Raw genomic sequence first — 115,343 nt, 5'->3', positions numbered from 1 at the left:
ACCGACAAGCTCGCCGGCACCGTCGGGCGGATCCTCGCGAACCACCCGGGCGACGCGGCCGAGGGCGTCACCACCGCGTTCTGCCACATCGTGGCGGCCGCGCGCGTGAACCCGCTGCTCAAGACCGTGCTGGGCGGGCAGGGCGGCGACGAGCTGCTGCCGCTCATCACGACGCGTTCGCAGGCCGTGCTGGAGCGGGCCGTGACCGCGGTAACGCCCGTTTTGCGCGCGCAGGACCCGGAGCTGGGGTTGTCGGAAGAGGAGTGGTCCGTCTTCGCCGAGACGTTCGTCCGGCTCCTGCTCAGCCACGTGGTGCAGCCCGGCGGGCCGGTCGAGCGGACGGCCACGAGCGTGCGCTGGGTGCTCGGACGGATGCTCGACCGCTGATCGGGAGGGGTGTCAGGGTGCCCCCGACCAGGTCCGGTGAGGCCAAGGGCCTAGACTCGGTCGTCCCGGTCGGCAGGTGACCGGGACCGTCCCGAGGGACTGTCCAACCCCCATTGTTTACCGCTCGAGGAGAAGACCTTGAAGAGCACCGTCGAGCAGCTCAGCCCGACGCGAGTCAAGATCAATGTCGAGGTGCCGTTCGACGAGCTCAAGCCGAACTTCGACCGCGCCTACCGCAAGATCGCCCAGCAGGTGCGCATCCCGGGCTTCCGGCCCGGCAAGGCGCCCGCTCGCGTCCTGGAAAGCCGGATCGGCCGTGCGCCGGTGCTCGACGAGGTCGTCAACGAAGCCATCCCGGCCAAGTACATCGAGGCCGTCCGCGCCGGCGAGGTCCGCACCCTGGGCCAGCCGGAGTTCGAGGTGACGAAGCTCGAGGACCGCGACGTCCTGGAGTTCAGCGCCGAGGTCGACGTGCGGCCGGAGATCGCGCTGCCCGACCTCGAGGGCCTCGAGGTGAGCGTCGACGACGTCGAGACCACCGACGCGGAGGTCGACGAGCAGCTCGACGAGCTGCGCGCCCGCTTCGGCACCCTGACCGGTGTCGAGCGCCCGGCCGAGAACGGCGACTTCGTGTCCATCGACCTGTCGGCCACGGTCGACGGCACCGCGGTGGAGGAGGCCTCCACCACCGGCCTGTCCTACGAGATCGGCTCCGGCCAGCTCGTGGACGGCATCGACGAGGCCATCGTCGGCGCGAGCCAGGGTGAGACGAAGACCTTCACCACCAAGCTCGTGGCCGGCGAGTTCGCCGGGCAGGACGCCGAAGTCACGGTGACCCTGCAGTCGGTCAAGCAGCGCGAGCTGCCGGAGGCCGACGACGAGTTCGCCCAGCTCGCGAGCGAGTTCGACACCATTGAAGAACTGCGCTCCGACCTTCGCGAGCGCCTCGGCCGCGTCAAGAAGATGCAGCAGGGCGTGCAGGCGCGCGACAAGGTCCTCGACATCCTCCTGGAGCGCACCGAGGTGCCGATCCCGGAGAAGGTGCTCGAGGCCGAGATCGAGAACCGCAAGCACGACGCGGTTCACCCGTTCGACCACGACGAGGCGAAGTTCGCCCAGGCGCTCGAGGCCGAAGGCCGTACGCTGGACGAGTTCAACGCCGAGGTCCAGGAGGAGTCGGAGAAGGCGGTGCGCACCCAGCTGCTGCTGGACACCATCGCCGACAACGAGAAGACCTCCGTCAACGACGGTGAGCTCACCGAGCGCATCATGTACCAGGCCCAGCGCTTCGGCATCAGCCCGGACGAGTACGTGCAGCGGGCCCAGCAGTCGGGCCAGCTGACCGCCATCTACGCCGACGTGCGCCGCGGCAAGGCGCTGGCATCGGTGGTCCGGGGCACGACCGTGAAGGACGCCTCGGGCGCGGAGGTCGACCTGACCGAGCTGTTCGGCGCCGACGAGGCTGACGCCCCGGCCGGCGACGAGACGCAGGTCACCGAGGAAGCGGCCGCGACCCCTGCGGAGTGACGCTGTGAGCGAACTTGGGCGGTGTCGGGCATTCCGCACCGCCCGAGTTCGTTAGGGTCGGTTGCAAGATCTCAAGCATCTGAACACGACAGCGGTGGCCGACACGACGAAGGGCCACCGCCGGCGAAAAAGGCAGGCAGACGTGAAGCAGCACATGCCCGAGGGGCGGACCGGCACCTCCGGACTCACCCTCACCGACTCGGTGTTCGAGCGGTTGCTCCAGGAGCGCATCGTCGTCCTCGGCTCCGAGGTCAACGACGAGATCGCCAACCGGATCACCGCGCAGCTGTTGCTGCTCGACGCGGACGACGGTGAGTCCGACATCCGGTTCTACATCAACTCGCCGGGTGGCTCGGTCACCGCCGGGTTCGCCATCTACGACACCATGCAGCTGATCCGCCCGGACGTCGCCACGTACGCCATGGGCATGGCGGCCTCGATGGGGCAGTTCCTGCTCTCGTCGGGCACGCCGGGCAAGCGGTACGCGCTCCCGCACGCCAGGATCCTGATGCACCAGCCGTCGGCGGGTGTCGGCGGTACCGCGTCCGACATCGCGATCCAGGCGGACCTGTTCAACAAGTGGAAGCAGGAGCTCGCCCGCATCACGGCCGAGCAGACCGGCCAGACCACCGAGCAGATCATCAAGGACGGCGACCGCGACCGCTGGTTCACGGCGCAGGAGGCGAAGGAATACGGCTTCGTCGACCACGTGCTGTCGGCCGGCATCACCTCGAACAACTGAGCGCGAAGCACACAGGAGACCTCTCATGAGCAATTTCCGGCTCCCGGGTGACTTCCGGGCTCCGCAGACTCCGCAGTCGCGGTACATCTTGCCGTCGTACGTCGAGCGGACCAGCTACGGCGTCAAGGAGTCCAACCCGTACAACAAGCTGTACGAGGAGCGGACGATCTTCCTCGGCGTGCAGGTGGACGACGCGTCGGCCAACGACGTGATGGCCCAGCTGCTGCACCTCGAGCACGAGGACCCGGACCGCGACATCAGCATCTACATCAACTCCCCGGGTGGGTCGTTCACGTCGCTGATGGCGATCTACGACACCATGCAGTACATCCGCCCGGACATCTCCACGGTGTGCCTCGGCCAGGCCGCTTCGGCCGCCGCGGTGCTGCTGGCGGCCGGCACGCCGGGCAAGCGCATGGCGCTGCCCAACGCGCGCGTGCTGATCCACCAGCCGGCCACCGAGGGCACCTACGGGCAGGTCTCGGACCTGGAGATCCAGGCCAACGAGATCCAGCGCGTGCGCCGCCAGATGGAGGTCATCCTGGCGAAGCACACGAACAAGGAGCCCGACCAGATCAGGGCCGACATCGAGCGGGACAAGATCCTTACCGCCGACGAGGCCAAGGCCTACGGCCTGATCGACGAGGTCCTTCCGTACCGGAAGGCCTCCGCCAACTGATCACGGGGCCGGTGCGTGTCGAATCGGCGACACGCACCGGCTCTCTGGTCTAGTGTCGACCTCTGACGTGCCTTCTCCTCGCGCGGGTGTTCCCGCTCGTGGCTTCGGACGGGTACCGTCAGTGGCAGTGCGTGAAGCTTCGGCCGGCCGGTGTGAAAACAACGGGTCGGGACCGGAGCGGCAAGACAGTGTCAGGTGCGTACCGCGCACCGGAGGGGACGAGGTCAACGGCCATGGCACGGATCGGTGACGGCGGCGACCTGCTGAAGTGTTCTTTCTGCGGGAAGAGCCAGAAGCAGGTGAAGAAGCTCATTGCCGGCCCCGGGGTCTACATCTGCGATGAGTGCATCGACCTCTGCAACGAGATCATCGAAGAGGAGCTGGCCGAAGCCGGCGAGGTGAAGCTCGACGAGCTGCCCAAGCCCGCGGACATCCGCGAGTTCCTCGAGCAGTACATCATCGGCCAGGACGACGCGAAGAAGACGCTCGCGGTCGCGGTGTACAACCACTACAAGCGCATCCAGGCCGACGACAAGGCCGGGCCGAAGGACTCCAAGGACGAGCCCGTCGAGCTGGCGAAGTCCAACATCCTGATGCTCGGGCCGACCGGTACCGGCAAGACCTACCTGGCGCAGACGCTCGCGAAGCTGCTCAACGTGCCGTTCGCCATCGCGGACGCCACGGCGCTGACCGAGGCCGGCTACGTGGGCGAGGACGTCGAGAACATCCTCCTCAAGCTGATTCAGGCCGCCGACTACGACGTGAAGCGCGCCGAGACCGGCATCATCTACATCGACGAGGTCGACAAGATCGCCCGCAAGTCGGAGAACCCGTCGATCACGCGCGACGTGTCGGGCGAGGGCGTGCAGCAGGCGCTGCTGAAGATCCTCGAGGGCACCACGGCGTCGGTGCCGCCCCAGGGCGGGCGCAAGCACCCGCACCAGGAGTTCATCCAGATCGACACCACCAACGTGCTGTTCATCGTGGCCGGTGCGTTCGCGGGGCTCGAGAAGATCATCAACGAGCGCGTCGGCAAGCGCGGCCTCGGCTTCGGCGCGGAGATCCGCACCAAGGCCGAGATCGAGGGCAGCGACGTCTTCTCCGAGACGATGCCCGAGGACCTGATCAAGTTCGGCCTGATCCCGGAGTTCATCGGCCGCCTCCCGGTGGTCGCCACGGTGAACCACCTGGACAAGGAGTCGCTGGTCTCGATCCTCACGCAGCCGCGCAACGCCCTGGTGAAGCAGTACAAGAAGCTCTTCGAGATGGACAACGTCGAGCTCGAGTTCACCAAGACGGCGCTCGAGGCCATCGCCGACCAGGCGATGCTGCGCGGCACGGGTGCCCGCGGCCTGCGCGCGATCATGGAGGAAGTCCTCCAGCCGGTCATGTACGACATCCCGAGCCGCGACGACGTGGCGAAGGTCGTGATCACCGAGCAGACCGTGCGGGAGAACGTGAACCCCACGATCGTCGCGCGGCAGCCGTCCCGGCGGGCCCGCAGCGAGCGTGGTGAGAAGTCGGCCTGAGCCGTTCGCTGATCGGCGTGAGCCGTTTGCGGGAGTCCGCTGCCAGGCTGTTCGCGGCACGCGCGATAATGGACAGGATGACAACCGTGCCGCTGACCGCAGCCCCAGGGGACAACGCCACCACCTCGGTGCCGGACGTGGATGACGCCTCGTCGCCTCCGCCTGCCTCGACCAATGCCCCGTCGGTGGGCATCGTCGAGCTGAGCGAACGCGTCGTCGCGTCCATCCTGACCCGCTTCCCGTGGCTGTACCGCGCGGGCAACATCATGCTGGCCGTCTTCGCGGTCGTGTGCCTGGTGGCGGTGGGGACGCGGTTGTCGGCGTTGCCGCTGATCCCGCTGCCGTTGTTCGCTCTGGCCTGGTACTTCCTGCGCTTCTTGCGCGCCGCGGACACCCGCCGGCTGCAACTGCGCTGGGCACTGCTGACGGCGTTGGCGACGATGGTGGGGTTCTGGCTGATCTCGGTGGTGGCCCGCTGGGTGTCTTCCTGAGCCTCGTGTTGCGCGGCTGACTGCGGGCGGGATCGTGCTGGTGCTGGTGGCGCGGAGCTGACCTCGAGGGGTGTCCGTCGCTCGGGGGAGCACCGGCATGCCGAAGCGGATTTCGCTTGCCGCACAACCATTCTGCGGAAAGGCCGACTCTGCCGCCGGACTCGGATCGCGTCACGTGGACCCTCACACCGCGCGCGGCACGTGCTTCCCGACGAAGCTCACCAGGCTCGGCACGACCGAGTGGAAGAACGTGTCGCTGTGGATGCCCTTCGCCGTGTAGCCCACGGCCGGATGGGTGGCCGCGATGTAGCGCCGGACGCCGGTGATGAAGGAGTCCTCCGTGCCGCACCACAGGGCCGTCGGGATGCCGCGCAGGGCGGTGAGGTGGCGCAGCGGGTCGAGTGACGTCCAGTCGGACTGGCCGGTGAAGATGTGGCGCTTGGCCATCTCGGGCCAGTTCGTGATGAGCGCCGGCGAGATGGCCGCGATGGCCTCCGGCGGCTGACGACGCTCGGCGCGGCGGCGGCCGTAGACCATGGCGCCGAAGCCGCCCATCGAGACGCCGGCGCAGGCGAAGGGCAGGCCGTGCGCGCCGCCGAGGCCGCGGGCCGCGAGCCAGCGCGGGACTTCCTCCAGCAGCATCGCCATGGGGTCGTCGCCGGGGCGGACCTCGTGCCAGTAGTTGTCGCCCCCGTCGACGGCGACGTAACCGTACGCGGGCACGGCCTTGCGCGCGACGTCCGTGGCGAGCTGCTTGAGCAGCCCGCTGGGGGCGGCGCTGCGGGCGTTGCCGTGGAGGCCGTGGAGCATGAGCGACATCGGCAGGTCGGGCGGCGGTTTCTTGCTCGGCAGGAAGAGGACGAGGTCGACGTCGCGGCCCCTCGCGGCCGAGTGCACACGCTCGACGCGCAGCGAACCGACCTGGGTGACCGGCGAGTCGGTGGTGACGCCGAGGACCTGCAGCGCCTGCCCGAGAGGCGTGAGGCCCGCGGCCGTCGCGGCAGCCACCCCGGCGACGCCCAGGCCCGCCGCCCCGGCCGCGAGCGCGGTGCGGCGGCTGACGCGGCCGTTCACACCGCACCCCAGGCGCGGCCCGGTGCACTGGGCCGGTCGACCGCGGCGCGGTTGCCCCATCCGTCCACCTCGGCCCCCGTCCCGGCGACGGCGCTTACCTCGGCACGTTGAGGGGAGCGGTGAGGGTGCGCGCGGCGCTCAGCTCCACCCGTGAGCCCCGGCAGCGCGCGGGGCGAGCACCCCGCAGCGGCGGCTCTGTCGGCGAGGGCGTGGCTGGTGTGGTCGCCGGAGCCAGTACCGAGCGCGGTGCGGCGGCTGGCGCGGCCGTTCACGCCGCACCCCAGGCGCGGCCCGGTGCACGGCGAGGGCGGTGGTGAGGGTTTGCGCGGCGCTCAGCTCCGCCCGTGAGCCCCGGCAGTGCGCGGGGCGAGCACCCCGCAGCGGCGGCTCTGTCGGCGAGGGCGTGGCCGGTGAGGTCGGCGGAGCCAGTACCGAGCGCGGTGCGGTTGCCCCATCCGTCCACCTCGGCCTCCGTCCCAGATCACCGCAGGAAACTCTCACCCACCTGGACGCAGGTCACCATCCGTGCGTTGCCTGGCGTCACCGATCATCGTGCAGAGTCCGTGCCCGCGGCGCCAGTCCTGAAATCCGGGGTCTTGCGAGCGTTTCATAACTCTGTTATCAATGAATAACACTGTTACGAAAGGCTCTCGCATGCCCAACAAGTTCCTCGAAGGCAACTTCGCCCCCGTCACCCACGAGCACACGACCACGCGGCTCGAGGTGACCGGAGAGCTGCCCGGCTACCTCGACGGCCGCTATCTGCGCAACGGGCCCAACCCGCTCGCGCGGCAGGACCCGGGGAGCTACCACTGGTTCCTCGGCGACGGGATGGTCCACGGCGTCCGCCTGCGGAACGGGCTGGCGGAGTGGTACCGCAACCGCTGGATCCGCACGCCGCACGTCGCGGGGTTGCTCGGTGAAGGGCCGGAGGCGCCCAACAGGGGCATCGGGGCGAACACGAACGTCATCGGCCACGCGGGGCGCACGCTGGCGCTCATCGAGGGCGGTCTGCCCGCGTACGAGCTCACCGAGGAGCTCGACACCGTCGGCGCGTGCGACTTCGACGGCACGCTGCCCGGCGGCTACACGGCCCACCCCAAGCGCGACCCGCGCACGGGCGAGCTGCACGCCGTCACGTACACCTTCGGCCTCGGCAACCGCGTGCGGTACTCGGTCGTCGGCACCGACGGGCGGGCGCGGCGCGTCGTGGACATCGACGTGGCCGGCCGGCCGATGATGCACGATTTCTCGCTGACCGAAAAACACGTCGTCTTCTACGACCTGCCCGTGACCTTCGACGCGAACCAGACGCCCGCCCACGTCGACGTGCCCGACCCGGTCACCGCGCGCAGCGGCCGGGGCGTGAGCTCACTGCCGTACCGCTGGGACCCCGAGTACCCGGCCCGCGTCGGCGTGATGCCGCGCGACGGGGACAACTCCGACGTGCGCTGGTTCGACGTCGAGCCGTGTTACGTCTTCCACCCGCTCAACGCCTACGACGACGGCGACCGGATCGTCCTGCACGTCGTGCGCCACCCCAAGGTGTTCGACCGCGGCGTGCACGGCCCGACCGAAGGCGAGCCGACGCTCGACCGCTGGACCGTCGACCTCACGGCGGGCAAGGTCCTCGAAGAGCGGATCGACGAGCACGGCCAGGAGTTCCCGCGCGTCGACGAGCGCCACGTCGGGCGTGCGCACCGCTACGGCTACGCGGTGGCCGTCGACGGGCTCTCGAACCTGACCGGCGCGGTGTACAAGCACGATCTTCGCGCCGGAACCGCCCAGCGGCACGGATTCGGCCCCGGCCGGGTGCCCGGCGAGTTCGTGTTCGTACCGTCCCGTGTGGACGCTGCCGAGGACGAGGGTGTGCTCATGGGGTTCGTCTTCGACGCCGCCACGCAGCGCAGCGACCTGACGCTGCTGGACGCCGGAACGCTCGAGCCCGTCGCCGCCGTGCACCTGCCCGATCGCGTGCCGCACGGCTTCCACGGCAACTGGGTGCCGATCGGCTAGCCCGGACGGCCTAGGTCAGCACCCGCTGATCGCCGGTGTAGAGGTTCATGCTGTCGCCACGCAGGAAACCGATGAGCGTCATGCCGTTCTCCTCGGCCAGCTCAACGGCCAAAGAGGACGGAGCGGACACCGCGGCGAGCAGGCCGATCCCGGCCATCGCCGCCTTCTGCACCAGCTCGAACGAGGCGCGGCCGGAGACCAGCAGCCCGGAGCCGGGCGCGGGGATCCGGCCGGCCTGCACGGCCCACCCGAGCACCTTGTCCACGGCGTTGTGGCGCCCGACGTCCTCGCGCACGACCTCCAGCTCACCGTCCGGAGTGAACAGTGCGGCCGCGTGCAGCCCGCCGGTGGACTTGAACACCTTCTGCTGTTCCCGCAACGTGTCCGGAAGCTTCGCCAGCACGTCGGTCTTCACCTCGAACGCCGAGTCCGCGGGGGAGAAGCGGCTCTTCAGCTTCACGGCGTCGAGCGCGGCCTTGCCGCAGACGCCGCACGAGGACGTGGTGTAGAAGTTGCGCTCCACGCCGACGTCCGGAGGTGCCACTCCGGGCGCGAGTGTCACGTCGAGCACGTTGTAGGTGTTGCGCCCCTGGTCGTCGACGCCGTCGCAGTAGCGCGCGGCCGCGATGTCCTCGCGGGAGCCGACCACGCCCTCCGACAGCAGGAAACCGTGGGCCAGCTCGACATCGTGACCCGGAGTGCGCATCGTCACAGCGAGTGCCTTGCCGCCGACGCGGATCTCCAACGGCTCTTCGGCCGCCAGCGAGTCGGGGCGACGACGTTCACCGGTCGAGGAAATCCTCCGCACCGGCCGCCGCACGGTCACCCTGCCCATCTGTCCACCTTTCAACGGCCTTTGAAGACGTGCGCAGACGATCTACGACACCCAGCCGATGCAACGTCGGGGAATAAGTAATACATTCCCAGCATCACCTCACAGTTCGGAGGAGTCTGACGATGGCCCTCGGCTTCCTGGCCCGCTCTCGTATCGTCGCACCGCCCGGCTGGACCCGTTGGCTGGTCCCACCCGCAGCGCTCTCGATACATCTCTCGATCGGTCAAGCGTACGCATGGAGCGTGTTCAAAACGCCGCTCGAGAAGACCATGCACCTCTCGGGCACGGAGTCCGGGCTGCCGTTCCAGCTGGGCATCGTGATGCTCGGCCTCTCGGCGGCGTTCGGCGGCACGCTCGTGGAGAAGAACGGCCCGCGCTGGGCCATGTTCGTGGCGACGATCTGTTTCGGCACCGGCTTCCTCGTTTCGGCGCTCGGCGTCGCGACCGGGCAGTTCTGGCTCGTGGTCGTCGGCTACGGCGGGATCGGCGGCATCGGGCTCGGGATCGGCTACATCTCACCCGTGTCGACGCTGATCAAGTGGTTCCCCGACCGGCCCGGCATGGCCACGGGCATCGCGATCATGGGCTTCGGGGGCGGCGCGCTCATCGCCTCGCCGTGGTCCTCGGCGATGCTCGGCTCGGCACCGACCACGAGCGACATCGCGGTGGCGTTCCTGATCCACGGTGTCGTTTACGCGGTGTTCATGACGATGGGCGTGCTGCTCGTGCGCGTGCCGGCCGACGGGTGGAAGCCCGCGGGCTGGGAGCCGAAGGTCCTGGAGACCAAGAAGCTCATCTCCACGCACAACGTCTCGGCCGCCAACGCGCTCAAGACACCGCAGTTCTGGTGCCTGTGGATCGTGCTGTGCCTCAACGTGACCGCGGGCATCGGCATCCTGGAGAAGGCCGCGCCGATGATCACGGACTTCTTCAAGGGCACCTCGGCGCCGGTCGGCACGGCCGCCGCCGCCGGTTTCGTCGCGATGCTCTCGCTCACCAACATGCTGGGCCGGTTCGTCTGGTCGTCGGTCTCGGATGCCGTGGGGCGCAAGAACATCTACCGCTTCTACCTCGGCGTGGGCGCGGTGCTGTACCTGATCATCGCGCTGACCACGAACTCGTCGAAGCTGCTGTTCGTGCTGTGCGCCATGCTGATCCTCTCCTTCTACGGCGGCGGTTTCTCGACGCTGCCGGCGTACCTGAAGGACCTGTTCGGCAACTACCAGGTCGGCGCGATCCACGGCCGGCTGCTCACCGCGTGGTCGGTGGCCGGCGTGCTCGGGCCGCTGATCGTCGACGGCATCGCCGACAGCGAGAAGTCCGCGGGCAAGAGTGGTCCGGACCTCTACGCGACGTCGTTCTACATCATGATCGTGCTGCTCGTGGTCGGCTTCATCGCCAACGAGTTCGTGCGGCCGGTCAAGGCGAAGTACCACGAGCCCGTGGCGAGCACCCAGGTGGGGAGTGAGGCGTGATGAGCACACCGGACGTGGAAGAGCGCTCGACCGGGCGCACCGTGCTGCTCGTGGTCGCGTGGCTGTGGGTGGTGGTGCCGTTCGTCTACGGCGTCTACGAGCTGATCCTCAAGGTCATCGACCTGTTCGGCGGCTGATGCCTCACTGAGCGGGAACGCTCGGGTCCGCTTCGGCAAGGAGCGCGACCACCGGTGCACGACGTGCCGGTGGTCGCGCTCTTTTCGTTTCGCCGTCGGCCGCCCGCCGGACCGCCGTGACGAGCAATGTCCACTCAGGACCGTCCGGGAACCGGCACTGGCGGCCCACCCCGGGCCGGGAGGTCACGGTCCTCGGCCTCGCGGCTTCGCCCGAAAAAAGGACTGGACAAATGGTCAAGAGTCGTTGACCATTGTTCCTCGTGACTGGGGACGACTACGTTCCGCCCTCCGACAGTGTCGAGGTGCGGACGACTGAACAGCTTCGGGCCGTGAACAACCTGGTGCGTCACCGCGTGCTCGCGGTGCTGCGCGACGGGCCCGCGACGATCACGCAGATCGCCGCGCGCCTGGATCTGGCGAAAGGGAGTTCGAGTTACCACGTGCGGGTGCTGGAGCGCGCCGGGCTCATCCACGTGGTGCGCACGCGCAAGGTGCGCGGCGTGATCGAGCGGTACTACGGGATGGTCGCGAAGACGATCGAGCTGCCGGACCCGGCGCCCGGCCAGCGCGACGTGCTGCTGCAGCACGCGATCAACGACCTCGCGACCGCTCCGGAGGGGGCGCGGTACGTGCGCATGTCGCACCTGCGCCTGGGGGAGTCGCGCTACGCGGAGTTCGAACGGCGGCTGGGCGAGCTGCTTGACGAGATGCACGCGGCGCGCGAACCGGCCGAGCCCGCGGCGACGATCGCGGTGGCGTTCTTCCGGCCCGGTGAAGGGGCGGCGCAATGAGCGCGATGGTGCGCGGGTTGCGCCGCTCGGCTGCGGCGCCGAAGATGCCGCCCGCCTTCGCGCGGTTGTGGACAGCGGCGACGGTGTCGGGGTTGGGGGATGGGGCGTACGCGGCGGCGTTGCCGTTGTTCGCCGTCGCGTTGAGCAAGGACCCCGTGGTGATCAGCCTGGTGTCGGTGGCGATGGTGCTGCCGCACCTGGTGGTGGGGCTGGTGGCGGGCGCGCTGGTGGACCGGTGGGACCGGCGGCGCACGATGTGGCTCGCCGATCTGTGGCAGGCCTCGTTGCTGGCGCTCGCGGTCGTCGCGGGGGCGGTCGGGGCGCTGGGGATCCCGGCGCTGCTGGTGCTGGCGTTCCTGCTGGGCGTGGGACAGCTGTTCTTCGATGTGGCCTCGCAGGCCTACCTGCCGGACCTGCTCGGGCGCGACCAGACGTTGCTGCGCCGCGCCAACGGCCGGCTGCGGGGCGCGTCGACGGCGGCCGGGCAGTTCGCGGGGCCGCCGCTGGGCAGCTTCCTGTTCTCGCTCGCGCGGACGGTGCCGTTCCTGGTGGACGCCGTGTCGTTCGTGGCGAGTGCGCTGCTGATCCGGACGTTGCCCTCGACACCGGTGCCCGAGCGCGTCGAGGGCCGCGGCGTGTGGGCGGACGCGCGGGAGGGTTTCCGCTACGTCGTCCGGGATCGGCTGCTGCTCGGCCTGGCTCTGCGGCCGGCGGTCGGCAACCTGGCGTTCGGCGCGGTGGGGGCGGTGCTGGTGCTGTTCGCGCAGGACACCCTGGGCCTGTCCTCGGTCGGTTACGGGTTCCTGCTCGCCGCCGACGCCGTCGGCGGGCTGCTTGGCGCCATGGTCGTGGCGGGACCACTGGAGAAACTCGTCGGCACGGGCACGGCGCTCACGCTGACGGCCGTGGTGGAGGGCGGGTCGATCCTCGTCTTCGGGCTCGCGGACAACCCGTGGCTCGCCGGCGCCATGTTCGTCCTCTGCGGCTGCGGCATGGCCACCACCATGGTGCTCGGCTGGTCGCTGCGCCAGGCGATCGTCCCCGGCCGGCTCATGGGCCGGGTCGCCGCGGCCTCCCGCCTGGTCTCCCTGTCGGCCGGCCCCCTCGGCGCGCTGCTGGGCGGCTGGCTCGCCTCGGCGGCGGGCCTGCGCACCCCGTACTTCGCCGCTGCGGCGGTCCTGCTGACGATGACCGTGGTGACGATGAGCATGACCAGCAACGCCAAGGTGAAAGCCGCGCTGGAATCCGCAGTGGACGGTTAGAGCTCCGCCAGCAGCCGGCGCCGGGCGGAGTCCACGTGGTCGGCGGCGACGCGGTCCAGTTCGGCCGCGTCGCCGTCGCGGATCAGGGCCGCCAGTTCGCGGTGTTCGGCGACGACATGGGAGCGGTACTGCGAAGCCCCCAGGGACACGCGCCGCAGCTGGAACAGGAACACCTGCGAACGCACCGCCTCCCACGCCTCCGTCAGGCGGCGGTTGCCCGCGGCGGCGTAGACGCGGTCGTGGAACGCGATGTCGAGCGCCAGCAACCGGGGGCCGTCCGCGCCGGAGCCGACCGCGGAGGCCAGCGCGGCCACGAGGTCGTCCAAGGCGGCCAGATCGTCCACAGCGGACCGGGTCCGAGCCGTGACCGCGGCCAGGCGGTCGAGCGCGGCCCGCACGGAGTACACCTCCTCGACGTCCACCGCGGTCACCTCGACGACCGTGGTCGGGCGGTGCCAGCCGCCGCGGACGAGGCCTTCGCGGGTGAGCAGGGCGAGGCCCTCGCGCACCGAGCCGCGGCTGACCTCCAGCGACTCTGCGAGCTCGACCTCACGCAGGGGCGCGCCGGGCGGGAAGTGGCCGGCGAAGATCGCGTCGCGCACGCGGTCGGCGGCTTCCTCGGCGAGGCCGCGGCGCGCCGCTTTCCGCAACGGTGTGGCGTCCATCGGTCAATGTTGACATTCGGACATGGGCGCTTCAAGGTGAGGGAGCCACCGCGAGCCGAAGGAGAGCCCATGCGCCCCGCGTTCCACCTCGCCATCCCGGTCGACGACCTCGCCCGCGCCCGTGCGTTCTACGGCGGGGTGCTCGGGCTGGCAGAGGGCCGTTCGGCGGACGCGTGGGTGGACTGGGACTTCCGGGGCCACCAGGTCGTCACGCACGTGGTGCCCGGCACGCGCGCCGAGGCCGGCCGCAACCCCGTGGACGGTCACGACGTGCCCGTGCCCCACTTCGGCCTGGTCCTTGACGTCGACTCCTTCCACGAGCTCGCCGGCCGCCTGCGCGACGCGGGCACGGAGTTCGTGATCGAGCCGTACCAGCGCTTCGCCGGCGAACCGGGGGAGCAGTGGACGATGTTCCTGCACGACCCGGCCGGCAACGCCCTGGAGTTCAAGGCGTTCCGCGACGAAGCGCAGCTGTTCGCGAAGTGAACGTCCTCGTCACCGGCGGCTCCCGCGGCATCGGCCGCGCGATCGCCCACGCCTTCGCCGCCCGGGGTGACCGGGTGGCCGTCCACTATGGATCGAACGCCGCGGCGGCCGAGGAGACGCTGGCCGCGCTCCCGGGCGAGGGCCACGTGCCGGTCGGCGGCGACCTCGGCGATCCCGAAGCGGCGCAACGGATCGCGGACACGGCCGAGGAGCTGCTCGGTGGCGTCGACGTGCTCGTGAACAACGCGGCCGTCGGCACCACGCCCGAGACGTCGACGCCCGTCGCGACCGTCGGCTACGCGCACTGGCAGGAAGTCTGGCGCCGCACGCTGGACGTCAACCTGATGGGCGCCGCCAACATCTCCTTCCACGTCGCCCGCCACCTCATCGCGCGGAAAGCGCCGGGGCGGATCGTGAACGTCGGCTCGCGCGGCGCGTTCCGCGGCGAGCCCGAGCACCCCGCGTACGGCGCGAGCAAGGCCGCGCTCCACGCGCTCGGCCAGTCGCTCGCGATCGAGCTGGCGCCGCACGGGATCTCGGTGACGTCGGTGGCGCCGGGGTTCACGGCGACCGAACGCGTCGCGCACCGGATCACCGACGCCGTGCGGGAGCAGAGCCCGTTCGGCCGGGTGGCCCAGCCCGAGGAGATCGCCAACGCGGTCGTGTACCTGGCCTCGGCCGAGGCGACCTGGGCGTCGGGTGCGATCCTCGACCTGAACGGCGCGTCGTACCTGCGCTGAGCTGTGAACTGGGTCACTCTTGCAGCAGAATCGGGCCGCACGGCGTCGGTAGGGCGTGCGGATCGCAGGGAAGATCGTCGTCTCCACGCTGGCGCTGGTGGTGTTCGCCGGCACGGCGTATGGCTATTCGACGCTGAGCTCACTCGACGACGTCACGCGCAGCAGCGTGATCGACGCCGGCAAACAGACCGAACCCGGGGAACAGCCGGCCGACGGGTCGCTCGACATCCTGCTCCTGGGCCGCGACTCGCGGGCCGACCAGCAGGGCAACCCGCTCCCGCCGGACGTCCTGCGTGAACTGCGGGCCGGGCCCAACGGCGATGACCTCACCGACACCCTGATCGTGCTGCGGATCCCGAACGGCACGCAGACGGTGAAGGCGTTTTCGATCCCGCGCGACTCGTACGTGCCGCTGCCGGGCGGCGGGAAGGGCAAGATCAACGCGGCGTACGGCCGCGGAAAAGCCGAAGAGGCTTCGAAACTGCGCGCCGCGGGCGAGACCGACAAGGACAAGATCGAGCAGGAGTCCCTCACCGCCGGGCGGCGCGCCACGCGGCAGGCGGTCGAGGACCTCACCGGCGTGACGATCGACCATTTCGCCGAGGTGAATCTGCTGAGCTTCTACGACATCAGCAATGCCATCGGCGGAGTCGAGGTCTGCCTGAACAACGCGACGAAGGACCCCGACTCGGGCGCGAACTTCCCGGCGGGGCCGCAGAAGATCTCCGGGGCCGACGCGCTCGCGTTCGTGCGCCAGCGCCACGGCGTCAAGGGCAGCGACTTCGGCCGCATGCGGCGCCAGCAGGTGTTCCTCGCTTCGCTGGCGCACCAGGTCCTTTCGGCGGGCACGCTCTCCGATCCGGGCAAGGTCGGCGATCTCATCGACGCCGTCAAGAAGTCCGTGGTCCTCGACGATTCCTGGAACCTGCTCGACTTCATCGGCCAGATGCGCGGGATTTCCGGCGGCGGCATCCAGTTCTCGACGATCCCCGTCGTCAACCCCGACTACCGCTACAGCAAAAGCGACCCGCGCGCGACGGCGGTGCAGGTGGATCCCGTGCAGGTCAAGCAGTTCGCCGCGAGCCTGATCGGCGCGCACCCGGCTTCCCCGAAACCACAAGCACCTTCGGGCGTGGTGGTGGACGTGGCCAATGCCGGTGACACGAGCGGCCTCGCCCAGCGCGTCTCGGACGTGGTGAAGGACAAGGGTTTCACGCCCGGCACCACCGGCAACGCCGCCGCGCGCCGCACCTCACTGGTCCGGTACGGCGCCGCGCTGGCCACCCAGGGCAAGGCGGTGGCGGAGCTCCTGGGGGGCCTCGCCACCGCCGAGTCCGCCGACGTGCCGGCCGGCCACATCGAGGTGACGCTCGGCCAGGTCTACGCCGGACCCGGCACCTCGTCCGGCGGCGGTGACACCGGCGGCGGTGACACCGGCGGCGGGGCCGCTGCCGGGGCGGGCGATACGCCGATCACCGGCGCGGGTGACAACTGCGTGGACTGACTTCCGAGCCCGATCGCCGGGCTGGTTGACTGGCCGGCATGCGATCTTGGGCCCGCCGTCTGCTTGTCGTGGCCGTCCTGGCGGTGCTCGCCCTCACGCTGCGCCCGGGGCACCTCAGCCCGCCCGAGAACCTCAACCTCGTGCCGCTCGCGGGGATCCTCGACGAGGCCGTGAACGTCAACGGCCCGATCGGGCTGCTCAACAACCTGGGCAACATCGCGCTGTTCGTGCCGCTGGGATTCCTCGCCCACGTGGTCACCCGAAGGAAAGCGGCCGTCGTTGCCGCGTCGGCCGGGCTCTCACTCGCGATCGAGACCGTGCAGTACTTCATCGGCCGCAGTGCCGACGTCGACGACGTGCTGCTCAACACCCTGGGCGCGGCGCTGGGGTTGGTCCTCGCCACGAGAGTCGCGGCGAAAGCCCAGGTCCCCAGCGCCTGACCGTCACGAGTGGTGGTGCGGCTCCAGCCGGACCACGACCGCCTTCGACACCGGCGTGTTGGACTTCTCCGCGACGGAGTCCAGCGGCACCAGCGCGTTGGCCTCCGGGAAGTAGGCCGCCGCGCAGCCACGGGCCGTCGGGTAGGACACGGCGCGGAAGCGCGGCGCGCGGCGGTCGCCGTCGCGCCACTCCGAGACCAGGTCCACGATCTCGCCGTCGGCGATGCCCAGCTCGGCCAGGTCGTCCGGGTTCACGAAAACCACGCGCCGGCCGTCCTCGATGCCGCGGTAGCGGTCGGACAGGCCGTAGATCGTGGTGTTGTACTGGTCGTGGCTGCGCATCGTCTGCAGCAGCAGCCGGCCCGCCGGCACCTCGGGGTACTCGAACTCCGACACCGTGAACGTGCCCTTGCCCGTCTCCGTGCCCGTGAACTCGCGGGCGTCGCGCGGTGCGTTGGGGAGCACGAAACCGTCGGGCTCGCGCACGCGGCGGTTGTAGTCCTCGCAGCCCGGCACCACGCCCGCGATGCGGTCGCGGATCAGGTCGTAGTTCTTCTCGAACGAGCGCCACGGCACAGCGTGGTCCGCGCCTAGCAGCCGCTCCGCCAGCCGGCACACGATCGCGACCTCGGAGATCAGGTGCGCCGAAGCCGGCTTGACCCGGCCGCGCGAGGCGTGCACCTGCGACATCGAGTCCTCGACGGTCACGAACTGCGGCCCCGACTCCTGCACGTCACGCTCGGTGCGCCCGAGCGTGGGCAGGATCAGCGCGGTGGTGCCGTGGACCACGTGCGAACGGTTGAGCTTCGTCGACACGTGCACGGTGAGCGAGCACGAGCTCAGCGCCTTCGCCGTGACGTCGGAGTCGGGTGTCGCGGAGGCGAAGTTGCCGCCCATGGCGAAGAAGACCTTGCCGCGGCCGTCGCGCATCGCGCGGATCGAGTCGACGGTGTCCCAGCCGTGCTCGCGCGGCACGGTGATGCCGAACTCGCGGTCGAGCGCGTCCATGAACGACTCGGGCATCTTCTCCCAGACGCCCATCGTGCGGTCGCCTTGCACGTTCGAGTGGCCGCGCACCGGGCACAGGCCCGCGCCCGGCTTGCCGATCATGCCGCGGGCGAGCGCGAGGTTCGCGATCTCGGCGATCGTGGGCACCGCGTGCTTGTGCTGCGTGAGGCCCATGGCCCAGCAGTAGATCGTGCGCTCGGACGTGGCGATCATCCGCGCCACGTGCTCGATCTGCTCGCGCGGCAGGCCCGTGGCCTTCTCCGTCTCGGGCCAGTCGATCTCGAGCAGGTTCTTCGCCCAGTCCTCGTACCCGTGGGTCGAGGACTGCACGAACTCCCGGTCGATGATCGCGCCCGGCGCCTCTTCGTCCCATTGCAGCAGCAGGTGGCCCACGGCCTGGAACAGCGCGAGGTCGCCACCGAGGCGGATCTGCGCGAACTCGTCGGCGAGCGGGGTGCCCTCGCCGACGACGCCGCGCACGTTCTGCGGGTTCTTGAACCGCATCAGCCCGGCCTCGGGCAGCGGGTTCACGGCGAGGACCTTGGCGCCGTTGCCCTTCGCCGTCTCCAGCGCCGAGAGCATGCGCGGGTGGTTGGTGCCCGGGTTCTGGCCGACGACCACGACCAGGTCGGCGTGGTGGATGTCGGCGAGGGTCACCGACCCCTTGCCGATGCCGGTGCTGGCGGCCAGCGCCGCGCCCGAGGACTCGTGGCACATGTTCGAGCAGTCCGGCAGGTTGTTGGTGCCGTAGGAGCGCACCAGCAGCTGGTAGAGGAACGCGGCCTCGTTGCTGGTGCGGCCCGAGGTGTAGAACACGGCCTCGTGCGGGCTCGCCAGCCCGTTGAGCTCACCGGCGACGAGGTCGAACGCGGCGTCCCACGAGATCGGCTCGTAGTGCGTGGCACCCTCGCGCAGCACGAACGGCTCGGTGACCCGGCCCTGCTGGCCCAGCCAGTAGTCCGTCTTGTCCCGCAGGTCGGCGATCGAGTGGGTGGCGAAGAACTCGCGGTCCACGCGACGGCGCGTGGCTTCCTCGGCGACGGCCTTCGCGCCGTTCTCACAGAACTCCGCGAGCTTGCGCTTCTCGCCGTCGACCTGGCGCGGCTCGGGCCACGCGCAGCCCGGGCAGTCGAAGCCCGCCCGCTGGTTGAGCAGGCGCAGGGTGAGCGCGGTGCGCGTGGGGCCCATCTGCTCGATGCCGCGCTTGAGCGACACGGCGACGCCGGGGATGCCGGCCGCGTAGCTCTTCGGCTTGCCCACCTTCAGGTCGGCTTCGTCCACGTCGTGCTTCGGCGCATCACGGTGCATGTGTCCATCGTGCGCTTCGATCATGGATTCCCTGACACGGGGTCTGGTTTTTCACACTTGAAAGATGCTGCTTGACCTGGGCACCTCTTCCGCCGGCCGAAAAGTTCGCCCGACGGAGTGACGCCGATCACGGAGCGCGCCGACGATCATGGGCGCCGGCGATGTCAGGTGCGCTGGGCCCGTTCCCGGCGTTCGGCGAGCTTCAGCCCGCGGTCGGCGACCGTCACGACCAGCAGCAACGCGCTGATCACCACGAGCACCATGCCCAGCCGGTGCAGCCCGGCAGAGTCGGCGTGCACGCCGTAGCACTGGGCGATCACGGTGGAGGCCACGATCGCGCCGAGGTACTGGGCCGTGCGGAACAGGCCGCTGGCGGTGCCCATGGTCTCGGCGGGCGACTCGCGGTAGAGCGTGGTCTGGTTCGCGACGCTCGTGAGCCCCTGGGCCAGGCCGAACACCGCGACCAGGGCCAGCAGCCCGACCAGCCACGTCGTGTCGCCGACGAACAGCAGCGCGACCGAACCGGCCAGCAGCGCCACGGCGACCACCACCAGCCGCGCCCGCACGCCGGTCGGCCGGCCCGAGAACGCCGCCGCGCACACGGCCACGACCGACATCGGCAGCAGCAGCGCCCCCGCGATCTCGTCGCTGAAGCCGCGGCCCTCTTCGAGCCACTGCACGTAGCCGAACATGATCGCGTAGATCGCCATGAAGCTCAGGGCCTGGCGCAGGTAGGTGCGCAGGATCGGGGTGTTGGCGACGAGCATCCGCAGGTCGATGAACGGCACCCGCGTGTGCAGCTCCACCCGAACGAACACCGCGCCGACCGCGACGGCCGCCGCGAGCAGCCACAGGTCGCCGATGCCGGGCGCCATCAGGTAGCACAGCAGCACCAGCAGGGAGAGCGAGAACAACGCGATGCCGAGCACGTCGATCGGCTTCGGTTTCGTGGTTTCGTCGCGCACCGGCGCGTCCTTCGGGACCCAGAAGATCGCCAGCAACAGCGACAAGCCCGCGAGCGGGATGTTCACGGCGAAGATGGCCGGCCAGCCGAAGAACGTGATCAGCACGCCGCCGAGCGTCGGGCCGATGACCATGATCGTCTGGGAGGACAGCGAGAGCAGCGACAGCACGCGCGCGGGCACGCCCTGGCCCAGCGCGTCGGCGCGCTTGCGCAGCACGGCCATCGCGGCGGGGAAGCCGGCACAGGTGCCGATGCCGAGCACGGCGCGCACGCCGGTGAGCCACTCGACGGAGATCGGGATCATGCCGGCGATCCCGGCGACGATCACCACGGACGCGCCGCCGAGCAGCACGCGCCGGGCGCCGTAGCGGTCCACCAGCAGGCCGACCACGGGCTGGCCGACGGCGGTGGCGAGGTAGAGAGCGGAGATCAGCCAGGCCGTCTTGCCGGGCCCGGCGCCGAAGCTCTGCCCGATCGGCACGAGCGCGACGGCGATGAGGGTGGAGTTGATGGGGTTCAGCACCGCGCTCGCCACCAGCGGGGTGACGAGTTTGGCACCGAAGCTCGCCGGTGCCTTTCGGGGCGTTGCGGTGGTCGTCACGGCTCCTTCGTTCCTGAGACTTGTCGGGGGTGTCCTGGGTTTCGGGTGATCAGTGCTCGGCGACGCGTTGCAGCAGCGGCAGAGCCTGGCGCACCGTCTCCAGCTCTTCGGCGGTCAACTCGGCGGCCAGGGCGTGGGCGAGCCACTCGTCGCGGTGCTGGCGGATCCCCTGCACGGTTTTCTCGCCGAGCTCGGACACCGACAGCACGGTGCGGCGGCCGTCGGCGGGGTCGCGGGAGCGGGCGAGGTAACCGAGCGCATCGAGCGCCGAGAGCGTGGTGGCCATCGACTGCTGCCGCACGTGCTCGGCGGCGGCGAGCTCACCCTGCGTCGCGGGGCCCTCGCGATAAAGGCGGTTGAGTGCGGCCGACTGCGACGGGGTGAGGCTGTCGGCGTTGTCGACCTGCCGCAGCCGGCGGTGCAGCTGCGCGACGACGCCGCGCAGCCAGCCTGCGGATTCGGCGACGGGAGCGGGTACGGTGGCCATATACACAGCCTAAGCTGTGTAGTCTGGCCTGTGCATCCCGCGAGGGGGCGACCTTGGCCACACCCGGTGACGGAGGTCTCTCCGCGGTCCTCTGCCGGGCGAGCGCGAGCCGTGAAGAAACGCCACGCCGGAAGCGGTAAGCCTTTTTTCGACGAGGCCGAGAGCTGATTATGCTCCGTTTTTTCACGTCGTTTCCGGTGAAATCGCCGCTTGTTGACACCCCCTGATCCGGGCAGGACGATGAGGATCGCGCTGCTGCACCACGGCACCATTTCTTTGAGCCGGCCGACATGCGCGCCATTTCCGGAAAATGGCGTGGTGGGAGGCGCTGATGCCCGCTTGGACCCGGACCCGCCGGCGCAGCCGGGCGGACGCGCGGGCTGCCGCCCAAACCGGACGCGGGCCGGGGTACGCGCTGGTCGCGGGCTGGTCGGGGATCCTCTTCGCGGCGCTGTTCACCGTCGCGCTGATCCTGGTGCACCGGGCGCCGGGCCTGGCCGTGCCGGACAGCCGGTACGCGAATTTCTACGCCGACGGCGGTTCCAGTGCATTGGTGACCGCCGGCGTGTACATCGTCCCGTTCGCGGGCATCGTCTTCCTGTGGCACATGATGGCCACGCGTGAATTCATCGCGAGCCTCCCCGGCGCGCAGAACCGGGAAATGCCGCGAGCGCTGCAGCTGGCCTCCGGAGTGGCGTTCATCATCCTGCTGTTCTCGGGGATGGCGCTGGCCGGGGCGATCGCGCTGCTGAAGCAGTTCTCGGTGGCGCCGCTACCGCCCGTGTACGTGGCGCGGGCGCTGAGCGCGGCCGGTTACGGGCTGGTGTTCGTCTTCGGCGCCCGGGTCGCCGGCATGTACATGATCACCACGACGACGCTGCTCAACTCCGCGGGTGTGCTGGCGCGCCCGCTGGTGTGGTTCGGCTACCTCTGCGCCGCGACGGTGCTGCTGAGCTGGACCTTCCACCCGGTCTTCGCGCTCATCTTCCCCGGCTGGGTCTTCGTGGTCGGCGTCGTGGCGGTCGCCCGGGCCCACCAGGCCAAGGCACGGACCTCGCAGGCGAGCCGGGCCGGCGTCGTGCCGTCGCCGGCCGAAGGGCACCTCTCGAAGGAGTGAACGCCATGACCACCAGGACCCCCGTCGACGAAATCCCCGGCCCGCGCGCGCTGCCCATCGTCGGCAACGCCTTCGACATCGACGCCCACAGCCCGTTCGAGAGCATGATGAACATGGCCCGGGAGTACGGCCCGATCTTCCGGCTGACCACACCCGGCGGCGTGCGGTTGATCGTGTCCGGTGCCTCGCTCGTCGAGGAGATCTGCGATGACGCGCGCTTCGACAAGGTGGTCAGCGGCGGCCTCGCGAACGTGCGGCGCACGGCGACTTCGACCGGCTTGTTCACGGCCGAGACGGACGATCCGCTGTGGCACCGCGCGCACAACATCCTGATGAAGCCCTTCAGCCTGCAGTCCATGCGCGACTACGTGCCGATGATGCTGGACATCGCGGGCCAGCTGGTCGACAAGTGGGAGCGGCTGAACCCGGACGAGGAGGTGGACGTGCCGGCCGACATGACCCGGCTGACGCTGGACACCATCGCGCTGTGCGGGTTCGGCTACCGGTTCAACTCCTTCTACCGCGACACCCAGCACCCGTTCGTCGCGGCGATGATCCGCACGCTCACCGAGTCGCAGGCCCGCGCCCGCCGGCTGCCCATCCAGACGCGGCTGCGGATCCACGCGCAGCGGCAGCTGGAGGAAGACCAGGCGTTCATGAACGACCTGGTTGACAAGCTCATCGCCGAACGCCGCGCCGAAGGCGAAGCCGGCAAGAAGGACGACCTGCTCGGCCAGATGATCAACGGCGTCGACAAGCAGAGCGGCGAGCGGCTGCCCGACGAGAACATCCGGGCGCAGTGCATCACCTTCCTCATCGCCGGCCACGAAACCACCAGCGGCCTGCTGTCCTTCGCGATCTACTACCTGCTCAAGAACCCCGACGTGCTCGCTCGCGCCCGCGCCGAGGTCGACGAGGTGTTCGGCACCGACGCCGAGCCCACCTACGAGCAGATCCACAAGCTGGTCTACGTCCGGCAGGTGCTCAGCGAGGCCCTGCGGCTGTGGCCGACCGCGCCCGGGTTCACCCGCACGCCGTTCGAGGAGACCGTGATCGGCGGCCGGTACCTGGTCGAGCACGGCCTCCCGCTGACCGTGCTGACACCGATGCTGCACCGGGACCGCAGCGTGTGGGGCGACGACGCGGAGGAGTTCGATCCCGACCACATGGCCGCCGAACGGCTCGCGGCGCTCTCGCCCAACGTCTACAAGCCCTTCGGCACCGGGCAGCGGGCCTGCATCGGCCGGCAGTTCGCCATGCAGGAGGCCGTGCTCGTGCTCGGCATGCTGGTGCAGCGCTTCGACTTCGTCGACCACCTGGACTACCAGCTCAAGACCAAGACGACGCTGACCATCAAGCCCGACGAGATGCACATCCAGGTGCGCCCTCGCCCCGGGTTCGTGCTGACCCGGCCCGGCGGCGCCCCCGCGGCACCGGCGAAGTCCGTCTCCGCCGCGCCCGCCCCGCGCGCCGCGCTCGCGCCGGACGCGCACAAGACCCCGCTGCTGGTCGCCTACGGCTCGAACCTCGGGACCGCGGAAGGCATCGCGACGCGGCTCACCCGCGAGGGGACCGAGCGCGGCTACGCCGTGACGCTCAGCGCGCTCGACGACGTCACGGACGCGCTGCCTTCCCCGGGCGCGGCCGTGATCGTCACGTCGTCCTACAACGGCACGCCGCCGGACAACGCCGGCAAGCTCTGCGAGTGGCTGCGCCGACCGGGCACGGCGAAGGACGCCGCCGCCGGGTTGTCCTACACCGTGTTCGGCTGCGGCAACACCGAATGGGCGGCCACGTACCAGGCGGTGCCGAAACTGATCGACACCGAGCTGGCCGCGCACGGCGCCACCCGGCTGCACCCCCGGGGCGAGGGCAACGCGAACGGCGACTTCGACGCCCAGTACCGCGCCTGGCACCACGGGCTCTGGGCCGACGTGGCCGCGAGCGCCGGCCTGCCCGCGAGCGCGGCCGAGCCGGCCACCACCGGTCCCCGGCTGTCGATCACGCTGGTCAACCGCCAGCTGAACAACCCGGTGATCATGTCCTACCAGGCACAGCCGGCGCTGGTGCGGGTCAACCGTGAGCTGTACGCGGCCGACGGCGGGCGGTCCACCAAGCACATCGAGGTCGCGCTGCCCGAGGGCGCCGACTTCCGCGCCGGGGACCACCTCGGCGTGCTGCCGCGCAACCACCTCGACCTGATCCGCCGGGTGATGCTGCGCTTCGAGCTCGACGGCGGCATGTACGCGACGATCATCCCCCACAGCGGCGACCACACCCACCTGCCCGTCGACGAGCCCGCACCGCTGCTCGGCATCCTCGCCAGCTGCGTCGAGCTGCAGGACGTGGCCTCCCGGGCCGGCATAGAGGTGCTCGCCCGCCACACCGAGGACCCCGCCCAGCGCGCCGAGCTCGAGTCGCTGGCCGGGGACGACGAGGCGTCCCAAGCCCGCTACCAGGAGCGGGTCTTCACACCTCGCCGGTCGCTGCTGGACCTGCTGGAGGAGTTCCCCGCCTGCGCGGTGCCGTTCGGCGTCTACCTCGACCTGCTGCCCCCGCTGCGGCCGCGCTACTACTCGATCTCGTCCTCGCCGCTGACCGACGCGAAGGTCGCCAGCATCACCACGGGCGTGCTGCGCGCCCCCGTGCGCGGTGGCGGCGACACCACGTTCTCGGGTGTCTGCTCCAACTACCTGGCGGGCAGCCCCGACGGCAGCACGGTGTTCGTCTTCGTGCGGCACCCGACCATCGAGTTCCGGCCGCCGGACAACCCGCACACCCCGATGATCATGGTCGGGGCGGGGACCGGGCTCGCCCCGTTCCGCGGGTTCCTGCAGGAGCGGGCGGCGCTGCGCGCGCAGGGCGTGCCGATCGCCGAGTCGCTGCTGTTCTTCGGCTGCCGCGGCGCCGACCAGGACTTCCTGTACGCCGACGAACTGCGCGAATACGACCGCCAGGGGGTCGCCAAGCTGCACGTCGTGTTCTCCCGCGCCCCGGTCGACGGGCGCAAGTACGTCCAGCACGAGATCGCGGCCGCCGGCGACGAGGTGTGGCGGCTGCTGCAGGAGGGCGCGGCGGTGTTCGTCTGCGGCAACGCGGCCACGATGGCGCCCGGTGTCCGAGCGGCCTTCACCACGCTGTTCGCCGAGAAGACGGGCACCGGCGAGGCCGACGCGCAGGCCTGGCTCGCCGGTCTTCGCGCGGCGAACCGGTACGTCGAGGACATCTGGGGCGGCGGCTGAGCGCCGGCCGGTCCAGGCCGCACCGGCGATCGTTCGCCGCTGGTGCGGCCCTCGCGCGGGGGCCGCGCGACTTCGGAGGACCGGTCAGGCCGGCGGGGTGCCCGTGAACGCGGCGGTGCCCAGGCTCACCGCGAACCAGAACTCGTTGACGCCGTGGTCCTGGAGCTGGTGCACCACGATCGCGCCGGCGATGAGCAGCACGAGGATGGTGAGGGCCAGCACGCCGGGCCAGCGGCTCGGGGCGGAGGCGTAGCCGTACCCCGCGGTGACGCCGGAGCGGCGTTCGCGCTTGCGCCGCTTCTTCATCTCCTTCTTGGCACCCAGCCAAGCGTCGAGCTCGGCGTGCTTGCGCCAGTTCGGATCGACGAGGTCCGGGTGCGTCTCGATCCGGTCGTCCGGATCTTCCGGTCGGGTCATCCGTGCACCGCCTTTCCCCCTGATAAAACCCGCCGCGGCGGGTTCGTAGACTTGTCCATTGTGACCGAGAACGCTCCGCAGCAGAAAACCGACCTTCCGGGTGCCTGGGACCCGGCCGCCGAAGAAGCACCGATGTACGACCGCTGGGTAGCGGCCGGGTACTTCACGGCCGACGCTTCGTCGGAGAAGCCGCCGTTCTCGATCGTACTGCCGCCGCCGAACGTCACCGGCAGCCTGCACATGGGCCACGCGCTCAACCACACCCTGATGGACGCGATGAGCCGCCGCCGTCGCATGCAGGGCTACGAGGTCCTGTGGCTGCCGGGCATGGACCACGCCGGCATCGCGACGCAGAACGTGGTCGAGCGCCAGCTCGCCGGCGAGGGCCTTTCACGCCACGACCTGGGCCGCGAGAAGTTCGTGGAGCGCGTCTGGGAGTGGAAGGCCGAGTACGGCGGCAAGATCCTCGGCCAGATGAAGCGCCTCGGCGACGGCGTCGACTGGTCGCGCGAGCGCTTCACCATGGACGAGAACCTGTCGCAGGCCGTGCAGACGGTGTTCAAGAACTTCTTCGACGCCGGGCTCATCTACCGCGCCGAGCGCATCATCAACTGGTGCCCGCGGTGCCAGACGGCGCTGTCGGACATCGAGGTGGACCACAGCGACGACGACGGCGAGCTCGTGTCGATCCGCTACGGCGAAGGCGACAACGCCATCGTGGTGGCCACGACCCGCGCCGAGACGATGCTGGGCGACACCGCCGTGGCCGTGCACCCCGACGACGAGCGCTACGCGCACCTGGTGGGCACCGAGGTCGAGCTGCCGCTGACCGGGCGCAAGATCCCGATCGTCGCCGACAAGCACGTGGACCCGGAGTTCGGGACCGGCGCCGTGAAGGTGACCCCGGCGCACGACCCGAACGACTTCGAGATCGGCCGCCGGCACGACCTGCCGATGCTCACGATCATGAACGAGCGCGCCGAGATCACGGTGCCGGGCCCGTTCGAGGGGCTCGACCGGTTCGAGGCGCGGCCCGCGATCGTGGCGGCGCTGCGGGAGCAGGGCCGGATCGTGGCGGAGAAGCGGCCGTACGTGCACGCTGTCGGCCACTGCTCGCGCTGCGACACCGTGGTGGAGCCGCGGCTTTCGCTGCAGTGGTGGGTGAAGGTCGAGGAGCTGGCGCGCGCCGCCGGTGACGCGGTGCGCGACGGGCGCACGAAGATCCACCCGGCGGAGCTGGAGAAGCGGTACTTCGACTGGGTCGACAACATGCACGACTGGACGATCTCGCGCCAGCTGTGGTGGGGGCACCGGATCCCGGTCTGGTACGGCCCCGACGACCAGGTCGTGTGCGTGGGCCCGGACGAGCAGCCGCCGACGGGCGAGGGCTGGACGCAGGACCCCGACGTGCTGGACACGTGGTTCTCGTCGGGCCTGTGGCCGATGTCGACCATGGGCTGGCCGTCCGCGACGGCGGATCTGGCGAAGTTCTATCCGACGAGCGTGCTGTCGACCGGTTACGACATCCTGTTCTTCTGGGTCGTGCGCATGATGATGTTCGGCGTGCAGGAGATGGACGGCGTGCAGCCGTTCGACCACGTCTACCTGCACGGGCTCATCCGCGACGCGAACGGCAAGAAGATGTCGAAGTCGCGCGGCAACGTCATCGACCCGCTCGAGTGGATGGACGCCTACGGCGCCGACGCCACCCGCTTCACCCTCGCGCGCGGCGCGAACCCGGGCGCGGACATGGCGCTGGCCGACGAGTGGGCCGCGGGCTCGCGCAACTTCTGCACGAAGCTGTGGAACGCCAGCAAGTTCGCGATGATGAACGGGGCTTCGGTCTCGGCTCCGCTGCCCGCCGCGGCGGAGCTGACCGAGGCCGACCGCTGGATCCTCGGCCGCCTCGGCTCGCTGGTGTCCGAAGTGGACGGCCTGTTCGAGGACTTCCAGTTCGCCAAGGTCGCGGGCGCGCTGTACCAGTTCACGTGGAACGAGCTGTGCGACTGGTACCTGGAGCTCGCGAAGGTCCAGCTGTACCAAGGGGATTCCGCGCGGGTCGCGGCCACGCGCTCGGTGCTCGGGCACGTGCTGGACACGGTGCTGCGCCTGCTGCACCCGTTCATCCCGTTCATCACCGAGAAGCTGTGGACCGCGCTGACCGGCGGTGAGTCCCTGGTGATCGCCTCGTGGCCCACCGCGCCGGCGGGCTACGCCGACACCGTGGCGGACGCCCGGATCGCCGACGTGCAGAAGCTCGTCACCGAGATCCGCCGCTTCCGCGCCGACCAGGGCCTCAAGCCGGGCCAGAAGGTCGCCGCCCGCCTCTCCGGCGCGGGCTTCGACGTGGTCTCGGGCCACGACGACGCGATCCGGTCGCTGGTGCGACTGACGCCGGCCGAGCCGGACTTCGCCGCGAGCGCCTCCCTGGAGGTCGCCCTCGCCGGCGGCGTGGCCGTGGTGGAGCTCGACCTGTCCGGCACCATCGACGTCGCCGCGGAGCGCAAGCGCCTGCAGAAGGACCTGGGCGTGGCGCAGAAGGAGCTCGCGCAGACCGAGGCCAAGCTGGGCAACGAGTCCTTCATCGCCAAGGCGCCCGAGCAGGTCATCGAAAAGATCAAGACCCGCCGGGCCACGGCCGCGGCGGACATCGAGCGCATCGAGTCCCGGCTGGCGGCGCTGCCGGCTTCGTGAGGTTCGGCTTGACGGTGGCGTCCGGCGCTTCTCGCGCCGGGCGCCACTTTTCGTTTCAGCCCAGCTCCCGGCCCGCCTCGATCAGCGCCAGGACTTCCGGCCGCAGGCGGCGTCGGCGGAGGTGGCGAGGTAGGTGGGCATCGAGCCTGGGTGGGTGTGTCGCTTCGGTGGGTCGGGTGAGGTTCGGTGGCCGGCGCAAGGGGCCGCGGTGGAGGGAGCTCGGCGCGGCACTGGGCCGGGCATCCTCGCGTCGGAAGCCAGGCGGTGAATTGCCCCGACTTTCAGCCCAGCTCCCGGCCCGCCTCGATCAGCGCCAGGACTTCCGGCCGCAGGCGGCGGTCGGCGGAGGTGGCGAGGTAGGTGGGCATCACCGGAGCCGGGTTGCGCAGTGGACGGAAGGTGACGCCCGGTACGGGCAGCAGGTTGGCGTGGGCGCGGTAGAAGACCGTCCACTGGGGACGGCCCAGGCCGAGTGTGCCGAGGGTGTCCTGGGCGTTGGTGAACTCCTTGCCCAGCACCGGTTCGAAGCCGGCCTCGCGGCAGGACGCCAGCACGAGGTCGTGCAGCGGGCGGTTGCGTTCGGGGGAGCTCAGGCGCAGCGGCAACGGCGCGAGGTCGGCGAAGTCGACGACCTCGCGCGCGGCCAGCGGGTGGGTGGCGGGGAGTGCGACGAGCACCTCGTCAGTCCACAGAGGAGTCAAGTCGAGGCCGTCGGCGGGCCAGTCGCCGCGGAGGAAGGCGGCGTCGAGGGCGCCGTCGCGGATCTGCCGGAGGCGCGCCTTGGTGGGGGCGTGCACGAGTTCCAGCTGGACGTCCGGGGCGAGGCGGGTGAACGCGGCGAGGAAGCCGTCGAGCCGGTCGCCGAGGCCGTCGCTGGTGCCCAGCCGCACGAGCCGGGCGCGTTCGGCGCGGAAGTCGGCCACGGCGTCGGCCGCGCGTTCGGCCGCGGCGAGCACGGCGCGCGCGTGCGGCAGGAACCGCTCGCCCGCTTCGGTCAACGACACGGTGCGCGTGGTCCGTTCGAACAGCTCCGCGCCGAGTGAGCGCTCCAGCCGCCGCACCTGCTGGCTCACCGCCGGCTGCACGATGTGCAGGCGCTCGGCCGCGCGCCCGAAGTGCAGCTCCTCGGCGACGACCACGAAGTACTTCAGCTGACGCAGCTCCATGCCCGCCCCATTCATCAGCGTTCGTGATGAGTCTACGAGCGGTCTGGTCGTTGGTCGTCGCGTGCCGTCGCGGTTGGCTCGAAGGCGAACGGAAGAGAGGAAGATCCGATGGCATTCGTCGAGGTCCGGGGCACGCGGCTCTACTACGAGGACGAGGGCGACGGCCCGGCCGTGCTCCTGCTGCACGGCTGGGGCACGAGCGGCCGCGTCTGGCAGGCCCAGCTGCCCGACCTGATCCGCGACCACCGCGTGGTCACGCTCGACTGGCGCGGGTGCGGGCGTTCCGACCGCCCGGCGGCCGGCAACACGATCGCCGGCAACGTGGCCGACCTCGTCGGGGTGATCACCGGGCTCGGGCTGGACAAGCCCGCGGTGGTGGGTTCGTCGATGGGCGCGGTGTTCGGCACCGAGCTCGCGCTCGCGCGGCCGGACCTCGTCGGCGGCGTCGTCGCGGTGGACGGCCCGGGCTACTGGCCGTCGGAGGGCATGCGCGACAAGGTCCACGAGGTCGGCGCGGCGCTGCGGGCCGACCGGCCCGGCCTCGTCGCGAGCTGGGTGCCGAACTGGTACGCGCCCGCCGCGAGCGCGGCGCTGGTCGACTGGACGATCCGCCAGATCGTCGACTCCGCCGGCTACATCGACCCGCTCATCGGCGAGTCGGCGACGTGGGACCCGCGCCCGCGGCTGCCGGAGCTGAGCGTGCCGATCGCGTACGTCCACGGCGAGCTCGACGTCCAGATCCCGGTGGACGTGGCGCGCACGTGCGCCGCGCTCACGCCCGGCGCGAGCGTGCACGTGGTCGCCGGCTGCGGGCACCTGCCGCACCAGGAGGACCCCGGCGCGTTCACCGCCGTGCTGCGCGACGTGCTCGCCGGCCTGCGCGTGGCGGCGTGACCGTGGTTCCCGTGACCCTGACCGGGGGAACCGCCGAGGTCCACTACGCCGTGACCGGTTCCGGTCCCGGGCTCCTGCTGCTGCACGGCACGGCGGCATCGCACGAACAGTGGGCGCCGGTGGCCGAGCTCGCGCGGGAGTCGTTCACGGTCGTCGCGCCCGACTTCTCCGGGTCCGGCGGCACGGTCGACCACGGTGGCCCGGTGTCCGTCGCCGATCTCGCGGCCGAAGCACTGGCCGCGGCGGACGACGCCGGCCTCACCACCTTCCACGTCGCCGGCCATTCGCTCGGCGCGGTGGTGGCGGCGCACCTGGCGGGCACGCACCCGGCGCGCGTGCGGTCCGCCGTGCTCCACGCCGCCTGGCCGAAGACCGACACGCGGCAGGACGCCGAGTTCCGCTACTGGCTCGAGCTGCTCGACCACGGCGCCGAGGTGTTCGCCCGGATGCTCCCGCTGATGGCGTTCGGACCCGGCTACTGGGCCACGACCACCGCGGAGGCCAACGAGGAACTGCTGGCGCAGCTGGTGATCCAGCCCGGGACGGCGCGGCAGATCGAGGCCGACCGCGGCGTCGACCTCCGGCCGGTGCTGGGTGGGATCACGGCGCCGACGTTGGTGCTCTCCAGCACGTACGACCGGTTGATCGAGGCGGCACAGCAACAGGAACTGCTGACCGCGATCCCGCACGCGAACCACGTCGAGCTGCCGGCCGGGCACGGTGCGCCGGGTGAGCTGCCGGGGGAGTTCGCGAAGGTGCTCCTGGACTTCGTGCGGCAAGCCGACGAGGTCCGGGCCCAGGCGGGCCGAGCCGGCACTTGACTGGGGGTGGGTGCCGGCCCGGTCCTGGCTGCGCCGGTCAGCGGCGCGGGTCTCGCCCGCTGATTTTCATCTCAGTTGCCGGAATTCGGCAAGTGAACAACCTGAGTTGACACTCCGGTGTGACGGCTGCGAGACTCTGCGGTGCCGAGGGAGGGGCGTCCACGAGCGACCGGGGGCCGGCGGGTGACCGCCGCCCCGCTCGTTCGAGGTCAGGGGGTCAGCCGGCGAGCTGCCGGTGGATGATCCCGGCGAGGCCCGCCATGCCTTCGGGCAGCGGGTGGTAGGCGGCGGCCGTGAAGAGCAGGGTGTCCTGGCCGTTGATCCACGCCGCGCCGCCGGACGCGCAGGCGTCGTGGCCGGCCGAAGGCGTGAACGTGTCCACATAGGACGCGTCGCCGTCGGCTTCGACGGCGTTCTCGATCGCGGTGTTGAGGGCTTCCTCCACGCTGGACAGCCAGGCGTAGTCACCGTCGGCGAAGGGCAGCACGCTCGGGCAGTAGCCCGAAGCGGGTGCGATGCGCGGGTAGCCGATGGCGAGCACCCGCGCCCGCGGTGAACGCGCGTGGATGCCGGCCAGCACCGTCTGGATGCTCTGCTGCGTGTTCGTCAACGCGGCCTTGATGGAGTCCACGCCGTCGGCGGTGAAGTGGCGTTCGCACGGGTTGCCGCTCGGGTCGGTCGGCCGCAGCGCCGGACACGTGCCGATGAGGGTGCCGAACACGCCGGAGTCGTTGCCGCCGATGCCGAGCGTCACGAGGTCGGTGTCGAGGCGCAGCGCGGAGAACTGCGGCGCGTTCACGCCCAGCGGCACGCTCTGGGAGGCCGTCATGTTCGACGTGTCCGCGCCCGAGCAGCTGACGTCCGTGTAGCTGTCCACGCGCAGCGCGGAGGCCAGGATCGCCGGGTAGTTCGCCGTGCTTCTCGCGCACCCCAGCGGATCCAGCCGCTGCGAGGGGATCAGCGGCCCGGCGGTGTACGAGTCGCCCAGCGCGACGTAGTTGCGGAAGTGCTCCTGCGGCGCCGCGTCCGCGGTGGCGGTGACTGTCGTGACGGCTGTTGCGGCCGCCAGCGCGGCGAACACGAGCCGGGTGGTACGCATGGGAAGGCCCCGTTTCTCCGAACCGAATTCACGGACTCCTCTCACGTCTAGCCAGCTCTTCGCGGGTTGCCTGCCGCCGTTCGGGTGGCCGCCCCGAGGATTCACCCGCCAGTGGTGTGACACGGCCGGAATCGGGTCAGGCCAACGGTTTCCGGTAGGTCAGGAGGTGCCGCCAGAACGGGAGCCGCCGGATCGTGCTGCCGGGCAGGAGCTCTCGCGCGTCGTGCCTGAGCTCGTTCATCGTCGGGAACGTCATCTCCACGGGCGGCTCCGGCGTCGGGTCCGGACCTCCGTCGAGCCACTCGCCCGCCGCGACGACCAGCCGCGCGGCCACGTTGACCGGCGCGAAGGCGAGCTCGACGGCGTAGTCGCCGGGCGTGCTGGCGCGGGCGAGCCCGATCACTGCGAGGACTCCACCGGGCTGGAGGGCGTCGCGGAGCTTCCCGACGGTGTCGAACTGCATGTGGTGGAGCGAGGCGATGCAGGAGATGAAGCCGTAGGCGTTCCTTTCCAGGTCGTCGTTCGCGATGTCTCCCTGCCTTGCCTCGACCTTCCCCGGCCCCGGCGATCCCAGCGCGGCGGCGATCCGCACCATCTCCGCGGACACGTCGACGGCATCCACGTCGAGCCCTCGCGCCGCCAGCCGCCGCGCGAACCGCCCTTGCCCGCACCCGACGTCCAACGCCCGTGTCGCTGCGGGCGGCACGAGACCGAGGAACAGGGGATGGTAGCGGTGGTTGTGGTTGAACGGCATGTCCCGACTCAACCAGCAAGGCCGCATGCCGGGGCGCTGAACACTCGGATCGGTGCTCGTGATCGGCCACGTCAGCGAGAGCGGCCCGATGCCCGAGAGTCTCGCCTTCGTCTTCGACGGCGGACCCAGGACCGACGACGAGGGGTGGGACCCGGGCGTCACCGACCCGGGATCCGGTCCGTCCGCCTGCTCCCGATCGACGAAGCCGCCGCGCCGGTGGACCTGGGGCCGGGGCGCCGGCTGCGGGTGGCGCCCCGGCCGCCGAGAAGGCCGGTGCCGCGGTCGTGTTCCGCGAGGGTGGCCGGACCGTCGCGAGCTGACCTCGCCGACGGCCGAACCCGCAGGTCATCACTACCGACACGGGCCCGACGCCCGGCAACGCACCGCACGTAGACTCGTCTGGTCAGGTGAAGCCCGTTGTCGAGGGAGCGTGTGCGTGCCGCGTGGTGAGGCGGACGGCCAGGGGCCGTTCGAGGAGATCGACGAGGCCGGCGAGCGGCGACCCGATCTCGCGGACCCGGACAGTTTCGCCGGGGTCGACGAGCTGGGGACGCGTGCGCACGACGAGTCGGACGACGCCGACCCCGACCTGGACGCGCCGGACGCCGCGTACGCCGTCGGCGGTGGGGCGCGCGGGGGCATCGGCGGGATCGGGCAGCTGGGGGACAACCTGGCGACCGGGCCGGTGCCGGACCTGCTCGGCGCCGAAGACGCGGAGCTGCACGAGCTCGACGACCAGGGTGTCGACGAGCCCGTGCAAGACCCCAACGGAGCCCAGGCCCGCCGAGAGCTCATGGCCGTCGAGGCGGAGCTGAACCAGCGCTGGCCCGAGACCAAGATCGAGCCGAGCCTCGCGCGGATCCAGGCGCTCGTCACGGTGCTGGGCGAGCCGAACCGCGGCTACCCCGTATTGCACGTCGCCGGCACGAACGGCAAGGGCTCGGTCAGCCGCATGATCGACGCGCTGCTCACGCGCATGGGCCTGCGCGTCGGGCGGTACACGAGCCCGCACCTGCAGCTCGTCACGGAACGCATCGCACTCGACGGGCACCCGATTTCGGCCGCGCGGTACGTGGACCTGTTCCGCGACGTCGCGCCGTACGTGAACATGGTCGACGCCGCGAGCGAGGACGGCGTGGCGATGAGCAAGTTCGAGGTGCTCACCGGCATGGCGTTCGCCGCGTTCTCCGACGCCCCCGTGGAGGCCGCCGTGATCGAGGCGGGCATGGGCGGGGCGTGGGACGCCACGAACGTCGCCGACGCCGACGTCGCCGTGATCACCCCCATCGGCCTCGATCACACCGAGTACCTCGGCCCGACGGCCGTCGACGCGGCGCGCGAGAAGGCCGGGATCATCAAGCCCGGCTCCGTCGCCGTGATCGCCGAGCAGGACCCCGACGTGCTCAACGTGCTGCTCAAGCGCGCGGTCGACGTCGACGCCGCGGTAGCGCGCGCCGGCAGCGAGTTCGGCGTGCTGGAGCGCGAGGTCGCCGTGGGCGGGCAGCTGCTGAAGCTGCAGGGCCTCGGCGGCGTGTACGACGAGATCTTCCTGCCCCTGCACGGCGCCCACCAGGCGGCCAACGCGGCGCTCGCGCTTGCGTCCGTCGAGGCGTTCTTCGGCGCGGGCAAGGAGCGCCAGCTGGTGCTCGAAGCCGTGCGCGAGGCGTTCGCCGAGGTCGAGAACCCGGGCCGGCTGGAGCGCGTGCGCGCCGCCCCGACCGTGCTGCTCGACGCGGCGCACAACCCCATGGGCGCCCAGGCGCTCGCCGCCACCGTCACCGACGAGTTCGCCTTCCGCCGCCTGGTCGCGGTCGTCGCGGTGATGGCCGACAAGGACGCGCGCGGCATCCTCGACGCGCTCGAGCCTGTCGTGTCGGACATCGTGGTCACGCGCAACTCGGCCCCGCGGTCGATGGAGCTGGAAGACCTCAACGAGCTGGCCATCTCGATCTTCGGCGAGGACCGCGTGCTCGCCGAGCCCGACCTGGAGACGGCCGTCGAGACGGCCATCGGCCTCGTCGAGCAGTCCGACGACCCGGAGGAACCCCTCGCCGGCGGCGGCGTGCTGGTCACCGGCTCCGTGGTCACCGCGGGCGAGGCCCGCACCCTGTTCGGGAAGGAACCGGTATGAGCGAGACGCCTCCGCCTCCTCCCAAGGACCCCATGAAGGGCTTCCGCGGCGTCCTCTCGGGCACGCTGATCATGGAAGCCATCACGGTCGCCCTCGCGCTGCCCGTCGTCAACAAACTCGGCGGCGGCATCACCTCGGCGACGGGCTGGACCGTCATCGGCATCGCCGTCGCGCTGCTCGTGCTGTGCGGCCTGCTCAAGCACGTCTGGGCGGTGCCGGTGGTGCTGGTGCTGCAGGTCGCACTGATCGCGATGGCGTTCGTGTTGCCCGCGATCGCGATCATCGGCGTGCTGTTCCTGGCGGCGTTCGTGTGGTTCCTGTACCTGCGCCGCGAGGTGGCGCGCAGGATGGCGGCAGGGACGTTGCCGAGTCAGCAGCAGTCGTCGCCGAAGAGTTGACGCTCGGCTAAGAGCGTGTCTCACTTGGATCTTGGTTGACGCCCAGGCAAGATCGTGAATTGTGATGGACGAGTTGTCACGGCGGCTGGTGCCGGACGAGTTGTGGGCGCTGGTCGAACCGCTGATCCCGGCGGGAAAGACGCGCCCACAGGGCGGTGGAATGTCGCGAGTGGACGACCGGGCAGTGTTCACCGCGATCGTGTTCGTGCTGACCAGCGGGTGCGCCTGGCGACACCTGCCGCCCAGCTTCGGGGTCACGGTACCGACGGCGCATCGCCGGTTCAGCGAGTGGACCACCGCCGGACTGTGGCGCGAAGTGCACCGAGCAGTCCTGGACGAGCTGGGCAGCAAAGGCATGATCGACTGGTCCCGTGCAGTCCTCGACGCAGCGTCCGTCAGGGCCAAAAAAGGGGCGAACTGACCGGCCCGAACCCGGTCGACCGCGGCAAACCCGGCTCCAAGATCCACGCCCTGTCCGACCGGAACGGCCTGCCCCTGACCGTCGCGATCTCCGCGGCCAACACCCACGACAGCCACGCGCTCAAACCCCTGGTCAACGCCATCCCAGCCACCCGCTCCCACCGCGGACCGCGTCGCAGGAAACCGGCCAAGCTGCACGCCGACAAGACCTACGACATCCCCGCCCTGCGCGACTGGCTCCGCCACCGCCGGATCATCCCGCGCATCACCCGCAAAGGCATCGAATCCACCGACAAACTCGGCAAACACCGCTGGGTCATCGAACGGGCCATCGCCTGGCTATTCGGCTACCGCCGACTCACCATCCGCTACGAACGCAAACCCAGCCACTACCTCGCCTTCCTCGCCCTCGGCGCCGCCATCACCTGCTACAAGAAACTCACCAAGTGAGACAGGCTCTAAGGCTCGCGTTTCGAGTTCAGCCACTCTGTGTCATTCCACGCGCTCGGCGAGCATGGCTCGTGGCACGAGGGTCTGGTCGTAGGGTGGGGGCGTGGCCGAGCCCGACGATGTGATGCCCGAAATGCTGGTGGAAGCTCATCGCGAGCCCTTCGACTACCGGGATGGCTCGGGCGTGGACTTCGAGCCGTATCCGCAGTTCCAGAGCGAAGCCGAAACAGCCGAGTGGTGGCAGGCTTGGACCGGGAACCCGGCTGTTGACGGTGCCGAGTTCCGGGTGTTCGGCCAGGACGGCTCCGGTGGGCTGGCTGCGTTCTGGCTCGTGCGTGGTGGCAGGCCGGTTGTGCAGCAGCCGGTGGTGTTCCTCGGATCCGAAGGGGAGACTGGAGTCGTCGCCGGTGATGTGGATGGATATCTGTGGCTGCTTGCAGGTGGCTTCGGACCGTGTGAGGCGATGATGTATCCGCACCACGAGCATGAGCCGTGCGTTGATGCCCGCCTGACGCAGATCGCGGAGCGCTGGGCGCCGTCCGGGAGACAGGCTGCGTCCGAGGTGATCACCAGTGCTCGAGAAGAATTCCCGAACTTCAGCGAGATTGTGCGGTCTCAGTGTCGATGAAGTCGCAGGATGGACAGCGGGTGAGTTGTCGGCCGGCGCTCCTCGCGAAGTAGCTCTGCCCTCGTCGGAACGCGCCGCGGCCGCCGGCTCAGTTCACCGCCACGTCGCCACGAGTTGTCCGACCAGCCTCCTGCCCGAGAGCGTGTCGGCCGCGCCGTTGGTGTGCCGGGCGCGGCCGGTGCTCACGCACGGCGTCGCGTCCGGTGATGTGACCACCGGGTCCGGCATCATCTGGTCGCGGGCCGACCGGCCGGCGCGCCTGGTCGCCGAGATCGCGCGCGACGAGTCCTTCCGCCACGCCCGCAGAGTCACCGGGGCCATCACCACGCCGGCACCCGCGGCACCGGCAAGGTGCGCGTCGCCGGCCTGCAGCCGGGACCGAGTACCACTACCGCGTCACGGCCGTGGACCTCGACGGCCGCACCTCCAGCGAACCCGTGATCGGCCGCTTCGCCACCGCGCCCGCGGGCCGCAAGAACACGCGCATCCTGTGGAGCGGCGACGTCGCGGGCCAGAACTACGGCATCAACCCCGCGTTCGGCGGCATGACCATCTTCTCCGCCATGTCCGACCGCCACCCCCACCTGTTCCTGTATCCGTGGGTTCGCCGACCTTCTCGGCAGCCCGCCAGAGATGCACCTCGGTGCCTGCGGTCACCTGCCCGGGGCAACGGCTCGAAGCTGATCAGGTGTTCGGCCTCGCCGAGCAGCCGATAGCCACTCTCCTCGCGGGTCTCGCGGGCCGTTGTGGCTGCCGGTTCGAGTCGGTTCTTGCCGCCGCGAGGGACAGCCTGTCGATCACCCGAGGTGGGCGATGCCCGAGCTGATGAGGTAGATGCCGAAGCCGGCCGCCACGACGACGATGATGGTTCGGCCGTGTTGTGCCAGCCAGGTGTTCACGGCGCTGACGCAGCGGACCGTCGTCTCCGGCCAGATCGCGTGCGCGACGATCGGTATTTCGATCAGGAGCATGTAGATCACGGCGACGAGGATGATGCTCAGCACCGTCGCCGCCAGGCCGGAGTGCGCCTTGGCGATGGCGTGCAGTGAGGCGAGGTACAGCGGTGCCGGCGTGTACATCAGCAGGCCGACGCTCAGCAACCCGATCACGCCGAGCTCGCGGCGCGATTTGGCGGCCTTGGGTCCACGCGGCGGCCGGAAGTAGACGACCAGCGCGAAGGCCACCAGCAGGATACCGATGGTGAGGTCGATCCAGGCCGGTACGGTGCGGTGCTTGGTGCTCTCGGCTCCGCTGGCCTGCAACACGAACACCGACAGGAAGCCGAAGCCAAGGGTGATGAACACCGCGCCAGCGAGGAAGATCAGCGCCCGTTTTCTGGGATGTTGGCTGGCCAGCAGGAACGCGATGAACAGCAACGCAGGCGGGTAGATCGCCGCACCGAACGCGGCAGGAACGGCTTCGGACAACATCGCCCTCCGTCACCTCCGCTTGTCCTCGTGCAGTGCGACCAGATGGGCTCATCAGTGCCCGCAGCTGACCCCAGGGGGGCGTCGGGTGCTCGGGTCTACTTCTCGAGGCGGCCGTCCGACCGCGCTCTCATGGTGAGGATCGTCCTCTTCGTCTGGGGGAATTCCTCTCCGTGACGGCGTCGGGGCTCTCCAGTTGTCCGACTGCGCGACGCCGAGTTGCCGCCCGTGGGCGCACCCGCCGCGCCTGCCAGTGCCAGGCTCATCGTCGGTGTCGCTCATGACATCACCCGGTACAGATGACGTGTATGAGGTCCAGGTCCTGCCTGCGCAGTACCTTGGTGACCGGGCGTGGAGGCGCGGTGTGGCGACGGATCGGAACCCTTCCGAGTGCGCCGGCCGATGGTGACGCGTCGGCGCACCCGCTCGTGCCCGGATCCGTGCCCGCTGCCGCCGTCTCTCGCCTGGCCGGGCTCGGCGAGGTGCGCAGGGCGTGGTGACTGGCCACTGGCGGATCAGACTGCGCCGGCCTGCCGTGATTCTGGTCGCTCCGCACGCCGTGGCAGTTCGCCATCACGATCGTGTTCCACATGACGTTTCCGGCCGTCACCGTCGCTCTGTCCATTCTTCTCGCGTTCGGCTACGGCCGCTACCTACGCACGCGGGAACCGGTCTTCTGCAGATCCACCGGTGCTGGAAGCGGATCTTCGCTGTGGGGTTTCGCGCTCGGTGGGGTGGCCGGCGCCGTGATCACCTTCGAGCTCGGGTTGAGCGGGGGGCCGTTCGGTTCGGCCACGGGACCGGAGGCGGCGCCCACCATCGGCATGGAGGTGGTTACTGCGTTCTTCGTGGAGGCCGGTTTCACCGGCGTCATGCTGTGCGGCGACGGACGGGTGAACGAGCGCACCGTGTCCTCGCCTGCTGCATCGTCGCCCTGAGCACCGTGCTGTCGACGACGTGGCTCATCACGGCGAACTCGTGGATGCAGACCCCGTCGGGGTTCAGGATCGTCGGCGCGCAGTGGGACGACCACCAAGTACGTCAACTGACAACAGTCTAGCGCGTGGTCTGTCTGCGGGAACCTGACGGCCCGGCAGGGCGCCGCCCTCGTTCAAGCCCTCATCACGCGGGCGTGCTTCTGCATCACGACGCAGGCTCAGGGGTGCCGTTGGGCCAAACGCACGGCGAACTTGCACCGATGTTCAGACGCCCCTTGTCCGGGCCGGTCACAGTGCCTTCCAAGCTCATGAGGTATCCGTCACGCTGCGCATTGGCGAACAGGTCTCGCGGGCGGCTGTCGGTTTCAAGCGACCAGCCGTTCTCGCTCCACCACTTTTTGAGGCTATCGTAGTACTTGTTGTTTTGAGAACGATCCGGTCCGTCCACCCAGAAGTCGGCGCTTACGCTGATCTGACCCGTTGGCTGGTTGGAATCATCAGTGCACGGCCTTGACTCGAGCGGGCTCTCCGAAAGTTTGTACCCGGAAGGGAAGATTGCGGCAGCGGCAGCATACACTGCGGCCAGTGCTTTCTCTCGTGCTTGATCGGCGGTGTCTGTCGGCTGCATTGATGCTCCTTCGCAAGCGGTCAAAGTCAGCAGGATTAAGCTCGACGCGGCAATCGAAAAGAGCCGGTTTTGATTGCAATTCTGAGTCCAGTTCATGGTTTGTTTCCGGCGATGATGTTGCCCATGCTGCGCAAGGATGAGGACCGATCTTGCCAGTAGTCGCTATGTGAAGTAAGCGGGTTACCGGCGTCGGAGTGGAATGTTTGTCCGCCGAACCAGTCAGTGGTGGGATCGGGGCCGAGGGGGTCGACGTTGTCGAGTCCGATGTCAGGTCCGTCGAAGTTGGTGAGGGCAGGGATGGGGTCGGTGACGGATTTGGTGGAGTAGATGTGCTGGCCGACTTGGTCTTGCGGGACTCCGTCGAGATGGAGCTGGTTCGCGTGGTCGACGCCGACGCCGGGGCTGGCGACCATGACGACGTTGTCAGCGGGCAAGCCGAGGTCGCGGGCGGTTTGGCCGACGACCGTGGTGCCGTAGCTGTGTCCGATCACGGTGCTGTTCATGGGGCCGTGATGGGCGGCTCCGAGCCCGCCCTGGAAGTCGCGGAGCGGGTGTTCGGCGTTGTTAGCGAAACTGGTGCTTGCGGCGTCGGGGACGATGCTCTGCGGCGCGTTATATCCGACCCACGTAATCACGGAGGTCGACGGCGATCCCGCTTTGTTCGCTGCGGCCAACATCGCGTCTGAGCGATAGATGTCTGTGGCCATGCCGTGGTTAAGTCCGGCGGTGGTGCCGGGGACGTAGGTGGCGACGTTGTCGGCGCGATCGGGATCGCCCATGGCGATGATGGCTTGCCCGCAGTTGGCGGAGTTGATGCCCAGCAGGTATGCGGTGGGCTGCCCGGGTAGCGGGTGGTACAGCCGTTGCTTGATCTGGTCCATTCCCTTGATCTTCTCATCCAGCGCGTGCAGCTGCTTCGAGAGATCTTGGTATTGCTGTGCCTGTGCTTGCTGCTGCATCTCGCTGCCTCCCACGTGAAGGGAGCGGCTTGAAAGTTCCTCCCGCTGTCGTTTCAGTTCATCGTATTCACGGTCGAGCATGACCTTGTTCGCGCGGTCGCGGTCGGTGGCGGGCAGCCCGTTCATCGCGCCGATGGCACTGGGGCGGTCGCGGATGAGGATGTTCCTCCCCGCATCCGAGAGAGTGGCCCACCAGGCGGCGTTTTGCGACGGGTCGCGTTCGGTGGGGGCTCGGGCAGCGTGAGGCCAGGGTCTTTGATCCCGTCGGCAGCGGCTGCGGCGACGGTGGATTCGTTCCCGGTGCCGAGCTGGCCGGCTGCCGCGCGGTCGAGCACCGACGCGAGATCTGCGTCGATGTCGTTCGCGGTGCGCAGGATCTGCGTGACCTCGTCCACCAGTTGCGCGTGCGTGCGTTCCCGGTCTTCGGGGTGCTGCTCGGGCGGTGCTTGCTTGCCCGCGTAGGAGTCGGTGATGCCGCCCGCGTCGGTGATCTGGAATCCGTATTTCCGGGCCAGTTCGTCGGCGTTGGCCAAGGCGTGTTGAACTCCAGTGATGGCGTCGGCTGCCTGTCCAATGGCTTTGTCCAGCGCAGCGGCTCCGGCGGCGATCGTGTCGAGTTGCCGCATCAGGGCGCGGTGCTGTTCGGCCGCATTGTCGGCGGCCGGCCCGCTCCAGCCGTCGACGGGCAAGACCTTGCCGTAGTCGTCCCCCTTGTGGATGAGGACCTGCGTCCGGGCTTGCAAGAGCGAGCAGATTTCGTCCAGAGCACCGTGATCCCATGCGCGGACATCGGCCAGCGACACCATCAGCGCGGCTCCTGCATGGTCGGCGCGACAGAGGGGGACACCCCTGCCGCCGTGTGGTCGCCCTGTTGATACCGGTCGGCTGCCACGCCAAGGTGGTCTGCAAGGCGCTGGGCTTCGGCGCACCATTCGGTGAACGTGGTCGACAAGGCGTCCCGACAGTGCGCGGCGGCCGCCGCGGCGCTCCCGCCGGGCAGCGCGCCTGCCACCCGGCCTACCGGCTCGGCGTAGTCCGTGCCGCGCAGACTGTCCAACTTCTCGCCAGCGGCGCCGCGCAAGGCGGTCGGCACCGTCGTGAAACCCATGCTCGATCCCTCCCCGTGATCGTTCCGTCACAGGATACGGGACCGGGACCGGGCGACGCGCGCCTGTGAGCACAGTTGGGTTAACCTACCCGCCACATTTGGGCACAAGTACTCAAGCGGCAGGTGAGTAGCTCTCCTCACCTGCCGCTTCCTCGCCGCCGGTATCCCGAAGCTCGGGGAGTTGTGCAGTGAGCCCTTTTCATCCGGCGGAGAGCTCGTACTTCTTCACGACGTGGATGGCTTTGGACAGTCGGCCGGCGCGGCGGGGACCGTAGCGGAGTTTGCGGAGGATGTGCCAGGTCTGGAATTGGGCGTTGGCGCGTTCGCCTAGTCCGCGGAGGCGGGCGTAGGCGCGGTGGGCGTCTTTCTGTGACTCGGGTTTGTTGCGGCCCTTGTACGAGGTGATCACGTGTTGTCCGGTTTCGTTGTAGCCGTGGTATTCCTTGTCGCCCAAGGTGATCAGTCCGGAATTGCGTAGGGCGGCGAGGATGTTCCAGATGCGGCGGGGGTGTCGTGGGTGCTACTGGGCAGGTCGCCGGATACCCACAGCATCGTGCCGTCCGGGGAGGCGATCACCTGCAGGTTCAATCCGTGCATCTTGTGTTTGCCGCAGTAGAAGGGGCGGTCGGTGGCGATCCGGTCGATCGGGATGAGTGTGCCGTCGATGACACGTAGGCCAGGCGCTGGGTTCGCCTTCCGTGTTCGGCAGCTTCGATGCTCGCTGAGCCAGCGGTTCGACGACTTCGTTGACATAGCGCCAGCATGTCGTGGTGGAGACCGCGAATCCGGTGCCCACCTCGGCGAACGGCTCGCCATTGCGCGGGTCCACCAGCACCAGCAGTGCCTGTTGTCCTGGGTTTAGCTTGCGCCACACCGACCCGAGCCGCCTGCGGTGAGCGTGGACCAGGTCGGACACCAAGGGCAGGGTGATGTGACGACGGCAGCGCGGCCCACGTCTACGTCTCGTCCGAGCAGATCTTCTCGTCGAACATCGTCAAACGAGGCACCGACGGCATCTGCGGCACGTACGAAGGAACCGGAATGGACTGCGGATATTCGTCGACCTTCGGAGAGTGGTCTTGTGTTGGGATCGGCGTCTGCAACGGCACCTATCTCATGGATATGTGTGTCACCGGCAGTCTGCCGCCAGGATATTCTTGAACGTATTTCCCGTCCTTCTGTAGCAATATCGGCGTTCGAGACCTGCTATGTGCCGTCGGAACTGATCCGGTAGTGGTGCCCGCAGTAAACACCTAAAACTCGACAGATTTCGGTAGTCGAAACGGAAATCTTCGAATGCTGATGCTAATTTCTCGGGCGAAGCGGGGACACTGCCTCGGGGTCACCTGCCGAACCGGGGCCGGACTCGAACCACACGGTGATGAACCCGCCTACCGGCGACCACGATCCCGGCTCTGGGTCCTGCCCGACAATGGGACCGCCGGTCCAGCCAGCCTGCTCGTCGGCTTGGGAACCCGGACCGGTCAACCCCAGCTCATCGACTGTCACCCGTCGCCGGGCAGCCGCAGGCCCCTACCCGGCCAGGTTGGGGACGCGACTTTTGAGCTGCGACTCGGGGCCAGCCCGTCCGGCCCCTCGTGCGGTGCTACCCATGTGAACGCTCGCCGGACCGCGCGGCCTTCAAGGACTTCGACCCGTTCTGGGAGTTCGTGTCCGGGCCGCTCAACGCCGGCGCGTTCGGGCCCAGCGCCCTCGCCCCGACGTTCGGCCCCGAGGCGGTGTTCGTGCACGCGCCGACGACGCAGAACTCCTCGCCCGCGCAAGGGTTCCAGCACTTCGGCGAGCTGAACGTCGACGGCGGCAGCGGAGACCTGCGCGACGCGACGGGCAGGTCCCTGTGGTCCACGACGCTGCACCCGCAGGGCCGCTGACCCGGCCGAAACTCCCCGCACGCGCGGGTCGGCTAGGCTCGCGCCCGATAACACGAATCCGCACAAGGAGAAACACCGTCGTGACTGAACGCACGCTGGTCCTCGTCAAGCCCGATGGCGTCGCGCGCGGCCTCGTCGGCGAGGTCGTCTCGCGCATCGAGCGCAAGGGCCTGAAGCTGGCCGCCCTCGAGCTGCGCACCGTCGAGCGCTCGCTGGCCGAGGAGCACTACGCCGAGCACAAGGAACGTTCGTTCTTCGGCGACCTGCTGGAGTTCATCACGTCGGGGCCGCTCGTCGCGATCGCCGTGGAGGGGCCGCGCGCCATCGCCGCGTTCCGCCAGCTGGCCGGCGGCACCGACCCGGTCGAGAAGGCCACGCCGGGCACCCTGCGCGGCGACTTCGCGCTGGAGACCCAGTTCAACCTGGTGCACGGCTCCGACTCCCCGGAGTCGGCCGAGCGTGAGCTGAAGCTGTGGTTCCCGGACCTGTGAGCCGGGCTTGAATGCCGGGGCGGAGCCGAGCGGCTCCGCTCCGGCTTTTCCCGTTTCCGCCAACATTTTCGAGGTGTCATGACCCTGTCTGCCGAGGACCGCCTGGCGCACCTGCGCGCGCTCACGGCCGAGTTCGCCCAGGCCGCGAACTCCGGCACGGCGACCGCACCGGTGCCGGACTGCGCCGGCTGGACGCGCGCCGACCTCGTGACCCACCTCGGCGGCATCCACCGCTGGGCGGCGGAGATCGTGCGCACCGGCGAGCCGCAGCAACTGTCCGCCACGGACGTGCCCGGTGAGCCGGCCGAGTGGTACGCCGAGAGCGCCGCGGTGCTGCTGGCCGCCCTCGAAGCGGCCGACCCGGACGAGCAGTGCTGGCACTTCGGCGGCACCCCGAAGACGAAGGCGTTCTGGTTCCGCCGCCAGCTGCACGAGACGGCCGTGCACCTGATCGACCTCCACGGCTGCGCGGGCACCACCCCGGTCCTCGACCCCACCGTGGCCGCCGACGGCGTCGACGAGGTGCTCACCGCGCTGCTGTCGCGCATCACCCGCTGGCACGCCGTGCCGCCGCTGCCCGCGCCGCTCACGCTGCGGGCTACCGACACCGGGCACGAGTGGACGGTCGTGCCGGGGGAGCCGCCCGCGGTGGGCGAGGGCGAGGCCGCCGCCACCGTCGAGGCGACCGCGCAGGAGCTGCTGACGCTGCTGTGGAAGCGCGGCGAGGTCACGCCACGCGTCACGGGCGACGAGGAGCTGGCGCGTGCCTTCCTGAAGGCGCCGCTCACCCCCTGACCGGAACCGCCCGTTCTGAGCCATTCAGGCGGCGTTCACCCTGAATCCTTCCGCCGGCCGGGCCACTCCACTTTGCTGGGCGCAGTTACTGATCCGGCCGAAAGTAGGCCGACCCCCACGCGGCACGTAGCCGTTGCTCCGAAGCCATTTTGGCCGTGACTGTGGTCGGATTAGTAACGATCGACACAGCACTCACTCGATACTGGGGTACCTGGTGAAGAACTCACGCTCCGTGCTGCTCTGCGCCCTTTGCGCACTGTTCGCCACCGCCGTCACCGTGCCGGCGTACGGCGATCCGCTCGCCGCACCGCTCGACACCCGGCCGGTGGAAGGCGCGCCCGCGGCGTCGTCGGCCCGCGAAGCGCCGGTCACGGCCGCGGCGTCGGCCGACGACGGCCTCGAGACCAGCAGCGCCACCTCGGCCATCGCGCCCGGGCTGCGGCTCACGCAGTTCGACCGCTTCGACCCGGCCGGCTGGATCCGCGGCGACACCCTCAGCGTCGACCTCACCAGCAAGGTCCTCGAGCCCACCTACCTGAGCCCCGGCACGGTTTCCGCGCGCACACCGCTCTCGCAGCAGGTGGCGCGCACCGGCGCGGTCGCGGGCGTGAACGGCGACTTCTTCGACATCAATGCCACGGGCGCGCCCGAGGGCGTCGGCATCTCCGACGGGCAGCTGCGGACCGCGCCGGCCGCCGGGCACAACACCACCGCCGCGATCACCGACGAGGGCCGCGCGAAGCTGGCCGACATCTTCCTCGAAGCGTCGGTGCGGCTGCCGGACGGACGCAGCGTGCCGGCCACGAACTTCAACAGCCCCGTGCTGGGCAAGGACGCGCTCGGCGTCTACACGCCGCTGTGGGGTGCGTCCGCCCGGGCGACGTCGGTGGCCGGCGCGGCGCGCGTGGCCGAGGTCGAGGTTCGCGACGGCGTGGTCACGCGGGTGCGCACGCAGCCGGCCGACGGGCCGATCCCCGCGGGCAGCACGCTGCTGCTCGGCCGGGAAGCGGGCGCGGACACGCTTTCCGCGTTGAAGGCCGGCGACCGCGTCGGGGTCTCGTACGCGCCGCGCTCGGACGCCGGGAAGATCGCCGTGGCCGTCGGCGGCAACGAGGCGCTGCTGAAGGACGGCGTGCTGCAGCCGGTCGACGACACCACGCTCGCCCCGCGCACCGGCGTAGGCTTTTCCGCCGACGGCAAGCACCTGTGGCTCATGACGGTCGACGGCCGGCAGGCCGACAGCCGCGGCATGACCGAGGCCGAGCTGGGCCGCCGCCTGAAAGCCCTGGGTGCCGACGACGCCGTCAACCTCGACGGCGGCGGCTCCTCCACGCTGCTCGCGCGAGGTGAGGGCGAGTCCGCGCCGAGCGTACGCAACGCCCCCTCGGACGGCGGGGAACGGCTGGTGCCCAACGGGATCGGCATCAAGACCGTGCCCGGCAGCAGCAGGCTGACCGGCTTCGCGCCGGCGCCCGCGCAGAACACGAAGAACGCCACCCGGGTCCTTTCCGGACTGTCGCGCGTGCTCGTCGCCGACGGTCACGACGAGACCGGCGCGGCCGTCTCCGCGCACCCGCGGTGGAGCACGTCGGACCCGGGCCGCGCCACCGTGACCGACGACGTGCTCACCGGCCACGCGGACCGGAAGCACCCCGAAGCGCGCGAAGACGTCTCCGTGGTGGCCCGCGAGGGCAAGGCTTCGGGCAAGACGACCGTGTCGGTGCTCGGCACGCCGGTGCGGCTGGGCACGAGCACCGCGCAGGTCGCACTGTCCGGCGCGGGCGCGCACAGCACGTTCCAGGTCTTCGGCTACGACGCCGACGGGTACGGCACCTGGGTGGAGCCCCGTGACGTGAAGCTCGACTACGACCCCGCTGTGGTGGACGTGAAGCCCGCCGCCGACGGGTTCGAGGTCACGGCCAAGGCCGCTTCGGGCGCCTCCGCGATCACGGTGCACGCGGGCGGGCTGACCGAGCACCTGGCCGCTTCGGTGGGTACCGAGCCGCGGGTGGCGTCTCCGTTGGACGGCCCGGCCGGCTGGAGCGCGAGCGTGTACCCGGCTGTCGTCGGGGCCGCGCTGTCCCCGGCGGAGGGCGCGACGGTGGGCAGGGCCTCGCGCTCGACTACCGCCTCACCGGCACCACGGCCACGCGCGCCGCGTACGTGACCGCCGCGACGCCGCTGCCCGTGCCGGCCGGCACGCAGAAGATCGGCCTGTGGGTCGACGGCGACGGAAAGGGTGCCTGGCTGCGCGCGGAGCTCCGCGACGGGGCCGACGTGGCGTCCATTGTGGACCTCTCGCTCAGCGTCGACTGGACGGGCTGGAAGTACGTGACCGCCGCCGTGCCGGCCGGGCTGCCGGACGGTCAGCGCCTCACCCGTTTCTATGCCGTGGAGAACGTGCCGGATCAGCAGTACGAAGGTCACCTCGTGTTCGACGACCTCACCTTCGAGGTCGCGCCGGCCACGGCCGTGCCCGCCGACCCGGCCGTGCACGACCCGGCCCTGGTCACCGACGGCACGCTCGGCACCGGCGGCCTGCGGATCGCGGTGATCAGCGACGCGCAGTTCACCGCCGACGCGCCCGGCGGCCCGCTCGTGGCGCAGGCGCGCCGCGCGATGCGGGAAGCCGTGGCCGTGAAGCCGGACCTCGTGCTGATCAACGGCGACCTCGTCGACCGCGGCACCGCGCCCGACTTCGTGCTGGCGCGCAAGGTGATCACGGAAGAGCTCGACGGCAAGGTGCCGTGGTACTACGTGCCGGGCAACCACGAAGCCGAGGGCGGCAACGGCCTGGCGAACTTCCAGGCGGCCTTCGGCGCGACCCACCAGGTCGTCGACGTGCACGGCATCCGGCTGGTGCTCATGGACTCCTCGCGCGGCTCGCTGCGCGCCGGCGGGTTCGACCAGGTGCGGATGCTGCGCGACGCGCTCGACGGCGCCGCCCGCGACCGGTCGATCCGCGGCGTCGTCGTCGCGATGCACCACCCGGTGAAGGATCCGAGCCCCACAGGCAACTCGCAGCTGGGTGACCGCAAGGAAGCCGACCTGCTGCAGACGTGGCTCACGGGGTTCGAGCAGTCCTCGGGCAAGCAGGCGGCCGCGATCGCCTCGCACGCGGGCGTGTTCAGCCTGTCGCGCACCGACGGCGTGCCGTACCTGGTCAACGGCAACTCGGGCAAGACCCCCGCGGCCGCGCCGGGCGAAGGCGGGTTCGTCGGCTGGACGCTGGTGCGCGTCGACCCGTCGGCGAAGGACCAGCCGGTGCGCTTCGAGACGCGGCCGAACGTCGACGCGCTGACGCTGTCCGGGCCCGCTTCACTGCGGCGGGGCGCGAAGGCGCAGCTGACCGCGACGCTCACCCAGGCCGGGCGCGCCGTGCCGGTCGCGTACCCGGTGAGCGCGGACTGGAGCGGCTTCTTCGCCCACGTCGGGGCGGGGCGTCCGGCACCGTGGGACGTGGTGTCCTACGACCCGGCAAGCGGCGTGCTGACCGCGTTGCACCCCGGTGCCGCGCGAATCTCCTTGACGGTGAACGGCGTTTCGAGGGACCTGTCGGTCACCGTCCGCTGATCGATCGGGAAACCGGTCGAAAACTGTCGGTGCTCGGGCCTAGTGTCGTCGGGGTGGCAGAGGCAACGGCGGAACCGCCACTGGTGCAGGCGAAGGCGCTGGTGAAGCGGTTCGGTGAGTTCGAAGCGGTGCGCGGCATCGACGTCGAGGTGCGGCCGGGGGAGGCGTTCGGCTTCCTCGGGCCCAACGGCGCCGGGAAGTCGTCGACGATGCGGATGATCGCGTGCGTGTCGCCGCGCACCGACGGTGACCTGCGCGTGCTGGGCATGGACCCGGACGTCGACGGGCCACGTATCCGCGCGCGCCTGGGTGTCGTGCCGCAGGAGGACAACCTCGACGTCGAGCTCACGGTGCGGCAGAACCTGCACCTCTACGGGCGGTACTTCGGGCTGTCGCGGGCGCACGTGCGCGCGAAGGCCGAGGAGCTGATGGAGTTCGCGCAGCTGAGCGACCGCGCGGAGAAGCCGGTCGATTCGCTGTCGGGCGGCATGAAGCGGCGGCTCACCATCGCGCGATCGCTGGTGAACGACCCGGAGCTGCTGCTGCTCGACGAACCCACCACGGGCCTCGACCCGCAGGCCCGGCACCTGCTGTGGGACCGGCTGTTCCGGCTCAAGGCCCGGGGCACCACGCTGATCGTCACCACGCATTACATGGACGAAGCAGAACAGCTCTGCGACCGGCTCGTCGTCATGGACGGCGGCCGGATCGCCGCCGAGGGCTCGCCCGCCGAGCTGATCGCGCGGTACTCCACCCGCGAGGTCGTGGAGCTGCGGTTCGCGCCGGGCGAACAGCAGACCGCGGCCTCGGCGGTCGAGGACCTGGCCGAGCGCGTCGAGGTCCTGCCCGACCGCGTGCTGCTGTACACGATGGCGGGTGAGGCGACCCTGGAACGCGCCCACGAGCGCGGCCTGCGTCCGGTCTCCAGCCTGGTGCGGCGCAGCTCCCTGGAGGACGTGTTCCTCCGGCTGACCGGCCGGACGTTGGTGGACTGATGACGGTAGCCTCGACCGGCCGCGTCGTCGGTCCCTGGCACGGCGCGTGGCTGCGCGTCGAGGGCCACTGGATGTGGTACCGGCGCCACTGGGTGAGCACGCTGTACTCCACGGGCCTGCAACCGGTGCTCTTCCTCGCCGCCATGGGTCTCGGCTTCGGCTCCCAGGTGCAGGCGGGCCCGGCGACGGGCGGCGTGTCGTACCTCGTCTACGTCGCCCCGGCGCTGCTCGTCTCGGGTGCGGCTCAGCTGGGCGTCGGCGACTCGACGTACCCCGTCATGTCGGGCTTCAAGTGGCAGAAGGACTACGTGGCGGTCACGGCCACCCCCGTGTCCCCCGGCCAGCTCGTCGGCGCGCACTTCATCTGGACGGGCCTGAAACTCACCCTCGCCAGCGCGATCTACGCGCTCATCGCCGTGTTCTTCGGCGCGTGGCAGAACTTCGGCGCCCTGGTGGTGATCCTCGTCGGCACCCTCACGGGCCTGGCGTGCGCGGCCCCGATGACGGCCCTGGCCGCCAAGACCTTCGACGAGGGCCAGCGCTTCGGGCTGCTCTTCCGCTTCGTGGTGATGCCGATGACACTGTTCTCCGGCACGTTCTTCCCCATCACGCAGATCCCGCTGTACCTGCGCTGGCTCGCCTGGCTCTCCCCGCTGTGGCACGGCACGCAGCTCGCCCGCGCCGGCACCCTCGGCGGCGTCGGCGGGCTCGCGGTGCTCGGGCACGCGGCGTATCTGGTCGCTCTCGTGGTGGTCGGCTGGGCACTGGCCCACCGCTGGTTCTACCGCCGGCTGGTGGCGTGATGACCGACGTCCGAGCTCCCGAGTTCCAGCGCCGCGGCCTGCTCATCCGGGTCCTCCCGCCGGGCATGTACAGCGGCCGGGCCGGCGCCCTGATCGAGCGGGCGATCACCGTCTACGGGCGGTCGTGGACGATCCTGCTGTCCGGCGCGCTCGAGCCGTTGTTCTACCTGCTCGCGTTCCAGGTCGGGTTCGGCAAACTGGTCCAGACCGTGCCGGGGCCGGACGGGCGGCCGATGAGCTACGTCGCGTTCGTGGCACCGGCGCTGCTGGCGTCGTCGGCGATGAACGGGGCCGTGTTCGAGAGCACGTACAACCTGTTCTTCAAGCTGCGCTACGCGAAGACCTACGACGCGATGCTCGCCACCCCGATCGGCCCGCTCGACGTCGCGCTGGGGGAGATCGGCTGGGCCATGCTGCGCGGCGGCCTGTACTCGGTGGCGTTCATGGCCGTCACCGGCGCGATGGGGCTGCTCACGTCGTGGTGGGCGCTGCTGCTCCTGCCGGTGGCGCTGCTGGTGTCGTTCGCGTTCTCGGCCATCAGCATCACGCTCGTGAGCTACCTGAAGTCGACGTCGCAGTTCGACTACATCCAGCTCGTGCTGATGCCGATGTTCCTGTTCTCCACCACGTTCTTCCCGATCACGGTCTACCCCGAGGCGCTGCAGTGGCTGGTCCGGTGTTTGCCGCTGTACCACGGCATCGAGCTCATGCGCGGCCTCGCCACGGGCTTCTTCTCGTGGAGCATGGCGGGCAACCTCGCCTACCTGCTGGTGCTCGCGGCGATCGGGGTCTGGGGGTCGACGCGGCGGATCGCGAAGCTCCTGCTGACCTGACCCGGGTGTCCAAAGTGCGACCTGTCGTATTTCGGCCAGGGCGAAGATCGTGACGCCGCGCCCGGACTGCCCCAGGCTGACCGGATGCACGGAAGACCTCTGAAGCTGGCCGCGTTCACCGCCGGCTTGTCCCTCGCACTGGCCGTTCCCGCCCTGGCCGAGCCCGCGCACGCACAGCCGTGGCAGCTCGTCGGCCCGAACAGCGCCGGCGGGCACCTCGCGTTCACGCCTGATGCGCCGGCGCGGCTGTACGTGCTGCCCGACAGCGGCCGCGCCGTCTACCGCACCGACGACCACGGTGACACCTGGACCACGCCGGGTCCGTTGGGCGCCAACGGCACCGCGATCGCGGCCGATCCGCGCGACGGGTCGGTCGTGTACGTCGCCGCCACCGACCCGGCCACGGGCACCGGCGAGGTGCTGCGCAGCGACGACGCGGCGCGCACGTTCCGCGCAGTCGCCACCAGCCCGGGCCTGCTCGTGTCCGTGGTGGTCTCGCCTTCGGGCGAGGACGCCTTCGCGGCGGGCGACGACGGCGTGCTCACCAGCACCGACCACGGCCGCCACTGGGCGAAGCTCCCGGGCGCGCCGGCAGGCGTCACCGACCTCGCCCTCGACGGCGACCACCTGTTCCTGGCCACCGGCAGCGAAATCCACGTCGTGGACGACGCGCTGGGACACCCGCGCACGCCGCGCAAGCTCTCGGTGCCCGGTACGCCGTACCTCTCGAACCTGGCCGCGGCGGACGGCATCGTGGTCGGCTCGGGCGTGCTCGGCAGCGCCGTGTTCTCCACCGACGGCGGCCGGACGTTCCGCACCCTGGCCGGTCCGTGGGGCGCCGACGACGCGATGGCGTTCACCGGTTTGACCCCGGCCGGTGAGCTCGAAGTCCAGTCCATCGCGTCGTCGCGGCCCGACGGCAGCGCGGGCGCCCGCGACGTCTGGGTCAGCCGCGACCGCGGCCGCACGTGGACCGACCGCCCGGCGGCGACCGGCGCGATCGACCTCTACTCCGAGATCGGCAGCTTCCCCGACCGCCCGCGCGATCAGGTCGTCGCGGCGGCCGCGGGGATCTTCACCACACGGGACTCGGTCACGTTCCGACGCATCGGGGTGCCCGCCAGCCAGGTCGACGCGCTCGCGAGCGTCGGCCCGGCGCTCGTCGCGGCCACGAGCAGTGGCACCTACCGCTCGACGGCGCCGTTCGCGGCACACCTCCCGCGCGGCTACCAGGACTGGGGCTGGACCGGCCAGGCCCCGGACACCTTGGGCAACTCCGTCGGCGCCCTCGCGGCAATCTCGGCGAAGGCCGTGCTTCGCGTGCGGCAGGGCTACTGCGAGGTCGACTGCTTCACCGTCGAAAGCTCCGGCGACGGCGGCACGACGTGGCAGCGGCTCGCGACCGTACCGGGCAACTCCCGGACGCTGGCCGTCGATCCGCGCGACCCCGACACGGTGTACGTGGGCAGCTACCTCACGCCCGCCGTCTACACGAGCCACGACGGCGGCCGCACGCTGACGCAGCACGCGCTCGCCGGTCTCGACGGCGTGCAGTCGATCGCCGTCGACCCGCGTTCTCGCGGTGCCCTGTGGATCGGCGACGTCACCGGCCTCTACCGCAGCACCGACGGCGGCGCGACCGCGCGGAAATTCTTCGACGGCGAGGTCGCCCACGTGACGGTCGACCCGCGCGACGCCCGCCACGTCGTGGTCACCGGCGACGGCTTCGTCAAGGTCACCACCGACGGCGGTGCCACCTTCCGCCCCGCGGCCGGCCTCGGCACCGCCGGCTACTCCGACGCCACCTTCACCCGCGACGGCACCCTGTACGTCTCTTCCGCCGACAAGTACGAGCCCGGCGCCGGCGTCCTGTTCAGCCATGACGGCGGCCGCCACTTCACCTCGCTGCCCACGCAGCCGGCCGACCACGACGTCCGCACCCTCCTGCCCTCAGCCGATGGTCGCTGGCTCCTCGCCGGCACGGGCGCGGGCGTCTACCGCCTGCCCCTGCGGTGATCCACGGGGCCGGATGTCCACAGTGGACACCCGGCCCCGTGTCCTCAATGGACATTCAGGCGTCGAGCCAGCCGAGTTTCGCGACCTGCCACGCCAGCTGCATCCGGCTCTGCGCGTCGGCGCGCTGCATCAGGTCCTGCAACCTCCGCTGGACCGTGCGATGGCTCACCCCGAGGTGCTTCGCTATCGACTTGTCGCTCACGCCACCGACGAGCAGCGACAGCAGCCGCCGCTCGTCGGCCGACAGCGGGGCGTCGGCGGGGACGCCGTCGATGCGCAGGGGAGACGCGCGTTCCCAATAGCTCTCGAACAGCGCCACCAGCCCGGTCACCAGGCTGCTGCCCAGCACGAGCGCGGCGGTCGGTTCGCCCGTGGTCTCGTCGTCGGCGAGCGGGCACAGCGCGAGCGCCCGGTCGGCCACGGCGAGGCGAACGGGCAGTTTCGCGATGGTCCGAGCCCGTTCGCCCAGGCGGATGCCCTCGGCGAGGCCCGCGATCGCGCCCGGTTCCTCGAGCAGCGCGGTCTCGTACAGCACCCGGAAGCGCACGCCGCGGGCCAAGGCGCGGAACTCCTCGTCGTTCTCGGTGGCCGGCATGGCGATGGGCGCCTCGCGGCAGAACCACAGCACCTCCTCGCGCGCATCGCGCTGGAGGCTCAGCGCCTGCTGCCGGATCGCCTCCGCGCCGGTGACGACCTCGACCAGCCGCGACGAATCGCGCCGCCGCGCGCTGTCGCGGAACTGCTCGGCCAGCTCCGTCACGGCGGCGCGGGCGCGCTCGAGTTCCGACTGGCCGTGGCGCAGCAACGGCCCGAGCGAGACATCGGGCGGCGCCGGCACGTAGTGCTCGCCGGTGCGGCTCACGAGCCGCTTGGCCACGAGCGAGCCGAGCACCCGCTCGACGTCGGCCACGGCGAGCCCCAGCCGCGCGGCCACCTCGCCGGCCGCGGCGCGATAGCCCCCCACGAGCACACGGAACACCCGCTCCTCGTCGGCGGTCAGGCCGAGCGCTTCGAGCACCGGACCTCCTCTCGCCCGTCAGTGGAACCGCGTCCGGGCTGCCCTCAGGCGGACCGGATGCACGGAAGACCTCTGAAGGCGGCCACGTCCGCCGCCGGCTTGTCGCTCGCCCTGGCCGTCGGCGCTGTCGCTGCTGCGCTGTTCTGCTTCGACCCAGCCCGGCCGCGCACAGCCGTGACAGCTCGTCGGCCCGAACAGCACCGGCCGTCGGAACGTCACCACCCGGGAGGCGGTGACGTTCCGGCGCGTCGGTGTGCCCGACACCGAAGTCGGCGCGTTCGCGAGCGCGCCGGCCAAGACCGTGCCGCGCGTACGTCGCTGCTACGTCGAAGCGGTGCTGCTGCCCGGACCGGCCGGCTCACGGCCAGCCGGCACCCGAACCTCCGCCGTAGGATCCGCCTCCGCCGCTGTAGGACCCGCCACCGCCGTAGGACCCACCGCCGCTGTAGGGCCCGTAGCCCGACTGCGGGTACGAACCGCCGGGGTACGGAGCCGACTGCCCCGGCGCGAGGTACCCGTTGTACCCGGCGGGCGGCGGCGGGTACCCGGCCGTCGAGCTGCTCGCGTACGAGCTCGGATACGGGGCGGTCGAGCTGCTGGCGTAGGGGCTCGAGTACCCGCCACCGCCCATCGGCGGCGGGTTGTGCGGGACCACCGGCGCGGGCGGCGGCAGCGGGTTCTGTGGCACGACCGGCCCGTGCGGACCGTAGTAGACATTGCCGTTCGCTTGCACGTACCCGCCCGGCGGCAGCGCCGGACCCTGCGTCAGCTGGTACGACGGCCACGGTCCACCCGTCTTGCGGAAGTTGGGGTGGTTCTGGTCCCAGTATTCGCCGTGCGCCTGGTTGTACGGGCCGGGCCGCTCATAGGCGGGATCCTTGGAACCGCTGCCCGAGGAAGAGTGCCTCTCCTCGATGCCGTGGTAGTAGTCAGTCCGCCTGTTGTCGGCCAGGTTTTCCGTCCGGCGCTTCCACATGCCCTCCTCGTTCCAGTGTTGTCCCGCGGAGGTCGCGTGCCCCAGCACGCCGTCGCCGTGACCCATGATCGGCGTGTCGGGTAGGCCGGTGTTCGTTTTGGTGTTGAACTGCGTGGTTTCCAGCCAATGCTTGTACCCGGTCTTGTCCAGGATCTTGCCGGTGCTCGGGTCGACGATGTCGGACGGGGGCTTCGTCACGGCGGCGTCGACCCAGTGGGGCACCATGTTCTGGTGGTCGTGGGGAGGGTTCACGAACCCTGCGGCGTACCGGTTGGGCTTCTCGGCGTGCGCGCCGCCCGGGGCCAGTTCGAGGTACGGCCTGCCGCCGGGGGAGTACTTGTAACTCGGCTCCGCCGACGAGCTGGAAGTGGTGCCGGAAGTCTTCTTTCCCTTCCCCTTCGAGCACGCCTTGGGCATCAGCCCGAGCGGGTCGGTCAGCACGTGGGGATTCTCGACGAACGCGTGCTGGTTGGGGCCGCCGTCGAGGCCGATCGGGTCCGGGCTGAGGTAGCGGGCGAGAACCGGGTCGTAGTAGCGGTGGAAGTTGTAGTGCAGGCCGGTTTCGCGGTCGAAGTACTGGCCCTGGAACCGCAGCGGGGTGTCCACGGTGGACTGCGGCGCCGCGGTGACGCTGCCCCACACGGTGGCGTGGGCGTGCCAGGCGACGGCGCCGTGCTCGTCGACCAGCTCCGCGGGCGCGCCGGCCTGGTCGGTCACGATGGCGTGGAACCGCGCGTCGATCCACTCCTGGGCGTGGTTCTGCCGGCGCTGCCGCTGCAGGAGCGGGGTGAAGCTGTCGGGTTCGTAGTCCCACACCGTGACGTCGAGCCCGTCCGCCACGGTGCGGGCCTGCTCGACCAGCACCTCGCCGTCCCAGGTGAAGTCGGTGCGGTCGAGCACGGTCGTGCCGTCGGGACCGAGGTGTTCCTTCGCGATGCGGCGGCCGAGGGCGTCGTAGCGGTAGCGCCACTGCGTGCCGTCGGACAGCGCGACGCCGGTCAGGTGGTTCTGGAAGTCCCAGGTGAAGCGGGATTCCTGGCCGGTCGCAGTGCGGCGCAGCACCATCCGCCCGCGGTTGTCGTGCCCGTAGCGGGTGCCGCCGGCTGCGGTGACGACCGTGCCGGCCATCGCGCGGGGACCGAGCGCGTCCTGGTCGGTCGCGGTCGGCCAGGCACCGTCGACGACGTTGCCCGCCGCGTCGTAGGCGTAGCGCTCGTTCCAGCCGGGACCCTGCACGCCGGTGACCCGGCCACGCTGGTCGAGCCCGAACGCGCGGGGGCCGGTGAGCTGGTCCTCGACGCCGGTCAGCCGGCCGTCCGGGCGGTAGCGGTACGCCCGCTGCTGGGCGGGGCGGCCCGTCGGGTCGGTGAGGGTCTGGCCCGCCAGCTGGGAGTTCGGTGTCCAGGTCTGGGCCAGCGCCGCGCCCGAGTCGAGCGTCTGGCGGGTCACGCGTCCGGCCGGGTCGTACTCGAACCGCAGGGCGTGGCCGTCGGCGCGCACGGCCACCGGCCCGTCCGCGGTGCCGTACTCCCACACGGTTTCCGCGCCCGACGGGGTCACGCGCCGCACGCGCCGGCCCAGGCGGTCGTGGAACGAGAACACCGTGCGCCCGTTCACGGTCTCGGCGAGCACGCGGCCGGTGGCGTCGCGCTGGAACTCCACGCGGCTGTCGGCGTTCTCGGCGGTCAGCAGGTGCCCGCCCGGGCTGTAGGTGTAGCGGGTGGCCTCGTCGCCGCAGCTGCGTTCCACGATGCGGCCCAGCGCGTCGTACCGGATCGCGATGGGCTGCCCGCCGTCGGTCTGCTGCTCGACGACCTGGCCCGCCGCGTCGTAGCGGTAGCTCGTGGCAACGCCGGAGAAGTCCGTCTGCCGCACCAGGTTCCCGGCGCCGTCGTAGTGGCGGCGCCAGACCCGGCCCTGCTCGTCGGTCGCCGCGACCAGGCGCAGCTGCGAGTCGTACTCGAACTGCACGCGGGTGCCGTCGGGGCGGATCTGCGCCGAGGGCAGGTCGCCGTGGGTGATCTCCGACCACGTCGTGGTGCCCACGGCGCTGGTGTGCGTGCGGTTGTTGTCCTCCGCGTCGTACAGCCACTGCTCGACGGACCCGTCGGCGCGCCGGTGCCACGTCATCGCCCCGCTGACGGTGTAGCCGAACTGCTCGACCCCGCCGAGCGGGTCCACGACGCCCACCGTGCGGCCGAACTGGTCACGCTGGTAGCTGGTGGTCGCGCCGGTGGCGTCGGTGATCGCGGCGGGCAGGCCGGCGAACCCGGGCGCGATCCGCGTGACACCGCCCGCGGCGTCGGTGATCGAGGTGAGGTTGCCGGCCTCGTCGTAGGTGTAGGCCGTCTCCGTGCCCGCCGGGTCGACGTGCTTGAGCAGGTTGCCGCGCTCGTCGTACTCCCAGCGGGTCACCACGCCAGGAGCCTCGGTCATGGCCAGCGGCAGCCCGAGTCCGTTGCGTTCGAAGGTGAGCTCGCCGCCGTCCGGGCGCACGACGCGCACCACGTTGCCGGCTTCGTCGTAGGTGTAGGAAGTCGTGCGCCCCAACGGATCGACCCGGCGCAGCAGCTGGTCGTGCGCGGTCCACTCCGAGGTCGTCACGCCGCCGAGCGGATCGACCTCGCGCACCACCTGCCCGGCGGCGTTGAGGTGGAACTCGTGCCGGTGGCCGTCGGCGTCGGTCGAGTAGGTGATCCGGTTCTCGGTGTCGTACTCCAACGTGCCCGACAGGAACCCGCCGGCGCCCTCGGTCCGCACGCAGCGGCCGGCGGCGTCGAAGGTGTAGCGGTACCAGGATTCATTGCGGTCGAGCCACGCCACGACCCGGCCGGCGTCGTCGTACTCGTAGCGGAACGGCAGCCCGGAGCTGTTGACGACGGCCGTCAGACGGCCGCCGGTGTAGGCGTAACGGGCCAGCTCGACTTCCGAGCCGTCCGGGCCCGGCGAGAACAGGCCGGTGACCAGCCCGGCGTTCGTCTCGATCCGGATGGTGTGCCCGCCGCTGTGGCGCAGGCCGAGCGGAATGCCGGCCTCGTCGAAGTCGAACTCGATGCGGTTGCCGTTGCGGTCGCTGACGGCCGAGATCGGCAGCACGCCCTCGCCCGGGGCGAAGTAGCGCGCGACGGACGCGGCGGCGTCGTCGATCAGGTAGCCGCCGTTGTCCAGGCGGGTGATCGAGCGCCGCGGTCCTTGCTCCGCGCGCGTCCACCCGTCGACCGAAGGGTGGCCGAAGCGCTGGATGACCCCGTCGGCCGAGGCGAACGACACGCCTTCGTCGTCGACCTCCAGCCGCTGGTCCACTGTGGACACCCAGCTCGAGCCGAAGAACCGGCCCGCGCGGAACGACGAGAAGTGCGTGCGCTCGAACAGCAGCGGCAACGTGCCCGCGAACTCGGCGTCGATCTCGGGCAGCACCATCTGCCCGGTCGAGACGTCGATCGGGTCGTTCACGCACCGCGTGTTGTCCATCGAGCGCGGGTTCTCACCCTGGTCCTTCAACGGCGGCGTGGTGTCCGGCTTCGCCGGTCCGGCGCCCGCGGGCCCGTCGTCGAGCCCGCGCGACGCCGGCGCCCCGTCGGTCTTCAGTGGCGGCGGGGTGCCGCCACCGCCGGTGGAGCCGCCACCGCCGGAGCTGGAGGCGTGGGTGGTGTCGTCGCCGCTCTTGGATCCCGGCGGTGGGGTGTAGTCCTTGGCGTCGCCGCTGTAGCCCGACGCCGTGGTGGAGTCGTCGCCGCTCGATTTGCCGGGTGGTGGGGTGTAGTCCTTGGCGTCGCCGGTGTACCCGGAGGCCGTGGTGGTGTCGTCGCCGCTGGATTTGCCCGGCGGGGGTGTGTAGTCCTTGGGTGTGCCTTCGTAGCCGCCGCCCTTGGGGGCGCCGCCGCCGTCGCCGCCGGGGGTCTTGCCGGGTGGGGCCTTGGGGGTGCCGGAGAGGTCTTTGGTCTTGGGCGGCGGGGCGACTTTGCCGCCCTTGAGGCCTTTGAACGCCTTCCCGGCGTCCTCGAACAGCGTCCCGGCCTTCTTCAGCAGCGGCACCAGCGCCTTGAGCGCTTTCACCAGTTTCGTGACCAGGCCGGTGATCTGTGAGGCGGTTTTCGCGACCGCGCTGACGACCTGCGGGACGACCCAGGCCAGCCCGATGCCGAGGGTGAACACGACCTGCAGTGCCCAGCTGATCATGTGGCCGACCAGCTCGGAGATGATGTCGCGCACCAGGGTGCGGACCGCGGCCACGACCTCACCGGCGGTCTTCACTCCGGACGAGGCGCCTTCACAGCCTTTCTGCGCCGCTTGCAGCGACGTCGCCAGGTCCTGTCCGCGCTGCCGGTAGGCGTCCGAGGCGGATCCGGACCAGGACTGCAGGTCGGCGTTGATCGCGTCGGCCAGGTCGGAGGAGACGCTGCCCAGTTCCTTGGCGACGTTCGCCCAGGTCTCCGACTGGGCTTTGATCTGATCGGCGTTGCCGGTCAACGCGTTGAGCGCGTCCTTGAGCGGGCCGACGTGCTCCATCAGCCAGGAGACGCCGGCCGCCAGGATCGCCCCGAACGGGTCCATCGCCATCGACAGCGCGTCCAGTGCCGTGCCGACCGCGCCCATCGCCACCGACGCCCAGTCACCCGACTCGATGGCCGACGACAGGTCGTTCGCGGTCTCCAGGAGCGAAATGCCGGAATAGGCCTTCGTCGAGTCCTGAGTGGGCGCAATTAGGGGATTGGTCATGACGAAGACACCTTTTGTCGACCCGGCGGCAGCGTTGCGACCTTAGCAAGATCGACCGTGGCCGGCGATCGCGGGAAGTGGGCCCCGGTGGCGGGAGCCGGGGGCTACCGCGCGGGGTTCGGCGGGCCCGTCTGGGGCGGGGTCACGGCGGCGAGCGCGTCGACGAGCCCGTGGCCGTAGAAACCGTTGTAGCTGTCGTAGCCGGCGCAGTAGGCGTCCTGGGTGCCGTCGCCGGTGAGGTCGTAGTCGTCGGGGCACGGCATGGGCGTGGCCCGCGTCTCCAGGGCGCGGCGCAGGTCCGCGGCCGACATGCCGGGGTGCGCCGACTTCAGCAGTGCCAGCACGCCCGCGACGTGGGGTGCGGCCATCGACGTGCCGCACAACGGCGCGTAACCCCCGGGGACGGTCGACACCACGCAGCGCCCGGCCTCGCCGCCGGGTGCGGTGACGTCCACCACACCGAGACCGTACGAGCTGTAGCCGGCTTTCACGCGGTCCGCGCCGACGGCCGACACCGCCACGACGTCACGCAGGCCCGCCGGCAGCGCTTCACACTTCGCGGCGCCTGCGGTCCGTACGCCCGAGTGGGCCGACGGCGTCAGGTCCACGGCTTCGTTGGTCGCGGCCGCGACGTTCAGCGTCCCGGCCGACGTGGCGTACTCCACCGCGCGCGCCAGCACCTCGTGGACCACGCCCCGGTCGTCGCCGCGCACGCACGACAGGGACCACGGGTTCACGAACCAGCTGCTGTTGGTCACGGGCAGGTGGTGTGCCGCCGACCACATGAGCCCGCACACCGCGGCCTCGGGATCGGCGTAACCGCGGTCGTCGATCACCTTCACCGAGGCGATCCGGGCGCCGGGCGCGACGCCGGTCACGCCCTTGCCGTCGTCGGCCGCAGCGATGATGCCGGCCACGTGGGTGCCGTGCACCGACGTCGTCGGCTGCCAGGCCTCCGGCCGCGGGTCGGCGACACCGGTGAGGCAGCCGGCGGAGTCGGCGGGGTCCATCGCGGCGGCGAGGTCGGGATGGTGCGGGTCGACGCCGGAGTCGAGCACGCCGACCACGACGTCACGGCTGCCTTCGCTCACCTGGTGCGCGAAGGTCGCGTCGACCATCTTCATGTCCCACTGCTCACCCGACAGGTCGGCCGTGGACACCTGTGCCGGGTCACTGAGGTGCAGCTCGGCTCGCGCGGGTTGCGGCGGCACGGCGTCGCCGCTCGCGCGCTGCGCCGCGAGGCGGGTGCCCTGCGCGCTGAACGCGCGATCGAGCCCGATGTGCGACCCGAAGTCCGGATCATCCGAAGTGACCACGCCTACGGCGATCTGCGGGTAGTACCCGGTCGAGTGACCACAGGCGGCTTCGACCTGCTCGCGTGCGGAGTCTTCGGAGGTGCCCCGGTCGAAGGCGACGACGTAGCGCAACGTTCGCCCGGACGGGTGGCAGCTCGGCTCGTCCGCGCTCGCCGGCCCGGCGGCGAGGCACCCGGAGAGCGCCGCGACGAGGCACACGGCCGCGCGCAGCGGCCGCGCCAGCAGGGACACCGGACCTCCTACCGGATGCAGGAAACGCCGGGCACCCGCGCGCACGCGTGCCCGAGCCGCACGGTAACCAGGCTGGGGCGGCGGGACAAGCGGAACGGCCAACTTCGCACCACGACGGCACGCCCGGGTGGCTGCGCAAGGCACCGACTACACCGGGTGCACCCCCGGGTGTGGGATACTCACGTCGACCGCCCCGACGACGGGCATCCTGCCTGCGTCGTGAGTGGTCCGGAGGAGTGCCGGACCGGCACCACTCGCGTCGCCCCCGGGAGGCCGGGCAGCTCGACGTGGTGGGGCTGGCCCGCGAGGGGTCGGAGCCAGGCCGGCGCGCCGCCGAGGAGACCTGACCGTGCCCGGTTCGCCGAACCCGGCGGACCGCACGGTTTGCCACGCAAGGATTCCCGCCGCTGGTCACCACCACGGCGGGCACGGAACAGAAAGGGCCCCTGCGCGGCCGCGTCGTGACCGGTGAGAACCGGCAGACGCGCCCGGGGGCGGAGGAGACACATGTCGAACGCGGACACACCCGCCGATCAGACCGGCGGGAATACCGCCGCACCCCTGACCAGTCAGCTGGGGGAGCTGCCGCCGCGCATTCGCGTGCACGCGCTGGCCAAGCTGCTGGGCACCAGCAGCCGCGACCTGCTCGCCAAGCTGGCCGAGCTGGGCGAGAGCCCCCGCAGCGCGCAGTCGAGCGTGACCCGCGAGGTCGCGGTCAAGGTGGCCGAGGCGCTCGCCCCGGCCGACGCGGCCGAGAGCACGCCCGAGGTCACCGCGGCCACCGAGAGCACCGCGGCCCCTGAGGTCGCCCCGGTCACCGAGGTCGCCGAGGTCACTGAGCAGCCGGCTCAGCCCGAACCCGTCCGGGCCGAACGCGCCCAGCCCGCCGAGGCCGTCGAGACCACCGAGCAGCCCGCCGAAGCACAGGCCGCCCCCGAGCAGCGCGAGCCACGCCGCCGCGTCCGCCGGGCCGCCGTGCCCGCGGTCGTCGTGAGCGACCCGCCCGCCGAGGCCGAGGCCGAGGAGCCGGCGCAGGCCAAGCGCCCGGTGCACGTGCCGGTGTTCGCCGCGCCGTCGCCGGTCTTCCTGCCGCCGGAGCCCGAGCCCGCCGGCGAGCGGCCCGCGCGCAGCCGGCCCGAGCCGGTGTTCGGCGTCGGCCCGAAGCCGGTCACCGAGGAGGCCCCGGCCGAGGACGAGCAGGCCGAGGACACCACGGGCGAAGACACCGACGACCGCTCCGACGACGACGAAGACGGTGCGGCCGGCCGGCGCCGGCGTCGTCGCGGCCGCCGTGGCCGCGGCCGGGGCAAGGGCGGCGACGAGGGCGGCACCGAGGACGACGAGGCCGCCGACGAGCCGGACCGCAAGCGCGGCTCGGCGAAGCAGGACGAGAAGCAGGCCGACAAGCCCGAGAAGCAGGCCGACGCCGAGCAGGGCGAGCCGGCCGAGTCCGAGGACTCGGCCGGCGAAGCCGATGCCGACGGCGACTCCGACGGTGAGGGCGGCAGCCGCCGCCGGCGCCGTCGCCGCCGTCGCAAGGGTGGCGACGACGACGGGTCCGAGGCGACCACCGACGACCCGCCCAACACCGTCACCCACGTGCGCCAGGCCAAGGCCGAGCAGCCCGAGCGCCCGGCGCGCGACGAGGTGCGCAGCGTCCGCGGCTCCACGCGCCTGGAGGCCAAGCGCCAGCGCCGCCGCGACGGCCGCGAGGCCGGCCGCCGCCGCGCCCCGATCCTGTCGGAGGCCGAGTTCCTCGCCCGCCGCGAGTCGGTGGAGCGCACGATGGTCGTCGCCGAGAAGGGCGACTCCACGCAGATCGGCGTGCTCGAGGACGGCGTGCTCGTGGAGCACTTCGTCACCTCGGCCGGCACCGGCTCGATCGTGGGCAACGTCTACCTCGGCCGCGTGCAGAACGTGCTGCCGAGCATGGAGGCCGCCTTCATCGACATCGGCCGCGGCCGCAACGCCGTGCTCTACGCCGGCGAGGTCGACTGGGACGCCGCCGGCCTGGAGGGCAAGGCCCGCAAGATCGAGCAGGCCCTGTCCACCGGCGACAGCGTGCTCGTGCAGGTCACGAAGGACCCGGTCGGGCACAAGGGCGCCCGGCTGACCACGCAGATCTCCCTGCCCGGCCGCTTCCTGGTCTACGTGCCGGCCGGCGGGGCCACGGGCATCTCGCGCAAGCTGCCGGAGAACGAGCGGCGCCGGCTCAAGGACATCCTCAAGCGGATCGTCCCCGAGGACGCGGGCGTGATCATCCGCACCGCGTCGGAGGGCATCAGCGAGGAGGAGCTCGACCGCGACGTCCGGCGCCTCAAGGTGCAGTGGGACGTCATCAAGGAGAAGGCCGACGCCGGTGCCGCCAAGAAGGGCGGCGCGCCGACCATGCTCTACGAAGAGCCCGACCTGCTGGTGAAGGTCGTGCGCGACCTGTTCACCGAGGACTTCGCCAAGCTCGAGGTGCAGGGCGGCAAGGCGTTCGACACGATCCACTCGTACGTGGAGCACGTGGCCCCGGACCTGGCCGATCGCCTCAAGCGCTACACCGGCACCGGCGACGTGTTCGCCGACCACCGGATCGACGAGCAGATCACGAAGGCGCTCGACCGCAAGGTCTGGCTGCCCTCGGGTGGGTACCTCGTCATCGACCGCACCGAGGCGATGACGGTGATCGACGTCAACACCGGCAAGTTCACCGGCTCGGGCGGCAACCTCGAGGAGACGGTGACGCGCAACAACCTGGAGTCGGCGGAGGAGATCGTCCGCCAGCTGCGGCTGCGCGACATCGGCGGCATCATCGTGATCGACTTCATCGACATGGTGCTCGAGTCCAACCGCGAGCTGGTGCTGCGCCGCCTCACCGAGTGCCTCGGCCGCGACCGCACGCGCCACCAGGTCGCCGAGGTCACGTCGCTGGGTCTCGTGCAGATGACCCGCAAGAAGATCGGCACGGGCCTGCTCGAGGCGTTCTCCACGCCGTGCGAGCACTGCAAGGGCCGCGGGGTCGTCGTGTCCACCGAGCCGCAGCGCACCGGTGGTGGCGGCAACGGCGGCGGCAACAACGGCCACAACCACAACCACGGCAACGGCGGCGGGGACACCAAGAGCTCCCGGCGTTCGCGGGGCCGCGGCAAGGGCGACGAGCAGCAGGCCGAGCACGCCAAGGTCGTGGAGCCGGCCCCGGCGCCCACGCCCGAGCAGCGCGAGTCCGTGGTGTCGGCCGTGCAGGCGATGGCGAACGCGTCGAAGGCGGCGTCCCACAAGGGCGAGCACGAGGGCGAGCCGGAGCCGCACGTCGCGGACGAGCCGAAGCCGCTGGCCGAGGCCGTGAAGACAGTGGAGACGGCGCAGGAGACGGCGGCCCCGGCCGTCGAGACCCCGGCCCCGGCCGTCGAGGAACCCGCCCAGCCGGCTGAGCAGACCGAGGTTGCCGAGACCGCTGAGGCGGCTGTGTCGAGTGAGGAGACCGAATCCGAGGTCGACGTGCCGGCTCCGGCCACGCGACCCACCCGGCGCCGGTCGCGCCGGGCGGCGTCGCGCCCGGCGGGTCCGCCGGTGCACGCCTCGGAGCAGAGCTGAAAGACCACGTAGGGGACCCCGGTGTCCATCCACCGGGGAACCTCACGTAACCTGTAGTACGGCCTGCCACCAGAGCAGGCCGCTGCGCGAGCACTTGGACCGCCTCCGGGCGGGCCGTCCGCGCCAGCCCCCCACCCGATTGCCTAGTAGTTACAGGGCCGAGTTAATGCAGGAGACTTCCGTGTCGGCGTACGCGATCGTCAAGACCGGCGGCAAGCAGTACAAGGTGGCCGTCGGCGACGTCGTCGAGGTCGAGAAGCTCGAGGGCGAGCCGGGCACCGAGCACACCTTCCCCGCCGTGCTGTTCGTGGACGGTGGCGAGGTCACCACGGACGCCGACGCGTTGGCGAAGGTCTCGGTCACCGGCAAGGTCGTGGAGCAGACCAAGGGTCCGAAGATCCGGATCCACAAGTTCAAGAACAAGACCGGCTACCACAAGCGTCAGGGTCACCGGCAGAAGCTGACCCGCGTCGAGGTCACCGGTATCTCCAAGTAGTTCTTCGGATCTTCGTAGTCTTCAGACTGAAACATTTGAAAGAGGGGCTTCGCCATGGCTCACAAGAAGGGTGCGTCCAGCTCCCGCAACGGTCGCGACTCCAACGCCCAGCGACTGGGCGTGAAGCGCTACGGCGGCCAGGAGGTGAACGCCGGTGAGATCCTGATCCGCCAGCGTGGCACCAAGTTCCACCCCGGCGTGAACGTCGGCCGTGGCGGCGACGACACGCTGTTCGCGCTCGCCGCCGGTGCGGTCGAGTTCGGCACCAAGCGTGGCCGCAAGACGGTCAACATCGTGCCGTCCGCTGCCGTCGAAGCCTGATCTCAGACTTCTTCGAACGCACGACTTTCCGACGAGGGGTGGAGCCGGAATATCCGGCACCACCCCTCGTTTGTGTTGTCCGACAGTTTCTTCGCGAGTGAAGTGAGGCAGTGCCATGGCGTCCCGGTTCGTGGACCGCGCGGTGATCCACCTGACCGCCGGTGACGGGGGCAACGGCTGTGCCTCCGTGCACCGCGAAAAGTTCAAGCCCCTGGGTGGCCCGGACGGGGGCAACGGGGGCAACGGCGGCGACGTCACGCTCGTCGTCGACAGCAACGTCCACACCCTGCTCGACTTCCACTTCCGCCCCCACGCCCGCGCCGGCAACGGCAAGATGGGCATGGGCAGCAACCGCAACGGCGCCGCCGGCGAACCGCTGGAGATGCGCGTGCCGTCCGGCACCGTCGTCTTCACCGAGGACGGCGAACTCGTGGCCGACCTCGTGTCGCCCGGCACCACGTTCATCGCGGCCCAGGGCGGCCGCGGCGGGCTCGGCAACGCCGCGCTGGCGTCGAAGGCCCGTAAGGCCCCTGGATTCGCGCTGCTGGGCGAGCCCGGCGAGTCGCGCAACCTGGTGCTGGAGCTGCGGTCGGTCGCCGACGTCGGCCTGCTCGGCTTCCCCAGCGCGGGCAAATCGTCGCTGATCTCCGTGCTCTCGGCCGCGAAGCCGAAGATCGCCGACTACCCGTTCACCACGCTCGTGCCGAACCTCGGCGTGATCACCGCCGGCTCCACCGTGTTCACCATGGCCGACGTGCCGGGCCTGATCCCGGGCGCGTCGGAGGGTAAGGGCCTGGGCCTGGACTTCCTGCGCCACATCGAGCGCTGCGCCGTGCTGGTGCACGTGGTCGACTGCGCGACGCTGGAGCCGGGCCGCGACCCGGTGTCCGATGTGGACGCTCTGGAAGAAGAGCTCGCGAAGTACACCCCGGGCCTGGGCGGCAAGCTCGACGAGCGCCCGCGCGTGGTGGTGCTGAACAAGATCGACGTGCCCGAAGCCGCCGAGCTGGCGGAGTTCGTGCGGCCCGAGTTCGAGGCCCGTGGCCTGCAGGTGTTCGAGGTCTCGACGGCCTCGCGCAAGGGCCTGCGGGAGCTCACCTTCGCGCTGGCGAAGGTCGTGGAGGAGTACCGCGAGGCGCAGCCGGTGCTGGAGCAGCAGCGCATCGTGCTGCACCCGCTGGCCATCGACGACAGTGGCTTCACCGTCTCGGCCGACCCCGAGGAAGAGGGCGCGTTCATCGTCCGCGGTGCCCGGCCCGAGCGCTGGATCCGGCAGACGAACTTCGCCAACGACGAGGCCGTCGGCTACCTCGCCGACCGGCTCAACCGCCTCGGCGTCGAAGAAGCGCTCGCGAAGCAGGGGGCGAGGCCGGGCAGCCCGGTCACGATCGGCGACGTGCAGTTCGAGTGGGAGCCCTCGTCGCCCGGCGTCGCGGTGCACCTGTCCGGGCGCGGCACGGACGTGCGGCTGGAGAAGAGCGACCGCGTCGGCGCGGCGGAGCGCAAGGAAGCCCGCCGGATCCGCCGTGACGGGACGGGGGAGGACGAGTCGGTCTCCGACGCGGACGCCGAGGGCGCCGACTTCGCGGACGACTTCGACGACGATCTGGAGGAACTGGACCGGTGAGCGGCACGCGCGTCGAGATCGCCGAAGCCCGCAGGCTCGTCGTCAAGGTCGGTTCGTCCGCGCTCACGACCGCCGGCAGCGGCCTGGACGTCGAGCGGCTTCACGCGCTGGTCGACGCCATCGCCGCACGCGTGGCCCGCGACTGCCAGATCGTGCTCGTGTCCTCGGGTGCGATCGGTGCGGGACTGGCGCCGCTGTCGCTCGGCAAGCGCCCGCGTGACCTGGCCACGAAGCAGGCGGCGGCGAGCGTCGGGCAGCTCGCGCTGGCCCACGCGTACGCGGAGTCGTTCGGCCGGTACTCGCTCACCGTCGGCCAGGTCCTGCTGACGTCGGACGACGTCGTGCGCCGCGCGCACTACCGCAACGCGCAGCGCACGTTCTCGCGGCTGCTCGCCCTCGGCGCCGTGCCCGTGGTGAACGAGAACGACACCGTGGCCACGCAGGAAATCCGCTTCGGCGACAACGACCGCCTCGCCGCCCTCGTCGCCCACCTCATCGGCGCCGACGCGCTGATCCTGCTGTCCGATGTGGACGGTCTCTACGACGGCGACCCCCGCGACGGCGCCACGCGCAAGATCGCCGAGGTGCTGAGCGAGTCCGATGTGGAGGGCATCTCCGTCGGCATGTCCTCCTCGGGCCTCGGCACGGGCGGCATGGTCTCGAAGCTCGCGGCCGCCCGCACCGCGGCGGGCGCCGGCATCCCGGTGCTGCTCGCGGCCGCCGTCGACGCGGCCGGCGCGCTCGGCGCGGCCGACGTCGGCACGGTCTTCGCCCCGGCCGACACCCGCCTGTCCGCGCGCCGCTTCTGGCTCGGTTACGCCGCCGACTCGTCCGGCCGCCTCCGCCTCGACGACGGGGCCGTGGCCGCGATCCTGCGCCGCCGTTCGCTGCTGGCGGCCGGCATCACCGGCTTGACCGGCAAGTTCGAGGCGGGTGACGTCGTCGACCTCGTCGATGCGAAGGACGTCCCGGTCGCGCGCGGCGTGGTGGCGTTCGACGCGAGCGAGCTGCCCGACCTGATCGGCCGGTCGAGCCACGAGGTTCCCGTGGAGCACCGCCGCGAGGTCGTCCACGCCGACGATCTCGTGCCGCTTCGCCGCTGAACGACACGGTCAGCCGTTCGTCTTGGCCAGCCCCGCGGGCGTGTCGCGATCCCCGGCCACGGCAGTGTGCGGCACGGCGGCGCCGAGCCGGGCGAGGTCGGCCTCACTGAGGGACACGTCCGCGGCGGCGGCGTTCTCGTCGAGGTACTTCCGCCGTTTGGTGCCGGGGATCGGCACGACGCCGTGGCTCATCACCCAGGCCAGCGCGACCTGACCCGGCGTGACGCCCTTCTCCTCGGCGAGGGCCCGAACCCGGTCCACCAGCACGAGGTTGGCCGCGATGTTCTCGGGCGAGAACCGGGTGCACCGACCACCCCTCCGCCGGCAGAAACCCCGCCACGGCGGGACTTGAGCGGTGAGCACGGCTCAAGTCCCGCGAGGCATCAGAGGGTGATCAGCCGCGCGCCGCCGTCGGTTTCCAGGACGGTGCCGGTGGTGGTCGGGTTGGTGGCTGCGAACACGACGGCTTCGGCGACGTCGTCGGCGGACGCGACCTGCCGCGTCGGCAGTGCGGAAGCGACCTGCGCGAAGTAAGCCGCGCGCTGCTCGGCCGGGAAGCCGCTCCACCAAGCGGTGTCCACCACCCCGGGCGATACGGCGTTGACGCGGATCGGCGCCAGTTCCGCCGCCAGGGGTTTGACCGCGGCCTCCAGGGCGCCGTTGATCGCCGCGAGCCCGGTCGTGCCCGGCATGCCGGTGCGCGCGCTGATGGCGGTGACCAGCGTGATCGACCCCATCGGTGCGAGTCGTGGCAGTACCGCCTGGATGGTGGTGAGGTGCGCCCAGAACTTCGCGTCGAAAGCGCGGCGCAGCATGCCCAGGTCCAGGTCCGCGATCGGCCCCATTCCCTCGCTGCCGCTGAGGCTCACGACGAGGGCGTCGATCCGCCCGATCGTCTCGGCGAGCGCGGCCATAGCGGCCGCGTCGGCGCCGTCGGCCTGGTGTCCGGTCAATTCGGGATCGCTGGCCGCCAGATCGTCGAGCCGCTCTTTGCCGCGGCCGGTGAGGTGGACCTCGAACCCGCGGTCGCGCAGCTTGCGCGCGGTCGCCAGCCCGATGCCCGAAGTGCCCCCAGCGACGAGGGCCGTGCTGTTGCTCATGTGGTCTCCTATTTCGAACCGTGACGTCTCGTCTCGAATTACGCTACCATCGGTTCTCGTGACCGACCAGTCCCTCGGCCGCCGCCCCGGCCGCAAGCGCAGCGCCGCCAGCCGCGACGCGATCCTCGTCGCGACCCTGGAGCTCATCGCGGAAGTCGGGTACGCCGGCCTGACCATCGAAGGCATCGCGGCGCGCTCCGGCTCGGGCAAGCAGACCGTCTACCGGTGGTGGCCGTCCAAAGCGGACGTGCTCATGGAGGCGCTCGCGAGCAAGGCCGACCTGATCGTGCCGGTGCCCGACCACGGCGACCTCGCGGCCGACCTGCGCGAGTTCCTGCGCGACACGTTCGCGCTCGGCGGCAAGCAGACCGTCGCCGACACTCTGCGCGCGCTGATGGCTCAGGCGCAGGTCGACCCCGCGTTCGGCGACCGGTTCCGCGAAGACTTCTTGCTGCGCCGCCGCGAGGTGCTGGGCCGGATCGTCGACCGCGCGGCCGAGCGCGGCGAGCTCCCCGCCGGCGTCTCCCGCGAAACCCTGATCGACGTCGTGTTCGGCACCCTCTGGTACCGCCTGCTCGCCACCCGCACACCGGTGGGCCCGGAGCTGGCCGACGAGCTGGTGGCGCTGATCGTCAGGGCTTGAGCGCCCGCACGATGCGGGCCAGCTGCTCCGCGTAGCCGTCGGCGAACTCCGCCGAGCCCGGGTCCTGGCCGGTGAGGGCCCGGGCGACGCGCGGGAACGCGAGCGACGCGCTGGCCGCGGCCATCAGCACGAGCATCAGCGCCGCCGGGTCGACGTCGGCCGGGAAGTCGCCGGCCTCCTGACGTGCGCGGACGTAGCCGAGCTGGCGTTGCAGGAACTCGCGCTGGGCTTCGACACCGACAGTGTCCGGCTCGCCGTCGGTGAGGTTCTCCCAGAGGAACAGGCGGCCGAGGTCGGCGTCGGCGAGACCCGAGCGCACGAACTCGGCGGCGACGTCCGCGAGCTCGCGATCCGGCGCGGCGATCGTGGTGAAGCTGTCGAACACCGGGCGGTTCAGCTCCGTGTACAGGCCTTCCTTGCCGCCGAAGTAGTACGAGATCAGCTGCTTGTTCACGCCCGCCCGCGCGGCGATCTCGCCCACGCGCGCCGCCGCGTATCCCTTGTTGCCGAACTCCGCCTTGGCCGCCTCGAGGATGCGCGCCTTCGTGCGCTCGGGGTCGCGCTGACGTTCGCGCGGCGCACGGCGGGGGCTGTTCTCGGGCACGGGATCAGCCTAGCCGATGACTCAATCATCCTTACGGTTGACTTAATCATCCGTACGGATAATTATGAAGTGGTCCGAGAGGGGAAGACCATGACTCTGAGAGTTGCCGTCGTCGGCGGTGGGACGGGTGGCCTGTGCCTGGCCCACGGCCTGGTCCGGGCCGGCGTTGAAGTGGCGGTGTACGAACGCAGCCGCACGCGGACCGAACGGCTGCAGGGTTATCGCGTGCACATCGATCCGCACGGGGCGGCCGCGTTGCACGAGTGCCTGCCGTCCGATGCGTGGCAGAGATTCCTTGCCGCCACAGGGGAAAACGCCCACGAGTTCGCGTTCGTCACGGAGCAGCTGCGCGAGCTGGCGGTGATGCGCGAACCCGCCGCCGCGGATCCGGCCGCCGCGCACCACTCCGTGAGCCGGATCTCGCTGCACCAGGTGCTGTCGACGGGACTCGACGGAATTCTGTGGCACGACAAGGAGTTCGTGCGGTATGAGGCCGGGCCGAAGGCTGTGACCCTGCATTTCGCCGACGGCACCACGGCCGAAGCCGACCTGGTGGTCGGCGCGGACGGTGCGAATTCCCGCGTCCGCGCGCAGCTCCTGCCGCACGCGCGACGGGTCGATACCGGCATCGTGACGATCGTCGGCAAAACGCCGGTTTCCGATGTGGCGGACCGCTTCAAGGCCGGCCCGGTCTATGTCGTGGCGCCGCCCGGGTGCGGCATGTTCACGGCGCCGCACCTGTTCCCCGACATCGCGGTCAACGACGAGACGGCCGACCTGGACCCCGTGCTGTTCGACAACACCGGCAGCTACGTGATGTGGGCGTACGGCTCGCGCCGACTATCCACATCGGACACCAACCTCCGCGAAGCGGCGCTGTCTTCGATCCACGGTTGGCATCCCGACCTGGTCCATCTGATCGAGAGCTCACCCGAAGCCTCCGCGAGCCGGCTGCCGATCCTCACGTCGCTGCCGGTCGAGCCGTGGCAGCCCGGCCCGGTGACGCTGCTCGGCGACGCCGTGCACAGCATGACGCCGTTCCGCGGCATCGGGGCCAACACGGCGTTGCGCGACGCGCAGTTGTTGTGCCGCAAGCTTTCCGCGGGCGGTGACGTGCGGGTGGCCGTGGGGGAGTACGAGCGCGAGATGCGGAAGTACGGCTTCAAGGCAGTCCGTGCCTCGGCCCGCAGTGCCGACCAGTTCGTGTCGGAGAGCCGGCTCGGACGCGTCGCGGCGCGGGGGATGTTCCGTGCGATGGGCGTGGTGGCGAAGCTGCGGGGTTGAGGCTGGGCGCCCCAACCCCGCCGCGGGTCAGAGCCGGCGCGGTGCTTCGATGCCGAGCAGTTCCAGGCCGAGCACGAGCGTGCGCGACGTGAGCGTGGCCAGCTGCACTCGCGAGGCTCGGAGTTCCGGCGTCTCGGCGGTCAGGACCGGGCACTGCTCGTAGAAGCGGGAGAACGTCACGGCCGTCTCGTAGAGGTAGGTGCACAGCTTGTGCGGCGCGTACGCGCTGGTCGCCGCGCGGAGGGCTTCACCGAACCGCAGCAGCGTGAGGGCGAGGGCGCGTTCGGCCGGCTCGGCCAACGTGACCGGCGCGCCGGCGCTCTGGTCGCCCGCCTTCGCGAGGATCGACTCGATCCGTGCGTGCGCGTACTGCAGGTAGACCGACGTGTTGCCGTCCTTGGCCAGCATGCGGTCCCAGTCGAACACGTAGTCGCGCTCACGGTCGCCGGAGAGGTCGGCGTACTTCACCGCGCCGATGCCGACGGCGCGCGCCACCTCGCGCTGTTCGGCCTCGCTCAGCTCACTGCGTTCGGCGACGACGTCGGCGGCCTGCGCGACGGCCTCGGCCAGCAGGTCGGCGAGTTTGATCGTCTCGCCGGCGCGCGTGCGCATCACCTTGCCGTCCGCGCCGAGCACGGAGCCGAAGCCGATGTGCTCGGCGTGCACTCCGTCGAGCCAGCCCGCCGCGCGGCAGACGGCGAAGAGCATCGCGAAGTGCTGGGCCTGCGGCGTGCCGACGACGTAGAGCAGGTCGGTGGCGCCGCGTTCGGTGGTCCAGTACTTCGCGGTGGCGAGGTCGGTGGCCGCGTAGCCGTAGCCGCCGTCGCGCTTGCGGACGATCAGCGGCAGCCGGTCGCCTTCGCGGTTGTGGAAGCCTTCGGGGAACACGCAGACGGCGCCGTCGCTGAGCTCGGTGAGCCCGTCGGCCTCCAGTTCGTCGACGACCTTGGCGAGGTACGGGTTGTAGAAGCTTTCGCCGTAGATGTCTTCGTCGGTGAGCGTGATGCCGAGCATTTGGTAGACCTCGTTGAAGTGGCGGGTGGACTCGTCGACGAGCCCCTGCCACGTGGCGAGCGTCTCGGCGTCGCCGCTCTGCAACCTCACGACGCGCTCGCGCGAGCGTGTGGCGAACGCTTCGTCGGAGTCGAACTTCCGGCGCGCGGCTTGGTAGAACTCGTTGAGGTCGCCGATGCCGCTGTGTCCGGAGGGCGGCTCGTCGAGCAGGTGCTCGATGAGCATGCCGAAGGGAGTGCCCCAGTCGCCGAGGTGGTTGTGGGGCAGCACCTCGTGGCCGGCGAAGCGCAGCAGCCGCACGATCGCGTCGCCGATCACCGACGAGCGCAGGTGACCGACGTGCATTTCCTTGGCGACGTTGGGGCTGCTGTAGTCGAGGGCGATGCGCTTTTGTCGCGTGGCGGGCTCGACGCCGAGCCTCGGGTCGCTGCCGAGCGCGGTGACGCCGTCTTCGAGCCATTCGCGGCGGAGCACGAAGTTGAGGAAGCCGGGGCCGGCGATCTCCGGCGGCTCGGCGAGGTCGGTGATCCCGAGGTGCTCGACGATGGCCGCGGCGACTTCACGCGGCGGGCGGCCGAGGCGTTTGCCCAGGCTCATCGCGAGGTTGCACTGGTAGTCCACGCCGTCGCGGGTCGAGACGGCGATGAGCGCGTCGGCCGGGGCGATGTCGACGTCGAGCGCGCGGTTGAGGGCGTCCACCACGCGTCGGGCGAGTTCCTCACTAACCTCGGGCTTGCGCACGGTGTCCCTCCTTCTTCGCGTAGTCGATTCGCCGCAGCGTAGCGACTCGGCCGAAGCGGGCTCGAAGGGATTACCGCAGTTCGCTGCCCTTGGTCTCGGGCAGGCGCAGCACCACGAGGAACGCGATGGCCGCGGCGACCGCGACGTACCAGAAGAACGCCGTGGCCGCGCCGGCCGCGGACAGCGCGCTGAGCACCAGGGGCGCGGTCCCGCCGAAGAGGGCGACGGTGAGGTTGTACCAAGCCCCGATGCCCAGCCCGCGCAGCTCGGTGGGGAAGAGCTCGCTCATGATCGCGGGTGCGAGCGACGTCATCGCCGTGTACAGGCCCAGTCCCACGCAGAACACCACGAGGAGCCCGCCGAGCCCGGGCCGCACGAGGAACGACAGCGGCACGATCACCAGCGCCGTCGCGCCCGACCACACCAGCAGCTGCGGCCGGCGCCCGACGCGGTCGGCGAGCGCGCCCATCGGGTACTGCAGCGCCACGAACAGCGCGGTGGCGATCGAGAGCGCGAGGAACACGTCGACGTCGCTCGCCCCGCGCGTCTTCACGGCGAAGGAGGTGAGGGCGCTGAAGAAGGTGTAGTAGCACAGCGTCGACAGCATCGTGAAGCCCACGAGCTGCCCGACGGCCTTCGGGTGGTGCGTCAGCGTGGTCAGCAACGGCCGCTCGACGCGCCGAGCCTGCTCCTTCTTTTGTTCGAACAGCTCGGTTTCCGCGAGACTGCGCCGCAACCACAGGCCCACGAGACCCAGCACCCCGCCCAGCAGGAACGGGATCCGCCAGCCGAACGACGCGAGCTGCGCCTTGTCCATCGTCCGCGCCAGCACGAACCCCAGCACGGTCGCGACCAGCACCGCCGACCCGGTGGAGATGTAGAAGAACGACGAATACCGCCCGCGCCTCTTCGCCGGCGCGATCTCCCCCAGGTACGCCGACGCGTTCGACACCTCGCCACCCAGCGACAGCCCCTGCGCCACCCGCGCCACGAGCAGCAGCACCGGCGCGAGCCACCCGACCTGCGCGAACGTCGGCAGCACCCCGATCGCCACCGACCCGCCCGCCATGAGCGCGATGGTGAGGATCATCGCCGGCTTGCGCCCGTGCACGTCGGCGAACCGCCCGAGCAGCACCCCGCCCAGCGGCCGGAAGAAAAACGCGAGCGCGTAGGTGGCGAACGTGTTGATCAACGCCAGCGCTTCGTTGCCGGAGGGGAAGAACGCGCCCGCGAAGTAGATGCTGAACGTCGCGTAGATCGTCCAGTCGAACCACTCCAGCGCATTCCCGGCACTGGCGGCGAACAACTTCCGCACCGGCAACCGGTGCCTCGTCGCGACCTCCGCCGTCGATCCGGCCATGGCGACCTCCACGTCCCGCTCGCGTGGAAGGGCACTGTGCCAGAAATGCCTGGAGATCGGTAGTTCTTCACCGACTGGATGTGGGTTTGGTCGGACGGCCTCGGTGGTCTGGGCCCGTGGGTGCGGTGGCCTTGGTTGCCGAGTCCGGAGCGCTGGGCGGCCCGAAGGGCAGTGCTGCCTTCGCGCCCGCCCGCCAGTCCGACCGCGGCTGCCAGCAGCGGTGGCGGCCGAACAGTTCCCGGCTGACGGCCGGTTGCCCGTGCGCGCGGATCGTCGGTGCGGGCGGCGGCTCCGGAGGTGGTGGCCCAACCGAACCGCAGCACCGCCTTTACGCCCACCGTCAGCTCAATCGCGGCTGCTGGCAGCGGTGGTGGCCGGCGGCTACCTGCTGTTTTGCCGCGCGGGCGTGGACCGCCGTCGCGCGCGTGGCGACTCTGCGTGCGTTTGTCCCCGTGCGGCTCGTCGGCGTGCGTGGGGTCAGGAGGTGCTGGCCAAACCGAAGGGCAACACCGCCTTCGCGCCCGCCTTGCGGAGGAGGCGGGAAGCCAGAGTCATCGTCCAGCCGGTGTCGATGACGTCGTCCACGAGGAGGATGGGGCCGGGGGTCTCGGCGACGCGGGTGGCGACGTCGTCGGGCAGGGAGAGGCGCTGCCAGAGGTCGGCGAGGCGCTGGGCGCTGTTGGCCTGCCGCGGGGGTGGGCCGGCGGAGTCGAGCGTGCCCAGGTGTTCCAGGCGGCCGAGGGTGGCGAGGCGCTCCGCGAGGTTCGCCACCAAGACCGGCCGGGTTGCCGAGGGCACGGCCACGACGGCCGTCGGGCGCTCCGCCCACGGCCACGCCGCCAGGACTTTCACACAGGCCTGGAACACCGACTCCGGGACCACGTCGTCGACCGCGCCCGGGCCGACGAGCTCGCGCAGCCGTGAGCCCCAGCCGACGTCGGTGAGGCGGCCCAGCACCTGGCCCGGCTCGGCCTGCTCGGTGGCGGCGATGCGGCCCGACAGCGGCACGTCGAGCCCCTTCATCCCGCTGGGCCACTGCTTGCGCGGGGCCACCTCGACGCCCGGCCGGTCCAGGCGCTCGCGGGTCGCGCCCACGACCTCTTCCGACACCGCCGTGTCCCAGTGCTGCCCGGTGCAGTTGTCGCAACGGCCGCACGGCGCCGCGTCCGGGTCGTCGAGCTGGCGGCGCAGGTATTCCATGCGGCAGCCGGTCGTGGAGAGGTAACCGAGCATCGCCGACTGCTCGGCCTCGCGCGCTTTCGCGACCCGGGCGTAGCGGTCGCGGTCGTACTGCCACTCCTGACCCGTGCTCTCCCAGCCGCCGCGCACGCGCCGGACCGCGCCGTCGACGTCGAGCACCTTCAGCACCATCTCCAGCCGCGAGCGCGACAGCTCCACGGTCGGCTCGAGCGCGGCTGTCGACAGTGGACGGTCGGCGTACGCGAGCGAGTTCAGCACCTGCGACACCCGTAGCTCGTCGGGGAAGGCCAGCGAGCCGAAGTACGCCCAGATCGCCTTGTCCTCGCGGCCCGGCAGCAGCACGACCTCCGCGCGCTCCACGCCACGGCCCGCACGCCCGACCTGCTGGTAGTAGGCGATCGGCGACGACGGTGCACCCAGGTGCACCACGAACCCGAGGTCGGGCTTGTCGAAGCCCATCCCGAGAGCCGACGTGGCCACGAGCGCCTTGACCCGGTTGGCCAGCAGGTCGTCTTCCGCGGCCTGACGGTCGGCCGGGTCGGTCTTGCCCGTGTACGCAGCGACGGGGTAGCCGCGCTCGCCGAGCAGCGCCGCGACGTCGTGGGCCGCCGCGACCGTGAGGGTGTAGATGATGCCGGACCCCGGGAGCTCGGCCAGGTGCTCGGCGAGCCAGGCCAGGCGCGCCTGGTCCGTCGGCAGCTCGGCCACGGCCAGCCGCAGGCTCTCGCGGTCGAGCGGGCCGCGCAGCACGAGCGTGTCTCCGCCCGTGCCGATGCCCAGCTGGTCGGCGACGTCGGTGGCCACGCGGTCGTTGGCCGTCGCCGTGGTGGCCAGCACCGGCACGCCTTCGGGCAGGTCGCCCAGCAGCGTGCGCAGCCGGCGGTAGTCGGGCCGGAAGTCGTGGCCCCAGTCGGAGATGCAGTGTGCCTCGTCCACCACGAGCAGCCCGGCGCTCGCGGTGAGCTTCGGCAGCACGGCGTCGCGGAAATCGGGGTTGTTGAGCCGTTCGGGGCTCACCAGGAGCACGTCGATGTCGCCGGCGACCACCGCCGCCTGCACCTGGTCCCACTCCTGCGCGTTGGCCGAGTTGATCGTGGCCGCGTGGATCCCAGCGCGCGCGGCCGCCGAGATCTGGTTGCGCATGAGCGCGAGCAGGGGCGAGACGATGACGGTCGGACCGGCGCCCTGCTCGCGCAGCAGGGCCGTGGCCAGGAAGTACACGGCCGACTTGCCCCACCCGGTGCGCTGCACGACGAGCGCGCGCCGGTGGTGGGCGACGAGGGCCTCGATCGCCGTCCACTGGTCTTCGCGCAGGGTCGCGGTTTCGCCGGCGAGCGCACGCAGCAGGGTCTCGGCGCGCTCGCGAAGGGCTTCGGTGGTGTCCACGTCCCCGGTCTACCCCATGCGGCCGACAGAACGGGAGCCGGACGTGGCACGAACGGACCGTTCGCGACCGGATGCGTACAGTTATGTGACTCAAGTCACAACTGCGAACCGCGTAAGGCACCCCGCGGTCCCGGCTCTCCTCGGCAACCGGTGCCTCTCGGGGGAGGTGACCGGTCGCCCGGCGATGCCCCCTTGACCGCCGGAGCGTGGCGCGCGGGCCCGGCCTTCCTCCTGGGGAGCGGGTAGGCCGGGCTTGCGCGTTACGCAGGTCGCATGCTGAACGGGGAGCCCTCGCGCGCCCGCGCGTATAGGCTCATCGGCTATGTCACCACGCCGGATCGGGGTCATGGGCGGCACGTTCGACCCCGTGCACCACGGTCACCTCGTCGCGGCCAGTGAGGTCCAGTCGCGCTTCGCGCTGGACGAGGTCATCTTCGTCCCGACCGGGCAGCCGTGGCAGAAGTCCGAGCGCGTCGTGACGCGCGCCGAGGACCGCTACCTGATGACGGTGATCGCCACCGCGTCCAACCCGGTGTTCTCCGTGAGCCGCGTCGACATCGACCGCGGCGGCCAGACCTACACCGTCGACACACTGCGGGACCTGCACGAGGAGTACCCGGACGACCAGCTGTTCTTCATCACCGGAGCCGACGCGCTGGAGCAGATCCTGACCTGGCACAAGGCCGACGAGCTGTTCGACTTCGCGCACTTCATCGGGGTCACGCGCCCCGGCTACCGGCTCAACTCCCACCACTTGCCGAGCGGCAAGGTCAGCCTCGTCGAGGTCACGGCGATGGCGATCTCGTCCACCGGGTGCCGCGAGCGGGTGGAGCGCGGCGAGCCCGTCTGGTACCTCGTGCCCGACGGCGTGGTCCGCTACATCGCCAAGAAGGACCTGTACCGCAAAGACCGAGGTGAGTGACCGGGTACCCTCGTCCGGGCGTACCCCGAACCCTGAAGGAGCACTGTGGCAGCGACGTCCGAGGCACGAGAGCTGGCCGTCGCGGCCGCGCACGCGGCAGCCGACAAGCTGGCCAGCGACGTGGTCGTGCTGGACGTGTCCGACCAGCTCGTGATCACCGACGCTTTCGTGATCGCGTCCGCGCCCAACGAGCGGCAGGTCGGTGCGATCGTCGACAACGTCGAGGAGAAGCTGCGCATCGGCGGGCACAAGCCGGTGCGCCGCGAAGGTGCCCGCGAAGGCCGCTGGGTGCTGCTGGACTACGTCGACGTCGTCGTCCACGTGCAGCACCAGGAAGAGCGCTCGTTCTACGGCCTGGAGCGGCTGTGGAAGGACTGCCCGCGCATCGAGGTCGAAGGGCTCGAGCCCGCCGCCGCGGCCGATCGCGACGCCGCGGCGGACAGCGCGGACGGCCTGGACGCGTGAGCCTGAAGCGGCTGCTGCTCTGGCGACACGGCGAGACGGACTACAACGCCGCCGGCCGCATGCAGGGCCACCTCGACTCCGCGCTGACCCCGGTCGGCTGGAACCAGGCGCGCTTCGCCGTTCCCGCGCTCGCGCGGTTCTCGCCCGACCTGGTGATCGCGTCGGACCTGCACCGTGCCACCGACACGGCCACCGTCCTCACCGAAGCGATCGGCGTGCCGCTGCGCATCGACAAGCGCCTGCGCGAAACGCACCTGGGCGAGTGGCAGGGCATGACCGGCCCCGAGGTCGACGCCGCGCACCCCGGCGAGCGCGACAAGTGGCGCACCGACGCCGCGTGGGCGCCGCCGGGCGGTGAGTCCCGAGTGGACGTCGCCGGCCGCGCGGGCGAGGTCGTGAACGACCTGCTGCAGCCGAATTCCGACCCCGGCGAGTCGGTGCTGCTCGCGTCGCACGGCGGCCTGATCGTGGCGCTCACGGCGAAGCTGCTCGGCCTGCCGATCGACATCTGGCCGTCGCTGGGCGGGATCATGAACTGCCACTGGGTGGAGCTCGGCCGCCGCGACGACGCTTGGCGACTGTATGCGTACAACGCGGGGATCACCGGCTGATCGATGGGCTCGCACCTGCTCGTCTTCGGTGATTCGCTGAGCTTCCACGGTCCCGAGGGTCCCTGTGCCGCCGACGAACCACGCCTGTGGCCCAACGTCGCGGCCACCGCGCTCGACGGGCGCGCCGACGTCGTCGCCGGCATCGGCTGGACTGCGCGCGACGTGTGGTGGTCGCTGACCGGCGACCCGCGCGTGTGGGCCGATCTGCACCACGTGGACGCCGTCGTGCTGGCGATCGGCAGCATGGACACGCTCCCGTCGCCGCTGCCGACCTACCTCCGCACGGGCTTGCGTTACCTCCGGCCTGACGGCGTGCGCCGGATCGTGCGCGGCGCGTATCTCGCCGCGCAGCCGCGGTTGTCCGTCGTGCTTCGGGGCCGGCCCGCGGTGCTGCCCGCGAAGCTGACCGTGCACTACCTCGACCTCGCCGTGGAGGCGTTGCGCGTGTTGCGGCCCGAGCTGCCGATCTTCGGCATGCTGCCGTCGGTGCACCGCGCCGACGCGTACGGCCGCGTCCACACCGCCCGCCCCGCCGCGGCCGCCGCGATGGCGGCGTGGGGCGCGCGCCTGGACGTTCCGCTGCTCGACCTCCCCTCCGTCGTGGGCGACCACGTGCTCGGCGGCGAGGGCAACCCCGACGGCATGCACTGGGGCTGGGCGGGACACGAAGCAGTCGGCACGGCCATGGCGAAGCTGATGACACCGGCTTTGCGCCCCGGCCACGTAGGCTGACGGCGTGTCGGTCGCCGTGATCACGGACTCCACCGCCCATCTGCCGGAGGGCTTCGCCGACCGGCACTCGGTGCGCGTGGTGCCCTTGCACGTCCTCGTCGACGGTGCCGTCTCCTACGACGGCACCGAGATGGGGCCCGCCGCGCTCGCGGAAGCGCTGGGGGAGCGCAAAATCGTCACCACATCCCGGCCCACTCCCGCCGAGTTCGCGACCGTCTTCCGCGCCGCGCTCGACGACGGCGCCGAGTCCGTGGTGTCGGTGCACCTGTCCAAAGAGCTCTCCGGCACGTGGGAGGCCGCCGTGCTCGCCGCGCAGGAGGTCGGTCCGGACCTCGTGCGCGTGGTCGACTCGCGCACGACCGCGATGGGACTCGGGTTCGCCGCGCTGCACGCCGCGGTCGCCGCCACCGCCGGCAAATCGGCCGTCGACGTCGAGGCGGCCGCGGTCGAGGCCGCCGGTCGCTCGTCCACGCTGTTCGTGGTCGAGACCCTCGAGCACCTCCGCCGCGGTGGCCGCATCGGATCGGCGGCGGCGCTGCTGGGCACGGCGCTCGCGGTGAAGCCGGTGTTGCACATGTCCGAAGGGCGCATCCTTCCGCTGGAAAAGGTCCGGACCATGAACCGGGCCATGGCGCGGCTGGTCGAGCTCGCCGTGGAGGCGGCCGGCGAAGGCCCGGTCGAGCTCGCCGTGCACCACCTCGCCTCGCCGGAACGAGCCGTCGAGCTGGCCAACCGCCTGGAGGAAGCCGTGCCCGGCTGCGCCGGCGGCTGCGTGGTCTCGGAGCTGGGCGCCGTGATCGGCGCGCACACCGGGCCGGGCGTGCTCGGGGTGGTCGTGCAGCGGGAGCGGTGATCCTCCCCGCCGGTAAGGGTTTCAGCCCTTGCCGGTGGTGAAGCCCGCGAGGAACAGCTCCAGCCACCGCGCCCGCACAGCCGGCTCGACGTCCGTCGGCGCCGTCAGGATGAGCAGGTAGAAGTCGTCGGCCGTCACGTCGTCGCGCAGTTTGCCGTCGCGCTGGGCGGCCTCGATCATCCGTGTCGTGGCCGCGCGGCTGCGGCTCTCCTGCTCGGGCGTGAGGTACTCCGCCCCGACGTTCTGCGCCGCGGCCTTCACCGCCCGGTCGTCGGCCGCCGCCTCGACGATGTGGCTCATCAGCGCCGAGATCTCCGTCATCGCGTCGGCGCCGCCGGCCACCCGCTCGGCCGCCGCCTCGATCGCCTCGGTGATCAGTTGGCTGTGCTCGCCGATCACCGCCGTGACGAGGTCGGTTTTCGTCGGGAAATGCCGGTACAACGTGCCCACGGCGACCCCCGCGGCCTCGGCGATGGTGTCCATCGGGACGTCGGGGCCGAACCGGGTGATCTGCTCCCGCGCCGCGTCGAGGATCTTCGTGCGGTTGCGCACCGCGTCGGCGCGCAATGGGCGGGACGGCTCCATCGGTTCTCCGGGGTCAGCTCGCGACGGCCCTCATGATCAGGGTGTCGAACGCGCGGTCGGGCAGGACGCGGCGCAGGAAAATCAAGGGCTTCGCGCCGAAACCCGCAGCGTAACGTGTGCGCGGGCGCCGGGCGGTCGCAGCCTTGGCGACGGTCTTCGCGATCACGGACGGCTGGGACATCAGCCGCGCGTTGATACCCGAGGTCATGCCCTTCGCCAGCTTCCCGGTCAGGTCCGAGTACGCGCCCTCGCCGGAGACCTCCTTCATGTGGTCCACGGCGATGTTGCCCCACTCCGTCGCGATCCCGCCGGGCTCGATCACGACCACGTCGATCCCGAAGGGCCGCACCTCCATCCGCAGCGCGTCGGAGAACCCCTCCAGCGCGAACTTCGTGCCGTGGTACCAGGCGCCCAGCGGGGTGTGGATCTTGCCGCCCATCGAGGAAATGTTCACGATCCGGCCCGAGCGCTGTGCTCGCATCACGGGCAGCACGAGCTGGATCAGCCGCGCGGCCCCGAACACGTTCACCTCGAACTGGTAGCGGGCCTCCGACAAGGGCACGTCTTCGACCGCGCCGTACGAGCCGTAACCGGCGTTGTTCACCAGCAGATCGATCCGGCCGGACTCCGCGACGATCGCCGCCACGGCCTTCTCCGCGGACTCCTCGTCCGTCACGTCCAGTGCGATCGTCCGCACCCCACGCGCGGCGAGGTCCGCCATCCGCGCCACCCTTCGCGCGGCGCCATAGACCGTGTAGCCACGCGCCAGCAGCTCTCGCGCGGTGGACTCTCCGATACCCGACGAAGCGCCCGTGACCAGGGCGACCTTGGGGGTCATGACCAACACCTCCTGAAAGTGAACCAGGACTCAGGTTTATCATGAGTCATCGTTCACTTTCAACCCGGGCGGATTTCACGGGGGCGTTTTCGGCGGCGTCGGCGTCGACGGCGGCGAACGAGTGGTGCTCGTGCGCCACCACCCAGCGACCCTGGTCTTTGCGCAGGCCGATGGTCAGCCGCAGGTGGTGGCCCGGTGGATCGGCGGGGGTGCCGCACCGCAGAAGCGCCCAGGCGTACGCCACGTCGTCGCCGGCGGTCACGTCGAGCTCCAGGACGGTGAACGTCGCACCTTCCGCCTGCCAGACGAAAAACGGTGGCCAGGTTTCGCGGTACGCGTCGATCCCGCGGATCCCTTCGTGGGGTGGCGGGACGTCGAACATCACGATGCCGTCGGAGTGGTCGGCGAGGACGCCGTCCAGATCTCCCGCGTGGACGGCAGCGGCCCAGTTTTCGATCAGGGCGCGGATCTCGGCTTCGTTCGTCATGATGGGGTCCCTCCCGTGGAGCGCCGTCGAGGGCGGCGATGGGCGTCAGCATGGCACCGCGGGCCGACCGGAATCGGCGTTCGGCTGTCGCGGAGGCCGAGTTGTCCACAAGGGGGCAGTTATCCACAGGCTGGCGGATTCGGCCTGGTGGCCGGTGTCGATCAGCGCCTAGCGTCGCACGTGTGTTCGAGCAGACCGCCCGTGATCCGGGCACTCCCGTGAACGCCAGGCTCGCCTGGCTGGCCGACCAGCTGGCGGCGGGCCCACGCACCGTCGGGCCCGGCGGCCGGCTGGTCCGGCGCTGGTTGCCCGGCGGCGCCGACCCGGCCCACCCCGGTCTGCCCGGCGTGCTGAAAAACCCCCGAGTCCTCGTCGTACTGGGGGTTGTGGTCGTGGCCGTGCTGATCGCCGCGGGGTTCGCAGTGTTCAGCGGAGCGCCTGCGACGGAAGTGGCGCCGTCCCTGCCGAGCGCGAAGGCGCACCCGTCCGTCGCGGCGCCGGCGTCTTCGACGTCGGCGAAGCTGGTGATCAGCGTGATCGGCCACGTCCGCGCACCCGGTCTCGTCACCGTTCCGGCCGGCTCGCGCGTGGCCGACGCGGTGCGGGCCGCCGGCGGCGCGGATCCCGGCACTGATCTCTCCGGCCTGAACCTCGCCCGCAAGCTCACCGACGGCGAGCAGCTCGCCGTCGGCATCGCGGTCGCGTCCTCGGTCCCGGCAGGCGCCGGTGCGGCACCGGGCAAGCTCGACCTCAACTCGGCCACGCCTGAGCAGCTCGACACGCTGCCCGGCGTCGGCGAGGTCACCGCCGGCCGCATCATCGACTGGCGCACCCAGCACGGTGGCTTCTCCAGCGTCGAGCAACTTCGTGACGTGGAAGGCATCGGAGAAAGCAAGTTCGAGAAGCTGCGCGAGCAGGTGACGGTCGGATGATGTTCGTCCAGCCGGAAGCCGCGCCCTCGTGGCGTGACCACGACCTTCGGCTCGTCCCGGCAGCACTGGCGGCCTGGGTCGGCACCCTGGCGGGGCTGCGGCTCGGGTGGTGGGCGGCCGAGGTTTCCGGCGTCGTGGCAGCGGTTCTGTCCGCCGTGTTGCTCGCACGGCGGCGGGGGGAGGTGGCTCGGCGCGGCCGGCGCGCTGCTGGTTCTGGGGCTCGTCGTGGCGCTGCCGACGGCGTGGCGCATCAGGGGAGCGGAGCAGGACGCGCTCGGCCAGGCCGCCGCCCACGGGGTGACCGGCACGATCCGCGTCGAGGTCACCGAACGACCACGGCCGATCCACAGCGCCGGCTACGCCGATCAGCAGGCGGGCACGAGATCGGTGGCGATCGACGCCCGGGTGGAGTCGGCCACAGTGGACGGTCGGAAGGTGGAGTCCACCGGCCGGGTCCTGCTGCTCGCACCGGTGGCCGGGTGGGGTGATCTCCTGCCGGGCCAGGAGGTCACGGGGTCGGGTCGCCTGGCGCCGGCGCGTGGGGGTGAGCTGACGGCCGCGGTCGTTTACGTGCAGGGCGCTCCGGTCGGGGTCACGCCGGCGCCGTGGTGGCAGCGGGCGGCCGCGGCGTTGCGGGCGGGGCTGCACGAGTTGTGCGCGGTGTTGCCGGAGGAGCCGGCGGGGCTGCTGCCCGGGCTGGTTCTGGGCGACACGAGTGCGTTGCCGGAGCAGGTCGAGCAGGAGTTCACGGAGTCGGGGCTCACGCACTTGATGGCCGTCAGCGGGGGAAATCTGGCGATCCTGTGCGGTTCGGTGCTGCTGTTGTGCCGGTTGCTGCGCATCGGGCCGCGGGTGTCGGCGGCCGCGGCGGGATTGTGCTTGGGTGGCTTCCTGATTCTCGTCGGCCCGGCGCCGAGTGTGCTGCGCGCCGGGGTGATGGGCGGGGTGGCGCTGCTCGCGCTGGCGTTGGGCCGGCGTGGCTCCGCGTTGCCGGCGCTGGCGTTCTCGGTGTGCGTGCTCGTCGCGTGGGATCCGGTGATGGCGGCGGACTTCGGGTTCGCGTTGTCGGTGTTCGCGACGGCGGGGCTGGTGCTGCTCGCGCCGCGCTGGGCGGATTCGCTGGTGCGCCGGGGGATTCCGCCGGGATACGCCGAGGGTATCGCGGTGCCGTTGGCGGCGTTCGTGGTCACCGCGCCGGTCATCGCGGGCATGGCGGGCACGGTGAGCCTCGTCTCGGTGGTGACCAACGTGCTGGTGGCGCCCGTCGTCGCGCCGGTCACGGTGCTCGGGGTGCTGGCCACGGTGGTCGGTCCGTGGTGGCCCGGGGCCGGGCACGTGCTGGTGCACCTGGCCGATCCGGAGGCTCGCTGGCTGATCACCGTCGCGCGGCACGGGGCCCGTGCGCCGGGCGCGGTGCTGACCTGGCCGGGTGGCTGGTGGGGTGGGGTGTGCGCGGCCGGGGTGCTGGTCGTGGTGGTGGTCGTGTTCCGGTTCCGGCGCGCGCGGCTGCTGGTGGCGATGGCGCTGGTGGCGGTGCTGCTGATCGTGGTGCCGCCGCGGGTGCTCTCGCCCGGTTGGCCGCCGAAGGGCTGGGCAATGGTGGAGTGCGACGTCGGCCAGGGCGACGCCGTGGTGCTGGCAACCGCGGAGCCCGGGCGCGCGGTGGTCGTGGACACCGGACCGGAGCCGGGGCCGGTGGACGAGTGCCTGCGGCGGCTCGGCGTGGAGCGGATCCCGCTGCTGGTGCTCAGCCACCTGCACGCCGACCACATCGGCGGGCTGTCGTCGGTGTTCGACGGCCGGGCCGTGGGAGCGATCGCGGTCGGGCCCGGACGGGCGCCGACGTGGGCGTGGCAGCAGGTGTCGCAGGAGGCGGCGACACACCACGTTCCGCTGCTGGAGCTGAGCGACGGGCAGCGGCTCGACTGGCCGGGGCTGTCGCTGGACGTGCTCGGGCCGCGCTACGTCACAGCCCGCGCGGCGGCCCTGCAGGACGGCACGATGATCAACAACAGTTCCGTGGTGCTGCGGGCGACCACGGCAGCGGGGAGGGTGCTGCTGACCGGAGACGTGGAACTGGCCGCGCAGGCCGACTTGCTGGCCGAGGGGGTGGATCTGCACGCCGACGTGCTGAAGGTTCCCCATCATGGGTCGCGCTACTCGTTGCCCCGGTTCCTCGAGGCTGTGGGTGCGCGGGCGGCGATGATCAGCGTGGGCGCGGGCAACAGCTACGGCCATCCGGCGAAGTCCACAGTGGACGTGCTGGGGACGTTGGGTGTGCTAGTGACGCGGACCGATGTGGACGGTGACACGGCCGTGCTGCCCGATGCCGGCGGGCCGGCGGTGGCGCGCCGGGGTGAGCCACGCGGGCCGCCCCGCTAGGGGAGCGGCCCGCGGGCCCGGCGGTCAGAGGCCGAGGGCCTTGCTCACGGCCTCGGCCGACGGGGGCACGGTCGCCTTGGGGCCGATGCGGCCTTCGAGGGCGTCGAGCGTCTTGAGGCCGTCGCCGGTGATGAGCAGCACGGTCTCGGCGTCGGGGTCGATCTTGCCGGCTTCGATGAGCTTCTTCGCGGTCGCGACGGTGACGCCGCCGGCGGTCTCGGTGAAGATGCCCTCGGTGCGCGCGAGCAGCCGGATACCCTCCACGACCTCCTCGTCGCTCACGTCCTCGACCGCGCCACCGGTGCGGTTGACGACGTCGAGCACGTAGGGGCCGTCGGCGGGGTTGCCGATCGCGAGCGAGCGGGCGATGGTGTCGGGTTTCACGGGCTGGACCACGTCGTGGCCGGCGCGGAACGCGGCCGAGACGGGGGAGCAGCCGGTGGCCTGCGCGCCGAACACCTTGTAGGGGCTGGCTTCCACGAGGCCGAGCTGGCCGAGCTCGCGGAAACCCTTGTCCACCTTGGTCAGCTGTGAGCCCGACGCGATCGGCACCACGATCTGCTCCGGCAGGCGCCAGCCGAGCTGCTCGGCGACCTCGTAGCCGAGCGTCTTGGAGCCTTCGGAGTAGTACGGGCGCACGTTGACGTTGACGAACGCCCACGTCGGGTGCTCGCCGGCGAGCTCCGTGGCGAGGCGGTTGACGTCGTCGTAGTTGCCGTCGACGGCGATCAGGTCACCGTCGTAGACCGCGGTGGTGAGGATCTTGGCGCGCTCGAGCGACTTCGGGATCAGCACGACCGACCGCCAGCCGGCGCGGGCCGCGGCGGCGGCCGTCGCGTTGGCCAGGTTGCCGGTCGACGGACACGCGAGGACTTCGAAGCCGAACTCGCGGGCCGCGGCCAGCGCGACGGCGACCACACGGTCCTTGAAGGAGTGCGTGGGGTTGCCGGTGTCGTCCTTGACCCACAGGGACTTCAGGCCCAGGGCCTTGGCCAGCCGGTCGGCCTTCACCAGGCGGGTGGCGCCGGGTTCGGTGTTCGGGATCTCCTCGACGGTCGAGGGGACGGGAAGGAGCTTCTTGTAGCGCCAGATGTTCTTGGGGCCGGCCTCGATGTCTTCGCGGCGCACGCGGCCGAAGTCGTAGGCGACCTCGAGCGGTGAGAAGTCCTCCGCGGACACGAACTCCGGGGCGAGCGGCTGCCGGTGGCCCTCTTCCTTCGACACCAGTTCGACGGCCGGACCGAGGTCCAGGGTCTTCTTGGTGGAGGTCGTGCCGAGGGTAACGGTCATCGCGAGGTTCCTTTCCTCATCTGCCCCGCAAAAGCGGGCCGGAATTGGCACCGTGGTCGTCAGCTATCCCGCAAATTCGGGAAGACAGGCTGTACGCCGGTTGCCGGGGCTTCGTCGGGCCGTTCCCTCTGCCCCTCTGGATGAGCGGTGTTCAGTTGTCGGCGCGCCGTCGTGTTTCCGGTGGTGCCGGGCGCTGCCTCGGGTACACCGTACGACATGGCGATCACCTCGTGCCACGGTGGCGGCGCACATCACCGGAGCGGGCACGGGACCGGGCGGGTGAGAGGATGGCGGGGTGACCACCGCACCCGCGCCGCTCCACCTCGTCCTCGGTGAGGAAGAACTGCTCATCGAGCGGGCTGTCCGCGCGTCGCTGGACGCCGCGCGGGCCGTGGATTCGACGGCCGAGATGACGCGCAACCGGGTGTCCGAACTCACACCGCCCGTGCTCGCCGAGCTGGTGAGCCCCTCGCTGTTCAGCGAGGGGCGGGTCATCGTGCTCGACTCCGCGCAGGACATCTCGCAGGAGCTGGCGGACGCGGTGATGGCGTACCTCAAGGCGCCCGCCGACGGGATCGTGCTCGTGGTCGTGCACAACGGCGGCGGGCGCAGCAAGGCGGCCAAGGCGCTGCCCGCGGCGCTGAAAAAGGCGGGCGCGGAAATCACCGAGTGCCCGAAGCTGACGAAGCCCGCCGAGCGCGAGTCGTTCGTGCGCAACGAGGTGCGCCGGGTCGGGGGCAAGATCGACGCGGCGGGCGTGATGGCGCTGATGGACACCGTCGGCTCCGACCTGCGCGAGCTCTCCTCCGCGGCGACGCAGCTCGTCGCGGACACCGGCGGTGTGGTCGACGAGCAGGCCGTGCGCCGCTACCACACCGGCCGCGCCGACGTGACCGGCTTCGCCGTGGCGGAGAAGGCCGTGGGCGGCGACCGCGCGGCGGCCCTGGAGTCGCTGCGCTGGGCCATGCAGCTGGGCGTGCCGCACGTGCTGGTCGCCGACGCCCTCGCCGACGCGGTGCGCACGATCGCCCGCGTGTCCGCCGCCGGCCGCGGCAACCCGAACCAGATGGCGGGCGAGCTGGGCATGCCGCCGTGGAAGATCCGCAAGGCGCAGGGCCAGTCCCGCGGCTGGGGCCAGGACGGCCTCGCCACGGCGATGCGCGTGGTTGCCCGCCTGAACGCCGAGGTCAAGGGCGTGGCGGCCGATGCGGACTACGCCCTGGAACGCGCGGTCGTCGAGGTCGTCGCCGCCAAGGGCGAACGCTGACGCTGCTCGGCCGGGCGTAGTTCGGCCCGCTGCCCGGCGCGGCCGAGGCCGACGCTCGGAAAGCTGCGACGCGCCCGACGGTCGCTGCAGCGCGCGGTCACCCGGGCGGTCGCCGGGCCCGCCGCGATCCCGCCGCGATCCCGGCGGGCGGCTCGTGAGCAGCTTCTTGTCGCGCGGGATGGCCTGGGTGGTTGCTGGGCCTGCCGCGATCCCGCCGGGCGGCTCGTGAGCAGGTATTTGTCGTGCGGGATGGGGGGTTGCTGAGCACGTCGTGATCCCGCTGCGCGGTTCGTGAGCAGGTCCTTCCCGCGCGAGATGATCCGGGCGGTTGCCCGGTGCGTGCGCAGGCTTGGCATCAGCCCTCCGCCGGATGAGCGACTGTCGCCGGGGTTTCTCAGTGCACAGGGCTGCTGCTCGCCGGCGGACCCGGAGAACGCACGAAAAAGCCCGGTGACCAGGCGGTCACCGGGCTTTTCAGGTCTGGCAGGGTGCTGCGATCAGCTCAGAGCTGGTTCGCGCGCTTCGCGAGAGCCGACTTCTTGTTGGCGGCCTGGTTGGCGTGGATGACGCCCTTGGTGACGGCCTTGTCGAGCTTGCGGGCGGCGTCGCGCTGGAGTTCGAGGGCCTTGGTCTTGTCGCCGGAGTCGGCGGCCTCGCGGAACTTGCGGATCGCGGTCTTCACCGAGGAGCGGATCGCCAGGTTGCGCTGACGGGCCTTCTCGTTGGTGGTGATGCGCTTGATCTGGGACTTGATGTTGGCCATGAAGGCGTCCTGCTTTCGTCTCGGTGAAGGTCGCTGCCGCGTCGAAGTGGCTCCGGGCGCCTGGCGTGAAGACAGGCGCGGCCGGGTTTCCTCCCTGACGGAATGCCGCACGGCAACGACGGGAAAGCCTAACAGGCCTGCTCGCGGCCCCCTCGGGCGGCCCGGAGTGATCGGTTCGGCTACGGTGGAGAGCGCAGTGCCTAGGGTTCCGCTGCCGGCCCGCCGCACCGCAAAGCAACACACGACGCAAGACGCAAGACAACCAGGGCCGGCGGGACAGGTCCGAGCGGCACCATCGGCGCGGCCCGACGCCCGCCGTTCATCTGACGGGACAAAAGCCTGGAGGACCCGGCCTTCCGCGTGCGCGGAAGACCCGAAGGGGTCCGGTGAACACCACAGCTCTGTCGTTCGTCCTCATCGCCGCCGTCGTGCACGCGGGGTGGAACCTCGCGGCCAAGCGCGTCACCTTCGGCGGGCCGCGGTTCGTGTGGCTGTACTACACCGTCTCGGCCGTGGTCTTGCTCCCGATAACCGTCATCGCGCTCCTGGTCGAACACGAACGTCCACAGTGGACGTGGCTGCTCGCCGCCGCGGTGACGGCCGTGCTGCACGTGGCGTACGGCACGGTGCTGCAGCGCGGGTACGCCGTCGGCGACCTGTCGATCGTGTACCCGCTCGCGCGCGGCACCGGGCCGCTGCTGTCGGTGCTGGCGGCGGTGCTCGTGCTGCACGAGCACCCCGGCGTGCTGGGCCTGATCGGAGCGTTCCTGGTGGTGGCGGGCGTGCTCGTGATCAGCCTCGGCGGGAGCGAGGCCGACGTCAAAGCGCGCCGCGCCGGTGTGTTCTACGGCGTGCTCACCGGCGCGACCATCGCGGCCTACACGCTCTGGGACGCCCACTCCGTGACGACGCTCGCGGTGCCGCCGCTGGTGTACTTCGGCGGCGGCGCGCTGGTGCAGAGCGTGCTGCTGGCGCCCGCGGCCCTGCGCGACCGCGCCGAAGTCGGCAAGCTGTGGCGCGAGCACCGCAAGGAGACGCTGATCGTCGGGATCGCCTCGCCCGCGGCGTACCTGCTGGTGCTCTACGCGCTGCGGATGGCGCCGGTCAGCCTGGTCGCGCCGGCACGGGAGCTGTCGATCGTGCTGGGCGGGCTCGCGGCGTGGTTCGTGCTCGGTGAGCGGAACGCGGCGCGCCGGCTGGCGGGCTCGCTGGTGGTGCTGGCCGGGATCGTCGCGATTGCGGTGGCCTGAGCCACTCGGGTAGGCAGGACGCATGGACGTACTGAGCAGCCGGGTGCTGATCCACCCGCGCGACCTGGAGGCCTCGACCGCGTTCTACCGGGACACGCTCGGGCTGGCGATTCGGCGCGAGTTCCCCGGTGGCACGGTCTTCTTCGCGGGCGGCGGTTCGATCGAGGTCGTGGGCGGCAACGACGCGACACCCTCGGCGGCCGTCGACCTCTGGCTGCAGGTCCGCGACCTGCCGGCGACGCTCGAGGAGCTGGCCGCGCGCGGCGTCACGCCGGTCCGCGGGGCGCGCCGCGAGCCGTGGGGGCTCGACGAGGCCTGGATCACCGACCCGGACGGCCTGCGCATCGTCCTGGTGCAGGTGCCGGCCGACCACCCGCTGCGGAGGGACTCCCGCTAGGGCTTGCGGGCCCGCAACTGCGCCGCCAGTGTCGCGAAGCCCGGGGGCTCCCAGGTCCACGTCTGCAGGTCGGTGAAGCCCGCTGCGGTGACCTCGGCGGCCAGCTCGTGCCGGGGGACGGGCAGCCACTTCTCGTGCGCGGACAGCAGCAGCCGGCCACCGGGGCGCAGCACGCGGAACAGCTCGGCGAAGCCGGCCTCGCGGTCGTCCCAGAGCTGGACGTTGTTGACGCTCAGCACGACGTCCACGGAAGCGTCGGCACAGCCGGTCGACGCGGCCGTGCCGTCGCGCAGCTCCACGCGATCGCCGCAGCGTTCACGGCACAGGGCGCGCATCTCGGCCGACGGTTCGACGCCGATGACCTCGCCGGCCAGCCGGCTCGCGGCGTCGAGGCCGACGCCCGGGCCGGGGCCCACGACCAGCACGGTTTCGTCGGGTTCCAGCCGCGCCAGGTCCACGAGCCGGTGCTCGGTGGCGGCGTTGCCGCGTGACATCAGCCAGCCGCCGACGCGGCCCAGCAGGCCGCTGGGGTGCCCGAATGCCCGGTCCAGCGCGGTGTCGAAGGTCCCCGGGGGAGGGTGTGGAGTGCTCATCCTTCGAGGTCATCACGAGCCCGGCGCGCTCGCATCGGGGATGACCCCCAACCGCACCCGGAGGTCCATGGGACGATAGGAAGCGGCCACCCCCGACCTTTCCCGAGGACCACACGAGTGACAGCGCCCAAGACGTTCGCCGACACCACCTTCACGCCGCCGGAACTGATCCGCAACTTCTGCATCATCGCCCACATCGACCACGGCAAGTCGACGCTGGCGGACCGCATGCTGCAGCTCACCGGCGTCGTCGAGGAACGGGCGATGCGCGCGCAGTACCTCGACCGGATGGACATCGAGCGTGAGCGCGGCATCACGATCAAGGCCCAGAACGTCCGCCTGCCCTGGCAGGTGGCGGGCCAGGACCACGTGCTGCACATGATCGACACCCCCGGCCACGTGGACTTCACCTACGAGGTCTCGCGCGCCCTGGAAGCGTGCGAAGGCGCGATCTTGCTGGTCGACGCCGCACAGGGCATCGAGGCGCAGACGCTGGCCAACCTGTACCTGGCGCTGGAGAACAACCTCCAGATCATCCCGGTGCTCAACAAGATCGACCTGCCCTCGGCCGACCCGGACAAGTACGCGGCCGAGCTGGCGCACATCATCGGCTGCGAGCCCACCGACGTGCTGCGCGTCTCGGCGAAGACGGGCGTCGGCGTCGGCGCGCTGCTCGACGAGGTCGTTCGCCAGGTCCCGGCGCCGGTCGGCGACGCGGACGCGCCGGCGCGCGCGATGATCTTCGACTCGGTCTACGACACCTACCGCGGCGTCGTCACCTACATCCGCGTGGTCGACGGCAAGATCACCCCGCGCGAGAAGATCCGCATGATGTCCACCGGCGCGACCCACGAGCTGCTGGAGGTCGGCATCATCTCGCCGGAGCCCAAGCCCAGCAAGGGCCTCGGCGTCGGCGAGGTGGGCTACCTGATCACCGGTGTGAAGGACGTCCGCCAGTCGAAGGTCGGTGACACCGTCACGTCCGAGCGGCACGGCGCCACCGAACCGCTGGCCGGTTACCGCGAGCCGAAGCCGATGGTCTACTCGGGCCTGTACCCGGTCGACGGCTCCGACTACCCGGAGCTGCGCGAGGCGCTGGAGAAGCTGCAGCTCAACGACGCGGCGCTCGCCTACGAACCGGAGACGTCGGTCGCGCTGGGCTTCGGCTTCCGCTGCGGCTTCCTCGGCCTGCTGCACCTGGAGATCACGCGCGACCGCCTCGAGCGCGAGTTCGGCCTCGACCTGATCTCCACCGCGCCCAACGTGGTCTACCGCGTGGTGCTGGAGGACCGCAGCGAGGTCGTGGTCACCAACCCGTCCGACTGGCCTGGCGGGCTCAAGATCTCCGAGGTCCACGAGCCGGTGTCGAAGGTCAGCATCCTCGCGCCGAGCGAGTTCGTCGGCACGATCATGGAACTGTGCCAGAGCAAGCGCGGTGTGCTGCTCGGCATGGACTACCTGTCCGAGGACCGCGTGGAGCTGCGCTACAACATCCCGCTCGCGGAGATCATCTTCGACTTCTTCGACACGCTGAAGTCGCGCACGCGCGGGTACGCCTCGCTCGACTACGAAGAGGCGGGCGACCAGGTCGCCGAGCTGGTGAAGGTCGACATCCTGCTGCAGGGCGAGACCGTGGACGCGTTCTCGGCCATCGTGCACAAGGACGCCGCCTATGGCTACGGCAACCGGATGGCCACTCGGCTGCGCGAGCTGATCCCGCGCCAGCAGTTCGAGGTGCCGATCCAGGCGGCCATCGGCTCGCGCATCATCGCGCGCGAGACGATCCGCGCGATCCGCAAGGACGTGCTCGCCAAGTGCTACGGCGGTGACATCTCGCGTAAGCGCAAGCTGCTCGAGAAGCAGAAGGAAGGCAAGAAGCGCATGAAGACCGTGGGCCGGGTCGAGGTCCCGCAGGAGGCCTTCGTCGCGGCTCTGTCCACTGAGGACAGCGGCAAGGCCAAGAAGTAGCCACGGCGAGCCCGCGCCGGACAGCGCGGGCTCGCCGCCGGGCGTCAGCGGTTGCCGATGATCCGGTCGGCCGCCACGAACACGGCGACGCGGCGCTCCTCGGCCATCACGCGGTCGTACTCGGCCCAGTCGTCGTGCGTTCCGGTAGCGGCCTTGAAGACGTCGCGCAGCAGCGTCGGCAGGCCGGCCGGGTCGAAGGCCTCGTCCGGGTCGTCGGGCCCGATGAGGTGGGTTTTCCCGGTCACCGACACCCAGTCCCAGCCGCGGCGGAATGTGAGCGTCGCGTGGCCGGTGGCACGCAGCAGCTTGAGCTTGTACGCCCCGCCCATCGCCACGAGGGCGACGCCGGGTTTGCCGGTCACGGGGTCGTCGAAGACCCCGGCGTTGACGACGGACGAGTGCACCGTCCCGTCTGCGCGGGTGGTCGAGATGGTCGCGAGGCCGTTCTCCTGCAGGGACAGCGCGCGGACGTGTTCCAGATCGGCGGTCATGCCGCACACTAACGCCGCGGGGAGCGAGGGTCTTCCCGTCTCACCCGCCGGAGCGAATCGCCGGAAGGGACAGCCGGCCGGCGAGTCCCGGTGATCACCCGGCCCGGTGCCGGGGCCGAGCCCCACCGGCCGGCCGTGAGATCGACTTCGGTGCCAGTACGGGAAAAACTTCCGGCCGGAAGGTGCGCCGATCCCGCGTATCGGCGCTCGGTGACGGGTTACGCGCAGGTCAGGCCGATTCCCGCGCGGAGGCTTCCGGCTTAACGACGGCGTTACGCTTCCGGCCTTCCGGACAAACGGCGGCGAGCGCACGCTTCCTGCATGAAGCAGGCCAGAATGGATCCGCGGACCAAGCGTCGTCTCAGCGCCGCCCGCCGGGTGCGGGATCTGCTCCGTGCGGCCATCGTGCACGAGGAGTTACCCGCCGGGGCGTTGCCCGGCGAAGCCGAACTCATGTTGTCCTTTTCGGCCAGCCGTCAGGTGATCCGAGACGCTCTGGCCCTCCTGCGCGAGGAAGGACTCGTCAAGCGCGTGCAGGGGACCGGCACGTTCTCCGTCGCGTCCAAGGTGTGCCACGCCTTCAGCCACCTCCACGGTCCCGAACCGGCGCTGGAACGGGTGTCGCACCGCATTCTCGCGATCAGTCAGGAGGTGGCCGCGCCGCGCGTCGCCGATCGGCTCGACCTGCCGATGGGCGCCGAGTGCGGCGTGATCGAGTACCTCGCCGTGCTGGGCACCGAGCCGTATTACGCCTGCACGGCCTACGTGCCGATACCTCTGCTCGGCGTCGTGCGGCACGGGCGGACGGTGACCGAGTGGTATTCGGTCTACGAGGCGGCCGGGTTCGAGCTCGGCGTGACCGATCAGGCGGTGGAGGCGATCGTCGCCGACGACGAGGCCGCCGCGGTCCTCGACGTGCCGGCGGGCGCACCGCTGATGCTGTTCGAACGGCTCGTCCGCGACCGCCGCGGACGGCCGCTGGAATACGCGTTCGCCAGGGTGCGGGGCGACCGCATCGCGCTGCTGGCCCAACTTCCCCGAAACCGCCGGCAACGTCGCCTGCCCCCAGTCGCGCAGGAGGCGTGATGCCCGGTTATCTCGGACGACGGCTGCTGATGACGATCCCGATCCTGATCGGCGTCTCGATCGTCATCTTCATCACCATCAAGATCATCCCCGGTGACCCGGTCGCCTCGATGCTCGGCCCGACCGGCAGCCCGGAGGCCAGGGCCGCCCTGCACGCGCGGCTCGGGCTCGACAACCCGTTGCCGGTGCAGTACTTCACCTGGCTCGGCCACACCCTCACCGGCGACTTCGGCACGAGCATCACCCGCCACGACGCGGTCGCGCCGATCGTGCTGGACGCGCTGCTGAACACACTCGTCCTCACGGTCGCGGCCGGCGCGCTCGCCATCGTGCTGGGACTGCTCGTCGGTGCCCTGACCGGCCTGCGCCGCACCGGTATCGCGGCCCGGCTCGGCAACGCGTTCGCACTGTTCTCGATCTCCGTGCCGCAGTACTCCATCGGCCTGCTGCTGATCATCTACCTCGCGTCGAACGCGGGCCTGTTTCCTGTCAGCGGCATGCACAACCCCAACGGCGACGGCGGTTTCGCGGACCTGGTCGACCATCTCATCCTGCCCGCGGTCACCGCGGCGCTGGTTCCCGCGGGGATCATCGCGCGGATGTTCCGCTCGTCCGTGCTCGACGTGATGAGCATGGACTTCGTGGAGGCGCTCACCGCGCGCGGCCTGTCGCGGCCCCGGGTGATGCGCCACGCGTTCCACAACACCGTGCCGTCGCTGCTGACCGTCGCGGGCCTGCAGGTCGGCTACCTGCTCGGCGGTGTCGTGTTCGTCGAGGCGGTGTTTGCGTGGCCCGGCATCGGGCTGCTGGTCTACCAGTCGATCACCCAGCGCGACCTGCCGGTGATCCAGGCGGGCGTGCTGGTCTCCGCGTTCGCGTTCGTGCTGATCAACCTCGTGGTCGACGCGCTGCACGGCCTCGTCGACCCCCGCATTCGCACCTGACGGCAGCGTCGCCGGTCCCCGTCCCCACCGACCGAACTCCTCGAGGAGTGTCTTCGATGACCGCACTGACCGAACCGGCACCGGCGGCGTCGCTGCCCGATGCCGTAACGGCCGCCGCCCCGGCGCGCCGCCGCCGGATGACGGCGAGCGCCACCGTCGCCGCCGCGGTGGTCCTCCTGATCGTGCTCACCGCCCTCGTCGGGCCCCTGCTGGCGGGTGACCCCGTCGCGGGCGACACCGCGCACCGGCTGCTGCCGGCCGGCACCCCCGGCCACCTCCTCGGCACCGACGGCCAGGGCCGCGACGTGCTGGCCCGCCTCGTCGACGGAACCCGTCTGTCGCTGCTGGCCGGTCTGGTCCCGGTGGCCTTCGCCGCGCTCGTCGGCACCGGGCTCGGGGTCACCGCGGGCCTGTCCGGCAAGTGGGGCCAGCGGCTGATCATGCGCACACTGGACGTGTTCTACGCGTTCCCGGCGGTGCTGCTCGCGGTCGCCATCGCCGCCGCGCTCGGGTCCGGGCTGTCCAACGCGATCATCGCGCTCGCGGTGATCCTCGTCCCGCCGGTGGCGCGCGTCGCCGAGACGGAGACGCGACGGCTGGTGGACCTGGACTACATGGAGGCGGCGCGGGCCAGCGGGGCCACCCGCTCGGCCATCGCGCTGCGGCAGGTGCTGCCCAACGTCGCCCCGCCGGTGATCGTGTACTGCACCGCGCTGATCGGACTGTCCATTGTGTACGCGGCCGGGCTGAGCTTCCTCGGGCTCGGGATCTCCCCGCCGACTCCGGAGTGGGGGCTCATGGTCAGCGAGCACACGCAGTACATCTACTCCGCGCCGTTCCTGGCGGCGATCCCCGCGCTGGCGATCCTCGTCGCGTCGGTCGCCTTCAACGTCCTCGGCGACGGCCTGCGGGATCTGCTCGACGTGCGAGGGGAGGCGCGGGCATGAACGCGGCCGTGGCCCCGCCCCTGGCGGTCGAGGATCTCACCACCACCTTCGTCTCCCGGCACCGCCGGATCGAGGTCGTGCGCGGCGTGTCGTTCACGATCGGCCGCGGCGAGACGATGATGCTGCTCGGCGAGAGCGGCAGCGGCAAGTCGGTGACCGCCCGCTCGATCATGCGGCTCTACGGATCCGCCGCCGAGCTCGGCGGCAGCGTGCGGCTGAGCGGCCGCGAGCTCACCGGGCTCGCCGAGCCACAGCTGCGCGACGTCCGCGGCGGCCAGATCGCGCTCGTGCCGCAAGACCCGACGGGCGCGCTCGACCCGTTGCGCCGCATCGGCGCGCAGCTGGCCGAGACTCTGGCCGTCCACGGCGTGGAGCGGGTGAAGACCGCGGCGCGGCGACGGGCCGAGGAGCTGCTGGCGATGGTCGGCATCCCCGACCCGAAACGCGTGGCCGGCAGCTATCCGCACGAGCTGTCCGGCGGCATGCGCCAGCGCGCGGTGATCGCGATCGCGGTGAGCTGCGACCCGCAGGTGCTCATCGCCGACGAGCCCACCACGGCACTCGACGTGACCGTGCAGGCACAGATCCTCGAACTGATCGCCGACCTGCAGCAGCGCCTCGGCATGGCGGTGCTGATGGTCACCCACGACGTCGGCGTCGCCGCGGACTTCGGGGGCCGGGTCGGCGTGATGTACGCGGGCCGACTCGTGGAGGAGGGACCCGCGCCGCAGGTGCTCTCCGCCCCGCGCCACCCGTACACCGCGGGGCTGCTGGAGTCGCTGCCCACGCCCGGGGTCGCCCGGGGCGCGCTGCACTCGATCGTCGGGGCACCGCCGGCGGTCGGCGCATTCCCCGACGGCTGCGCCTTCGCCCCGCGCTGCCCGCGGGCCCGGCCCTCGTGCACCCAGGCCGACCCCCCGCTCACCCCGGTGGCCGAGGGCCGCTCGGCCGCGTGCCCCGTGGTGAACCCGGAACCGGCGTCGGTGGTGGCGTGATGAGCGAGGAGCTGCTGCGGGCCGAGGGCCTGACCAAGACGTTCGGCAACGGGGTGCGGGCCGTCTCCGACGTGTCCCTGACCGTCCACAAGGGAGAGACGCTCGGGGTGGTCGGCGAGTCCGGCTGCGGGAAGTCCACGACCGGGAAGATGCTGCTGGGCCTGCTGTCGCCCGACAGCGGCGCCGTCACCTTCGACGGCGAGCCGCTGGCCGGGCTGAGCCGCGCCCGGCTGCGGGCGCTGCGGGCCCGCCTGCAGGTGGTGCCCCAGAACCCGCAGACGTCGCTGAACCCGCGGCTGCGCGTGCGCCAGTCGATCGAGTTCAACCTCCGGGCGCACGGCGTCGAACGCGGCGCGCGCCGGCCGCGTGTGCTGGAGCTGCTGGAGCGGGTGGGGCTCACCGCGGCGCAGGCCGAACGATTCCCGCACGAACTGTCCGGCGGCCAGCTGCAGCGCGTCGCGATCGCCCGCGCACTGGCCACGGCGCCGGACCTGGTCGTGTGCGACGAAGCGGTGTCCGCCCTGGACAAGAGCGTGCAGGCCCAGGTGCTCAACCTGCTCGCCGACCTGCAGGCCGAGACCGGGGTGGCGTTCCTGTTCATCTCCCACGACCTCGCCGTGGTCGAGCACATCTCCGACCGGGTGGCCGTGATGTACCTCGGCCGGGTCGTGGAACTGGCCCCGGCGCGCGAGCTGTGGGCCAACCCGCGCCACCCGTACACCCAAGCCCTGCTGTCGGCGACCCCGGGACAGGGCCGCGAGCGGATCGTGCTTTCCGGCGACCTGCCCAACCCGGCCGACCCACCGTCCGGCTGCGGGTTCCGCACGCGCTGCCCGGTCGCGGAACCGGCCTGCACGACCGAGTGGCCGGCCCTCGCGGAGGCGGCACCCGGTCACCGGGCCGCCTGCGTCCACGTGAGCCCGGTGCCCGTAGCGGGCTGACCCGGCACCCACCCAGCCCAGCGGCCGCGCCGGCCGCCGGGCCGACCCCGCACGCCCTCGACCCCCTGCCGAGAGGAAAACCCTTGTCCCCCAACCGTTACTTCGCCCGGCGGAGAAGCCGGACCGCACTGTTCGGCGCGTTCGCCGCCGCCGCGTCGCTCCTGCTGTCCGCCTGCGGCGGCAGCGCCACCGCCGGCAGCTCCGGCGGCAACACGCTCACCATCGGCATGACCGCGTCCGACATCCCCGTGCTCGACACCGGGCTCGCCCAGGGCCAGGGTTACGAGGGCCTGCGCTTCGTGGCGAACCAGCTGTTCGACGGGCTGACGAAGTTCGACCTGACCAAGGCCGACCAGATCCCGAAGATCATCCCCGATCTCGCCGAATCGTGGACACCCAACGCCGACCTCACGAGCTGGACGTTCAAGCTGCGCCCCGGCGTGACCTTCCACGACGGCACCCCGTGGAACGCCGACGCGGCGATCTTCAACCTCGACCGGTACACGAACAAGAACAGCCCGCAGTACTACCAGGACCTCAACGCCCAGGGCGGGCTGTCGATCGCCGGGATCAAGACCTACCACAAGGTCGACGACCTGACGATCGTGATCGACACCAACGGCCCGTGGGCCTACCTGCCCAGCGACCTCGCGACGGTGTACTTCGCCAGCCCCACCGCGGTGAAGGCCGAGGGCAACCAGGGTTTCGCCGAGAAGCCGGTGGGCACCGGGCCGTTCAAGTTCGACTCGCTCGTGCGTGGCCAGCGCATGGTGATGCTGGCCAACGACAAGTACTGGGCCGGCCGGCCCAAGGTCGACAAGGTCATCCTGCGCCCGATCCCCGACCCGACCGCGCGCGTGGCGGCGCTGCGCTCAGGTGAGGTCAACTGGATCGAGGTGCCGCCACCGGACGACGTGCCCAACCTGAAGTCGCAGGGCTTCCAGGTGCTGACCAACTCCTACGACCACATCTGGCCGTGGGTCTACAACCTCACGAAACCGCCGTTCACCAACGTGAAGGTGCGTGAAGCGCTCAACTGGGCGATCAACCGTCAGGCACTGGTCGACAACATCCTCAAGGGCACCGCGGAGCCCGCCCTGGGTTACGTGCCGCACGCCAACGCGGCGTACGAACCCGCCGACGACTCCTACGGTTACGACCCGGCGAAGGCCAAGCAGCTGCTCGCGGAAGCGGGTTACCCCAACGGGTTCACCATGACCCTGTCGTACCCGACCAGCGGTTCCGGCAACATGGTCCCCACCCCGATGAACACGGCGCTGCAGGCCGATCTCGCCAAGGTGGGCGTCAAGGTGCAGCTCAAGCCCATCGAGTGGGCGGCCATGCTGACCGACTTCTTCAGCGGCAAGATCCCGGACAACGCCGACGCCCTCAACATCTCGCTCAGCTACCAGCAGGAAGGCTTCTGGCGCAACTGGTTCGGCACCGGTTCGACGGCCAACGCGGGCAAGTACAGCAACCCCCAGGTCGACGCGCTGTTCGCCAAGGCGCGGACGGTGCTCGACGACAAGGCGCGGGCGAGCCTCTACTCGCAGGCCGCGCAGATCCTCGCGAAGGACTCGCCGTGGCTCGTCGTGGTCGACGACCGCAACCCGCGTGTCCTGTCCCCGAGCGTGCACGGCTTCGTGCAGGCGCAGTCCTGGTTCGTCGACCTCACCCAGCTGTCCGTCGGCTGACCGGCCCCACCGAAAGGAGATCGCCATGGCGATGCCCCGCGGCCGCATCCGCGGCTTCGTGCGCAGGCCGACACCGCAGGAGCTGTCGGAGCTCGGCGCGGCCGAGCACCTGTCCCTCACCCCGCGTGAAGCCGAGCAGTACGCGCAGATCCTCGACCAGACCTTCGCCGGCGTCGACCGGCTGGACGAGCTGCACGCGCCCACGCCGCCGTTGACCTACACCGACCGCGACCCCGGCGGCCCGGTCGACGACGCCGAAGACCCGTTCCACGCGTTCATCCGGCGCTGCCACGTGAAAGGCGCGCCGGACGGGCCGCTCGCGGGACTCACCGTGGGCGTCAAGGACAACCTCGCCGTGGCGGGAGTGCCGGTCACCAACGCTTCGCGGACGCTGAGCCACACGCCGACGTCCGACGCGGTCGTGGTGTCCCGGCTGCTCGCCGCGGGCGCCGACGTCACCGGCAAGACGAACCTGGACGACTTCTCCACGTCCGGCACCGGTGAGTCGAGCTGGTACGGCCCGGCCCGCAACGCCGTCGACCCCACCCGGTCGGCCGGTGGATCTTCGGGCGGCTCGGGCTCGGCGGTCCGCTCGGGCGCGGTCGATCTCGCGATCGGCGTCGACGAGGGTGGCTCGGCCCGGATCCCCGCGTCCTTCAACGGGATCGTCAGCATCAAACCCACCCAGGGCCTGGTTCCCTCCCACGGGCTGACGTACATGGACCACACGATCGACGCGGTCTGCCCGATGGCGGGCACGGTCGAGCTGACCGCCCGGATGCTCGACGTGATGAGCGGGCACTCCGACCGCGACCCGCAGTGGGTCCGGGGCACCGCCGAGCCCACGAACGCCGTCGCCGCCCTCGGCGAGGGTGTGGGCGGCCTGCGGATCGGCGTGGTGACCGAAGGCCGTGACCCGGCCCTGTGCGAACCGGGCGTCCTCGCCGCGTTCGAGTCCTCGTGCGCCGCGCTGGAAGCGGCCGGCGCGACCGTGAGCCCGGTGTCGATTCCCCTGTGGACGGACGCGTGGGCCATCGAGACCACGCTGCTGCTGCACCTGGCGTGGCTCAACGCGCAGTCCGACGGCGCCGGGTACGCGCACCTCGGCGAGGTGGACGTCGAGCGGACCCACGCCTTCGGCCTGGTCCGCCGGCTCGAGGCGGACTCGTTCCCGCCGTTTTTCAAGGTGTGGCTGCTGGGCGGAAGGTACTTGCACGACAAGTACTTCTCCACCTACTTCGCCAAGGCCGCGAACCTGCGCCGGGCCCTGACCGCACAGCTCGACGCGGCGTTCACCGGGTTCGACCTGCTGCTCACCCCGACCACGCCGCAGGTCGCGCCGGTGCTGCTGGACCGGCCCGCCGAGGACCCGGAGCTGCTCGCGCGCGGCACCACGATGGTCAGCAACACCTGCGTGCTCAACCTGACCGGCCACCCGGCGCTCGCGGTGCCCAGCGGTGTCGACCCGGAAACCTCGATGCCGACGTCGATCCAGATCATCGCGCCGCGCTGGCAGGACGCGCTGACGTTCAGGGCGGGCGCGGTCGTCGAGGAAGCGGCCGGCGTGATGCCGGGCGGTGTCGTGGCCCGGCCGGAACCGCAGCCGGCCGGTTCGCGGTGATCGGAACCGTCCCCACACGGGCTCCCGGGTCCGGCCCGGTGCCCGTCGCCGGGCCGGACGCCCGCCGCCGCTTCCACCTCGTCGTGCTGGTGGCCGGGGTCGGGTTCGGGCTGACCGCGCCGTTCACCGCGCTGCTCGTGGTGGGGCTCGGCGGACCACCGTCATGGGCGGCCTTCGTGGTCTCCTCGATCGGGCTTTCCCTGCTGCTGGTGGACTTCCTCGGCACGCGGTTCGTGCCGAGGGTGTCCTCCCGCACCGCGCTCACGGTGTCGTTGCTCGTGTTCGGCGTCGGCTGCCTGCTCTCCGCGGCGACCACCAGCTGGGAGGTCGTCGGGCTCGCGCGGGTGCTGCAGGGCTTCGGCACGGCGCTGTTCATGGGCGGCGGGATCGCGCTCGCCGTGCGGCTCGTCGGCGAGCGGGTGCGCGGCAGCGCGATCGGCACGTTCAACGCGTTCTGGTTCCTCGGCGTCGCGACCGGGCCGCTCGGCGGTGGCCTGATCGCGGCGACGGCGCCGGGGCCCGACGGGTTGCGGCTGCTGTTCGGCGTGTGCGGCGTGGTGAACCTGGCGGGTGCGGTGGCGGCGTGGTTCCTCGCCCCCCGCTGGGTTTCCGCCGACCGGCCCCGGCTCGGGCTGCCGGCGGGCCTGGGGGTGCGCGGCCGGCGGCTGTGGTCGATCCTCGTGCTCACCGGGCTCGGGCAGGCCGTGCGGTCCGGGCTCGCGCTGACGCTGGTCCCGTTGCTGGGCGCACAGCTCGGCATGGGGTGGGTCGCCTTGGGACTGGCGTTGTTCGCCCTGTCGGCGACCGACGTCGCCGCGATGCACTTCGGCGGGCGCTTCGGCGACCGCCACGGCCGGCTGCTCCCGCTGGCGGTGGCGCTGGCGTGGGGCACGGTCGCCGTGCTGGCGCTCGCCACCGTGGTCCGCGGTCCGGTCGCGTTCGTACTCGGGGCGCTCGCCACCGGCGTCACCGTCGGCACCACCTGGGTCGTCCCGGCCGCGATGACCGTCGATCTCGCCGAGGACCCGGACATCGCGCTCGCGGCGTATCGGATCGCCTGTGACATCGGGATGCTCGCGGGCGGACTGCTCGCCGGTGCCGGCATCGCGCTCGGCGGCGTGCACACCGCCCTGGCGGCCACGGCCGCCTGCCTCTTCGGCGGTCTCCTGCTCACCCTCACCGTCGGGGAGACGCTGCCCCGCCGCCCCCACCTGTCCGTCGTCAAGGAGGAAGCCATGCCCCTGCCCTCGCCGGAGGAGTTCGCGGTGTTCGCCGAGAACTCCGACATCACGCTCACCGCGGACCGCCTCGCGCAGGCCTACGCAACGCACACCCACTACCGGGCGGACCTGGAACGTCTGCGGCGGCTGCCCCTGCCGTTCACCGAGCCGGTCAGCGAACCGGCCACCGCGCTCGCCTGGATCACCAAGGGAGACACCGCATGACCGACCTCGCCGACCTCACCGCGACCGAGCTGCTCGCCGCGTTCGCCACCGGCACCGCGACGCCGAGTGAAGCCGTCGCGGCGTGCCTGGCCCGGATCGAGGCCACCGATCCCGGCCTCAACTCCGTCATCACCCTGCTCGCCGACTCGGCCCGCGCGAAGGCGGCGGAATCCGACGCGCGCTGGCGCGAGGGCACCGCCCGGCCGCTGGAGGGCGTTCCCTACGGCCTCAAGGACATCGTCGCCACGGCCGGGATCAGGACCACGGGCGGCTCGGCGCTGTACCGCGACTACGTGCCGGAGACCGACGCGGTGCTCGCGGCGCGGCTCGCCGACGCCGGCGGGGTACTGCTCGCCAAGCTCGCCACCTTCGAGTTCGCCTGCGGCGGCGCGGTGAACAAGACGTTCGGCCCCACTCGCAACCCGTGGGACCCGCGGCGCACCACCGGCGGCTCGTCGTCCGGGTCCGGCGCGGCGGTCGCGGCGGGTCAGGTGCCGCTGGCGATCGGCACCGACACCGGTGGCTCGATCCGCATCCCGAGCGCGTTCTGCGGGATCACCGGGATCAAGGCGACCTACGGCCGGGTGCCCCGGCACGGCGTGATGGGACTGTCCTGGACGATGGACCACGCCGGGCCGATGACCCGCAGCGTCGCCGACGCGGCGCTGATGCTCGACGTGATCGCCGGACCCGATCCGCTCGACCCGACCGCCCTGCCCGCGGAGGACAGCCCGTTCAGCGCGGCGGTGGGCCGGGACGTCAGCGGGCTGCGGGTCGCCCGCGATCGCACGTTCCTCGAAGGCGATCTGCACCCCGCCGTCGCCGAAGCGTACGAGTCGGCGCTCGGTGAGCTGACCGGGCTCGGCGTGGAACTCGTCGACGTGGAGCTGCCGACGTTCGAGCTCTCCGCCGTCGCGGGCTGGTGGATCATCTACGCCGAAATGCTCTCCCTGCACGAGGGGCACGTGTCCGGGATCGAGGATCGCGACGAGATGGGCGCGTCGCTGCTGGGCGCGGCCCCGTTCGTCAGCGCCGCGGACTACCTGCGGGCGCTGCGGCTGCGCCCCGTGTTCCAGCGGGAGCTCGACGCCGCGATGGCCGGTTGCGCGGCACTCGTGACGCCGGGCCTGACCGCGCTGCCCCCGTTCATCGCCCCGGAGATGACGTCGGATCTCGGGGACCGGGAGGTGCCGTGGCTCGACGCCGCCTGCCGGACGAGCGTGCCGTTCAACCTCACCGGCTCCCCGGCGCTGGTGGTGCCCTCGGGCGAGATCGGCGGACTGCCGGGGAGCCTGCAGTTCGTGGGCCGCCCGCGCGACGAGGCGACGTTGTTCGCCCTCGGTGGCGCCTACCAGGCCGCCACCACCCACCACCTGCGCCGCCCGGCCCTGCCCGCGGCTGCCTGAGGAGGACGCGATGTACCTGACCATCACCGAAGCCGCCGCGGCTCTGCGCGCGGGGGAGACCACGTCGGTCGCGCTCACGACCGCGGCCTACGTGGCCGCCGACGCCCACGACGAGGCATTGGGCGTGTACCTGGCCCGGTTCGACGAGACCGCCCTCGCGGCCGCAGCCAAGGCCGACGCCGAGCTCGCCGGCGGGGTGGACCGCGGCCCGCTGCACGGAATCCCGTTGGGGATCAAGGACATCATCGCCACCGAGGAGGGCGAGACCACCGCGCAGAGCCTCGTGCTCGACCGGGCGTGGGGCGCCGGCGGAGACGCGCCGGTCGTGGCGCGGCTGCGCGCCGCCGGGGCGATCATCACGGGCAAGACCAGCACGATGGAGTACGCCATCGGCACACCCGACCCCGACAAGCCGTTCCCGATCCCGCGCAACCCGTGGAACACGCAGCACTATCCCGGCGGTTCGAGCTCGGGCACCGGCAGCGGGGTGGCGGCCGGGCTGTTCCTCGGCGGCCTCGGCACCGACACCGGCGGCAGCATCCGTTACCCCGCGACCAGCTGCGGGATCACGGGTCTCAAACAGACGTTCGGCCGGGTCCCGAAAGCCGGGTGCGTGCCGCTGGGCTACAGCTACGACCACATCGGCCCGATGGCCCGCAGCGCCGAAGACTGCGCGGTCATGCTCGCCGTGCTCGCCGGTCACGACAGCAGCGACGCGACGTCGGCCGACCGGCCGGTCGACGACTACACCGGCGGGCTGACCGGTTCGCTGGCCGGGCTGCGGATCGGCATCGACCGCCTCCTCGACCGCTCGCCGCTCACCGCGCCGGAACTCGATCCGGCGCTGGACGCGGCCGTCGCCGAGCTCGTCGCGGCCGGTGCCGAAGTCGTCGACGTGCGGCTGCCGCTGTACGACGAGCTCAAGACCGCCACCATGTCCGGGCTCGCGGCCGAGGCGTACGCCTACCACCAGCCGGATCTGCGTTCGCGGTGGACGGACTACGGCGCCGGCACCCGCATGGCGGTCGCCTCGGGCGCCCTCGTGAGTGCCGGCGACTACGTCCAGGCACAGCGCGTCCGGCGAGCCGGCCAGCGCCAGGTCGCGGCCCTCTTCGCCGACGTGGATCTCATCCTCACGCCGACGAGCGCGTGCGGCGCGCCCGAGGTGGACAAGCTGACGCTCGACAAGATCGTCGACGCGCTCCACACGCCCTACTGGAACGCCCTCGGCAACCCCGCGATGTCCGTGCCCATGGGCTTCACGGCCGACGGGCTGCCGCTCGGCCTGCAGATCGTCGGCAAGCCGTTCGACGAGGCCACCGTGCTCGCGGCCGGATTCGCCTACCAGCAGCGCACCTCCTGGCACCGCCAGGTTCCCCCGCTGTCGTGAACCCCGTATCAGGAAAGGACACTCCTGTGACACCCGATCCCACGACCGTCGTCCCCGCCCTGCTCGCCGCCGCCGGCCTGACCCCGTCCGCCGAGGAGATCGCACTCATGATCGCCGGCTACCCCGCCCTCTCCGAGTCGATCGAGAAGCTCTACGCGGTGCCGGAGGCCCGCTACGAGGAGCCGGGCCTGATCTTCCGCGCCGAGGTGTAGGCGCCCGGCGCCCTGCTGAGGCGTTTGGTGCGGACGCCTCAGCAGGGTCGCTGCGGTTCCGCGGCCACGGATCGAAGGCCAGGTCCCCGGTGTCCCCGCGGATCAGTCCGAAGTGGACTCGCTCGCCTCGTCGCGCGCCAGCACGGAGTGGCGGCGGCTGTAACCGAAGTAGACGGCCATGCCGAGCACGAACCAGATCGCGAACCGCAACCACGTCTCCGGCTTCAGGAACGTGATCAGCCAGATCGAGAACACCACGCCGATGATCGGCACCACCGGCATCCCCGGCGTCCGGAACGTGCGCGGCAGGTCGGGCCGCTTGTAGCGCAGCACGATCACCGCGATGCACACCACCACGAACGCCAGCAGGATCCCGATGTTGGTGAGCTCGGCCGCCTCGCCGATCGGCAGGAACCCGGCGATGACCGCCGACGCCACGCCCAGGATCCACGTGGTGCGCGTGGGCACCTTGCGCACGGGGTGCGTCTTGCCGAACCACTTCGGCAGCAGGCCGTCGCGGCTCATCGAGTAGCCGACGCGCGTGGCGCCGAGCAGGAAGGTGAACAGCACCGTGAGGATGCCGATGATGGCGCCGACCGCGATCACCGCGCCCAGCCAGCCCAGGCCCACCGACGCGAACGCGCTGGAGAACGCCGCCTCCGGGTCGATGTCCTTGTAGTTCACCATGCCGGTCAGCACGAGGCAGGCCAGCACGTACAGCACCATCGAGATCGCGAGCGAGTACAGGATCGCCTTCGGCATGTGCTTCTGGGAGTCCTTGGACTCCTCGGCCGCGGTGGACATGGCGTCGTAGCCGAACACGGCGAAGAAGACCGTCGCCGCGCCCGTGAACGCGCCGCTGACGCCGAAAGGGAAGAAGTTGCTGTAGTTGCCCGTCTTGATGTGGAAGGCGCCGACGACGATCACCAGCACCACCAGGGCGACCTTCAGGTACACCAGCAGCGTCTCGAACCGCGCCGCGTTCTTCATGCCCTGGTTGAGGATGAACGCGATGAGCAGGCACAGCACCACGGCGAACAGGTTCACCACGTACGAACCGTGTGCCACGCCCTCGGGTTCCGTGCCCGGCGCGCCCGACATCCACTGCGGCAGCGAGACGTGCAGGAAGCCCAGCAGGTCGTTGAAGTAGCCGGAGATGCCGATGGCCACCACCGCCACGATCGCGGTGTACTCCAGCAGCAGGTCCCACCCGATGAACCACCCGACGATCTCGCCGAGCACCGCGTAGCCGTAGGTGTAGGCCGAGCCGGCGCGCGGGATCAGCCCGGCGAACTCCGCGTACGAGAACGCCGCCGCCGCGCTCGCGACGCCCGCGATGAGGAACGAGATCAGCACGGCGGGGCCGGCCGTCTGGTTGGCCACCGCGCCCGCTAGCGAGAAGATCCCGGCGCCGATGATGCCGCCGACGCCGATGGCCGTCAGCTGGCGCAGCCCCAGCGTGCGTTGCAGCCCGTCACCGCCGCTCTCGATCGTCTCGATCGGTTTGCGCCGGAAGATGCCGGACCCTGATCCCAGGCTGCGCGGAGCGGACATCGATGTCTCCTCATACGTCGTGAACCGAGCCCGGGTCACGGGCTCTGGCAGCGCACCGTACTAGGCCGTGTCCGCTGTGTCACCGATGTTCCGAAGTGGGCGGGATCTCAGCCCGCGGCGGTGTCCTCCGCGGCCTGGGCGGCGGCGCGGGCCGGGCGTTTCCCGTCGCCGGAGCGGACGGCGCCGGCGGCGAAGAAGGTGAGGAGCTCGGCGATCTCGGGCGGGTCGTCGAGCTGGGGGCAGTGGCCCCAGTCCTCGCGGACCAGCAGGCGGCTGTGCGGCACGAGGGTGTGCAGGCGGCGTCCGGCGGCCGAGGACACGAGCTTGTCCTTGCCACAGGCCACGACCAGCAGCGGGACGTGCACCCGGTCGAGCTGGTAGGCGTCGGCGAGTTCGGTGACGAGCTGGCGCGCCTGCTCGAGGCGGGAGGTGGTGGCGCGGTAGTCGGGGAAGAGCGTGGTGAAGCGGCGTACCTGGCCGGCGTCGGCGGTGCCCGCGTCGGCGTACAGCAGGCGGGGTACGACCTGCTCGGCGACGGCGCGGACGAGGAACCCGGGCACGGGCAGCGGGAGCGCCGAGTACAGCCGCAGCGGCAGCGGGTTGCGCGCGACCGTGCGGACGAGCCACGAGTCGACGAAGCCGGGCGCGGCGATCGACACGACGCCCACGAGCGGCAGCCGCGGGTTCTGGGCCGCGCGCAGGCCGAGCGTGCCGCCGAGGGAGTTGCCGGCCAGCACCACCGGGCCGAGCACGGCCTGCTCGCGCACCACGGCGGCGGCGAACGCGTCGAGCTGGGGGAGCATGGGGCCCGGGCGCAGCGGCTGGGCGTCGCCGAAACCGGGCAGGTCCGCGGCGATGGCCGCGATGCCCGCGGTGGCGAGCTCGGCCAGCACGGGACGCCAGGTGTCGGCGCTGTCGCAGTAGCCGTGGAGCAGTACGAGCCGGGGTGCGCGGGGCTTCTCGGTGCCGCGCTTGCGGGACCGTTTGGGCGCCTCGGCTTCCACCACCGGCGGACCGACTTCGAGCACCCGCGTCCGCACTCCGGCGAAGCGCCGGAAGGAGACCCGGACGGGATCCGGTTCGCTGCTGGGCCGGCCGCCCTGGACAGCGGGTGCGGGCCGCTTCGATGCGGTCATGTCTACAGGTTAACCGTTCAAGGTCGAGTTCTGGTCGAACTTGGGGGGTAACAAGCCGATTGCGAACTCGGGGTGTTGACGGTTAACGGAATGCGGCGTACAAGCACCGGCCCGGGCTGATCCGTGACGGAAAAGCCCAGGCCGGAGGGGTTCTGTCGACTCAGCGGGTGAAGACGATCTTGCCCGCGGTCTCGCCGTCGAGCATCGCCCGGAACCCTTCGGCGGCGTCCTTGAGGGGCAGTTCCGTGCCGATCCGGGGCTTGATCCCCTTGAGATCGAGGTAGCTCAGCATGTCGGCCAGCTCGTCGCGCGTGCCCATGGTCGAGCCGGCGACGCGCAGCTGCAGGAAGAACACGCGCTGCAGGTCGGCCGACGGGTCCGGGCCGCTCGTGGACCCCGACACCACCACGATGCCGCCCGGCTTGAGCGACTTGAGGGTGTGCGCCCAGGTGGCCTTGCCCACGGTCTCGAACACCGCGTCGACGCGCTCGGGAAGCCGTGCGCCGGACTCGAACGTCTGGTGCGCGCCGACGCTTTCGGCCACCGCGCGCTTCTCCTCGCTGCGGCCGGTCACCCACACGCGGAAGCCCGCCGCGCGCCCGAGCGCGATGAGCGCCGTGGACACGCCGCCGGAGGCGCCCTGCACCAGCATCGTCTGGCCGGGGCGCAGGCCGGACTTCACGAACAGCATCCGGTACGCGGTGAGCCACGCCGTGCCCATCGTCGCGGCCTCGGAGAAGGTGAGTCCGGCCGGCTTGGGCACCGCGTTGCGCGCGGGCACCACGACCTGCTCGGCGAACGTGCCCTGGTGCTTCTCGGTCAGCAGGGTGCGTTTCGGGTCGAGCGTGTCGTCGCCCTGCCACCCCGGGGCGTTGACCACGGAGTGGATCACGACCTCGGTGCCGTCGTCGAGCGTGCCGGCGCCGTCGCAGCCCAGGATCATCGGGAACTGGTCAGGCTTGATGCCGACGCCGCGCAGCGTCCACAGGTCGTGCATGTTGAGGCTGGCGGCCTTGACGTGCACCCGGACCCAGCCTTCGGGCACCTCGGGCTCGGGCCGCTCGCCGGCGACGAGAGAGTCGAGCGGGGCCTCGGCGTTGGGTTCCTTCGCGTAAACGGCGAACATGGCAGCAACCTACCGCCCCTGGGCGCGACGACGCAGCCTGGCGCGCGTAGGCTCACACCTGTGTTCAACGGGCTGGCCGACTGGTGGGACGGGGTCGAGCTGTGGCTCGCCCAGGCTTGGTTCCCCGTCCAGTTCGTGCTGGTCATGGTCGTGGTCGTGCCGCTGTGCCTGCTCGCCGCGTGGGTCATCGACAAGCTCGTGGGCCGCTTCGCGCGCTGGTTCGGCCCGGCCCGCGACGACGACAACCCGCCCTCCTAGGCTCACCCACCATGGTCAACCGTAGGCGGATCACCGCCGCACTCGTCGGTCTCCTCGTGCTGGTGCTCGCGGGCTGGCTCGTGAAGGAGAACGTCGGGGACTCGTCCTCGTCGGCCCCCGCCACGCCGAGCACCTCCGCCCAGGCCGGCGCTTCGGGCGTCGCCGCGAAGGTGCCGGGCAGCGACTCCGGGTTGCCGGTGAAACCCTTGTCCGGCTTGCCCTCGCAGGCGCGCGACACGTGGAAGCTGATCGAGGCGGGCGGTCCCTACCCCTATCCGCGCAACGACGACGTCGTGTTCGAGAATCGTGAGAAAGTGCTGCCGCGGAAGCAATCGGGTTACTACCACGAGTTCACGGTGATGACGCCGAAGAGCCCCGACCGCGGCCCGCGCCGCCTGGTCACCGGGCAGGCCAAGGAGCTGTTCTACACCGACGACCACTACGCGTCGTTCGTCGTCGTGGACCCGAGCCGGTGACGCCGGCCGACGAGGCGAAGGCCGCCGCGGACGAGGCTTTCGCGCGGGGCGCGTACCCGCACCTGGTCAACGGCTGCACCGTGGACAAGGCCTCCACGCTCGACGCGATCGCGAAGGCGATGTCCTTTCCGGACTACTTCGGCCGCAACCTCGACGCGTTGTACGACATGCTCACGGACCTGTCGTGGCTGCCCGCCGGCGAACACGTGCTGATCTGGCGCGGCTCGGAAGCCTTGCGCCAGGCCGAACCGAAGAACTACCTGGCGATCCGCAGCGTGCTCTCCGACGCTCAGCGCGCGCTCGGCCCGGCGGACGGCAAAGCCGATTCCTGGCAGCTGACCGTCGTTCTGGCCGACTCGTAACGTCTCGATCCCCGCCGGCCGGAACGGGGACCGAGACGCGAGTGACCACTCAGTCCGTGTGGTCGGCGGGGACCCAGTTCGGCTTGCGCTTCTGCGCGAACGCGAGGATGCCCTCCTGGCCCTCTTCACTGGCGAAGAACCCGGCCGACAGCTCGTTCATCGCGGCGAAGCCTTCCGAAGGCGTGGCCGGACGCGGCTTGCTCAGGAGCGTTTTCGTCGCTGCCAACGCCTTCGGGCCGCCGAGCGTCAGCGACTTCAGGTACCGCTCCACGGTCTCGTCGAGCTCGGTGGCGGGCACGGCGGCGTTGAGCAAGCCGATCTCCACGGCCCGCCGCGCGTCGAACACGTCGCCGGTGAGGAACAGCTCGTGCGCGGCGCGGGGGTTCAGCCGCGGCAGCACCGTCAATGAGATCACGGCCGGGACCACGCCGATGCGGACCTCGGAGAACGCGAACGTGGCCTCGGGAACGGCGACCGCGATGTCGCACGCGGCGACCATGCCGATGCCACCGGCGCGGGCCGGGCCGGCCAGGCGCGCGACGACGGGCTTCGGGCTGGTCCAGAGCTGGTCGAGGATCTTCGGGAACTCGTTCACGCCCTGGTTGCCGGCACCGGCGCCACGGGCCTCCTTGAGGTCCATGCCGGCACAGAAGACCGGGCCGGTGTGCGTCAGGAGCACCACGCGCACGGCGTCGTCCTCGCGGGCCTTGTCCAGCGACTCGCTCAGCTCTCGGCGCAGCTGCGCCGAGAGGGCGTTGCGGTTGTGCGGGGAGTCGAGGGTGATCGTGGCGGTGCCGCCCACCACGTCGTAGTGCACCAGTTCGTCAACCATGGCACCACAATCGCACACGCGGGTGCGAGGACCGCTGTGACGTGCGTCCGGCGACGGGGAGCGCGACGATGGTGGCCGCCGAGGCGCGCGTTTCGGACTCAGCTCTAGGTGCTGACCTGCGCGAGAGCGCACTACAGCGGGATCCGGGTCACGACGTCCGCGTAGCGGCGCAGCACGGCGGCGGCCACGCGCGGGTCGGTGCCCAGCGGTTCGGCGAGGAACACGGCGCGATCGGCCTCGCGGGCGAGCGCCGCGATGCGGTCGGGCAGCAGGCCGGGCGCGAGGAACCACGACGCGACGGCGATCCGCCGCACGCCTCGCGCCCGCAGCCGGGCCACGGCGGCGGGAACGTCGGGCTGCGCCGCGCTCGCGAACGCCTCGGTGACCGGCAGCCCCAGCTCACCTTCCCAGCGGGCGGCCAGGTCGGCGACGGCCGCGTTGGCCCCGGCGTTCGACGAGCCGACGGCGCTCACCACGGCCCCGTCGCCTGCGCCGAGGCCGGCCCCGGAGAGCCGATCGAGCGCGACGCGTTCCAGCACCGGGTCGACGCCCAGGACGTCGGACACGCGCACGTCGAACCCCGGGCACTGCGCCCGGACCTCGGCGACGAGCGCGGGCAGGTCCACGCGGGCGTGGAACGCGCTGCCGAGCAGCAGCGGCACCACGACGGCGGCGCGGTGCCCCTGTGTGTACAGGTGGCGCAGGATGTCGGTGACCCGCGGTTCCGAGAGGTCCAGGAAGGACTCGTAGACCTCGATCCCCGGCGCCTGCGCGCGCACGCGCTCCACGAGCCCCCGCACGGTCGCGGCCGAGCGGGGGTCGCGGCTGCCGTGCGCGACGGGGACGAGGGGAGCCGTCACGGGAACCGTTCGCCGACCAGCCCGGCGGCGAGGGTGTCGCCGTCCTTCGGGTCGATCACGAGGAACGCGCCCGTGCGCGGGCTGTCGGTGTAGTCGTCCACGCCCAGCGGTTCGGCCAGGCGCACCTCGACGCGGCCGATGTCGTTGAGGTCCAACGAGTCCGGATCGTCCACACTGGACAGCGTCTGCTCGTCGAAGCGCGCGGTGAGCTCGGTGACAATCGCCTGCACCGTGCGCGTGCCGTGCTTCACGAGCACGCGCGCGCCGGGCTTGAGCTGCTTCGACGAGAGCCAGCACAGGGTCGCGGTGAGCTCGTCGGTGACGCGGGGCTGCCGGTCGGCCACGGCGATGAGGTCGCCGCGGGAGATGTCGAGGTCGTCGGCCAGCAGCAGGGTGACGGACGTGCCGGCGCCCGCCTCTTCCAGGGGTCCGTCTGCGGTGTCGATGCGCTCGACCGTGCTGCGCAGCCCGGCGGGCAGCACGACGATCTCGTCGCCCGGGCGCACGGTACCGGCGGCGATCTGCCCGGCGTAGCCGCGGTAGTCGAGGTACTCGGGTGTGCGTGGCCGGATCACGTACTGCACCGGGAAGCGGAACGCCGCATCGAGGTGCCCGTGCGCGACGGGCACGGTTTCGAGGTGTTCCAGCAGGGTCGGGCCGTCGTACCAGGGGGT

General features: G+C 71.1%; 97 protein-coding genes, 8 pseudogenes and 1 riboswitch (1 of these 106 running past the window's edge). Of the genes and pseudogenes, 66 read left to right on the top strand and 39 right to left on the bottom strand.

All coding sequences use genetic code 11. The features are described from left to right. The 6 genes from AB0K15_RS25085 to AB0K15_RS25060 all read left to right on the top strand — a co-directional run. Positions 1–387 carry the 3' portion of a TetR family transcriptional regulator gene (locus tag AB0K15_RS25085; protein WP_364054963.1) on the top strand. It extends 207 nt beyond the left edge of the window, so 387 of the gene's 594 nt are visible here — the last part of the coding sequence; its start codon lies beyond the left edge, outside the window; the stop codon is at positions 385–387. 138 nt (positions 388–525) lie between these two features. Further along, positions 526–1,914, top strand: a complete 1,389-nt coding sequence (gene tig / locus AB0K15_RS25080) for a trigger factor (RefSeq protein WP_364054960.1) — start codon at positions 526–528, stop codon at positions 1,912–1,914. A gap of 94 nt (positions 1,915–2,008) precedes the next feature. Next, positions 2,009–2,656, top strand: coding sequence for an ATP-dependent Clp protease proteolytic subunit (locus tag AB0K15_RS25075; protein WP_364054958.1), 648 nt, complete (start codon positions 2,009–2,011; stop codon positions 2,654–2,656). A gap of 25 nt (positions 2,657–2,681) precedes the next feature. Continuing rightward, positions 2,682–3,335 (top strand): ATP-dependent Clp protease proteolytic subunit, encoded by a 654-nt coding sequence (locus AB0K15_RS25070; protein ID WP_285973822.1) that lies wholly within the window; start codon positions 2,682–2,684, stop codon positions 3,333–3,335. A gap of 233 nt (positions 3,336–3,568) precedes the next feature. Next, entirely contained in the window at positions 3,569–4,864 is a 1,296-nt protein-coding gene (gene clpX, locus AB0K15_RS25065; protein WP_360600373.1) for an ATP-dependent Clp protease ATP-binding subunit ClpX, read from the top strand. 77 nt (positions 4,865–4,941) lie between these two features. Next, a complete protein-coding gene (locus tag AB0K15_RS25060) occupies positions 4,942–5,355 on the top strand; it encodes a hypothetical protein (RefSeq protein WP_364054954.1) in 414 nt (137 codons plus the stop codon). Positions 5,356–5,538: 183 nt separating this feature from the next. Here the strand turns inward: AB0K15_RS25060 and AB0K15_RS25055 are convergent, their stop codons facing one another. Then, entirely contained in the window at positions 5,539–6,489 is a 951-nt protein-coding gene (locus AB0K15_RS25055) for an alpha/beta hydrolase-fold protein (RefSeq protein ID WP_364054951.1), read from the bottom strand. Positions 6,490–7,083: 594 nt separating this feature from the next. Between AB0K15_RS25055 and AB0K15_RS25050 the strand changes: the two genes are divergently transcribed. Next, positions 7,084–8,445 (top strand): carotenoid oxygenase family protein, encoded by a 1,362-nt coding sequence (locus tag AB0K15_RS25050; protein ID WP_364054948.1) that lies wholly within the window; start codon positions 7,084–7,086, stop codon positions 8,443–8,445. Positions 8,446–8,455: 10 nt separating this feature from the next. On the opposite strand, the gene fdhD is transcribed toward AB0K15_RS25050, so the two are convergent. Further along, positions 8,456–9,280: a formate dehydrogenase accessory sulfurtransferase FdhD gene (gene fdhD, locus AB0K15_RS25045; RefSeq protein WP_364054945.1), complete on the bottom strand. Its 825-nt coding sequence runs from the start codon at positions 9,278–9,280 to the stop codon at positions 8,456–8,458. Positions 9,281–9,402: 122 nt separating this feature from the next. Here fdhD and AB0K15_RS25040 point away from each other — a divergent pair, with 122 nt between their 5' ends. From AB0K15_RS25040 to AB0K15_RS25025, 4 genes are all read left to right on the top strand, one after another. Continuing rightward, positions 9,403–10,755 carry an OFA family MFS transporter gene (locus AB0K15_RS25040; RefSeq protein ID WP_364054942.1) on the top strand — a complete coding sequence of 451 codons (1,353 nt, stop codon included), beginning with the start codon at positions 9,403–9,405 and terminating at the stop codon, positions 10,753–10,755. Next, positions 10,755–10,892 carry a hypothetical protein gene (locus tag AB0K15_RS25035; protein WP_364054939.1) on the top strand — a complete coding sequence of 46 codons (138 nt, stop codon included), beginning with the start codon at positions 10,755–10,757 and terminating at the stop codon, positions 10,890–10,892. The genes AB0K15_RS25040 and AB0K15_RS25035 overlap by 1 nt, the downstream gene beginning before the upstream one ends. Before the next feature lie 302 nt (positions 10,893–11,194). Further along, positions 11,195–11,683 (top strand): helix-turn-helix domain-containing protein, encoded by a 489-nt coding sequence (locus tag AB0K15_RS25030; protein WP_364054936.1) that lies wholly within the window; start codon positions 11,195–11,197, stop codon positions 11,681–11,683. Beyond that, positions 11,680–12,945 carry an MFS transporter gene (locus tag AB0K15_RS25025; RefSeq protein ID WP_364054933.1) on the top strand — a complete coding sequence of 422 codons (1,266 nt, stop codon included), beginning with the start codon at positions 11,680–11,682 and terminating at the stop codon, positions 12,943–12,945. Before AB0K15_RS25030 ends, AB0K15_RS25025 begins: the two co-directional genes overlap by 4 nt. Here AB0K15_RS25025 and AB0K15_RS25020 read toward each other — a convergent pair. Beyond that, positions 12,942–13,610, bottom strand: coding sequence for a GntR family transcriptional regulator (locus AB0K15_RS25020; protein ID WP_364054930.1), 669 nt, complete (start codon positions 13,608–13,610; stop codon positions 12,942–12,944). The genes AB0K15_RS25025 and AB0K15_RS25020 overlap by 4 nt on opposite strands. Before the next feature lie 69 nt (positions 13,611–13,679). On the opposite strand from AB0K15_RS25020, the gene AB0K15_RS25015 reads away from it, so the two are divergent. The 4 genes from AB0K15_RS25015 to AB0K15_RS25000 are packed head-to-tail and all read left to right on the top strand — an operon-like array spanning position 13,680 to position 16,780. Continuing rightward, positions 13,680–14,096, top strand: a complete 417-nt coding sequence (locus AB0K15_RS25015; RefSeq protein WP_364054927.1) for a VOC family protein — start codon at positions 13,680–13,682, stop codon at positions 14,094–14,096. Continuing rightward, positions 14,093–14,836, top strand: coding sequence for an SDR family oxidoreductase (locus AB0K15_RS25010; protein ID WP_364054924.1), 744 nt, complete (start codon positions 14,093–14,095; stop codon positions 14,834–14,836). Before AB0K15_RS25015 ends, AB0K15_RS25010 begins: the two co-directional genes overlap by 4 nt. A gap of 55 nt (positions 14,837–14,891) precedes the next feature. Further along, on the top strand, positions 14,892–16,340 hold the full coding sequence (locus AB0K15_RS25005; protein ID WP_364054921.1) for an LCP family protein: 1,449 nt from the start codon (positions 14,892–14,894) through the stop codon (positions 16,338–16,340). A gap of 38 nt (positions 16,341–16,378) precedes the next feature. After that, positions 16,379–16,780 carry a VanZ family protein gene (locus tag AB0K15_RS25000; RefSeq protein ID WP_364054918.1) on the top strand — a complete coding sequence of 134 codons (402 nt, stop codon included), beginning with the start codon at positions 16,379–16,381 and terminating at the stop codon, positions 16,778–16,780. Between the two features lie 3 nt (positions 16,781–16,783). On the opposite strand, the gene AB0K15_RS24995 is transcribed toward AB0K15_RS25000, so the two are convergent. The 3 genes from AB0K15_RS24995 to AB0K15_RS24985 form a co-directional block, all read right to left on the bottom strand. Next, positions 16,784–19,096 carry an FdhF/YdeP family oxidoreductase gene (locus AB0K15_RS24995; RefSeq protein WP_364054915.1) on the bottom strand — a complete coding sequence of 771 codons (2,313 nt, stop codon included), beginning with the start codon at positions 19,094–19,096 and terminating at the stop codon, positions 16,784–16,786. 164 nt (positions 19,097–19,260) lie between these two features. Next, positions 19,261–20,595: an MFS transporter gene (locus AB0K15_RS24990; RefSeq protein ID WP_364055324.1), complete on the bottom strand. Its 1,335-nt coding sequence runs from the start codon at positions 20,593–20,595 to the stop codon at positions 19,261–19,263. 115 nt (positions 20,596–20,710) lie between these two features. Further along, positions 20,711–21,148 (bottom strand): MarR family transcriptional regulator, encoded by a 438-nt coding sequence (locus AB0K15_RS24985; RefSeq protein ID WP_364054912.1) that lies wholly within the window; start codon positions 21,146–21,148, stop codon positions 20,711–20,713. A gap of 331 nt (positions 21,149–21,479) precedes the next feature. Between AB0K15_RS24985 and AB0K15_RS24980 the strand changes: the two genes are divergently transcribed. Continuing rightward, positions 21,480–22,265 carry a hypothetical protein gene (locus tag AB0K15_RS24980; protein WP_364054909.1) on the top strand — a complete coding sequence of 262 codons (786 nt, stop codon included), beginning with the start codon at positions 21,480–21,482 and terminating at the stop codon, positions 22,263–22,265. Between the two features lie 5 nt (positions 22,266–22,270). Further along, positions 22,271–25,507, top strand: coding sequence for a cytochrome P450 (locus AB0K15_RS24975; protein ID WP_364054907.1), 3,237 nt, complete (start codon positions 22,271–22,273; stop codon positions 25,505–25,507). Positions 25,508–25,591: 84 nt separating this feature from the next. On the opposite strand, the gene AB0K15_RS24970 is transcribed toward AB0K15_RS24975, so the two are convergent. Continuing rightward, entirely contained in the window at positions 25,592–25,924 is a 333-nt protein-coding gene (locus AB0K15_RS24970; RefSeq protein ID WP_364054904.1) for a hypothetical protein, read from the bottom strand. Between the two features lie 60 nt (positions 25,925–25,984). On the opposite strand from AB0K15_RS24970, the gene AB0K15_RS24965 reads away from it, so the two are divergent. Next, positions 25,985–28,618, top strand: a complete 2,634-nt coding sequence (locus AB0K15_RS24965) for a valine--tRNA ligase (protein WP_364054901.1) — start codon at positions 25,985–25,987, stop codon at positions 28,616–28,618. 281 nt (positions 28,619–28,899) lie between these two features. Here the strand turns inward: AB0K15_RS24965 and AB0K15_RS24960 are convergent, their stop codons facing one another. Next, a complete protein-coding gene (locus tag AB0K15_RS24960; RefSeq protein ID WP_364054898.1) occupies positions 28,900–29,784 on the bottom strand; it encodes a LysR family transcriptional regulator in 885 nt (294 codons plus the stop codon). Positions 29,785–29,892: 108 nt separating this feature from the next. Between AB0K15_RS24960 and AB0K15_RS24955 the strand changes: the two genes are divergently transcribed. Further along, the gene (locus tag AB0K15_RS24955) at positions 29,893–30,678 is read left to right on the top strand and encodes an alpha/beta hydrolase (protein WP_364054895.1); all 786 of its coding nucleotides are present in this window, start codon (positions 29,893–29,895) and stop codon (positions 30,676–30,678) included. A gap of 11 nt (positions 30,679–30,689) precedes the next feature. Next, entirely contained in the window at positions 30,690–31,499 is an 810-nt protein-coding gene (locus AB0K15_RS24950) for an alpha/beta hydrolase (RefSeq protein ID WP_364054892.1), read from the top strand. Between the two features lie 217 nt (positions 31,500–31,716). Here the strand turns inward: AB0K15_RS24950 and AB0K15_RS24945 are convergent, their stop codons facing one another. Both AB0K15_RS24945 and AB0K15_RS24940 read right to left on the bottom strand, forming a co-directional pair. Beyond that, complete coding sequence (locus tag AB0K15_RS24945; RefSeq protein ID WP_364054889.1) at positions 31,717–32,598, bottom strand: SGNH/GDSL hydrolase family protein; 882 nt, start codon at positions 32,596–32,598, stop codon at positions 31,717–31,719. Between the two features lie 136 nt (positions 32,599–32,734). Continuing rightward, entirely contained in the window at positions 32,735–33,352 is a 618-nt protein-coding gene (locus AB0K15_RS24940) for a class I SAM-dependent methyltransferase (protein WP_364054887.1), read from the bottom strand. Positions 33,353–33,830: 478 nt separating this feature from the next. On the opposite strand from AB0K15_RS24940, the gene AB0K15_RS24935 reads away from it, so the two are divergent. The 5 genes and pseudogenes from AB0K15_RS24935 to AB0K15_RS24915 form a co-directional block, all read left to right on the top strand. After that, a complete protein-coding gene (locus AB0K15_RS24935) occupies positions 33,831–35,483 on the top strand; it encodes a folylpolyglutamate synthase/dihydrofolate synthase family protein (protein WP_364055321.1) in 1,653 nt (550 codons plus the stop codon). Beyond that, positions 35,480–35,881 (top strand): DUF4233 domain-containing protein, encoded by a 402-nt coding sequence (locus AB0K15_RS24930; protein ID WP_364054885.1) that lies wholly within the window; start codon positions 35,480–35,482, stop codon positions 35,879–35,881. The genes AB0K15_RS24935 and AB0K15_RS24930 overlap by 4 nt, the downstream gene beginning before the upstream one ends. A gap of 64 nt (positions 35,882–35,945) precedes the next feature. Further along, a protein-coding gene (locus AB0K15_RS24925) for an IS5 family transposase (protein WP_364054883.1) occupies positions 35,946–36,751 on the top strand; the annotation gives its coding sequence in 2 pieces (ribosomal slippage) (positions 35,946–36,297 and positions 36,297–36,751; 807 coding nt in all). A 103-nt stretch (positions 36,752–36,854) separates the two neighbouring features. Continuing rightward, positions 36,855–37,379, top strand: a complete 525-nt coding sequence (locus AB0K15_RS24920) for an SMI1/KNR4 family protein (protein WP_364054881.1) — start codon at positions 36,855–36,857, stop codon at positions 37,377–37,379. A 139-nt stretch (positions 37,380–37,518) separates the two neighbouring features. Beyond that, a pseudogene (locus tag AB0K15_RS24915) lies at positions 37,519–37,975 on the top strand (PhoD-like phosphatase N-terminal domain-containing protein); the annotation flags it as partial. On the opposite strand, the pseudogene AB0K15_RS24910 reads toward AB0K15_RS24915, so the two are convergent. Together AB0K15_RS24910 and AB0K15_RS24905 are read right to left on the bottom strand one after the other, a co-directional pair. Continuing rightward, positions 37,971–38,139, bottom strand: a pseudogene (locus AB0K15_RS24910) (NUDIX hydrolase); the annotation flags it as partial. The pseudogenes AB0K15_RS24915 and AB0K15_RS24910 sit on opposite strands and share 5 nt — an antisense overlap. A gap of 37 nt (positions 38,140–38,176) precedes the next feature. Then, entirely contained in the window at positions 38,177–38,809 is a 633-nt protein-coding gene (locus AB0K15_RS24905; protein ID WP_364054878.1) for a GAP family protein, read from the bottom strand. Between the two features lie 587 nt (positions 38,810–39,396). Here AB0K15_RS24905 and AB0K15_RS24900 point away from each other — a divergent pair. Then, positions 39,397–39,866 (top strand): annotated as a pseudogene (locus tag AB0K15_RS24900) (cytochrome ubiquinol oxidase subunit I). Positions 39,867–39,949: 83 nt separating this feature from the next. On the opposite strand, the gene AB0K15_RS24895 reads toward AB0K15_RS24900, so the two are convergent. The 5 genes and pseudogenes from AB0K15_RS24895 to AB0K15_RS24875 form a co-directional block, all read right to left on the bottom strand. Further along, positions 39,950–40,468, bottom strand: a complete 519-nt coding sequence (locus AB0K15_RS24895) for a hypothetical protein (protein WP_364054875.1) — start codon at positions 40,466–40,468, stop codon at positions 39,950–39,952. Beyond that, positions 40,465–41,457, bottom strand: coding sequence for an alpha/beta hydrolase (locus tag AB0K15_RS24890; RefSeq protein ID WP_364054872.1), 993 nt, complete (start codon positions 41,455–41,457; stop codon positions 40,465–40,467). Before AB0K15_RS24890 ends, AB0K15_RS24895 begins: the two co-directional genes overlap by 4 nt. Further along, a complete protein-coding gene (locus AB0K15_RS24885; protein ID WP_364054869.1) occupies positions 41,454–42,137 on the bottom strand; it encodes a hypothetical protein in 684 nt (227 codons plus the stop codon). Before AB0K15_RS24885 ends, AB0K15_RS24890 begins: the two co-directional genes overlap by 4 nt. Continuing rightward, positions 42,137–42,439, bottom strand: coding sequence for a type VII secretion target (locus tag AB0K15_RS24880; RefSeq protein ID WP_364054866.1), 303 nt, complete (start codon positions 42,437–42,439; stop codon positions 42,137–42,139). Before AB0K15_RS24880 ends, AB0K15_RS24885 begins: the two co-directional genes overlap by 1 nt. Before the next feature lie 199 nt (positions 42,440–42,638). Then, positions 42,639–43,370: pseudogene (locus tag AB0K15_RS24875) on the bottom strand (transposase family protein). A 691-nt stretch (positions 43,371–44,061) separates the two neighbouring features. Here AB0K15_RS24875 and AB0K15_RS24870 point away from each other — a divergent pair. From AB0K15_RS24870 to AB0K15_RS24835, 8 genes and pseudogenes are all read left to right on the top strand, one after another. After that, positions 44,062–44,331 (top strand): annotated as a pseudogene (locus tag AB0K15_RS24870) (alkaline phosphatase); the annotation flags it as partial. Between the two features lie 80 nt (positions 44,332–44,411). Next, a complete protein-coding gene (gene ndk / locus AB0K15_RS24865) occupies positions 44,412–44,822 on the top strand; it encodes a nucleoside-diphosphate kinase (protein ID WP_220242889.1) in 411 nt (136 codons plus the stop codon). 78 nt (positions 44,823–44,900) lie between these two features. Beyond that, complete coding sequence (locus AB0K15_RS24860) at positions 44,901–45,617, top strand: maleylpyruvate isomerase family mycothiol-dependent enzyme (protein ID WP_364054863.1); 717 nt, start codon at positions 44,901–44,903, stop codon at positions 45,615–45,617. Between the two features lie 232 nt (positions 45,618–45,849). Beyond that, a pseudogene (locus AB0K15_RS24855) lies at positions 45,850–49,190 on the top strand (phosphodiester glycosidase family protein). Between the two features lie 53 nt (positions 49,191–49,243). Then, positions 49,244–50,185, top strand: a complete 942-nt coding sequence (locus AB0K15_RS24850; protein ID WP_364054860.1) for an ABC transporter ATP-binding protein — start codon at positions 49,244–49,246, stop codon at positions 50,183–50,185. Continuing rightward, complete coding sequence (locus AB0K15_RS24845) at positions 50,185–50,988, top strand: ABC transporter permease (protein ID WP_364054857.1); 804 nt, start codon at positions 50,185–50,187, stop codon at positions 50,986–50,988. Before AB0K15_RS24850 ends, AB0K15_RS24845 begins: the two co-directional genes overlap by 1 nt. Continuing rightward, positions 50,988–51,821, top strand: coding sequence for an ABC transporter permease (locus AB0K15_RS24840; RefSeq protein ID WP_364054854.1), 834 nt, complete (start codon positions 50,988–50,990; stop codon positions 51,819–51,821). Before AB0K15_RS24845 ends, AB0K15_RS24840 begins: the two co-directional genes overlap by 1 nt. A gap of 84 nt (positions 51,822–51,905) precedes the next feature. Next, positions 51,906–53,837 carry a hypothetical protein gene (locus AB0K15_RS24835; RefSeq protein WP_364054851.1) on the top strand — a complete coding sequence of 644 codons (1,932 nt, stop codon included), beginning with the start codon at positions 51,906–51,908 and terminating at the stop codon, positions 53,835–53,837. 55 nt (positions 53,838–53,892) lie between these two features. On the opposite strand, the gene AB0K15_RS24830 is transcribed toward AB0K15_RS24835, so the two are convergent. From AB0K15_RS24830 to AB0K15_RS24820, 3 genes are all read right to left on the bottom strand, one after another. Next, positions 53,893–54,855, bottom strand: a complete 963-nt coding sequence (locus AB0K15_RS24830; protein ID WP_364054848.1) for a LuxR C-terminal-related transcriptional regulator — start codon at positions 54,853–54,855, stop codon at positions 53,893–53,895. Between the two features lie 358 nt (positions 54,856–55,213). After that, entirely contained in the window at positions 55,214–60,550 is a 5,337-nt protein-coding gene (locus tag AB0K15_RS24825; RefSeq protein ID WP_364054845.1) for an RHS repeat-associated core domain-containing protein, read from the bottom strand. A gap of 104 nt (positions 60,551–60,654) precedes the next feature. Continuing rightward, positions 60,655–62,097 (bottom strand): S8 family serine peptidase, encoded by a 1,443-nt coding sequence (locus tag AB0K15_RS24820; RefSeq protein ID WP_364054842.1) that lies wholly within the window; start codon positions 62,095–62,097, stop codon positions 60,655–60,657. Positions 62,098–62,604: 507 nt separating this feature from the next. Here AB0K15_RS24820 and AB0K15_RS24815 point away from each other — a divergent pair. The 5 genes from AB0K15_RS24815 to proB all read left to right on the top strand — a co-directional run bounded on the left by AB0K15_RS24815 (position 62,605) and on the right by proB (position 69,226). Further along, complete coding sequence (locus AB0K15_RS24815) at positions 62,605–65,679, top strand: translation initiation factor IF-2 N-terminal domain-containing protein (protein ID WP_364054839.1); 3,075 nt, start codon at positions 62,605–62,607, stop codon at positions 65,677–65,679. 181 nt (positions 65,680–65,860) lie between these two features. Further along, positions 65,861–66,175, top strand: a complete 315-nt coding sequence (rplU, locus tag AB0K15_RS24810) for a 50S ribosomal protein L21 (RefSeq protein ID WP_009081084.1) — start codon at positions 65,861–65,863, stop codon at positions 66,173–66,175. A 54-nt stretch (positions 66,176–66,229) separates the two neighbouring features. After that, entirely contained in the window at positions 66,230–66,496 is a 267-nt protein-coding gene (rpmA, locus tag AB0K15_RS24805) for a 50S ribosomal protein L27 (protein WP_364054835.1), read from the top strand. Between the two features lie 115 nt (positions 66,497–66,611). Continuing rightward, entirely contained in the window at positions 66,612–68,123 is a 1,512-nt protein-coding gene (gene obgE / locus AB0K15_RS24800) for a GTPase ObgE (protein ID WP_364054832.1), read from the top strand. Then, positions 68,120–69,226 carry a glutamate 5-kinase gene (proB, locus tag AB0K15_RS24795; RefSeq protein WP_364054829.1) on the top strand — a complete coding sequence of 369 codons (1,107 nt, stop codon included), beginning with the start codon at positions 68,120–68,122 and terminating at the stop codon, positions 69,224–69,226. Before obgE ends, proB begins: the two co-directional genes overlap by 4 nt. Before the next feature lie 9 nt (positions 69,227–69,235). Here the strand turns inward: proB and AB0K15_RS24790 are convergent, their stop codons facing one another. Both AB0K15_RS24790 and AB0K15_RS24785 read right to left on the bottom strand, forming a co-directional pair. Beyond that, positions 69,236–69,589, bottom strand: a complete 354-nt coding sequence (locus AB0K15_RS24790) for an aldo/keto reductase (RefSeq protein ID WP_364054826.1) — start codon at positions 69,587–69,589, stop codon at positions 69,236–69,238. 20 nt (positions 69,590–69,609) lie between these two features. Beyond that, entirely contained in the window at positions 69,610–70,326 is a 717-nt protein-coding gene (locus AB0K15_RS24785) for an SDR family oxidoreductase (protein WP_364054823.1), read from the bottom strand. Between the two features lie 58 nt (positions 70,327–70,384). On the opposite strand from AB0K15_RS24785, the gene AB0K15_RS24780 reads away from it, so the two are divergent. After that, the gene (locus tag AB0K15_RS24780) at positions 70,385–70,969 is read left to right on the top strand and encodes a TetR/AcrR family transcriptional regulator (RefSeq protein ID WP_364054820.1); all 585 of its coding nucleotides are present in this window, start codon (positions 70,385–70,387) and stop codon (positions 70,967–70,969) included. On the opposite strand, the gene AB0K15_RS24775 is transcribed toward AB0K15_RS24780, so the two are convergent. Then, positions 70,959–71,573, bottom strand: coding sequence for a TetR family transcriptional regulator (locus tag AB0K15_RS24775; RefSeq protein WP_364054817.1), 615 nt, complete (start codon positions 71,571–71,573; stop codon positions 70,959–70,961). The two genes, AB0K15_RS24780 and AB0K15_RS24775, sit on opposite strands and share 11 nt — an antisense overlap. Before the next feature lie 90 nt (positions 71,574–71,663). On the opposite strand from AB0K15_RS24775, the gene AB0K15_RS24770 reads away from it, so the two are divergent. Next, positions 71,664–72,857 carry an NAD(P)/FAD-dependent oxidoreductase gene (locus tag AB0K15_RS24770; RefSeq protein ID WP_364054814.1) on the top strand — a complete coding sequence of 398 codons (1,194 nt, stop codon included), beginning with the start codon at positions 71,664–71,666 and terminating at the stop codon, positions 72,855–72,857. A 27-nt stretch (positions 72,858–72,884) separates the two neighbouring features. Here the strand turns inward: AB0K15_RS24770 and argS are convergent, their stop codons facing one another. The 3 genes from argS to AB0K15_RS24755 all read right to left on the bottom strand — a co-directional run bounded on the left by argS (position 72,885) and on the right by AB0K15_RS24755 (position 78,558). After that, positions 72,885–74,612, bottom strand: a complete 1,728-nt coding sequence (gene argS, locus AB0K15_RS24765; protein WP_364054811.1) for an arginine--tRNA ligase — start codon at positions 74,610–74,612, stop codon at positions 72,885–72,887. Positions 74,613–74,682: 70 nt separating this feature from the next. Next, positions 74,683–75,972, bottom strand: coding sequence for an MFS transporter (locus tag AB0K15_RS24760; protein ID WP_364054808.1), 1,290 nt, complete (start codon positions 75,970–75,972; stop codon positions 74,683–74,685). 477 nt (positions 75,973–76,449) lie between these two features. Continuing rightward, positions 76,450–78,558 carry a RecQ family ATP-dependent DNA helicase gene (locus tag AB0K15_RS24755; protein WP_364054805.1) on the bottom strand — a complete coding sequence of 703 codons (2,109 nt, stop codon included), beginning with the start codon at positions 78,556–78,558 and terminating at the stop codon, positions 76,450–76,452. A 322-nt stretch (positions 78,559–78,880) separates the two neighbouring features. Between AB0K15_RS24755 and nadD the strand changes: the two genes are divergently transcribed. Genes nadD through AB0K15_RS24730 form a run of 5 tightly spaced genes read left to right on the top strand, consistent with a single transcriptional unit; the run spans position 78,881 to position 82,141 of the window. Next, complete coding sequence (gene nadD / locus AB0K15_RS24750; RefSeq protein WP_364054802.1) at positions 78,881–79,480, top strand: nicotinate-nucleotide adenylyltransferase; 600 nt, start codon at positions 78,881–78,883, stop codon at positions 79,478–79,480. Positions 79,481–79,525: 45 nt separating this feature from the next. Further along, the gene (gene rsfS / locus AB0K15_RS24745) at positions 79,526–79,945 is read left to right on the top strand and encodes a ribosome silencing factor (RefSeq protein ID WP_364054799.1); all 420 of its coding nucleotides are present in this window, start codon (positions 79,526–79,528) and stop codon (positions 79,943–79,945) included. After that, on the top strand, positions 79,942–80,556 hold the full coding sequence (locus tag AB0K15_RS24740) for a histidine phosphatase family protein (RefSeq protein WP_364054796.1): 615 nt from the start codon (positions 79,942–79,944) through the stop codon (positions 80,554–80,556). Before rsfS ends, AB0K15_RS24740 begins: the two co-directional genes overlap by 4 nt. A gap of 3 nt (positions 80,557–80,559) precedes the next feature. Continuing rightward, positions 80,560–81,288, top strand: a complete 729-nt coding sequence (octT, locus tag AB0K15_RS24735) for a diglucosylglycerate octanoyltransferase (RefSeq protein ID WP_364054793.1) — start codon at positions 80,560–80,562, stop codon at positions 81,286–81,288. Positions 81,289–81,292: 4 nt separating this feature from the next. Further along, positions 81,293–82,141 carry a DegV family protein gene (locus AB0K15_RS24730; protein WP_364054790.1) on the top strand — a complete coding sequence of 283 codons (849 nt, stop codon included), beginning with the start codon at positions 81,293–81,295 and terminating at the stop codon, positions 82,139–82,141. 21 nt (positions 82,142–82,162) lie between these two features. On the opposite strand, the gene AB0K15_RS24725 is transcribed toward AB0K15_RS24730, so the two are convergent. Genes AB0K15_RS24725 through AB0K15_RS24715 form a run of 3 tightly spaced genes read right to left on the bottom strand, consistent with a single transcriptional unit; the run spans position 82,163 to position 84,051 of the window. Next, complete coding sequence (locus AB0K15_RS24725; protein ID WP_364054787.1) at positions 82,163–82,726, bottom strand: helix-turn-helix domain-containing protein; 564 nt, start codon at positions 82,724–82,726, stop codon at positions 82,163–82,165. 13 nt (positions 82,727–82,739) lie between these two features. Next, entirely contained in the window at positions 82,740–83,564 is an 825-nt protein-coding gene (locus AB0K15_RS24720; protein WP_364054784.1) for an oxidoreductase, read from the bottom strand. 46 nt (positions 83,565–83,610) lie between these two features. Beyond that, on the bottom strand, positions 83,611–84,051 hold the full coding sequence (locus AB0K15_RS24715; RefSeq protein WP_364054781.1) for a nuclear transport factor 2 family protein: 441 nt from the start codon (positions 84,049–84,051) through the stop codon (positions 83,611–83,613). 182 nt (positions 84,052–84,233) lie between these two features. Here AB0K15_RS24715 and AB0K15_RS24710 point away from each other — a divergent pair, with 182 nt between their 5' ends. Continuing rightward, positions 84,234–84,983, top strand: coding sequence for a ComEA family DNA-binding protein (locus AB0K15_RS24710; RefSeq protein ID WP_364054778.1), 750 nt, complete (start codon positions 84,234–84,236; stop codon positions 84,981–84,983). Then, positions 84,983–87,365, top strand: a pseudogene (locus AB0K15_RS24705) (ComEC/Rec2 family competence protein). Before AB0K15_RS24710 ends, AB0K15_RS24705 begins: the two are co-directional and overlap by 1 nt. Before the next feature lie 24 nt (positions 87,366–87,389). Here AB0K15_RS24705 and thrC read toward each other — a convergent pair. Then, complete coding sequence (gene thrC, locus AB0K15_RS24700) at positions 87,390–88,655, bottom strand: threonine synthase (protein ID WP_364054775.1); 1,266 nt, start codon at positions 88,653–88,655, stop codon at positions 87,390–87,392. A 13-nt stretch (positions 88,656–88,668) separates the two neighbouring features. After that, positions 88,669–88,802, bottom strand: a riboswitch (SAM riboswitch). Positions 88,803–88,950: 148 nt separating this feature from the next. Here thrC and holA point away from each other — a divergent pair. Next, complete coding sequence (gene holA / locus AB0K15_RS24695; protein WP_364054772.1) at positions 88,951–89,922, top strand: DNA polymerase III subunit delta; 972 nt, start codon at positions 88,951–88,953, stop codon at positions 89,920–89,922. A gap of 502 nt (positions 89,923–90,424) precedes the next feature. Here the strand turns inward: holA and rpsT are convergent. Continuing rightward, positions 90,425–90,685: a 30S ribosomal protein S20 gene (rpsT, locus tag AB0K15_RS24690; protein WP_220242854.1), complete on the bottom strand. Its 261-nt coding sequence runs from the start codon at positions 90,683–90,685 to the stop codon at positions 90,425–90,427. A 386-nt stretch (positions 90,686–91,071) separates the two neighbouring features. On the opposite strand from rpsT, the gene AB0K15_RS24685 reads away from it, so the two are divergent. Then, positions 91,072–91,935 (top strand): EamA family transporter, encoded by an 864-nt coding sequence (locus tag AB0K15_RS24685; RefSeq protein ID WP_364054769.1) that lies wholly within the window; start codon positions 91,072–91,074, stop codon positions 91,933–91,935. A gap of 22 nt (positions 91,936–91,957) precedes the next feature. Further along, complete coding sequence (locus AB0K15_RS24680) at positions 91,958–92,332, top strand: VOC family protein (RefSeq protein ID WP_360600483.1); 375 nt, start codon at positions 91,958–91,960, stop codon at positions 92,330–92,332. Here AB0K15_RS24680 and AB0K15_RS24675 read toward each other — a convergent pair. Continuing rightward, a complete protein-coding gene (locus AB0K15_RS24675) occupies positions 92,329–92,925 on the bottom strand; it encodes a class I SAM-dependent methyltransferase (protein ID WP_364054765.1) in 597 nt (198 codons plus the stop codon). The genes AB0K15_RS24680 and AB0K15_RS24675 overlap by 4 nt on opposite strands. Positions 92,926–93,042: 117 nt before the next feature. Here AB0K15_RS24675 and lepA point away from each other — a divergent pair, with 117 nt between their 5' ends. Next, on the top strand, positions 93,043–94,893 hold the full coding sequence (gene lepA, locus AB0K15_RS24670) for a translation elongation factor 4 (RefSeq protein WP_364054762.1): 1,851 nt from the start codon (positions 93,043–93,045) through the stop codon (positions 94,891–94,893). A gap of 44 nt (positions 94,894–94,937) precedes the next feature. Here lepA and AB0K15_RS24665 read toward each other — a convergent pair whose 3' ends face one another. Continuing rightward, positions 94,938–95,384 (bottom strand): pyridoxamine 5'-phosphate oxidase family protein, encoded by a 447-nt coding sequence (locus tag AB0K15_RS24665; RefSeq protein ID WP_364054759.1) that lies wholly within the window; start codon positions 95,382–95,384, stop codon positions 94,938–94,940. A 321-nt stretch (positions 95,385–95,705) separates the two neighbouring features. Here AB0K15_RS24665 and AB0K15_RS24660 point away from each other — a divergent pair, with 321 nt between their 5' ends. From AB0K15_RS24660 to AB0K15_RS24610, 11 genes are all read left to right on the top strand, one after another. Next, complete coding sequence (locus AB0K15_RS24660; RefSeq protein ID WP_364054756.1) at positions 95,706–96,470, top strand: GntR family transcriptional regulator; 765 nt, start codon at positions 95,706–95,708, stop codon at positions 96,468–96,470. Continuing rightward, positions 96,470–97,414: an ABC transporter permease gene (locus AB0K15_RS24655; RefSeq protein WP_364054753.1), complete on the top strand. Its 945-nt coding sequence runs from the start codon at positions 96,470–96,472 to the stop codon at positions 97,412–97,414. The genes AB0K15_RS24660 and AB0K15_RS24655 overlap by 1 nt, the downstream gene beginning before the upstream one ends. Positions 97,415–97,470: 56 nt before the next feature. After that, positions 97,471–98,361, top strand: coding sequence for an ABC transporter permease (locus AB0K15_RS24650; protein ID WP_364054750.1), 891 nt, complete (start codon positions 97,471–97,473; stop codon positions 98,359–98,361). Continuing rightward, positions 98,358–99,356, top strand: coding sequence for an ABC transporter ATP-binding protein (locus AB0K15_RS24645; RefSeq protein WP_364054747.1), 999 nt, complete (start codon positions 98,358–98,360; stop codon positions 99,354–99,356). The genes AB0K15_RS24650 and AB0K15_RS24645 overlap by 4 nt, the downstream gene beginning before the upstream one ends. Then, a complete protein-coding gene (locus AB0K15_RS24640) occupies positions 99,356–100,297 on the top strand; it encodes an ABC transporter ATP-binding protein (RefSeq protein WP_364054744.1) in 942 nt (313 codons plus the stop codon). The genes AB0K15_RS24645 and AB0K15_RS24640 overlap by 1 nt, the downstream gene beginning before the upstream one ends. A gap of 83 nt (positions 100,298–100,380) precedes the next feature. Next, complete coding sequence (locus AB0K15_RS24635; protein WP_364054741.1) at positions 100,381–101,991, top strand: ABC transporter substrate-binding protein; 1,611 nt, start codon at positions 100,381–100,383, stop codon at positions 101,989–101,991. Between the two features lie 25 nt (positions 101,992–102,016). After that, positions 102,017–103,612, top strand: coding sequence for an amidase family protein (locus AB0K15_RS24630; RefSeq protein ID WP_364054738.1), 1,596 nt, complete (start codon positions 102,017–102,019; stop codon positions 103,610–103,612). Positions 103,613–103,650: 38 nt separating this feature from the next. Next, positions 103,651–105,057, top strand: coding sequence for an MFS transporter (locus AB0K15_RS24625; protein ID WP_364054735.1), 1,407 nt, complete (start codon positions 103,651–103,653; stop codon positions 105,055–105,057). Continuing rightward, entirely contained in the window at positions 105,054–106,463 is a 1,410-nt protein-coding gene (locus AB0K15_RS24620; protein WP_364054732.1) for an amidase, read from the top strand. Before AB0K15_RS24625 ends, AB0K15_RS24620 begins: the two co-directional genes overlap by 4 nt. 10 nt (positions 106,464–106,473) lie before the next feature. Further along, the gene (locus AB0K15_RS24615; RefSeq protein WP_364054730.1) at positions 106,474–107,853 is read left to right on the top strand and encodes an amidase; all 1,380 of its coding nucleotides are present in this window, start codon (positions 106,474–106,476) and stop codon (positions 107,851–107,853) included. A gap of 26 nt (positions 107,854–107,879) precedes the next feature. After that, positions 107,880–108,065, top strand: coding sequence for a hypothetical protein (locus AB0K15_RS24610; protein ID WP_364054727.1), 186 nt, complete (start codon positions 107,880–107,882; stop codon positions 108,063–108,065). A gap of 102 nt (positions 108,066–108,167) precedes the next feature. Here AB0K15_RS24610 and AB0K15_RS24605 read toward each other — a convergent pair whose 3' ends face one another. The 3 genes from AB0K15_RS24605 to AB0K15_RS24595 form a co-directional block, all read right to left on the bottom strand. Continuing rightward, on the bottom strand, positions 108,168–109,619 hold the full coding sequence (locus tag AB0K15_RS24605; protein ID WP_364054724.1) for an amino acid permease: 1,452 nt from the start codon (positions 109,617–109,619) through the stop codon (positions 108,168–108,170). A 107-nt stretch (positions 109,620–109,726) separates the two neighbouring features. Next, complete coding sequence (locus AB0K15_RS24600; protein WP_364054721.1) at positions 109,727–110,755, bottom strand: alpha/beta fold hydrolase; 1,029 nt, start codon at positions 110,753–110,755, stop codon at positions 109,727–109,729. A gap of 160 nt (positions 110,756–110,915) precedes the next feature. Beyond that, the gene (locus tag AB0K15_RS24595) at positions 110,916–111,881 is read right to left on the bottom strand and encodes a zinc-binding dehydrogenase (RefSeq protein ID WP_364054718.1); all 966 of its coding nucleotides are present in this window, start codon (positions 111,879–111,881) and stop codon (positions 110,916–110,918) included. A 60-nt stretch (positions 111,882–111,941) separates the two neighbouring features. On the opposite strand from AB0K15_RS24595, the gene AB0K15_RS24590 reads away from it, so the two are divergent. The 3 genes from AB0K15_RS24590 to AB0K15_RS24580 are packed head-to-tail and all read left to right on the top strand — an operon-like array spanning position 111,942 to position 112,977. Next, positions 111,942–112,139 carry a hypothetical protein gene (locus AB0K15_RS24590; protein WP_364054715.1) on the top strand — a complete coding sequence of 66 codons (198 nt, stop codon included), beginning with the start codon at positions 111,942–111,944 and terminating at the stop codon, positions 112,137–112,139. 11 nt (positions 112,140–112,150) lie between these two features. Next, on the top strand, positions 112,151–112,615 hold the full coding sequence (locus AB0K15_RS24585; RefSeq protein ID WP_364054712.1) for a ribonuclease domain-containing protein: 465 nt from the start codon (positions 112,151–112,153) through the stop codon (positions 112,613–112,615). Next, positions 112,612–112,977: a barstar family protein gene (locus AB0K15_RS24580; RefSeq protein ID WP_364054709.1), complete on the top strand. Its 366-nt coding sequence runs from the start codon at positions 112,612–112,614 to the stop codon at positions 112,975–112,977. Before AB0K15_RS24585 ends, AB0K15_RS24580 begins: the two co-directional genes overlap by 4 nt. 49 nt (positions 112,978–113,026) lie before the next feature. Here AB0K15_RS24580 and AB0K15_RS24575 read toward each other — a convergent pair whose 3' ends face one another. The 3 genes and pseudogenes from AB0K15_RS24575 to AB0K15_RS24565 form a co-directional block, all read right to left on the bottom strand. Next, entirely contained in the window at positions 113,027–113,809 is a 783-nt protein-coding gene (locus tag AB0K15_RS24575) for an enoyl-CoA hydratase family protein (RefSeq protein ID WP_364054706.1), read from the bottom strand. Between the two features lie 131 nt (positions 113,810–113,940). Then, positions 113,941–114,669, bottom strand: coding sequence for a sirohydrochlorin chelatase (locus AB0K15_RS24570; RefSeq protein ID WP_364054703.1), 729 nt, complete (start codon positions 114,667–114,669; stop codon positions 113,941–113,943). Next, positions 114,666–115,343 (bottom strand): annotated as a pseudogene (locus AB0K15_RS24565) (sulfate adenylyltransferase); the annotation flags it as partial. The pseudogene AB0K15_RS24565 and the gene AB0K15_RS24570, both read right to left, overlap by 4 nt.

The organism is Amycolatopsis sp. NPDC049253 (genome assembly GCF_040678995.1).
In the GTDB taxonomy this organism is placed as follows: Bacteria; Actinomycetota; Actinomycetes; order Mycobacteriales; family Pseudonocardiaceae; genus Amycolatopsis.
This window is presented reverse-complemented; position numbering and strand designations above follow the sequence as displayed.

Coding starts and splice junctions, on each gene's coding strand:
- AB0K15_RS24640 (WP_364054744.1), top strand. CDS start 99,356: ATGAGCGAGGAGCTGCTGCGGGCCGAGGGCCTGACCAAGACGTTCGGC.
- AB0K15_RS25040 (WP_364054942.1), top strand. CDS start 9,403: ATGGCCCTCGGCTTCCTGGCCCGCTCTCGTATCGTCGCACCGCCCGGC.
- AB0K15_RS24760 (WP_364054808.1), bottom strand. CDS start 75,972: ATGGCCGGATCGACGGCGGAGGTCGCGACGAGGCACCGGTTGCCGGTG.
- octT (WP_364054793.1), top strand. CDS start 80,560: ATGGGCTCGCACCTGCTCGTCTTCGGTGATTCGCTGAGCTTCCACGGT.
- AB0K15_RS24630 (WP_364054738.1), top strand. CDS start 102,017: ATGGCGATGCCCCGCGGCCGCATCCGCGGCTTCGTGCGCAGGCCGACA.
- clpX (WP_360600373.1), top strand. CDS start 3,569: ATGGCACGGATCGGTGACGGCGGCGACCTGCTGAAGTGTTCTTTCTGC.
- AB0K15_RS25035 (WP_364054939.1), top strand. CDS start 10,755: ATGAGCACACCGGACGTGGAAGAGCGCTCGACCGGGCGCACCGTGCTG.
- AB0K15_RS24665 (WP_364054759.1), bottom strand. CDS start 95,384: ATGACCGCCGATCTGGAACACGTCCGCGCGCTGTCCCTGCAGGAGAAC.
- AB0K15_RS24995 (WP_364054915.1), bottom strand. CDS start 19,096: ATGCACCGTGATGCGCCGAAGCACGACGTGGACGAAGCCGACCTGAAG.
- AB0K15_RS24880 (WP_364054866.1), bottom strand. CDS start 42,439: ATGGGTTTCACGACGGTGCCGACCGCCTTGCGCGGCGCCGCTGGCGAG.
- AB0K15_RS25060 (WP_364054954.1), top strand. CDS start 4,942: ATGACAACCGTGCCGCTGACCGCAGCCCCAGGGGACAACGCCACCACC.
- AB0K15_RS25015 (WP_364054927.1), top strand. CDS start 13,680: ATGCGCCCCGCGTTCCACCTCGCCATCCCGGTCGACGACCTCGCCCGC.
- AB0K15_RS25020 (WP_364054930.1), bottom strand. CDS start 13,610: ATGGACGCCACACCGTTGCGGAAAGCGGCGCGCCGCGGCCTCGCCGAG.
- AB0K15_RS24725 (WP_364054787.1), bottom strand. CDS start 82,726: ATGGAGCCGTCCCGCCCATTGCGCGCCGACGCGGTGCGCAACCGCACG.
- AB0K15_RS24660 (WP_364054756.1), top strand. CDS start 95,706: ATGAAGCAGGCCAGAATGGATCCGCGGACCAAGCGTCGTCTCAGCGCC.
- AB0K15_RS24945 (WP_364054889.1), bottom strand. CDS start 32,598: ATGCGTACCACCCGGCTCGTGTTCGCCGCGCTGGCGGCCGCAACAGCC.
- AB0K15_RS24770 (WP_364054814.1), top strand. CDS start 71,664: ATGACTCTGAGAGTTGCCGTCGTCGGCGGTGGGACGGGTGGCCTGTGC.
- AB0K15_RS24970 (WP_364054904.1), bottom strand. CDS start 25,924: ATGACCCGACCGGAAGATCCGGACGACCGGATCGAGACGCACCCGGAC.
- AB0K15_RS24585 (WP_364054712.1), top strand. CDS start 112,151: ATGGTCAACCGTAGGCGGATCACCGCCGCACTCGTCGGTCTCCTCGTG.
- AB0K15_RS24825 (WP_364054845.1), bottom strand. CDS start 60,550: ATGACCAATCCCCTAATTGCGCCCACTCAGGACTCGACGAAGGCCTAT.
- AB0K15_RS24955 (WP_364054895.1), top strand. CDS start 29,893: ATGGCATTCGTCGAGGTCCGGGGCACGCGGCTCTACTACGAGGACGAG.
- nadD (WP_364054802.1), top strand. CDS start 78,881: ATGTCACCACGCCGGATCGGGGTCATGGGCGGCACGTTCGACCCCGTG.
- AB0K15_RS24605 (WP_364054724.1), bottom strand. CDS start 109,619: ATGTCCGCTCCGCGCAGCCTGGGATCAGGGTCCGGCATCTTCCGGCGC.
- AB0K15_RS24975 (WP_364054907.1), top strand. CDS start 22,271: ATGACCACCAGGACCCCCGTCGACGAAATCCCCGGCCCGCGCGCGCTG.
- AB0K15_RS24960 (WP_364054898.1), bottom strand. CDS start 29,784: ATGGAGCTGCGTCAGCTGAAGTACTTCGTGGTCGTCGCCGAGGAGCTG.
- AB0K15_RS24985 (WP_364054912.1), bottom strand. CDS start 21,148: ATGGCCACCGTACCCGCTCCCGTCGCCGAATCCGCAGGCTGGCTGCGC.
- AB0K15_RS24845 (WP_364054857.1), top strand. CDS start 50,185: ATGACGGTAGCCTCGACCGGCCGCGTCGTCGGTCCCTGGCACGGCGCG.
- rpsT (WP_220242854.1), bottom strand. CDS start 90,685: ATGGCCAACATCAAGTCCCAGATCAAGCGCATCACCACCAACGAGAAG.
- rpmA (WP_364054835.1), top strand. CDS start 66,230: ATGGCTCACAAGAAGGGTGCGTCCAGCTCCCGCAACGGTCGCGACTCC.
- AB0K15_RS25055 (WP_364054951.1), bottom strand. CDS start 6,489: ATGGGGCAACCGCGCCGCGGTCGACCGGCCCAGTGCACCGGGCCGCGC.
- AB0K15_RS24650 (WP_364054750.1), top strand. CDS start 97,471: ATGACCGCACTGACCGAACCGGCACCGGCGGCGTCGCTGCCCGATGCC.
- AB0K15_RS24645 (WP_364054747.1), top strand. CDS start 98,358: ATGAACGCGGCCGTGGCCCCGCCCCTGGCGGTCGAGGATCTCACCACC.
- AB0K15_RS24575 (WP_364054706.1), bottom strand. CDS start 113,809: ATGGTTGACGAACTGGTGCACTACGACGTGGTGGGCGGCACCGCCACG.
- AB0K15_RS24600 (WP_364054721.1), bottom strand. CDS start 110,755: ATGACCGCATCGAAGCGGCCCGCACCCGCTGTCCAGGGCGGCCGGCCC.
- fdhD (WP_364054945.1), bottom strand. CDS start 9,280: ATGGGCAGGGTGACCGTGCGGCGGCCGGTGCGGAGGATTTCCTCGACC.
- AB0K15_RS25000 (WP_364054918.1), top strand. CDS start 16,379: ATGCGATCTTGGGCCCGCCGTCTGCTTGTCGTGGCCGTCCTGGCGGTG.
- AB0K15_RS24905 (WP_364054878.1), bottom strand. CDS start 38,809: ATGTTGTCCGAAGCCGTTCCTGCCGCGTTCGGTGCGGCGATCTACCCG.
- AB0K15_RS24620 (WP_364054732.1), top strand. CDS start 105,054: ATGACCGACCTCGCCGACCTCACCGCGACCGAGCTGCTCGCCGCGTTC.
- AB0K15_RS24785 (WP_364054823.1), bottom strand. CDS start 70,326: ATGAGCAACAGCACGGCCCTCGTCGCTGGGGGCACTTCGGGCATCGGG.
- AB0K15_RS24680 (WP_360600483.1), top strand. CDS start 91,958: ATGGACGTACTGAGCAGCCGGGTGCTGATCCACCCGCGCGACCTGGAG.
- AB0K15_RS24980 (WP_364054909.1), top strand. CDS start 21,480: ATGCCCGCTTGGACCCGGACCCGCCGGCGCAGCCGGGCGGACGCGCGG.
- obgE (WP_364054832.1), top strand. CDS start 66,612: ATGGCGTCCCGGTTCGTGGACCGCGCGGTGATCCACCTGACCGCCGGT.
- AB0K15_RS24940 (WP_364054887.1), bottom strand. CDS start 33,352: ATGCCGTTCAACCACAACCACCGCTACCATCCCCTGTTCCTCGGTCTC.
- AB0K15_RS24675 (WP_364054765.1), bottom strand. CDS start 92,925: ATGAGCACTCCACACCCTCCCCCGGGGACCTTCGACACCGCGCTGGAC.
- AB0K15_RS24860 (WP_364054863.1), top strand. CDS start 44,901: ATGACCCTGTCTGCCGAGGACCGCCTGGCGCACCTGCGCGCGCTCACG.
- AB0K15_RS24715 (WP_364054781.1), bottom strand. CDS start 84,051: ATGACGAACGAAGCCGAGATCCGCGCCCTGATCGAAAACTGGGCCGCT.
- AB0K15_RS24885 (WP_364054869.1), bottom strand. CDS start 42,137: ATGGTGTCGCTGGCCGATGTCCGCGCATGGGATCACGGTGCTCTGGAC.
- thrC (WP_364054775.1), bottom strand. CDS start 88,655: ATGACCGTTACCCTCGGCACGACCTCCACCAAGAAGACCCTGGACCTC.
- AB0K15_RS24895 (WP_364054875.1), bottom strand. CDS start 40,468: ATGAACTGGACTCAGAATTGCAATCAAAACCGGCTCTTTTCGATTGCC.
- AB0K15_RS24890 (WP_364054872.1), bottom strand. CDS start 41,457: ATGAACGGGCTGCCCGCCACCGACCGCGACCGCGCGAACAAGGTCATG.
- AB0K15_RS24655 (WP_364054753.1), top strand. CDS start 96,470: ATGCCCGGTTATCTCGGACGACGGCTGCTGATGACGATCCCGATCCTG.
- AB0K15_RS24835 (WP_364054851.1), top strand. CDS start 51,906: ATGCACGGAAGACCTCTGAAGCTGGCCGCGTTCACCGCCGGCTTGTCC.
- AB0K15_RS24930 (WP_364054885.1), top strand. CDS start 35,480: ATGAGCGAGACGCCTCCGCCTCCTCCCAAGGACCCCATGAAGGGCTTC.
- AB0K15_RS25025 (WP_364054933.1), top strand. CDS start 11,680: ATGAGCGCGATGGTGCGCGGGTTGCGCCGCTCGGCTGCGGCGCCGAAG.
- AB0K15_RS24720 (WP_364054784.1), bottom strand. CDS start 83,564: ATGACCCCCAAGGTCGCCCTGGTCACGGGCGCTTCGTCGGGTATCGGA.
- AB0K15_RS24615 (WP_364054730.1), top strand. CDS start 106,474: ATGTACCTGACCATCACCGAAGCCGCCGCGGCTCTGCGCGCGGGGGAG.
- AB0K15_RS24840 (WP_364054854.1), top strand. CDS start 50,988: ATGACCGACGTCCGAGCTCCCGAGTTCCAGCGCCGCGGCCTGCTCATC.
- AB0K15_RS24595 (WP_364054718.1), bottom strand. CDS start 111,881: ATGTTCGCCGTTTACGCGAAGGAACCCAACGCCGAGGCCCCGCTCGAC.
- AB0K15_RS24815 (WP_364054839.1), top strand. CDS start 62,605: ATGTCGAACGCGGACACACCCGCCGATCAGACCGGCGGGAATACCGCC.
- AB0K15_RS25070 (WP_285973822.1), top strand. CDS start 2,682: ATGAGCAATTTCCGGCTCCCGGGTGACTTCCGGGCTCCGCAGACTCCG.
- AB0K15_RS25050 (WP_364054948.1), top strand. CDS start 7,084: ATGCCCAACAAGTTCCTCGAAGGCAACTTCGCCCCCGTCACCCACGAG.